This window comes from Pseudomonas sp. COW5 (assembly GCF_026240005.1).
Classification (GTDB): Bacteria; Pseudomonadota; Gammaproteobacteria; order Pseudomonadales; family Pseudomonadaceae; genus Aquipseudomonas; species Aquipseudomonas kribbensis.
On record NZ_JAPHVP010000001.1, the window covers coordinates 6,145,120 to 6,260,462 of the forward strand.

Here is a 115,343-nt window from a genome sequence, read left to right on the forward strand (position 1 = left end):
GCGGTATTCGTACTTGCCGGTGAAGCGTTTGGCGTAGGCCTCGGCCGGTGGATGCGGTGCGCCATTGGCGTCGCCTTCCAGGGTGATGGTCGGCACGCCGATCAAGGGGAATGCCGCCAGTTTTTTCTCCAGCGGATCGTATTGCGCTTCCCCTTTGATCAGCCCCAGACGCCAGCGGTAGTTGAAGATCGACACGGCGACGTGATCAGGGTTCTGCAACGCAGCGGCGCTGCGGTCGTAGGTCGCATCGTCGAAGTTCCATTTCGGCGACGCCAATTGCCAGATCAGTTTCGCGAAGTCATGGGTGTTTTTCTCGTAACCCAGACGCCCGCGCTCGGTCGCAAAATAGAACTGATACCACCACTGCAACTCGGCAGCCGGCGGCAGCGGCGTCTTGCCGGCGTCCTGGCTGCCGATCAGGTAACCGCTCACCGCCACCAGCGCTTTCACCCGTTCCGGCCAGAGCGCGGCGACGATATCGGCGGTGCGTGCACCCCAGTCGTACCCGCCGAGCACCGCTTGCTTGATGTTCAAGGCGTCCATGAAGTCGATCAGGTCTTTCGCCAGCGCCGCCGGCTGGCCGTTGCGCACGGTTTTCGCCGACAGAAAGCGCGTATCGCCATAACCGCGCGCATAGGGAATCAGTACCCGATAGCCTTTCTGCGCCAGTGCCGGGGCCACGTCGGTGTAGCTGTGAATGTCGTAGGGCCAGCCGTGCAGCAGGATCACCACCGGCCCGTCGGCGGGGCCGGTTTCCGCGTACGACACGTCCAGCAGTCCGGCCTTGACGTGTTTCAGCGCGCCGAATGAAACGGTGCTGCCGGCGGTGATCGCGTCGATCTTGCCGCCGGGTACTTCGGCGGCGCTGGCGTAGGCCGAGGCGATGCCCAGCGCAATCGCCAGCATCGAAACGGCGAGCACGCGCCGGGATTGGGTTACAGCGTTATGGTCAGTCATGCCGAGTCTCCCTCGAGAACCGCCGGGCGGCGGTTCCGGGCTTTGGTTGAAGGGCTTGCGTTGAAGGGCTTAGCGTTGAAGGAATTGCCGATTGAAGGGCTAGCGCGCGGCCTGAGCCGTGGTTTTCTGCGCAGCCGCGCGCAGTGGCCGGAAGGCTTCGCGCAGTTCTTCGCTGAACAATTGCGGTTGCTCCCATGCCGCGAAGTGACCGCCCTTGCTGACCTCGCTGAAGTAGGCCAATGACGGATAGGCACGTTGCGACCAGACTTTCGGCGCACGGTAGATTTCGTGGGGGAACACGGTGATCGCGACAGGGACCTTGATGTCCGCGGTCTTTTGCGCGGCGGCACTGAAGTTATTGTTGTTGTTCTCCCAGTAGAAACGGGAGGACGAGGCGCCGCTGTCGGTCAGCCAGTACAGGCTGATGTCGTCGAGCATTTCATCGCGGCTCAGCACCTTCTCGGGCTGACCGTCGCTGTCGGTCCAGGCGGCGAATTTTTCATACATCCACGCCGCCGTGCCGGCAGGCGAATCCGCCAGCAGATAACCGATGGTCTGTGGCCGGGTCACCATCATTGCGCCATAGGCCGCGTTGCGCCCGAAGAACTTGCTGAGCGAGTTGAACGCCGTCAGTTCCGGGCCGCTCAGCCCTGCCGGAGCGGGGTCTCCGCCATTGATCGGCTTGACCAGTTCCGGTGGCACCGTGGCGGGCATGTTCAAGTGAATGCCCAGCAAACCGGGCGGTGCCAGACGACCCAGTGCATCAGAGATCACCGAACCATGGTCGCCCCCCTGAGACACATAGTGGGTGTAACCCAGGCGTTTCATCAGCACATCCCAGGCCCTCGCCACCCGATCCGGACCCCAGCCGAGTTCGGTCGGCTTGCCGGAAAAACCGTGACCGGGAATCGACGGAATCACCACATCGAACGAGTCCTCCGCCTTGCCGCCATAGGCCACGGGATCGGTCAGCGGGCCGATGGTCTTGAGGAACTCGAATTGCGAACCCGGCCAACCATGGGTGAGGATCAGCGGCATCGCGTTGGGGTTGCGCGAGCGCACGTGGATGAACTGGATATCGACGCCATCGATCGTGGTCACGAACTCCGGCAAGGCATTGAGTTTCGCCTCTGCCTTGCGCCAGTCATAACCGCTGCCCCAGTACTTCACCAGAGCCTCGACCTGCGCCAGTTGCACGCCCTGGGACACGTCGTTGACCGTTTCCTTGTCGGGCCAACGGGTGTCGGCAATGCGTTTGCGCAGATCAGTCAATTTCGCTTCATCCACATGAACGTGGTACGGGCGAATGGCTTGCGACTGATCGGTTGTCGGGCCGGTGGCCCAGGCGCCGCTGCTGCCTGCCAGCACGGCAAGGCCCAGGGCCCCTCTTCTGATGGCTGACGCCAGGCAATGGCGCCATGTGGAACCGCACGTAACCGCAACCATGTTGGATCTCCTTGTAGTCATTATTCGAAAGGCATCGCCAATCGGATCAGACCACCCCGCCACCCTCGCAGCGATTACACGATGGTGTCGGTCGATACCTTGGTATGACGCGCAAAATCGCGCTCGAATTCAGCAGCGGTTAACGGGCAAAATGCGGCGGGGATACGGCTCGGCGAGCCGGCACATTCGAATGACCTGGCAGAACAAGGATTGCGGATGCGTGGGGAAACAGCGCTCGAACGCCCGTGCGGCACAACATCGGCCACTTCGCAGTGGTGGGTGATCGGGCTGTGCATGCTGTTCAACGTGATCGACGGTCTGGACGTGATGGCCATGGCCTTCACCGCCAGCCGGGTGTCAGCGGAGTGGACGTTGAACGGCGCGCAAACGGGCCTGTTGTTGAGCGCCAGCCTGGTCGGGATGGCGCTCGGATCGCTGCTGGCCGCGCCCAGGGCCGACCGCTTCGGGCGCAGGCCGTTATTGCTCGCTGGCCTGCTGCTCGGCGGACTGAGCATGTTGCTGTCGTTCTGGAGCCAGGATCATCACGTATTGATGCTTTTGCGATTGCTGACCGGCATCGGCACGGGGGCGGTGCTGGTGGGGGCGAACGTGCTGACGTTCGAGCACGCCAGCGCGCAGCGGCGCAACCTGGCCATCGCGTTGCAGTCCCTCGCCTTCGCCATGGGCGCCAGCCTGGGCGGGGTGCTGGCTCACGTATTGAATGATTTCATGGGCTGGCGGTATGTCTTTCTCGCGGGTGGCTGTATCACGCTGGCGGCGGCGCTGGCGGGCGTCTTCTGGCTGCGAGAGTCACCGTCATTTCTGGCACTTGAACGCCGTGGGCCTGTCGCTCCAACGTCGCCTGACAAGGCAATCCGACCGTTTTCGCCCGGTCAGTGGCAACAGACCACGTCGCTGGCGCTGGCACTCTTTCTGTTGATGTTCTGCTTTTACTTCGTGATGAGCTGGACCCCGAGTCTTCTGGTGCACAACGGTTTTACCGATCGGCAAGGCGCGCGGATCGGCGTTCTGTTGGCGTCGGGGGGCATGCTCGGCGCCCTGTTGCTGGGACTGGCGGCCAATCGGTATGGCTGCCGGCGATTATCGTCGGGTTTCCTGCTGCTCAACGCCGCCCTGCTGCCACTGATGGTGCCGGCCTCGCACGTGCCCGGTCTGGCCGCGCTCGTGGCCGTCACACTTGGCCTGATGCTCAACGGTGCGGTCGCCGCCCTGTATGTCCTGGCCCCTCAGGCGTTCTGCACGTCGGTCCGTACGACCGGCGTCGGCGTGGTGCTGGCGATGGGGCGCCTGGGGGCGATCATTTCGCCGATAGTCGCCGGTTTTCTGCTGGATGCCCGATGGACCGCGCAAGAGCTGTTCACGTTCTTCGCCGGCAGCCAGCTGTTGGCAGCGCTGCTGATCTGGCGTGGCACCAAGGAACAATGATCAGCTTGCCCGTCGTATTGCGCGACTCGATATCGCGATGGGCCTGCTGCGCGCCGTCCAGTGAATAACGCTGGCCGATGAAGATTTTCAGTTTTCCGGTGCTGACCCACGCGAACAGTTGCCGGGACTTGTCCAGCAGGAGCTCGCGGTTGCGCACGTAGTGCATGACCGAGGGATACGTCAGCTTGATACTGCGCGGCACGCTGAAGATATCGATCGGCGGGATCGGGTCCATGAACGGCCCGTACAAGGCCAGGGTGCCGAAATGGTCCAGCAGGTTCAACGATTCGGCGAAGCCCTCCGCCCCTGTGCCGTCGTACACCACATTCACCCGCTGCCCCTCCGTCAGACGCATGACCTGGCCGGCAACGTTGTGCGCCCGCCCGATCACTACGTAGTCAGCCCCGGCCGCGAGCACCGCCTCCACCTTGTCGGCCTGGGACACCCGGCCAATGACCTTGCCGCCCCGCAGCTTGATCAACTGGGTCAACATCAGCCCCACGCCCCCCGCCGCCGCGTGCACGAATGCCACATCGCCCGGCTGGATCGCATGCACCTTGTCCACCAGATTGCTGGCGGTCAGACCCTGCATCATCAGACTGGCGGCGGTGCTGAAGTCGATCTCGTCCGGCAACGGCACCAACTGGCTGACCGGGGCGATCACCTGTTCGGCGTAGCTGCCCGGCACGTAATGCCAGGCCACGCGGTCACCGACACCGAACTCCGTCACCTGCGGTCCGGTGGCCAGAACGACACCGGCACCTTCCGCACCCGGCGTCAGCGGCAGCTCCCAGGCAGCGCCGAGGCCGCGACGGACACCGGTGTCCATGAAATTGACGCCCGCCGCCATGACCCTGACCAGGACTTGTCCGGGGCCCGGTTCCGCCAGTTGAATGTCTTGCACCGTCAAGACTTCGGGCCCGCCAAAGGCCTGGATCACGACTGCTTTCATTGTGTTCTGCCCTGCCACAGGGACGACCTGTCCTGCTACCGTTCGGGTGGCAGGAGCGCGGACGTCACGTTGTCTTCATTCAATCGCCGGAGGGCGTTGAAACCAGTACCAAGGGTGGCCGGGTGGTGTATCCGCGCAGTTTCGCGAACAGGCTCATTTGCATGCTTGTGTGGCTTGAGGGGCCGTATATACAGTGGCTTACAAAAGCCCCGGGCGGTCTGTGATGCGCATCGCAATGCGTGAGGGCGGCCGATATTCGCGAAAAGCGACACCAAAGTATGATGGGCGAGTGCCATCAGAAGGCGCATCTTTGTTCAACGGTGACTGCACAATGAGAATCGACATGGCGAACGAGCGGGAGCGCGTCATCGAAGACGGTCCGGGCCACGTCAATGACAGGGGCCTGCCAATGCCTGAGGCCGACTCGATCATCGACAGCATTCCGGCCATGGTCGCCTTCATGACACCGTCCGGTGAACTGGAGCAGGTCAACCGGCAAATCCTGGACTACATCGGCATCCCCCTCGATGAACTGAAAAACTGGCAGGCCAGCGACACCCTGCACCCGGACGATCTGCCATCGGTCAGCGCGGCGTGGATGCATTCGGTCAGCACCGGCACACCTTACGATATCGAGCATCGGATTCGGCGCGCCGACGGTGTCTATCGCTGGTTTCACGTGCGCGGCCTGCCGGTCAGGAACAGCGAAGGCACCATCACTCGCTGGTGCGTGTTGCAGGTCGATATCGATGAGCGCCGACGGGACAAGGTCTTGATCGCCAAAGCTCTCGCGGAGGTCAGCAGCTCGGAGGAACGCCTGCGCGGCATCATCGATGCCGTTCCCGGGTTCGTCTGGAGCGCGTCCCCCGAAGGCAGTGTCGGATTCGTCAACCGGCGGTGGTGCGATTACACCGGCATGTCGCTCGAAGAGGCGTGCGGCGATGGCTGGGTGGCATCGATCCATCCCGACGACGCCCCCGGACTGGGCGGTTACTGGCAGGCGCTTCTGCACTCGGGCGATGCGGGTGAGTACGAGGCTCGCCTGAAACGCTTCGACGGCATTTATCGCTGGTTTCTGATTCGCGCCGTGCCCCAGCGCGATGAGGCGGGCCGGATCGTGCGCTGGTATGGCGAAAACACCGACATCGAAGACCGCAAACAGGCGGAAGCCTTTCTGGCCAAGGCCCGTTCCGAACTGACACATCTGGCCAGAGTCGCCAGCCTGGGGGCAGTCACCGCGTCCATTGCCCATGAGGTCAACCAGCCGCTGGCCGGCATCATCACCAACGCCAGCACCTGCCTGCGCATGCTCGGGGCCGATCCGCCGAACGTCGACGGAGCCCTGGAAACCGCACGCCGCACCATTCGCGACGGCAATCGGGCCGCCGATGTGATCAACCGCTTGCGAGCGTTGTTCTCGAAAAAAAGCATCACGATTGAAAACGTCGACCTCAATGACGCCGCACGGGAAGTCATCGCCATGCTGCTGGGCGAGCTGCAACGCAATGGCGTGGTGCTTCATCCTCGATTCGCCGAGGGCCTGCCGCCGGTCAGGGGCGACCGGGTCCAGCTTCAACAGGTGATCCTCAACCTGATCATGAACGCCGTCGAGGCCATGAGCAGCATCACCGGTCGCTCCCGAGAATTGATCGTCAGCACCGGCCAGGAGCAAGACCGGAGCGTTTATCTGGCGGTGAAGGACAGCGGCACCGGGGTCGATCCACAGGACATGGAACGGATTTTCAATGCCTTCTACACCACCAAAAGCTCGGGCATGGGGGTCGGTCTGTCGATCAGTCGCTCCATCATCGAACACCACGACGGGCAACTCCGGGCCTCTGCCAACGACGGCCCGGGTGCGACGTTCGCCTTTTCAATCCCGTATGCCGACAACCGCGAGGCCTGTGATCGCGTCATGGAGAATCACTGATGGGTAAGTACTTGCTCGTATCGGTTGTCGATGATGACGAGTCGGTTCGTGAGTCGCTGCCTGACCTGATCAGGGAGTTCGGATTCGCTGTCCAGGCGTTCGCCTCGGCGCAGGCGTTTCTGGCCTCGCCTTATCTCGGCCTGACCGATTGCCTGATTCTCGATGTGGCCATGCCGGGCATGTCCGGGCCGGATCTGCACAAGGAACTGCTGCGTCGCGGCTATCGCATTCCGGTGATTTTCATCACCGCTCACGCCGACGCCAGCCAACAGACGAAGCTGTTGAACACCGGCGCGGTGGAGTGCCTGTTCAAGCCTTTCAGTGAAGCGCAACTGATCAAGGCCCTGAGCGCTGCCCTGCCCCTCGACTGAACGCGAAGCGGTAAAGAAAAGGAATCGACATGTTGAACTCGAATCACACAGTGTCCCCCGGCCACGGAGCATTTCCGATGAGTGATGTCACGCCTGTGGTGTTCGTTGTGGATGACGACGTCTCCGTGCGCGAGTCGCTGGAACTGATGATCCGATGCGCCGGCTGGCAGCCACGACTCTTCGAATCCGCGCAGGACTTTCTCGCCGAGCCCCGCGCGCGAGTACCCAGCTGTCTGGTACTGGATATCAACCTGCCTGACTTGAACGGTCTGGATCTGCAGACGTCACTGGCTGACGAGCGCTACAACATGCCGATCATCTTCATCACCGGGTACGGAGACATTCCGCGCACGGTGCGGGCCTTGAAAGCCGGTGCGGTGGAGTTCCTGACCAAACCGTTCAACGATGATGAGCTGCTGACTGCCATGGGCGATGCGCTCGAAGGCAGCCGTGCGGCTCTGGAGGGGGAAAAAGCCCTGCGTTCCGTGCTTGAGGCCTACAAGACCCTGACGCCCCGCGAACAGGAAATCATGGCCGCGGTGGTCAGCGGTCGTTTGAACAAACTGATCGCCGCAGACCTCGAGATCAGCGAGATCACGGTCAAGGCCCACCGGGGCAAGGTCATGCGCAAGATGAAAGCCCGCTCGCTGGCAGATCTGGTGAAAATGGCGGCGCTGATCACCCCCGCGTGATGCGAAGGCTTTGCCAGAGGCTTTCCAGCCGGCGCAGGTCAAGGGTGTCGAAGCCTTCCGAGACCTGCTCGCGACACGCGCTGAGCAACGCCTTGGCCTGCTCCGCCCTTCCCTGTTCCAGCCAGAGCCTGGCCAGATCCATCGAAGTCCTCAACTCCCATGCCCAGGCCCCCTGATCGCGGCTCAGCGCGATGGACGCCTCAAGCAGGGTCGTGATGGCCTGGACATTTTCACCATCGATTTCCTTGAGAATACCGGCCTTGATCCGCAGCAGTTCCGGCAGCGCGAAGGCGTCGCCGCTCTGACGACAGTGATTGATGGTGCCGTCCACCAGCATCAGCGCCTTCGCGTGTTGCCTACCCAGAATCAGGCCCTCGGCCAGCGCGATTTCAAACGATGTCGTGAGCAGTTCGTAGCGCATGCCACGCAGCCGCGCCAGGCTTTCTTCCAGCAGCGGCACCGCATCACCAGGCTGTTCGGCGCGGATCGCAATCGCCGCCCGCAAGCCTTGGGCGGCGGCAATGTAGGGGCCAAGGGCATTGGTCTCGGCCACGGCACTGAACCGTTCAAGGCTGGCGGCTGCCTTCTCCAGATCGCCGGTCCAGATATAGATGCACAGAATCCAGACCATGGCGATGCAGTAGGTGACCGGATGCTGCAGCGCCGACGCCTCGGCTTCAATCAGTTCGGCCCAGTGCCGGGCCTGATCGGGAAAGCCCTGTAGCCACAGCGAACGGGCCAGTGCCAGCCCGGTGCGATTGCGGTGATCGAAGCCGTAGTAGATCGTGTGGCTGGGATGGGACGGCAAACTGTTGCGCAGCGAGCGCTCCAGCTCCTGGCGCGCCAGACGCTGATCGCCCAGCAGATGATGGGAGATGCCGGTCAGCGATGAAGCGATTGCGATGGCCGCCGGCTGATTCAAGAGGTTGCCGACCACGGCTGCCTGCTCCGCCCACGCCAGCGACGAAGGGAAATCACCAATGCGTTCGTAGAAAATCTGCAAGCGGCCAAGCAGCCTCAACTGCGACCCGTGGTCAGCCAGCGCAACGGCGATGTCCAGCGCCCGGAGCAAGGCCTTCTCGGCCGCTTCGCTGTTGCCCTGAGTGAACATCAGCACCAGCCCGAGCGCCGCCTGCAGTTCCATTTCGGTCGACGTGCCGTAGTACCCCAGTTCGAGCAGTTCCACGGCCCGGGCACACCAGGTCCGGCACTCGACCAGCAAGGAAAAATGCAAAAACAAGGGTGCACTCGCCGCTGCCAGGGGCAACGCCAGACCCGGATCGCCATGGGGCCCGAAGCTCCACTCCAGCGCACTGCGTACGTTGCCCAACTGACTGGCAAGGCGCGCAAAGTTGCGGAAAAACTCATCGGGAGAGGTGCCGGGATGGCCCAGCAGATCCATGTAATAGGCCGCATGCCTGAAGGCCAGCGAGTTCACTTCGGCGTCGCCCCGGGCCGCCAGTTTTTCCCGGGCGTAGGCGCGTGTCATCTCGAGCAGCCGATAGGAGTCCGTCGAATCACTGTGATCGACCGTGACCAGCCCTTTGCACACCAGATCATCGAGGATCGCCGCCACCGCAGGGCCTTCGGACTGAGACTCGGCAACCACCTGGGACGCCGCCTCTTGAGAGAACGGTCCGACAAACACCGACAATCGCTCCAGCGCCAGACGCTCCGGCGCCGACAACAGGTCGTAACTCCAGTCGAGCATGGAACGCAGCGTCTGATGCCGCGGGACCGCCGTCCGGCGCCCCGACCAGCCCAGTGAAAAACGCTCGCCGAGCAAGGCGTGGGTGGCCTTCAGGCCGTGGCTGGCAACCCGCATCGCCGCCAGTTCGATCGGCAGGGCCATGCCCTCCAGGCGCTGGCAGATGTCCGCGATCATTTGCCCGCCATCCGCTTCCAGCAGCAACGCCGCATTGCTCGACGACGCGCGTTCGACAAACAGTTTGATCGCGGCGAATGCCAGCAGCTCCTGAGTGGACAGGTGCCGGGACTCGCGAGGAAACTCCAGCGGATTGAGCCAATGCACGTACTCGCCACGCACCCGCAACGGCTCGCGACTGGTTGCCAGAATGCCCACGTCGGGCGCGCTGTCGCTGATCTGTTCCAGAAGGGTCGAAACGGCGTCGATCAGGTGTTCGCAATTGTCGATGACCAGCATCAGTCGCTGCTCGCGCAAATGCGCCAGCAACACGAACATCGGATCTTCGGCCTGCACGGCGATTTCCAGCGACCGGGCCAGTGCTGAAGGCACCAGCGTGCTGTCCTCCACCTGGGCCAGGTCGACGAAGCAGACGCGTTCGTAACCCTGGGCCGCGATGCGATGCGCAACTTCGATGGCGAGGCTGGTCTTGCCGACACCGCCGGGACCGACGAGGGTGAACAACCTGGGCTGCTGCAGATGATCGACGACCAGTTGCAGGTCGGTTTCGCGACCGATCAACTTCGCCCGCGGCGGCAGGCTGCTGGCGGCCCGGAGATGCCCGGTCTCCGTGGGCGTCGGCTGAACCCCGGACAGTTGCCTTTCCAGCGGCGCCACGAAGGCATAACCCACACCCACCTGAGTCGCGATATAACGCGCGTGCTCCTCGCCATCCCCGAGAATCCGCCGCAGGCCCGTCATGTGAAAGCGCAGACTGCCTTCGGCGACCACACTGTCGGGCCACACCTTTTCGATCAGATCGTACTTGGACAGCACCCGCCCCGGCTGCTCGAGCAAAGCAATCAGCAGATCCAGCGCCCGACCGCCGATCTCCACCGGCACCCCGTTTCTGGTCAGCAGCCTTTTGCCTGGAACGACGCAAAACGGCCCGAACACAAACCGGGTCATGAGTGATTCATGCAAAGCGTCTGGAATAGACTCCACGAGGGGCGATCTCACTGGGAAACGAAGGGGGCGTCGCCGGTTGCAAGCCACAGGCGCAGGCCCCTTGCATCATAGGAGTTTTGCACGGTCGTTCAAGCCTGACGCGTGCGGAGTGAGAACTTCAGCCGGTAATTTCGGCCCCTATGTTCGTAGCCCCCTTCGTTCGCAAATCGATGCCTGCGTCGAAGATCAGTCGCGATAGCGTGCAGCCGGCTCACTGCGCGACAGATCAGGCATCAGCTTCTGGCGCGCCGCCTCGTAGGCATTCCAGTCGGCGATCTCGGGAAGTGCCGGAATGGTGACGAACTCGCCTTGGTCGAGGCCGGACAGTGAAGCGTCCACCATGTCGTCCGCCCGCATCACAATGGCCTCCGGCAGATGCTCCAGCGGTGTGCCGGCCACGCTCCAGAATTCGGTGGCCGTCGCGCCGGGCAGCACCACCTGGACCCGGACATTTCTGTCCGCCAGTTCGTGACGCAAGGATTGGCTGAACGCGAGGACGAAAGCCTTGGAGCCGCCGTAAACGCCGTTCAACACCTCCGGGGCGATGGCCACGATCGAGGCGATGTTGATCAACGTGCCGCCGCCTCGGGCGACGAAGCCCGGGACCGCCGCGTAAGTCAGCCGCATCAGCACGTTCACGTTGAGCGTGAGCAAGTCGTCGAGCTTGTCGACGTCCGACTCCAGCAAGGGATGAGTCGCGCCAACTCCGGCATTGTTCACCAGCAGAGAAATGTTGGCGTCCGTTTTGAGGCGATCTTCGACCCTTGCCAGATCGGCTTTTACGGACAGGTCGGCAGCCAGGACTTCAACCTGACGGCCAGTTTCTTCGTTCAGGCGCTTGGCCAGGACATTCAGGCGGTCGCGATTTCGCGCGACCAGGATCAGGTCATGGCCACGGCGGGCCAGGCGTTCAGCGTAAATGGCACCGATGCCGGACGAAGCGCCGGTGATTAGGGCAGTGCCAAGGCGGGATTGAGTCATGTCGAGTCTCCAGGGTTGTGGGAAGTACTGGAGAACAGGATGCGACGGCTTGGCCATATCTCAAATGACGTATATGGTATGGATTCAGGACATTCGAGAAATCACCATGCATCGCATCGGCTACTTGCTCACCGACGGTTTTCAGGTGCTCTCCCTGGCGACTCAAGCCGTTTTCGAGTTCGCCAATCAGATCGCCGAAGCGCCCTTCTACAGCGTCGAAAACTTCTCGCCGGACGGCGGCATGGTGCGCTCCTCGCTGGGGCTGGCCATGGAAACCCGCCCGCTCGAGGCGCCCGGGCTGGCCGACACCTGGATCGTTGTCGGGGTCAACGATCCGGAAAAAACCGACACAACCTCCGCTGTGCTCGACTTCGTGCGCCAGGCTGGCAATCAGGCACGGCGCACCGTCGGCATCTGCACCGGCGGCTTCATCCTCGCCGAAGCCGGCCTGCTGACCGGGCGCCGCGCCACAACCCACTGGGCCTACGCGCAGGCCTTGCAGAAACGTCATCCCGAAATCAGCGTCGACGTCGACCGCATCTATATCGTCGACGGCCCCTTCTGGACTTCGGCGGGCATGACCGCCGGCCTCGACCTTGCCGTCGGCATGGTGGAAAAGGATCTGGGCGCCGATATCGCGCGCTCGGTGGCGCACAAACTGGTGATGCACCAGCACCGCTCCGGCGGCCAGTCGCAGCATTCGGAAATGCTCGACCTCGCACCCAAATCCGACCGCATCCAAAGCGCGCTGAACTATGCGCGGCAGCATTTGAGCCGACCGCTCAGCGTCGAAGAACTGGCCGGCGTGGCACACCTGAGCCCTCGCCAGTTCACCCGCATATTCAGCGCAGAAACCGGCCAATCCCCCGCCAAAGCCATCGAAGGCCTGCGCCTGGAGGCCGCTCGATTGATGATCGAGCAGAGCCGACACTCACTCGATGTGGTCGCCAGCGAATCCGGTTTTCGTGATCGGCGCCATATGCGGGAAGCGTTTATCCGAGGCTTCGGCGTGCCTCCGCAGGCGGTGCGGCGGGATGCGCGGCAAGCGGTGGTCAAGCGGGTGGAAAGCGTAGATATCGCGGACTGACGAGGCTTCCCCTTTGTTGGAACATTGAGAGGTGTAGAAAAAAAGAAAAATGGCCGAGGTCGTCAGTTACACCTGACAACCTCGGCCATTTTCATTTCAGCTATTGAGCGACAACAGTCAGCCGATCACGTCTTCACCTCGACATGGTCCAGCGCCTGATTCACCGCCAACCCCGCGACCATCACCACTTGCGCGATGCCAAGCGCCGTTTTGCGGTGACCGGGTTCCAGGATCGCGGCGAAGTTGCTGAGCATTTCGCTGGCGGAATCGAGGGATTCGCTGGCATTGGCCAGGAGGGATTCGCTGTTGTAGGCGGGATTGGCCAGGAACATAGGGTCGTGCTTGGTGTGACTGCCCATGATGCGTTGTTGCGGGGTGAGGTAGTGGTCGAGGGCGCGTTCGGCGGCTTCGTTGAGGGTTCTTGAATCAGGAAATTTATAAGGTGAAACCGGATCGGTTTCTGGTGGGTTGGGTGTTGGTTTGATCATGGTGAAACTCCTAATTATTGATAAGGAGCCTTCACCCTCGCTACCAAACGAAGGGTGGCGGCCAATACGCGGGTTGGTAGACCGGTAACTAGGAACCCGGCGCACCCGAAGGTGCCCTGCGCATGGCCACCATTAAGCAGAGACCCGAAGAGGTCTGCGAACGATGCGCTATGCGACTAGTTAACTCGGGCTACCAAACCCGATCACTGTTTTTCAGTGACCATGGAACGATAAAACCCGCGCCCTAGACGCACAAGCCGGCGGATTCTGGCGTAGTCGTAGGCAATGACGCAAGGTGATGTAGCCTTGCGGGCGTAACGGATGGTGTCTTTTAAACATTTTTTTGGGGGAGGGTAAACGGGTGGATCAAGAGAAGTCTTTACCCGTTATTTTTGACAGGCCGCTTTCGGCCAAAAGCGGACGTTCGGCTTCAATCTATTTCAACACCGAGTAGGCATACGCGGGGCCTATTTTTAGCCTGTCTCCATCGGCTCGAGATCATTGCAATCGAGTATCAAAACTTTAAGGCAGCACGGAACTCAGTTAGGGTTGTGCAACCTTCATTTCATTATCCGTTCCTGGATGTCTCCGATGCCTTTCAGCACCGTCGTTCTGTTTAAGTGCCCTATTTGTACACATACTAGTCGGACCTCGGTACCTGCTCCCGACACAAGCTGGCTTGAAGAACCTTCCACTCGAAATACTGTGATTGACTGTGATAATTGCAGAACCCGTTACGACGCCACCGTGAAAAAAACTTCCTACAGGTACGAAGTCACATTAGTGGATTACCAGAATGTGGAGGTGTTCTCCAGTGAGCTCACAGAACTTTCCGATTCGCCCGCTACCAGCTCTGGTCAGAATAACGTTCGAGCGACTGACGATCCGCTATTCGAGTTCTTGTCGAGCTACAGCCATATGACTGAGGTACTGCATACATATGGTATTGGCGGATCAGGATTACTCAAAAGCTCTGCTCCGGAAATTAATAAGCTAGCGCTTTCAGGACTAATCAGCGCAATGGAGGCTTATCTCGCCGACACACTTATGGCACTTGTGGCAGAAGAGATAGGCGCGACTGAGAATCTTCTCTTGAAAGAGGAAAAATTGTCTTCTCAGAAGATCACCCTTTTTGAAGCATGGAGTGAAAGTTTGACGGTGGAAAGACGTGTCCAGGACTACTTGCGAGATCAAATCTATCATCGACTGGGAAAAGTTGAGCAGCTTTATCAGATAGCTTTCAATATTCAGGTTTTCCCCAACCTTGAACTCAAAGAGCGACTTCATCGTGCGGTGGCTCTTAGGCACGATATCGTGCATCGTAATGGGAGAACCCCTCAAGGCAAAGAACAGGAGTTCTCGAGCATTGCGGTACTAGCAATGATGAGAGACGTTCATGACTTCGTTATGCACGTGAATAATCAACTTTTCAAAGCGCTAATCGATGCCCAAGAGGAAAACCCCATCGACGAGGTTTGAATCGCCCCGGATATTCTAGATCATCCGATGATCTGCCTTTGGCCGGCAGCAGTTGCTGTGAGCGTCCCCTTACGACCGCTTTTCTTCGTTATCAGAGGAGGCCGCGCTCCTGCATGCGTTCGAGCAATGCCTCGAAAATAAATCCGTCCCCTTTTCTTCCCATCACTGTTTTTCAGTGACCCGGAAACGATAAAACCCGCGCCACAGACGCACAAGCCGGCGGATTCTGGCGTAGTCGTAGGCAATGACGCAAGGTGATGTAGCCTTGAGGGCGTTACGGATAGTGTCTTTTAAACGTGGATTTCTGGAGGGTTAAACAGGTGGAAAAAAATGAGGGCGGATTCCGAAATAAACTCGCCCCCCTTTTCTTGCTGTAGCAAAAATGGGGACGGATTTATTTCTCAGAAAATAAATCCGTCCCCATTTTTGAGGTCGTTCATTCCTGTGGATAAGGCGCTTCATCTGTCGACCGATGCCAAATAGAACCATGGGCTCGGCTGAGCTCGGCGGAATACCTGTCGCACAACATTTCGATGGCTGCTGTATCAAGCGCCTGATCTGAAGAGGCGATTGCCCCACCACAGGTCAGGTACAAGTACAACGCAGCCAGCGCCTCCAGCCTCGACGAGTCGGACTGCACGGTAAACCTTGAGACATCTACCTCGCTCGCCTCGATTTCGATGTAAGGGTCATCGCTCTCTCTGTCTTTCACATACAGGTATGTCCAAGAACGGCTGTTCACAGGGTATGAATTACCATCCGTGTCTACGTTTCGCCCAGGGCCATAGAGCAAATCCAGGAAGCACCTGAAGTCGGGCCGCTCGCTAACGACGGTCACTATGTACATTTGTTCTCCTCAGTCTCGCGCGTATTGTCCGCTTTGGGTCGAAAGCAGCCGCTTTTGGCCGATTTCTGGCTGTCGTGAAGGGCTGCATCCGACTCATCGCTGTGATTGAACTGAGGTAACGAAGCGGGTTTCAAGGCCTGCATTTACTGGCGGTAGCGTATTAATCAATACTACGGCATCGTCGCCTTGGTTAAGGTAGATCAATGAGTCACCGGTCTCGAACGTAACTCTGAATCCGGCGAGCCAAGGCTCTTGCCCGTTGAAAGAGTCAAGAATTCCCTCAACTGCGCAAATTTTTGTGTTCTCGAGGTGGGTTGCTGATAGAGCTGCAAGCAGGTTTTCCCTTTTCCAGGAGCATGTCACGTTCGGCTCTATCTCGAAGGAAATCGGCGTATCAGAAGGCAACAAGTCCGCGCCTACTCTTGCGCCATCACTCAAGAGATACATGGATAGAAGTTCTCGCTCGCCAAAATGCCACTCTAGAGAACCTATGTCTCCCAGATCCTTCTCGTCGTTGAAATAGTACTGGTCGTGCAGCAGCGCACCCAACCGCTTTCCCAAAAGCGAACGTGCGTTTTGCAGGTCCAGGACAGCTCTTGTAGGGGATGGGGAGTGTCGGCTAGACATCGGGCAGCTCTATACAGGTCGAAAGAGAAGCAGATACTACACAAGCGCCGTTACGTCCGCTTCTGGCCGTTTTCTACCCTCCACGAACGGCACAGATCGGCCAGAAGCAGACGTGCGCAAGTGACGACTAACGGCCAAAAGCGGTCATCGAGTGACTACGAAGCCAGGGCGATTCAAACATCGTTGTCATCGAAATCCATAATTGGCTCAAAGTCCCATTCAGACTCGTAGTCTTCAGCGTCCAACATCATCTGCCCATTATGGACATCCCGAACCTTATCGCGATACTCCACGGCCTCCATCTCATGGACTTGCACAGAATTCGACTGAAAATCGATTGCCGACAATGCCCCGGTGAAAAGAACAATGTTGCGGGCATTCTCATCTCGACGTTGGGCCGAGTGGAAAATCACTCCATCGAGCGCGGAGGGGAACTGCGAAGCTAGATACTCAGCGATGACCTGAGTCACTATGTACTCGTTTTCATCATCTGGGAGTACTGGATAGCTGATTGTTGAATGGAATTTCCGCAGAAATACTTTTCGGTGACTGTCATCGAGATAGTTCTCAGCAAAATAGCTAGCAGCACCTCCCGTGTAGATTTTGTCCAAACTGATGAAATCCAAGACGCGTAACGGTCGATTCAGCACGAATTTCCCACTGACGACCTTTCCTCCAACCGGAGGACGTAGTTCTGCCACGCAGGTAGAGCGATCAAAGGCACCATAGAAGAAAGGAACACCAGCAGGATTCATCCTTCCAGCTGTAGCAACTTCATGCGGTGGCGGGCCAAGTTGAGATGCTGCGTCCTTGAGAACCTTCTGCACGGCAGGCCAGCTGTCGCAACGGCGAGCTCGATAGAAGAAGGCTCCCGTATCCAGGGCCCGGACGACTTTCTGATTTCCTTGGCGTGGCGTATATGAACTTAGAGTCTCTGCATCCGAGAATAACCAATCAAGGAAAGGCTTTGCTGTCTCATTGAAGAAGCGACGCCCATGCAAAATGTCTGTCTTGAAGTTCTGCCAGCGCACCTCCGCCCGAACAGGCCGATGCTTGAGCCGGACGTAAAATACATCCGTAGGAAACTCACTTTCTTCCCCATGCTTAATGTCTCGAAAGCTGGGCTGTAGCCCTTCACAGACGGCCTCAATGATCGAACTATCTTCGTCATCGACACCCAAGACATCTGCAATCCAGAACGACAATGAGTCGCCGCTCTGCTCGTAATGGCTAATGTCTCCCTCACCGTCAAACTCTGGATCCATATCGCCCTGCCTGATCAGCCAGCGCAGAACGCTTCGGGCCCTTTGCGTCAGCCAATCAGTGCTAAGGCACTTTCGCTTTCCCGCGCAATATGAGCATTCACCCGTTTTACCCTTATCCTTGATCTCACGAACGAGAATCGAGTCGCCAATGCACTTCCAGCACACCTGTTCTTCCATGGTTCCTCCTCGCTCGGATCCCAAAGCCTTTCGATTATCTATCGGATGACTCAACTGCTGCTCAGTTATCTACAACTAACATTTAGCGGCAGCGATGGGCCAGTTTAGCTCACCCGAGAGCTGCCACTATGGTCTATTACTGCCCGTCGCAAAGGACTGAAAAACGCCCCATAGCTGCCCTTCACCAAGGGCAGCTAGCGGCCAATAGCCGACGTTCGCCTAGAACTGCAAACTGCGATAGCGAAAACTACACTTCGGCTCGCTCCTAATCAGAATCAAACGCTAAGATGCCAGAAGGATCTAGGACAAGCTATTTGAGCCATTTTTTGATGATTCGGGCATCACTGTGGGGAGCCAAATTTTTTACGCATGGGCAGATCGTGGCCGACTCCGCGTTCGGCTTCCATTCCCATAATCGCTTCAATACACTATGGCTAAAATGGTCTTTTAAGTGACTGAAGGTATGCGCATGAATAATGTCATAGTAAAAAAAGGATTATTGCTAGGAGCCGGTTTTTCTTACGACTTTGGAATGCCTCTAGCAATAGAGCTTACCGAAGTGTTCTTAGGATTATTCACTACGAAATCAACTGAGCGCTTTGTGGATATGCTCGCTCAAAACTCGCCCTATGGAGATGACCGCCCAATAAGTAGGACTGCATTGAAGCGAGGTATGGATCTATTACTAAGCTATAAGGTTGGGGGTGGAAAAAACTACGAAGAACTATTATCGAACATTCAATCTGCGGCAGCAGACTATAAACACCCTCAAACTGACAAAGACACTTTCCATTATTTGTTTGGGGTATTTTATAGCATACTCTATAAAATTTTGTGCGACTACCAATTCGAAGCTCACAAAAGCCTATACCAAAAGAACCTTCAATGGTTCGGAAGCTTTGGCGCCCTTCTATCCGATGAAGAAACTTGGGTATATAGCCTAAACCATGACCTTTTCGTCGAATGTTTAGCCATTGACTTGAAGATCCCTATTACTTTTGGCGACAAATACAATATCAGTTTTCCATTGAGCAACTTACAAATGGACAATCTGATCAACCTAACTTACTCGACTCGCCATGACCTCAAAAAATTTGAATCCGACTTTTTTCAAGGTTCTTATGGTATTAATCTATTAAAACTCCACGGAGGCTTATCAGAACTTCATTATCAAGATGGAAGCAAACTTTGTAATCAGACTTTGCAGCATAAGACTTCAGATTTATTATTGTCTGATTTTTCGAATATTTTGAGAATGGGGTATTTTCATAATGGCGAGCAAGTTCCATCAAGCAGAGATAGGGTTATAACGGATCTAAACGGCGATTTAGATATTATTTGCCAGTCAATGCTAACTGGTGGCAGCAAATACAGCTTAACAACAAATGAAAAACCTGGCGAAGAGAAGCTTCAAGTCTTTTCTAACACCCTCAGAAATCTAGATGAGCTTACAATTATTGGCTATGGCTTCGGAGATAAGCACGTAAACAATCGGTTGGTTAATGCTATGGTGCTTAACGATAGTCTCAAATTGGTAATCGTTGATCCCATACACAAGCCGGTTCCAGAGTTTCTTGAGCAATTCAATTACAAAGACCGGATAAGAACTGCGCAGTGCGGAGCTGCTCACTGGATGGAATACATGAATACCAAGAAATGGAACACGGTTCAGATAGAGGAATTGAAAGCTAACGCGCCCATCAGAACCATAATAAAAGAAAACATCACCCGCAAAATTGGCGGCTGAAATACTAGGGCCTTGTTTCTGATCTCAATGCTCAATTCGGTTGATGAAGTCTGCCACTCCTCATAGCAAGTGAGATAGGCTCGGCCAGGTCTGCGGCACGAGCCCTTCGATTGAAGCGTTAGCCAGCTGCATGAACAGCGCTCTAGTAGAGCCGCAAGTAGTCGGCCTCAATGTCACCTAGCTTGGCTAGTTGAGAAAGTACCGCCTTTCCGCTAGTAAGAAGTGCGTGATTTCGCATCGGATCATCCCATCCCTTGCAACTATGCTTTCCTCCATGGAATAGATTGTTACGTATAGTCTTCAGACAGAGGACTACTGCGTCAAGTGACGATTTGCATCCAGCGAGATCAAGAGGCTTCCAATCCAATGCGTCTTCCGCAAGTACAATTTTCCTCTGCGGGAGCAGTTTAAGTATCTCGCTAGCTTCTGCAGAAGGATTGTAGTTTAGTTGCCACTTCATGACATATTCCCCCCAACCTGGATCTGCGTTTGAACCAGGCTTATGGGATTTCAGGTACTGATTCTCTTTGAGCGCGAACTCGAAACGAGAGAACCAGTAGAAGAAATCAAACGCGAGACCAGAGAGGTCGGAGTCAATATTTTCTTTTCGCATGCGCCACCATGAAGGTTATAGATTTCCACTTACCGATTTGAGCCCCTTGTACTTTTCGAGCTCCACTGATAAATATTCTCCAATGCCCAAGCAGAGTCGCAAGATATCACGATTAAAGTCCAATAATTCTGTTGGTGTTACTTGCTCACCCCAATTTTCGCCATGAGCAATCCGATTGCGCTTCTTTAAAAGCTCCTGAATTCTGCCTACGTACCCTACGTCGCGCCTCTGTTTTTTAGGCGCCCATTTACCATCAATTAGCTCGACAATTTTTTGATAATGAGCAACGTCCCCGTCGACAGCTAATTCGATACTTTTATGAAGTTGCTGGCTTTGACTAACAGTCGTATATGTACTCTCAAGTGCATAGTCTCGCAAGCTTAGCTGATCTATAATCGCGGGGATTCCGAGCCTTTGAAACATCGATTCGACAGTGTCTACAGTGGGGTTTCCCTTTGTGCCACCTATTGCGTCTTGCACAAGTGGAAAGTGCACCCCCCCAGAAATACAATTTTTTATAGTAAGCGCCTTCGGGAGAGACTTATTTCGATTGTCCGTAATGGAGTGCTGCAATATAGACAGCAGTAATTCATCACCAGCACTCTTAAGTGGCAATTTTAAATCGTTCAACTCGCCAACGAACTCTTCAATCAATTTCTTTAAGTAGCCCTCAAAATATCCGCTGAGAAGTACCAGTGCTGCTTTAGTCATTGCATTTGCTGTTGTACGCCTATGTCCTGCCTCGCTTAACTCTCCTGAAATAGAAATAAGCTCATTCCCTTCCAGCAAATTATTGGCTAGTCGAGCAACGCGGTCAGTTTCGGCGATTTTTTCAGTAAGTTCCGACAAACATTGAAATGCCATGCTAAATTATCCTTAAGAAAGCATATGCCTATAGAGCTCCTCTGTTCGGCGGATAGCAGTAGCTTTCTTAGCTGTCCCTTGAAAAAGAGTATTCCAATATTTGTCTTCAGAGAACGCCGTAATGGCTTTCGCCCTACTGAGGACAGCGATATGGCCTTCCTCTATAAGCTTAGAAAAGGCTACCATTTGTGATTCATAAATAGCGCCATTAATAAGAGTGTGTGCAAAGCGGCCATCCTGACCTCGCGTTACAGGTCGGCGAAATGCTACCCCTGGCCCGAGTTGTTGATAAATTTTCTCAATGGTCTTAAGAAACAATTCACGAAGCTGCACGAGTTTTGTCGCGGGTTGAGAACGATTCTGCTCCATGTAGTTATTGAGGAATTCTGTATAGCTACCAGGGTAGTCGGTAGTATCATGCAAGTCCCTATAAGCGAAAAATCTTAATACAAGCTCTTCAGCCTTCATGTTGCGCTTGTGCTGCTCTGGCAAAGCAACCATTTCGAGGAACTTAATATCCGAGGCCAATTCCTTTATGAGATCGTTAAAATTTCCATGATAAATAGAGTTTCTTACTTCCTGCTCGGTTAGAGAGGAGCTGCCAGTATTCAGCCGCTCAAACACCTCAAACTTTAAAGCCTTGTCTGACTCATTAAGAACGACGATACACCTTATAGGCCGCTTGGTTATCGCAGAACGATCCGTCCGATCTAGATCACCAAATTTTTTCCCGTTAATCTCAGGGCGAAGCTTTAGCCCGGACAGGGTGAGCTCTTCTCCGGACTCTGGCTTAATGAAATTAAGTAATGATGTCAGGCGTTGCTGTCCATCTATTACGCTGAATGTGCCATCGGCCTCTTCTGCAAAGTAAACCACGGGGACAGGAATATTTAGTAATATCGACTCCACAAAGCGGGAAGCTTTTTCGGGCTCCCATCGATATAGTCGCTGGTAGTCCGGATTCAGAACTAAATCGCCTTCCAGTACCATATCCACCAATGTTCTTACGGCATAATCATATTGTTGGATGAGAACTTTACGCTCGCTAACAGGTGCGTATGGCTCCGTATCGGGAACATCCAACCCATCAACTTCCACATCCGGGACATCCAATTCACTCATGCCGCTCTCCTTACAAGGCTCTTTGTTCATTGAGACACACAGTGTCTAGTTAAAATAAGTATGCAGCTTTATACCGTGATAGCAAAGCGCTTCTTCCTATCCATCACTCTCAACCGTAACCTGCGCATCTCCACCAAAAGCGGATGGATCGGACGTCCGCTCATGGCCGATAGCAGCCATTCGTGGCCGCCGAAATCGACGCTCTTCATCGCTCAATCCCGGCGTGAGCATTTGCAGCGCTTCCACCCTCCCCGCCAACCCCAGCGGAAAATGAATCACCCCATGCGCCGTTTCCGGCAGCAGATGCACTTCAACCTCAGCCGCCCTACCCCAACGCTCAGCCAATTCAAGCGTGTCATCCCTGAGCGGATCCAGCTCCGCCGCAAACATCAACGCCGGCGGAAATCCGGTGAAGTCGCCATACAACGGAGACAACGGCGGCCGCCGGCGTTCTTCATCGCTCAATCCCGGCGTGAGCATTTGCAGCGCTTCAACCATCCCAGGCCCATCCAGCAGCAAGGTCTCGGGCCCGGCGTTGCGTACGCTGGGGGTTCCGGTCAGGTCGTAGACGCCGTAGTACAGCAGTGCTCCGCTCACCCGTTTGAGCAAGTCCGGCCATTGTTTGAGTTGCAGCAGGGTTGCGGCGGCGAGGTGGCCGCCGGCGGATTCGCCCACGACGATGACGGGCAGGTTCGCAAACTCGTGGCAGTCATCGCTCAGCAGCCAGCGAGCCGCCGTGAGGCAGTCTTGCATGACGCCTTCGATCGGTGTCGAGAGCACAAGCCGATAATCAACGGAGACCACTGCTACGTCGCAGGCTTTCACCATGCCGATGTTGAGGTGGTCGTTCATCTGCGCGTTGCCGATGACCCAGCCGCCGCCATGAAAATCCAGCACCACGCCTTTGGCCTTTGTCTTTGGCCGAATGATCCGCACCGGCACTGATGCGCCGTCGGCACCCACCACTTTGCGTTCGGCCTCGAGTCCGTGCTTAAGCAACTTTTTCGCGCCCCCCAGTTGGCTGAGGCGAAGCAGCAACTGAATCACTCGCGGCGTGATGCGATTGCGGATGCGAAAGCGCGGCAGCCGGGCGAGTTTCTTGTTGAAGGCGCGTAATTGCGCCAACTCGTTTTCGTCGGCGGGCCAGTCCATTGATGTTTTCATTTCGTCCTTTTTATTCGCGGTTGTTGCGCAGGATGGAGAAATTCAACGCCGCAGCGACACACAGCCATGCCAGGTAAGGGAACAGGATCAAACCGGTAATCACGTCCAGGCGCAAGGCCAACACCACCATCGCCGCGACTACCAGCCACAGCAGCGTGATGATCAGCATGCCGGCGAAGATGCGGTGGGCGCCGAAAAATACCGGTGTCCACAAGGTGTTCAATGCAATTTGCGCTGCCCACAAGGCGAGTACGGTTTCGCTGCCGGGCGTCAGGGTCAGGCGATAACCGACCCATGCGAGCAACAGGTAGATCGTTGTCCAGGCAACGGGAAACACCCAGTTGGGCGGTGTGAAGCGTGGTTTGATAAGCGATTGGTACCATGGCCCCGGTTGAAAAATCATCCCGGTGCTCGCTGCCGCACCGCAGGCCAACAGGAAAATTAGAAAGGTCATCGTCTGTCCTTGGCTGATATCAGCGCGTTGGGTCTGTTCCTGCTTGGATGCCCGGAGCCATGCAAAAAGTTCATCGTGCGTTATCTCGCCTCGCTGATAGGAATAGGCAATGCTCAAAGACAAACCGACATAGGTGGGCGTTTCTCCGATGGATACCATGAGCTGAAACCCCATTCACCGGAGACCGTCATGACCACCACCAAAACCCTTTTCATTACCGGCGTCAGCAGCGGCTTCGGCCATGCGCTGGCCAAGGAAGCGCTCGCGGCCGGCCACCGCGTCATTGGCACCGTACGCAAGGAAGCCGACCTGCACGCCTTTCAGTCGCTCTCCGTGGATAACGCCTACGGGGTAATGCTGGATGTCACGGACTTCGACCGGATCGACGGCGTCATTGCCGAAGTTGAAGCGACTCATGGCCCGGTCGATGTGTTGATCAACAACGCCGGTTACGGTCACGAAGGCATCTTCGAAGAGTCGCCGCTGGAAGAGATGCGTCGCCAGTTCGACGTGAACGTGTTCGGCGCGGTCGCCGTGATCAAGGCGTTTCTGCCGTTCTTTCGCCAGCGGCGTGCGGGCCACATCATCAATATCACCTCGATGGGCGGCACGATCACGATGCCGGGCATCGCGTACTACTGCGGCAGCAAGTTTGCGCTCGAAGGCATCTCCGATACGCTGAGCAAGGAACTGGCGCCCTTCAATATCTTCGTGACTGCCGTCGCGCCGGGTTCATTTCGCACCGACTGGGCCGGTCGCTCGATGCAGCGCACGCCGCGCAGCATTGCCGACTACGACGCCAGTTTCGATCCGGTACGCAAGGCGCGCGAAGAAAAGAGCGGCAAGCAACTCGGCGATCCGCAAAAAGCGGCTCAGGCGATGTTGCAGATCATCGCCAGCCCGACACCACCGGCGCACCTGCTCCTGGGCAGTGACGCGTTGCGCCTGGTGCGTGAAAAGCTCAAACACGCCGCCAGCGAGATCGATCAGTGGGAAGCGTTGACTCGCTCCACCGACCATTGAGCGGCCAATAGAGAGAACGCAATGAAGCAGGCCGACGCAGGCACCTCGCGCATGGTGCAGCTTATGGAAACCCTCGCACCGGTCGAGGGTTACAACCTCAGTGCGCTTGAAGGCGTGCGTTTCCTGCGCTCGAACCGGCCGCTGACCCGCACGCCGGTGCTGTACGACCCGGGCATCGTGATTCTCTGTCAGGGGCAGAAACGCGGTTATCTGGGCGATGACGTCTACGTTTACGACGCCCAGCATTATCTGGTGGTGTCCGTGCCGATCCCCTTCACCATGGAAACCGATGCCACTGAGGCCGAGCCGATGCTTGCGATCTACATGCACCTCGACTTCCAGTTGGCCAGCGAGTTGATGCAGCAAGTGGATGACCTGCACGGCCCGAGCGATGCGCAACCCAAGGGCATGTACGCTTCGCCGATGGACGACAAGCTCCGTGCTTCGACGTTGCGTTTTCTTGAAGCGATGAGTATTCCGGGGGACGCGCAGATACTGGGGCCATCGCTGCTGCGGGAAATCTACTACCGCATTCTGACGGGCGAACAAGGCGGATCGATGCGTGCCGCGCTCAATCGACAGGGGCATTTCGGCAAGGTGACCCGGGCGATCCGCAAGATCCACAGTTGCTATCAGGAGCGCCTCGACGTCGAACAACTCGCCCACGAAGCAAGCATGAGCGTACCGAATTTTCACCTGCACTTTCGCGGCGTGACGGACACCTCACCCATGCAGTATCTGAAGTCGACACGTCTGCATCAGGCGCGACTGTTGATGCTGCGCAACGCCATGACCGCTTCGGCAGCGGCGTTCAACGTGGGTTATGAAAGCGCCTCGCAATTCAGTCGCGAGTTCAAACGCTTTTTTGGCAGGACGCCGCAGGCGGAGATCGAGTGGATGAAGGCGACGTACGCCTTGCCTGCGCCGACTACACCCTCGGAGTATGTTTCATCGCATTAACTGGCAGAAAGGCGCCAGAAACTCAGGCGACCAAGAGTCGCTTGGTGGTCGCCATCGCCGTATCCAGCGACTGCCCGGTCCGTTGCAACTTGTTCAACAGACTCGCCCCCAGCCAAAGCTGATACAGGGTTTCCGCCAGTTGCCGGGCATCGCCGTCGGGCAGGCATTGATCGGCCTGGCCCTGCTCGATGCAAGTGGTGATGCGTGCCACCACGCGCTCGGCGCCATCGCGCAAGGTCAGGCGCATGGCTTCGGACAGATCGGCCACCTCGGCACTGAGCTTCACCACCAGACACTCGTCGCCGTGCCCTTCCAGCGTGCAGCGATCCTGCCAGCCCTGCCAGTAGTCCATCAGCCGCTCGCGGGCATTCAGGTCGGGCAGCGTCAGGCGTCGTTCCATATCGGCCAGGTAGCAGACGAAGTAATCCTCGAGCAACGCCTGGCCGTACAGTTCCTTGGATTTGAAGTAGTGATAGAACGAGCCCTTGGGCACGCCGGCGGTTTGCAGGATCTCGTTCAGGCCGACACTGGTGAAGCCTTTCTCGGCCATCATCCGGTGGCCGGTGTCGAGCAGGTGTTGGCGGGTGTCGTCGTAGGTCGGTTTCATCGGGGCGCAGATTACCAGGCAATAGACCAGTCGTTTAACTCGAAGGAACGGGAGTTTGCCACACCGGTCCATGAAAAACATGCGGATAAAAAATTACTAGACGACTGGTCTAATTGGAATCTATGCTGCGCCCCGACAAACCTTTTCCCCGGTGTCGATCGTGTGCGAATCCCTCGCACAGCCACGACACCCGACCCAACCAAGGTGCTCTATGAAAATCTTGATGGTTCTGACTTCCCACGATCAGCTCGGCAACACCGGCAAGAAAACCGGTTTCTGGCTCGAAGAATTCGCCGCGCCCTACTACGCCTTCAAGGACGCCGGCGCCGACATCACCCTGGTCTCGCCCGCCGGCGGCCAGCCACCGCTTGATCCGAAAAGCGACGAACCTGGCGCCCAGACCGCTGAAACCGACCGCTTCCGCAAGGATTCGGCGGCGCAACAAGCACTGGCGAACACCGGGCGCCTGGCCGATGTCAGCGCCGAGGATTTCGATGCCGTGTTTTATCCCGGTGGCCACGGCCCGCTCTGGGATCTGGCCGAAGACAAGCATTCCATCGCCCTGATCGAAGCTTTCGCCCGCAGCAACAAGCCTCATGGTTTCGTTTGCCACGCCCCCGGCGTTCTGCGGCATGTGCTCGGCGCCGACGGCAAGGCCCTGGTCAAGGATCGTGACGTCACCGGCTTCACCAACTCCGAAGAAGCGGCGGTCGGTCTGACGGATGTGGTGCCGTTCCTGGTCGAAGACGAGTTCCAGCGCCTCGGCGCCCGTTATTCCAAAGTCGCCGATTGGCAGGTACACGTGGTGACTGACGGGCAACTGGTCACCGGCCAGAACCCGGCCAGCTCCGCCGCTGTCGCCGAGAAACTGTTGAAGCTGCTCGGCTGACTTTTCAGCCGTCATCTAGCCGGACGCCGTGCGCGTGTTGCACGGCGTCTTTTTTTGGCCCGACCACTAGTCGACTGGTCTAATAAACACCAATCAAGGCACATTCATGAATCACAGCAGTTTCTTCAAACCCGCCACTTTGGGTCGTCACACCCTGAAAAATCGCATCGTGTTGCCACCCCTCACCCGCCAGCGCAGCACGCAACCGGGCAACATCGCCAATGCGTTGATGGCCGAGTATTACCAGCAGCGCGCCGGCGCCGGTCTGCTGGTGACGGAAGGCACGCAGATCGAGCCGCGCGGCCAGGGTTATGCGTGGACGCCGGGCATTCATACCCCGGAGCAGATCGCCGGCTGGCGCAAGGCTACCGAGGCCGTCCATGCGCGGGACGGCGTGATCTTTGCCCAGCTCTGGCATGTGGGGCGCGTGTCCCATACAGCTCTGCAACCTGACGGTGCCGCACCGGTTTCGGCCTCTGCGGTGGCCACCGACCGGGTCAGCGTATTCATCGAAACCGCGCCCGGCGCCGGCGCCCTGGTACCGCCATCCGCCCCGCGCGCCCTGACCACCGATGAAGTGCAGGAACTGGTTCAGCTGTACATCCAGGCCGCGCGCAATGCCATGGAAGCAGGTTTCGACGGGATCGAACTGCACTGCGCCAATGGTTATCTGGTGAACCAGTTCATCTCGGCCCACAGCAATCTGCGCACTGACCAGTACGGCGGCTCGCTGCACAATCGCCTGCGCTTTTTGCGTGAAGTGGTGGCCGGTGTTGCCGAGTGCATCGGTCGTGAAAAAGTCGGTGTGCGTTTCGCCCCGCTGTTCACCACCACCGACGAGGCGCGCACCTACCTGGGCATGGTCGAGGAAGATCCGCACACTACTTACATCGAAGCAATCAAGGTGCTGCAGGACGTGGGCATCGCCTATCTGTCCATCGCCGAAGCCGACTGGGACGATGCGCCGGCGATGCCACTCACGTTCCGTCAGGCAGTGCGCGACACCTTCAGTGGCGCAATCATTTACGCCGGGCGTTACACCGCAGCATCCGGTGCGCAGCTGCTCGATTCCGGGCTGGCGGATTTCGTGGCTTTCGGTCGTCCGTTCATGGCCAACCCGGACCTGCCAGCGCGCATCGCCAATGACTGGCCGCTGAATTCACTGAATCCGGCCACGGTCTACGGTGGCAATGCCGAAGGGTATGTGGATTACCCCGAGTACGCGTGATGACTGCCGATTCTCGGTAAGGCGCGACACCCGCCCGTTCAGCACTGCTCACACTGGCAGTGGTGAACGGGAACTGTCGCCGGGAGCTTTCCTTGCCATGCGGTTTCGCCCTGTGGTCTTCGCCTGGTACAGCGCCTGATCTGCCGTCTCGATCAGCGCTTGCACCACGGCCAGTTGCGGACCGGCCGCCGTGGTGACGCCGATACTGACCGTCACCCGACCGAACGGGCTCGCCGGGTGAGCAATGTGTTCCTGCGTCAATCGCTCCAGAATCAGTTGCGCCACGACAGCCGCCCCCTCGACATCGGTGTCGGGCATGATGATCGCCACCTCTTCCCCACCATAGCGCGCCACCAGATCCGACGGTCGCCGCACACAGGCCTCAAGCACCTTCCCCACCCGTTGCAGGCAGGCGTCGCCAGCAACATGCCCCTGGGAATCGTTGAACAGCTTGAAGTAGTCGATATCGATCATCAGCAAGGCCAGCGAAGTCCCGTCCCGCTGAGCCCGGCGCGCTTCCATGGCCAGTGTTTCATCGAAGCAGCGGCGATTGGCCAGGCCCGTCAGCGCATCCTTCATCGCAAGCAATTCCAGCTGCCGGTTTGATCCGAGCAACTGCTGTTGAGTGAGCCGCAACTCCCCTTCCACCTGGGTCCGCCGACGTATATCGAGAATGAGAAACCAGCCGATCACGCCAGTGAGCCCCAGCAACGATGCGACCACCACGATCGACAGCAGCGCCTCCAGTCGCCACGCCGCCAGTGCTTCGCGTTTGCCGAGCGCGACCGTGGTGATCAGCGGCAGCTTTTCACTCTTGCGAAACGCGTAGAGCCGCTCCACCCCGTCGAGGCTGGACGTGAAGGAAGCGGTGCCCACCGACTGATCCACCAGGTACTTCGCATAAATGGGCGACTTGGAGAAATTGCGCCCCATGTCCTGTTCGCGAAAGGGATAACGTACCAGCAGCGTACCGTCGGTGTAGGACAGACCGATGGCACCCTCCTGCCCCACGTCGAGCTTGCCGAACAGTCGCAGGAAGTTTTCGACCCCCAGGGTGACCGCCACCACGCCGGCGAACTCTCCGCGCGCGTCATTGAAGCGGCGGCTGACGGTAATCACCCACTCCTGATTCGAGCGGCTACGGATGGGCGGGCCGATGAAGGGCTCGCGGGAAGGATCGTCACGGTGATGGATGAAATAGTCCCGGTCACTGCTGTTGACCCCGGCCGGAATCGGTCGGTTGGAGGACATCAGCCAGTGGCCGCGATTATCGTAGACGGTGATGCCACTGAGCTGCGGCATCAGCGGCTGCTGACGGTTGACCAGCGCATTCAACCGCTCGATCTGCGCGGGGCCGCTGCCCTCGGTTTCCAGACGCTCGACGAGCCCGAGCAAGAGCAGCGAGCTCTGCCGGACGATGCCTTCGGAATAGGTCGCGAGCGCCTGGGTCAGGTTCAACCCGTGGACGTTCACCTCGTCCAGCGCACGCTCCCGAGAGCCCAGCACCTTCCAGATGGTCAGCGACGCCAGGGAGCAGCCGATCATCAACAGCAACAGCATCACGAGGTGGGTATCACGCTTCACATCAGTACCTTTTGGAAAGTCCGTTTTCCGTCACGGCCGTTGTCGGACCGGGGCTACAACAGCGACCGTATGTCCCGGGCCGCGCAGGATACAAGCAGTCCATCGAAGGCGCAGCAACGGCGTGTCGGGCCCTCGAAGAACTGTTCGCTGATCGGCCGGTTCGATGAAAAAACCGGACCCCAAAAGACTTTTGCCGCTAGACGATTTTCAAGGCCTTGAGAATGACCAGCGACTGCTCGGCAAATGCCTCGGCCTGCTCGGTCAGCTCGGCAATGTTTTCTTCGGCGGTGGTCAGCGCTTTGCCGTTTTTCAGCAGACCTTCACCCTGGCCACCAATGATGCCCCACGCCAGCAGTGCCCACTCGGCCGGACGGGTTTTGCCTTGTTTGATCGATATCAGGAACAACTGCTGGAAACGGCTGACCGTCACGCCACCACCGGTCACCGGGCTGGCCAGCACCTGGATCTTGTGGTCGAACAACGAGCGTCTGCACAGTTGCAGGTTGAGCGTATTGCAGCGTGTCTGCACGTGTTTCTCGGCCGCTTCGCTCTGGCACGGTGCCACGGCGCCCATCCCGATCAACACGTTGAGAGCCTGCTCCACATCGCCATAACTCAATGAAGGCGAAGCTTCCAGCAAGTGGCGCAAGGTCTTCGGTACATAGGCATCATCCGCCAGCGCGTCCAGCACCGGGCCGTAAATATCCGCCTGCAACGTCGCGGAACCCGCCGGGCCCGTGACGCTGCACGCGACGCTGTCTGCCAGTTGCATCAGGACAAAACGGGTACTGAGCATGCGCTCGCGGTGTTCACTGGCGGACAACCGGTTGGCGCCACGCACGTAAAGGTCCCGACGGAAGTTCTGATTGACGAAGTAATCACGCGCCTGCTCCCGCATGACCGGATGCTCGATGCCTTCCAGAAAGTCCATGCCTTCGGCGCTCAGGTTGAGCGGGTCCACCGTGTCCAGCGGCACGGCGGTGGTGGCGTAGTCGAGTTTGGCAGGAGCCAGGGCATCGACCACGTCGGTGAAGTACATGCAATTCCAGTCGCGGTTGAAGTATTCATGGGCGACGTACTGGCGATTCTGGCCCTTGATGCTCTGGAGCTTGGCGTCCAGATTCGGTGCCGAATTGGCGTAGTTGGGGTTGGCCGCCAGCAGCGCTTCGGAGAACTGCAGCGCGGCGTCGATCCGCTGGTCCGGCCGGGCCGAGGCTTGCGAAGCAAAACGGTCATGCAGGCTGAACAACTGGCGTAACGGCGCCATGGGCGACCAGCCCGGGAAGCAGTTGTAGCTGATGTACACATGACCGCCCGGCTTCAGATGACGACGGACAAACTCGACGATCAGCTTGTGATTGTCACGGCTGACCCAGGTCCAGATGCCGTGCAGGCTGATGCTGTCGAACTGCGGCAGGTCATGGCGGGCCAACAGTTGCTCGAAGCTGTCGTCATACAGCCGCGCATCGCTGCCCCAGTCGTTCGCCAGCCCGATGGCATGGGCGGCCTGGCCCGGATGGAAATCCGTACCGACATAGGTCCCCGGATTACCCGCCGCATGGATATTGATCGAAACGCCCTGACCAAAACCCAGCTCGCAGTGATAGCCGTCGGTACTCTCCAGCGTGGCGAAACCACGCAACAACAAACAATAGCGCTGGAAAACCGGATTGATCTCGCGGCTATACCCGTAGGTGTAGCCTTCGTCCGTGAAATAACCTTCGTTCCAGGCATTGCTCATGCGTGACACCCTTTTATATCGAAAGTGAAGGTCGATCTTATAAGGGGTAGTCAGGACGAATCACAAGCGGAAAAGCGATGCCCCGCAGCCAGCCGTCGTCTATCAGCCAATCACCCGCGCATACACCGACCGGTCGATGTTGCCCCCGGACAGAATCACCCCCACCCTTTTGCCCTGCATCCTGTCCCGCTCCTGCATCAATGCAGCCAGCGCAGCGGAGCCAGCACCTTCGGCGAGGTTGTGGGTGTCGGTGTAGTACACACGCATGGCTTCGGCGATTTCGTCCTCGCTGACCGACACGATTCGTGCAGCGCCGGCCCCATAAACGTCGAACGCCTCGGCAATCGGTTTGCGCACGGCCAGGCCGTCGGCAAAGGTATTGGCGGAGGCGGTCTCGCAGATCGTTTTCGCCTCGAAGGACAGCTTGGCGGCGGCCGCTTCGGTCGAGACCACGCCCACCACCTGAGTATCCAGACCCAGCGCATCACGAGCGGCGATCACACCACAAATGCCCGAGCCACAACCGATCGGCACATAAACGGTGTGCAGATCCGGCGCCGCACTGAACAGTTCCAGCGCGTAGGTCGCCACGCCCTTGACCAGTTCGGTGTGGAATGGCGGTACCAGATAGAGCCCGTGTTCCAACGCCAGACGTGCCGCCTCTTCACGGGCCTCATCGAAATCACGTCCGTACTCGACCACTTCGCCGCCAAAGCCGCGCATGGCGTTGTTCTTCTCCAGCGAATTACCCTCCGGCACCACAATCAACGCCTTCAATCCGACGGCACTCGCTGCCAGTGCCAGGCTCTGCCCGTGATTGCCGCGCGTCGCGGAGACAATGCCTTTGACGTTGGGATGTTCGCGGCGCAGCCAGTGCATGAAGGTAATGCCGCCGCGTACCTTGAACGCACCGGTCGGGGTGTGGTTTTCGTGCTTGACCCACACCGTGCAGCCCAGCCGCTCGGCCAGTAACGGCCAGCGGTATTGAGCGGTGGCCGGCATCACCTGGTAAACCTGAAGGGCAGCCTGTTCGATGTCTTCGCGAGTGAGTGAATGCATGGGAATCTCCTTGTGCGTGGCCCCAGTCTAGGCACAGGCACATCACGTCGGCTTTCAAAAAACTGACCTGACTTTCGCCTGCGCTCTTCACTACTATGGCGCTCATGAGCCATCGAAACCGTCAGCAGCCAGCCGTCATCCCGGAACCGGTCCGTCGTATCGAGGCCGGCCCGTGGGCAATCGAATTGCTGCCCGGCGCCGCCTACGCCGCTCGATATGTGGCGAGCCAGTCGGCAATCGGCTTTGCCTTCGACAGCCAGCGCGGCGTACATGCCATCGGCAGCGACCGGGTGCGCCCCTTCGATGCCATGCCCAATGGCCTGGCGTTTGTGCCTGCCGGCTGTGACGTGATGTCCGAATCGCCCATGGGCGGTGAATACCTGCGGGTGATTCGCACCGACGGCCTCGCGCTCGCAGGTGAGCACGCGTTCAACAATCGCATCGATCCACAGGCCATCCACCTCGCCTCGCGAATGCGTCGTGCCTTGTTGAATGCCTCGGTGGACGATGACTGGGAAACCTGGGCGCTCGAACTGGCGGAGTGCGCCGAAGGTAAAGACACTGTGTCACTCCAGGGCTCGATCACCGGCCACCGTATGCGCCTGCTCGACGAGTTCATCGATGCCGGCCTCGACGGCCCGCTCGGCATTCACACCATGGCGCAATTGCTGGAACTGTCCGAAGGCTATTTCATCCGCGCCTTCAAGCAGGCCACTGGCAAAAGTCCCCATAGCTATTTGATAGATCGACGCCTGGCCCGGGCCCGGGCACTGATGCGTGACTCGAAGGCCAGCCTGGCGGAAATCGCCCTCGCCTGCGGTTTCAACTCCCAGGCGCACATGACCAGTGCGTTCAAACAACGACTTGGCGTAAGTCCGGCGCAATTGCGCGCAGGATCGCGTCACAATCCAACCATTGGCAAAAAACCAAATCAGTGGTGAATTTTTTCGTGTCCACTTGTATCTGATCAGGAAGAAGCCGTGCCATCACAGAGATGGCATCGGTCACGGCAAACCGCTCTGACTCAAGCCTCACCGGGCCTCGCGGTTTGCACAAAGACAGATCAGATGCAGAGTGAATCCCATGGAATCAAAGGAAAGCGTCAGCCCGATCGGACTGAAAGACATCACCATTGTCGACGACGCCAAAATGCGCAAAGCCATTACCGCCGCCGCACTGGGCAACGCGATGGAGTGGTTCGACTTCGGCGTCTACGGCTTCGTCGCCTATGTGCTGGGCAAGGTCTTCTTCCCCGGCGCCGATCCCGGTGTGCAGATGATCGCGGCACTGGCGACTTTCTCGGTGCCGTTCCTGATCCGGCCGCTGGGCGGACTGTTCTTTGGTGCGCTGGGGGACAAGTACGGACGGCAGAAAGTCCTCGCGGCGACCATCGTGATCATGTCGCTCAGTACCTTTGCCATCGGGTTGATTCCCTCCTATGCCTCGATCGGCATCTGGGCGCCGATCCTTCTGCTGCTGGCGAAAATGGCCCAGGGCTTTTCGGTCGGGGGCGAGTACACCGGCGCTTCGATCTTCGTCGCCGAATATGCGCCGGATCGCAAACGCGGCTTCCTCGGCAGTTGGCTGGACTTCGGTTCCATCGCCGGTTTCGTCCTCGGCGCCGGTGTGGTGGTGCTGATTTCCGCGATCATCGGCGAAGAAAAGTTCCAGGAATGGGGCTGGCGCCTGCCCTTCTTCCTCGCCCTGCCGCTGGGCATGATCGGGCTTTACCTGCGCCATGCGCTCGAAGAGACGCCAGCGTTCCAACAGCATGTCGAAAAGCTTGAACAAGGTGACCGCGAAGGCCTGGCCGGCGGCCCGAAAGTGTCGTTCAAGGAAGTCGCGACCAAACACTGGCGCAGCCTGATGACCTGTATCGGTGTGGTGGCGGCGACCAACGTCACCTATTACATGCTGCTCACCTACATGCCGAGCTACCTCTCGCACAACTTGCACTACAGCGAAAATCGCGGGGTGCTGATCATCATCGCGATCATGGTCGGCATGTTGTTCGTGCAGCCTGCCATCGGTTTCATCAGCGACAAGATCGGCCGTCGTCCCTTCATCATCTTCGGCAGCATCGGTCTGTTCATCCTCGCCATTCCCGCGTTCATGCTGATCAACAGCGGCAAGATCGGCCTGATCTTTTCGGGCCTGCTGATACTGGCCGTGGTGCTCAACTTCTTCATTGGGGTCATGGCCTCTACGCTGCCGGCGATGTTCCCGACCCACATCCGCTACAGCGCGCTGGCCAGTGCCTTCAACGTCTCGGTGCTGATCGCCGGTGTGACGCCGACCGTCGTCGCCTGGCTGGTGGAAAGCACCCAGAACCTGTACATGCCGGCCTATTATCTGATGGTGACCGCCGTCATCGGGCTGATCACCGGTGTGACCATGAAAGAAACCGCCAACAAACCGCTGCGCGGCGCAGCACCGGCAGCGTCCGATATCGAGGAAGCCAAGGAGCTGCTGCAGGAGCATCACGACAACATCGAACAGAAGATCGAAGACATCGACGCCGAAATCGCCGAGCTGGAAGCCAAACGCGAGCACCTCGTGCAGCAGCACCCGCGAATCGAATAACGATATAAAGAGTTGATGGGACAACAGGGTGGAATTCAAACGCCCTTCTGTGGTGTTCTGTTCGTCAGGAGCCGGTGGTTTTTTCTGCCGGCTCACGCCTGTTCAGCAGCTGACGATGAGGTTCGTTTCATGAGCAAAACGCCTTACGTACCACCCAAGGTCTGGAAACACAGCGCTCCGTCCGGCGGCCAGTTCGCCAACATCAACCGCCCGATTGCCGGGCCGACCCATAACAAGACCCTGCCCGTCGGCAAGCATCCGTTGCAGCTGTACTCGCTGGCCACTCCCAACGGCGTCAAGGTCACGATCCTGCTGGAGGAGTTGCTGGCGCTCGGGCACACCGGGGCCGAATACGATGCCTGGCTGATCCGTATCGGCGAAGGCGATCAGTTTTCCAGCGGCTTTGTCGAGATCAATCCGAACTCCAAGATCCCTGCACTGCTCGATAGAAGTGTTGAGCCGGCAATCCGGGTTTTCGAGTCGGGCTCGATCCTGCTTTATCTCGCCGAAAAATTCGGCGCGTTCCTGCCCACCGACCTCGCCGGACGCACCGAAACCCTGAACTGGCTGTTCTGGCAAATGGGCTCGGCACCCTACCTGGGCGGCGGTTTCGGGCATTTTTATGCCTATGCGCCGGAGAAACTCGAATACCCGATCGACCGTTTCACCATGGAGGCCAAGCGTCAGCTGGATGTGCTCGACCGACGCCTGGCCGAGAGTCCTTACCTTGCCGGCGACAGCTACACCATCGCCGATATCGCGGTCTGGCCGTGGTACGGGCAACTGGTGCGCAATAACGTGTACGGCGCGGCCGAATTTCTCTCGGCGCACGAATACACCCATGTGCAACGCTGGGCCGAGGACATCGCCAAACGGCCGGCGGTCATTCGTGGGCAGCGCGTCAACCGGACCTGGGGCGATGAGGCGAGCCAGGTGCCGGAACGACATGAGGCGGCTGATCTGGACTGATCGCTCGCACCCGATAACAAAAACCAAGGGGCGCCCACATGAACATTCTCTACGACGAACAGATCGACGGCGCCCTGCCGGACGTCGATAAAACCGCGCTGTTGCAGACGTTGCAAACCCGGTGGCCGGCACTGGAAATCCTGCATCAACGCGAGGATCTCGCCCCGTACGAATGCGACGGTTTGTCCGCCTATCGCACCACGCCGCTGCTAGTGGTTATGCCCCGGCATCTGGATGAGGTGCAGGGCATCTTGCGCACTTGTCGTGAGATGAGCGTGCCTGTGGTTGCCCGGGGTGCCGGCACTGGATTATCCGGTGGGGCGCTGCCGCTGGAAAAAGGCGTGCTGTTGGTGATGGCGCGCTTCAACAACATCCTGCACATAGACCCGGCCGCTCGCACCGCGCGGGTTCAGCCTGGGGTGCGCAATCTGGCGATTTCCCAGGCGGCTGCCCCGTTCGGCCTGTATTACGCGCCGGATCCTTCCTCGCAGATCGCCTGTTCCATCGGCGGCAATGTCGCGGAAAACGCCGGCGGCGTGCATTGCCTCAAGTACGGTCTGACCGTGCACAACCTGCTCAAGGTCGAGATCCTGACGGTCGAGGGCGAACACCTCACGCTCGGCTCCGATGCGCTCGATTCTCCCGGTTTCGATCTGCTGGCGCTGTTCACCGGCTCCGAAGGCTTGCTGGGCGTGATCACCGAAGTCACGGTCAAACTGCTGCCCAAGCCGCAGACCGCCAAAGTCTTGCTGGCCGCATTCGATTCCGTGGAAAACGCCGGCCGCGCCGTGGCCGACATCATTGCCGCCGGCATCATTCCCGGCGGCCTGGAAATGATGGACAACCTGGCCATCCGCGCCGCCGAGGATTTCATCCACGCCGGCTACCCGGTGGACGCCGAAGCGATTTTGCTTTGTGAGCTCGATGGCGTCGAAGCCGACGTCCACGATGACTGCATCCGCGTGCGCCAGGTGCTGAAAAACGCAGGCGCCAGCGAAGTGCGCCAGGCCAGGGACGAAGCCGAGCGCGTGCGCTTCTGGGCCGGTCGCAAGAATGCCTTCCCGGCCGTGGGCCGCTTGTCGCCGGACTATTACTGCATGGACGGCACCATCCCGCGCCGCGAACTGCCCGGCGTGCTGCAAGCCATTGCGCAGTTGTCCGCCGAGTCCGGCTTGCGCGTGGCGAACGTGTTCCATGCCGGCGACGGCAACATGCACCCGTTGATTCTGTTCGACGCCAACCAGCCCGGCGAGCTGGAACGCGCCGAAACCCTGGGAGGCAAAATCCTCGAATTGTGCGTGAAGGTCGGCGGCAGCATCACCGGCGAGCACGGTGTGGGGCGGGAGAAAATCAATCAGATGTGCGCGCAGTTCAACAGTGATGAGCTGACCCTGTTCCACGCCGTCAAAGCGGCGTTCGACCCCGGCGGCCTGCTCAATCCGGGCAAGAACATCCCGACCCTGCACCGCTGCGCCGAGTTCGGGGCCATGCATGTTCACGCCGGGCAACTGCCCTTCCCCGAGCTGGAGCGTTTTTGATGGTCCGAGAAAAGGATGTCGACGACAGCGCCGCGCTGCTCGATCAAGTCAATCAGGCGTTACAGGACGCCACGCCATTGCGAATTCAGGGCGCTAATAGCAAGGCGTTTCTGGGGCGAATCGTCGCCGGAGAAATCCTCGACACCCGCACCCATCGCGGCATCGTCAGCTACGACCCGACGGAACTGGTGATCACCGCACGTTGCGGCACACCGCTGAGCGAACTGCTTGCGGTGCTGGATGCTTCACAACAGATGTTGCCGTGCGAACCACCGGCCTTCGCCGACGATGCGACGGTTGGCGGGATGATCGCCAGCGGACTGTCTGGCCCGAGGCGCCCGTGGTCGGGCTCGGTGCGGGATTTCGTGCTGGGTACGCGGATCATCACGGGTCATGGCAAACACCTGCGCTTTGGCGGTGAAGTCATGAAAAACGTCGCCGGTTATGACCTGTCGCGGCTGATGGCCGGCAGTTACGGCTCGCTGGGAGTGATTACCGAAGTCTCGCTTAAAGTCCTGCCCAAACCCCGTGAGTGCCTGAGCATCAGCCTGGAAATGGACAGCGAACGTGCCTTGCAGCGCCTGGCGGAATGGGGCCAACAACCGTTGCCAATCAGCGCCGCCTGCCACGATGGCCAGCGCCTGCATTTGCGTCTGGAAGGTGGTGAAGGCTCGGTGGCGGCGGCCCGTGATCGACTCGGTGGCGAACGACTCGATGGTGCTTATTGGGCAGATCTGAATGAACAGCGCCTGGATTTTTTTGATGAGGACCAGCCCCTGTGGCGTCTGTCGGTGCCGAACAACACCCCGCCGCTGGCCTTGGCCGGTGTGCAAATGCTCGACTGGGGCGGCGCCCAGCGTTGGCTCAAATCAGGGGCCGAAGCTGCTCTGATTCGAGAGGTGGTTTCGGCTGTTGGCGGGCATGCGACCTGCTACAGCCATGGTTTGATCGACGCGCCGTTTCATCCGCTGCCACCTGCCCTCCTGCACTATCACCGTCGCCTCAAGCAGCAACTCGACCCTCAGGGTGTCTTCAACCCCGGTCGCCTGTACGCGGAGCTTTGAGCCATGCAAACCACTCTCAGCGAAAAAGCCCGACAACTGCCCCGCGCCGAAGAAGCCGAAAGCATCCTGCGCACCTGCGTGCACTGCGGCTTCTGCAACGCGACCTGCCCGACCTATCAGTTGCTCGGCGATGAACTCGACGGCCCACGGGGTCGCATCTACCTGATCAAGCAAGTGCTGGAAGGCAACGACGTCACCCGCAAAACCCAACTGCATCTGGATCGTTGCCTGTCCTGCCGCAATTGCGAAACCACCTGCCCCTCGGGGGTGGATTACCACAACCTGCTCGATATCGGCCGCGCAGTGGTAGATGCCGCCGTACCGCGGCCCATCGGCCAACGCTTGTTGCGCGGAGGTTTGCGCGCAGTGGCGCCCGATGCCTCTCTGTTCAAGGGACTGCTCGGTGCTGGCCGGATCTTCCGCGCGCTGCTGCCCGAGACTCTGCAAACCAAACTGCCACGCAACACCTCTGCAACCGAGCGCCGCCCGGTAACCCGGCACGCCCGCCAGGTGTTGATGCTCGAAGGCTGCGTGCAACCGGGTCTGTCGCCCAACACCAACGCGGCAGCAGCAAGGGTGCTGGATCGATTGGGGATCAGCATTACACCGGCGCAGAATGCCGGCTGCTGCGGCGCCGTGGACTATCACCTCGATGCCCAGCCCAAAGGACTTGAGCGGGCCCGCAAGAACATCGACGCCTGGTGGCCGGCCATCGAGTACGGCGCCGAAGCGATCGTGCAGACCGCCAGCGGTTGTGGTGCGTTCATCAAGGATTACGGACACCTGCTCTGCACCGACCCGGTCTATGCCGAGAAGGCAAAAACCGTAAGCGCGCTGGCGAAAGACCTGGTGGAAGTGTTGCGTGAGGAACCGCTCGAGTCCCTGGGACTTCATGCCGATCAGCGGCTTGCTTTCCACTGCCCCTGCACCTTGCAACACGCACAGAAACTCGGAGGTGCGGTGGAGTCGGTGCTGACCCGGCTGGGCTTCAATCTCACGACCGTGCCGGACGCCCATCTGTGCTGCGGCTCGGCGGGCACCTATTCGATAACGCAACCGGCGCTGGCCCGGCAACTGCGCGACCAGAAGCTCAATGCACTGGAAAGCGGTCATCCGGATGTCATCGCTACCGCCAATATCGGCTGCCAGGCCCACCTCGACGGCGCGGGACGCACACCGGTCAGGCACTGGATCGAGCTGGTGGATGCCGCGATGCACTTGGTGAGAGACGCGTAGGATTGCTGGCGGTGGTCAAACGATGGGCCAAAAAAAACCGCCTTTGCGGGGCGGTTTTTTCGGCAAGCCTCAGTTTGCGGCTGGGGCCTGCTGTCTCACGGACAACTCTGACGTGCGGGAATACTATTAATCTTTGGTTTTCGTTGCAACGTTATTTTGCGTGCGCTGAATGGCGTTATTCGAAAGATCCGTATTCTTGGCGTGTTTTGACCACATCAAATCATACTGACAGAAATAACGAATTACAAAACATACCAAAGCTTTCCCCAGCATTCTCAAAATCCCGCCTCAGGACAGGTTAATATGCCAACGCTCACTCGCCAGTGCGTCCATGAGGTTTGGCTGGAACCATAACGGTTTCATGCCCTTCGACACGGTTTTGCACCCGTGCCGGAATGATGGCTCGGAGGGATCACAACCGGCCGCCTCATGGACAACTCTGACGAGCATGTCCGAAGGCACGCGTGGCCCGGTAAGTGCGCTGGAGGTCTGGCCCCCGACCTGGAGGCCAAAACGTATGAAGCTTTTGCTGCGTACGCTGAGCCTCGTATGGAGATCGTTTCAAGCGTTTCGCTTTTACGAATTCCTGCGAGACCACTTTGACAACCTGAAGTAACGGTTGTCGATGCGGGAAAAAGCCCGTTTTGGCTTCGGCTGAAACGGGCTTTTTTTGTTCTTAAAAACTGTCACTTGTAGGACTTTTTATAAAATTGATCCTGTTCATCTGTAAGGCATTTCTCTGACACCTGTCATCCCGACATCCTCCTCACCGTCAGTTATGAGCTAATAGCGCCTTCATTAAACCGTCGCTGAAACGTTGTACTAGGATAGGATCCAATTTCCTGATTCGCTGTCGCCGGGCATGGAGCTGTTTTCCGGTGGTTCAGGAACACGAGTACCACACTGCAACTCATGGATGAACGACATGAACTCACAGCTGTTTCCTCACATTGGCAAGGTCATCGCCAGCACTGGCAGCCGACATTTCCCACGGATGCTGCACGACCTGATCCTGACCCAACTGGCGGTGGACGCCACGCATATCCGGCAGATGCGCGTGGAACCGGTTGGACGCACGCAACCGCGCGGCGAACCCGAATGCATCAAGGAAGCGCCACTGCCGGCTGAAACGGTGTATTCCGAACTGAGCACCCTGCCGAGTGCCAATGATTTACCCGCTCCCGAACCCTCGACGGTCACCGACGCCTCGCAATTGCACCTGACCCGGCGCAAGGACGGTTATCGCTATGTGATCTCGGTCTACCGTTGCGGTCCGGCAAAACGCTTTTCCGCTCATGAGCGCAGTTTGTTGCAGGACATTTCCCCGGTGCTGCTGCCGATGGTGGAAAAACACATCAACGCCCTGCAACCGGCGAACACTGACGCCCAAGGGCAATCCCAGGAACAATCGGATTCCACCCTGTTGGGCCTGGAAACCCTGCGCCTGCGCTTTTGCGAACGAGTGGAGCAACTGGGGCTGAGCCTGTCGAACCGCGAAATGGAAGTGTGTGTCGGTCTGCTGGCCGGGCGCACCGCGCCTGAACTGGCCGAACAGTTGCAACTGAAGGTCAACACCGTCGAAAGCTACCTCAAACGCGCAGCCATCAAACTAGGCATCAGCGGACGTCACTCGCTGATGCGCTGGATGTATTCGCCGAAGGACTGCCCGGCAGCCTGCGGCCCTTCGAACGCGGCCTGAAGGCTCACACACCTCTGACGAAACCGCCCTCCTGCAAAGGACGGCGGTTTTTTCGTGCCCTCATCAATCCCGGGCCAGCGCCTCGATCGGATCGAGCCGCGACGCATTGCGTGCTGGCACGAAGCCGAACACGATACCGATCAGGGTCGAGCAGATCACGGCAGTCAGCACTGAAGTCAGCGAGAACACCATTTCCCATTCCTTGATGAACAGCGAGAACAGGTGGCCAATGGCATAACTCAGCGAGATACCGATGGCGCCACCGAGCAGGCAAACCATCACCGCCTCCACGAGAAACTGCTGGCGGATGTCCGACTGCCGCGCCCCGACCGCCATGCGGATGCCGATCTCACGGGTACGCTCGGTGACCGACACCAGCATGATATTCATCACGCCGATACCGCCCACCACCAGCGAAATCACGGCGATCAGCGACAGCAGCAAGGCCAGTGAGCGGCTGGTTTTCTGCACGGTCTGCATCACGCTGTCGAGGTTGTTGGTGAAGAAGTCCTTGGTGCCGTGGCGCTGCAGCATCAGTTTGTTGACGTTGTCTTCCACCACTTTGCTCGGCTGACCGTCCTTGATCCGCACACTGATGCTGTCCAGATAACGCTGGCCCAACAGCCGCCCGGCGGCGGTTTCATAAGGCACCCAGACATTGAGCGACTTGCTCGACGAGAAGATGTTCTTGTTCTCCGCCGCCACACCGATCACGGTGCACGGCAGATTGCCGATCAGGATCACCTGCCCCAATGGATCGACGCCCTCGCCGAACAACCGATGGCGGGTGTTGTGATCGATCACCACCACCTGCGCCTGACGCCTGGCATCGCTTTCACTGAACGGGATGCCTGACTCCATCTTGATTCCGCGCACCTGGAAATACAGATCGCTGACGCCGTTGACCTGCGCATCGAGGTCGATGTTGCGATAGCGCAGCAACAGATTGCGTCCGACCACCGGAGTAGCGCTGTCAACGTAATAGAGCTGATTGAGTGCCGTCACATCCGCCGGCACCAGGGTTTCGATGGCCGCCGAGCGACTGTCACCGAAACTGGTGCCGGAATAGATATCGATGGTGTTGCTGCCGATGGCCTGGATGTCCTTGAGTACATAGCGCTTGGCCCCTTCGCCGATGGCCGAAATCGACACCACCGAGGTGATGCCGATGACGATCCCGAGCATGGTCAGCAAGGTGCGCATCCGATGGGAGATCAGTGCGACCCAGGCCATGTTGAACGCTTCCTTGAACAAGCCGAAGCTGGCCACCAGACGTCGTGCCGCACCGGATTTACGCGACACGGCGTCTTCGTTGGTCAGTGCCGTGGTGTCGCGCTCGTTGCGGCGGTCGCTGAGGATTTCGCCGTCGCTGACTTCGATGATGCGTTCGGCGTTGGCGGCGACCTTAGGGTCGTGGGTCACCAGAATCACCGTGTGCCCGGCGGCGTGCAGCTCCAGCAGAATGCGCATCACCTCCTTGCCGCTGGTGGTGTCGAGGGCGCCAGTGGGCTCGTCGGCGAGGATCACTTCACCGCCGTTCATCAAGGCCCGGGCGATACTCACCCGCTGCTGCTGGCCGCCAGAGAGCTGGCTGGGGCGATGGGTCAGGTGCCCTTCGAGCCCCAGCCGCGCCAACAGCTCACGGGCCCGGGCGTGGCGCTGCGGCTCTGGCGTGCCGGCGTAGATCGCCGGCATCTCGACGTTGTGCATCGCGCTCAGATGCGGCAGCAAGTGATAGCGCTGGAAGATGAAGCCGAAATAGTCGCGACGCAGTTCGGCCAGCGCCTGATTGTCCAGATCCCGGGTTTCCCGGCCGTTGATCTTGTAGCTGCCGGCCGTGGCGTAGTCGAGGCAGCCGAGGATGTTCATCAGGGTCGATTTGCCAGAGCCCGAAGCACCGATGATCGCCACCATTTCCCCGGCATGGATCGTCAGGTCGATATTCTTCAGCGCCAGAAATTCACGGTCGCCAGCGGTGAAACTGCGGCTGATGCCGCTCAGTTGCAGCAGAGGTTCGGTCATGCTCATGCCCCTGCCACTTTCGCCACCGGATCACCGATCACCACCCGGTCGCCTTCGGCCAGACCGTCGTTGACCTGCACCTTGACGTTGTTGTTGATCCCGGTCTGCACATTGCGCGACTGCGCCTGGCCCTTGGCGTCCAGCACCCGCACCGGGAAGCTGCCGTCGTTATTGCGCGGACCGAGTGCCGCCACCGGAATCGTCAGCACCGACTTGGCGGTATCGAGCACCACGCGTACCTGCGCCGTCATGGAGATACGCAGGCGATGATCCGGGTTCGGCACCTCGAACAGCGCGTTGTAAAACACCGCCGTGTTCTGCTTCGGTGTCCCGGCAGGCGGCGCTTCAAGGAAGTTCTGCGGCGCAGGGTCAGTGCCGCGCAGCTTGCCGTAGTAACGCTTGTCCTCACCGAGAATGGTGAAATAGACCTCCTGCCCCGGCGCAATGTGAATGACATCCGCCTCCGACACCTGAGCCTTGACGGTCATGGTGTCCAGGTCCGCCAGTTTCAACAGGATCGGCGCCAGTTGGTTGGCGATCACGGTCTGGCCTTCCTGGGTGACGATGCCCACCACGTCGCCGTCGATGGGTGCGACGATCCGCGTGTACGCGAGATTGACCTTGGCCGTGTCGATCTGGATATGCGCGCTCTTGATCTGCGCGTCCAGCGATAACAGGTTGGCCTGCTGCACCTCGTAGTTGGATTGCGCGGTTTCGAAATCCTGCCGCGAGATCGACGCGTCCTCCTGCAGATTCTGATAGCGCTCGTAGATTGCCTTGGTCTGCCGGAGCTGAGCCTGAGTCGCCCGGCGCTGGGCTTGCAGGTTTTCCTCGTCGACCTGCGCCTGACGCAAGGTGTTCTGCAACACCAGCGGGTCGATTTCCGCCAGCCACTGGCCCTTCTTGACCTTGTCGCCGACCTTGACCTTCAGCGACTTCAACTGCCCCGAGACCTGGGCACCGACGTCCACCTGCTTGATACCTTCCAGCAATCCGGTGGCCAGCACCGCGTTTTCAATGTCACCGCGTTCAACCGTGGCGGTCAGGTACTGCGGTGCTTCGGCCGGTGCCTGCACCGTGTAGAACACCAACCCGGCCACCAGCGTCAACGCGATTCCCAGACCGACTTTGCGCAACTTCGACTGTTCCATAAATGACCACAATTCCGTTCAGGGTTGAGCCCGGCCAGCGGCCGGGTTCCAGGATAAAAACTTCAATCAGGACAACACTTGACCCGCCGCCACCGTCAGCCCGTCATGCCACCACGCCGCGAGACTGAAGACGTTGGGCGCCTTGAGGATCGTGAAGTGGTTGCCGGGGCCGTACCACACCGCCAGATCCCGGGCCTCGCGCTGCCAGCCTTCGAGCATCGCGGCCTGTTCGCGCTGGTTGCCCGTTGCGTCCAGCGTCGGGTCGTCCACCAGTGCCAGACGCACCGGTCCGGTGTAGGCCAGCGCCGGCTGATAGACCGTGCGCAGTGCCGTGGCGAAGGTACGCACCGGGCCCTGCATCGCGTCAGCTGACGAGCGTTCGGACAGCACGCCGGCATGCACCATGCCGTCATGCAGCAAGCGCATTTGCATAGCGTCATCGGCTTCGGCGAAGGCCAGTGCATCAATCCCTAGGGACTTGCCGCTGGACAGTTGCAGCGACTCGATCAGCCGCAACAACGCCGCCGTCGTGGTGTAAGGCTTGCCCACGACGCTGTTGCCACCCGGCGATTCGCTGTCGATCAGCGTCAGGGATGCCACCTCGCGCCCCGCCGCCTGCAATTGCGCCGCCATGGCGTAGGCCACCCAGCCGCCGAACGAGTGCCCGATCAGATGCACCGGTCCTTGCGGATACAACTGCTCAAGTGCCCGCAGGTAGAACGTGGCGGCGCTTTCGACCCTGCTGTGCGGCACGGTCGCGCCGTCGAGGCCTCGGGGTTGCAAGCCGTAAATCGGCCACTCCGGCCCCAGCGCCTCGGTCAGATGGATGAACCCGGTGACACTGTCGCCGGCCCCCGGCACACAGAAAATCGGCGCATGCCCGGCGAAGCCGGTCTGGATCGTCAACAACGGCTGATACACCCGGGATTCGACCACCGCCGACGCCTGCACTGCCTGACCGAGCGCCCGACCAAGCACCTGCACATGCGGCGCCTGCATCATGCTCTGGTGATCGCCCGGCACGTCGATGCAATGCAGAAGCGTGGCCGGTACTTCATCCGACCAGCCCAGGGTCGGGTGACGACGAGACAGCTCCGTCGGATGCTCCTGCGCCCGGAACAGATGCAACGGCATGCCCAACGGATTGATCCGGTAATGCGCCAGCGCATGCCCGTGGGCGACTTCTCGGTCGAGGTAATGCCAAAGGTCTTGCGGCGCGGCGGCGGCCATCTCCGGATGCAGCAATTGCTCGTTCCGGCAGCGTTGCAACAGCGGCTGGAAGTCGATCTGTTCCAGTTCGGTCTGCAACAGCGCCAGATGCGCCAGTGCGGCTTGCCCCGCGTCGCCAAGAGAGGCCCGGTACATCGTGCAGTGCTGCAGCAACTGGCGCTTGTGCGCATGCTCGTCGCTCCAGCGCGCCTTGCCCTGATCGGTCAGGCGCGGCACGAAACTGTCGATCAGGCCGACGAACGCCACCGTCTCATCCATGCCGAGCAACTGCATCGCCACTTCATAGGCCAGCACCCCGCCGAACGACCAGCCGGCCAGACGATATGGCCCCTGCGGCTGCACCGAACGGATGATCTCCACCATGCGCGCCGCCAGGCATTCCATGGTGCGCAGCGGTGCCTGGCCGAACGGGATGCCCGGCAGCCCGTAGATCGGGAAATCGCCCTCGATGTGCAGGCCCAGCGCCGGGAAGTACGCGTCCATCCCGCTGAATTCATGCATCAGGAACAGCGGCGTGCCTGCGCCACCGGCCCGCACCACGACTAGCCTGTCATCCTGATGTTCTGCGCCGGTGCGCTGGCTGAGCAACGTGCCGAGCGACTCGATGCTGGCGTGCTGGAACAGCTCGGCCAGCGTCACCTCCAGCCCGTTCTGTTGCATCAGGTTGACCAGACGAATAGCCAATAGCGAGTGGCCGCCGAGTTCGAAGAAGTTGTCGTGACGACCGACCTGTTCGACCTGCAACACCTCGGCCCACAACTGAGCGAGGGTTTCCTCCAGCGGATTGGCCGGAGCCTCATAGGCGCGGCTGAGCAGCGCGTCCTGCGCCGGGATCGGCAACGCCTTACGGTCCACCTTGCCGTTGTTGTTCAGCGGCAAGGCGTCGAGTTGCACCCAGGCCGAGGGCACCATGTATTCCGGCAGGCGTGCTTGCAATTGGCTGCGCAAAGTAGAGCTATTAACACCCTCTTCGGCCGTGAAATACGCCACCAGACGCAGCGGTTCCTGGCCGTCCTGACGGGCCAGCACGATGGCTTCCTTGACCCCTTCGCAGTTCAGCAGGCGGTTTTCGATTTCTCCCAACTCGATGCGGAAACCACGGATTTTCACCTGATCGTCGTTGCGGCCGATGCATTCCAGTTGCCCCGGTGCCAGCCAGCGTGCGAGGTCGCCGGTGCGGTACAACAGCGCTCCCGGCTGATCGCCGAACGGGTCTTGCAGGAATTTTTCGGCGGTCAGGTCCGGGCGATTCAGATAGCCCAGCGCTACGCCTTGGCCGCCGATGTACAGCTCGCCGGTCACACCCATCGGCACCGGTTGCTGGCGGGCGTCGAGTACAAAGACCTGGGTGTTGGAGATCGGCCCGCCAATCGGCACGCTGTCGGCATCGTCCGCCACTTCGCGCACTTCGAACGTCGTGGCGTAAGTCGTGGTTTCAGTCGGGCCGTAGCAGTGGACGATGCGCAGGTCCGGCGCCTCGGCCAGCAAGCGGCGAAACGCGGCCGGATCGGCGCGTTCGCCGCCACACAGCACGATGCGCAAGCCTTTGAGGGCTTCGGGAATCAGCTGCACGTACTGGTTGAACAGCGCGGTGGTGACGAACAGGATCGTGACGCCCGAGGCTGCCAAGACCTGCCCGAACACGTTTGGATCAAGCAAGGTGTCGTGATCGATCACAACCACGCGCCCGCCGTTGAGCAGCGGCCCCCAGACATCCATGGTGCTGGCGTCGAACGCCGGGTTGGAAGCGAACGCCACGCGATCCTGCGCATTGAAATCGGCATAACCGTTGTTGATCACCAGTCGCCCGATGGCCCGGTGCGGCACCATCACCCCTTTCGGCGTGCCGGTGGAACCGGAGGTGTACATGATGTAGGCCACGGATTCCGAGGACTGCGACAGGTCCGGGTTATGTGTCGGCTCCATGTCCAACGGCAGTGCATCCAGATCAATCCGGCGCACAGCGTAATCAGTCGTTTCAGTGCTCAAGGTCAGCAGCGCTTTCGCCCCGCAATCCTCAACCATGAACGCCTGACGTTCAGCCGGCGCATTGATGTCCAGCGGCACATAAGCCGCCGCACATTTGCCAATGGCCAGTTGTGCGACCAGCAGATCCAGCGAGCGCGGCAGCAGGATCGCTACGTGGTCGCCCGGTTGCACGCCATGTCCGATCAAGTAATGGGCCAGGAGATTGGCCCGTTGATTCAACTCTTCATAAGTCAACGCCGCGCGGCCATGCACCACCGCCACCGCTTGCGGATGCTTCGTCACCTGCTGTTCGAACAGACGATGAACCGTCATTGTCGCCGGGTAATCCCGTTGAGTGGCATTGAACTCGACCAGCAATTGCCGCCGCTCATCCCGTGGCAAAATCGACAACTGGTCGATGCCCAATTGTGGCGTCCGCTCCAGTGCCTGCAACAAGCTCTCGACCGCAAGATCCATGTAGTCGCAGATCCGCCCGGCGTCGATCCCGGCCATGGTCAACGCGGTCAGGCTGAAGTCTTCGCCCAGATCATCGACGCTCAGGCTCAGGCGGTAGTTGCTGTGTTCTTCGGCATCGAGCAACTGCATGCCCTGCCATGCCGCCACGACTTCGTCGGACGGCGTGCCCCCGCCACCACTGTGGCGGTAATTGAACAACGCATTGAACAGCGGCCCCCCCGGCGCCATGGCGCTGCAACGTTGTACCAGCGCCAGCGGCGCGTGTTCGTGATGCAGCAGGCGGTTCAAGCGCTGATGGGTCGCCAATGCGGCTTCCTTCACCGATTGCCCGCCCAGATCGATGCGCAGCGGCAGCGTGTTGATGAACACGCCCAGCGCCCGTTCGGCACCTTCACCACCGTGCAAACGGCCTAGCATCACGGTGCCGAACACCACGTTTTCACGCCCCGACAGTTGCCCCAGCACGCTGGCCCAGGCCAGGTGCATCAGGCTGGCAGCGCTGATACCCAGACGCCTGGCCTTGGCCCTGACCCGTTGGCTCAGCGCGGTGTTCAGCAGCCGCTGCGCATGCCCGTTGCCGCCGTCCGCGACAATGCCCTGGCCATACGGCAGGGTCGGTTCGTCGATATCGCCGAGCAAGTCGCGGAAGAACGTCTCATGCTCCTCCTCGCTCAGCCCCGAGCGAGTGCGGGCGACATAGGTGCGATACGGCACCGGTTCGGCCAGCTGCCGCACCTGGCCGAGCAGGACTGACTGCATCTCGTGGCGCAGCACCTCCAGTGCAATGTGGTCCATGACCAGGTGATGGAACAGCAGCAGCGCCACTACGCGCCGATTGACCACGTCCCAGCTGTGCACCACGCGCATCAGCGGCGCCTGAGTGACGGCCATGCGGTAGTGGCGGGTATCGAACCGGTTGCGCAACTGGCTCAATGCATCCGCTTCACTCTCGTCCAGCTCCACCGTTTCACACACCAGCGACGCCTGACGCCAGACCACCTGCACCGGTTCCTCCAGCCCGTCCCAGAACAGCGACGTACGCAGGATGTCATGGCGCTCGATCACGGCCTGCAAGGCTTCGGCAAACACCCGCAGACGCGACTCATCGGCAAACGCGAACTGCGCCTGCAACACATACGGATCGCCCTGAGGTGCCGACAAGTGATGGAACAGGATGCCGGCCTGCAAGGGCGCCAGCGGGTAAATGTCCTGCACGTTCGCGGCGCCACCGGGAATGCTGGCGACGATGCGGTCGATGGCGGGCTGATCCAGTGCAACCAGCGGCAGCATGTCCGGGGTGATGTACTTGCAGTCCGGTGCAATCCGGTTGGCCGGGATAGCGATCTCCACCTCATCTCCGACAGCAGCCGCCAAAGCGGCGAGCGTCGGCTGGCTGAACAGCACACGCACATCGGCCGTCAGCCCGACATGGCGCATCCGCGCCACCAGATTGACTGCCATCAGCGAATGTCCGCCCAATTCGAAGAAGTTGTCGTGGCGACCGACTCGCTCCACGTTGAGCAACTCGGCCCAGAGTCCTGCGAGGAGAATTTCCACCTCGCCGACCGGCGCTTCGTATTCACGGGTGATAACCGAGGCCTGATCCGGCACCGGCAAGGCCTTGCGGTCGAGCTTGCCGTTCGGACTCAGCGGCAGCGCATCGAGGTGCACGAACACCGCCGGCACCATGTAATCCGGCAGGTGTTCCAGCAGGTGACCGCGCAGCACGTCGATTTCCAGCCGTGCGCCGGTGTAGTAAGCGACCAAACGCTTGTCTCCCGGCACGTCTTCACGGGCCAGCACCGCGGCTTCCTGCACGCCGCCGATGTCGGTCAGGCGGGACTGGATTTCACCCAGTTCGATGCGCAGGCCACGGATCTTCACCTGATCGTCGTTGCGGCCCAGGTATTCGATGTTGCCGTCGGCCAGGTAACGGGCGACGTCGCCGGTGCGGTACATCCTTCCGTTGGGCTGGAATGGATCGTTGAGGAACCGCTCGGCGCTCAATTCAGGACGGTTCAGGTAACCGCGAGCGACTTGCACGCCGCCGATGTACAGCTCGCCGACTACGCCTTGCGGCACAGGTTGTTGCTGGGCATCGAGGATGTACATCCGGGTGTTGGCAATCGGTTTGCCGATGGGCGTGTTGTCCGGGGTCTGCTCCAGCGGACCAGAGCAATCCCACGCCGTGACGTCCACGGCCGCTTCGGTCGGACCGTAGAGGTTGTGCAATCCGCTGCCCGGCAATTGCTGCTTGAAGCGCCGCACCAGACTGCCCGGCAGCGCTTCACCGCTGCACATCACCTGACGCAAACCGTGGCAACGTGCGCTGTCGCCATGGGCGAGGAACACGTCGAGCATCGACGGCACGAAGTGCAGCGTGGTGATGCGTTCTTGCTCGATCACTTCGCTCAGATAGAGCGGATCCTTGTGACCGCCCGGACGGGACATGACCAGTCGCGCACCGGTCATCAACGGCCAGAAGAATTCCCACACCGACACGTCGAAGCTGAACGGGGTTTTCTGCAGCACTGAATCTTCAGCCGTCAGACGATAGGCGTCCTGCATCCACAGCAAGCGGTTGACCACCCCGGAATGCTCGTTGATCACGCCTTTCGGCTGGCCAGTGGAGCCCGAGGTATAGATCACGTAAGCCGTATGCTGCGGGGTCAGTCCATCGACCGGAGGGTTTTCGCTCGACAACGATTGCCAGGTCTCGTGATCCAGATCGACCACCGGCACCAACACTTCACCCAGCAACGAGCGAGTCGAACCCTGCACCAGCACCGCCGACGGCGCACTGTCCTCCAGCATGTAGGCCAGCCGCTCCAGCGGATACGCCGGATCCAGCGGCACATAACCGCCCCCAGCCTTCAGAATCGCCAGCAGCCCGACCACCATTTCCAGCCCGCGCTCGACGCAGATCGCCACTCGCGCATCCGGGCCAACACCCAGACCGCGCAAGTGATGCGCCAGACGGTTGGCCCGCTGATTCAGCTCGTCGTAGCTCAGTCGCTGCTCACCGGAAAGCACCGCGACAGCCTGCGGCGACCGCAAGACCTGCGCCTCGAACAGACCGTGAATGCTTTGCTGAAGGTTGTAATCAACGTCCGTGGCATTGAAGCCGTGCAGCAAATGCCGACGCTCGTCCTCCGCCAGCACATCGATCTGCTCCAGCAACGCCTGATCATTGCTGACCATGGCCTGCAGCAACTGCTGCAAGTAACCGGCGTAACGCTGGATCGTCGACTCATCGAACAGCGCCGTGGCATATTCCAGCGAACCCCGGATCACGCCTTGGGCTTCGCCCAACGTCAACGACAGATCGAACTTGGCGAAGTGACTCGGCTCGGCCACGCCCTCCAGTGTCAGATCACCGAGCGCCAGGGTCGCACCGCTGCCGCTGTCCCAGCTCAGCAACGTCTGGAACAACGGGCTGTGGGACAGGCTGCGCACCGGCCGGGTGATTTCCACCACTTGTTCGAACGGCAGATCCTGATGGGCCTGGGCTTCGAGGGTGCGGGCCTTGACCCGGGCCAGCAACGCCTCGACGGTGAGCGCGCCCGACGTGTCGATGCGCACGGCAAGCGTGTTGACGAACAGTCCGATCAACCCTTCGATTTCCGCCCGGTTACGGTTGGCGACCGGCGAACCGATCACCACGTCCGACTGCCCGGACAAGCGACCGAGCAACATCGCCCAGGCGCTCATCACCGCCATGTACGGCGTCACGCCGTGGCGTTGGCACAGTGCCTTGAGGTCTGCGCTCAAACGCTCATCCAGCCGGATGTCGACACTGCTGCCGGCGTAATCCTGCTGGGCCGGGCGTGGACGGTCGGTCGGCAGCATCAACAGTGCCGGCGCACCGGCCAGGGTCTGCTGCCAGTAATCGCTCTGACGCTGCAAGACTTCGCCACTCAGCCAGCGGCGCTGCCACACGGCGTAGTCGCTGTACTGCAACGCCAGCGGCGGCAGCGGATCGGCCGCGCCGTGGCTGAACGCCTGATACAGCGCCATCAGTTCGCGGGTCAACACGCCCATCGACCAGCCATCGGAGACGATGTGGTGCAGGGTCAGCAGCAACACATGATGATCATCGGCCAGTCGCACCAGGCGCCCGCGAATCAGCGGATCATCCTGCAAATCGAACGGCCCCGAGGCTTCGCCCTGAATCAGCGCGAGCAAGGCGTCGTCGGCCTGCGGGTGCTTACGCAAGTCCTCGACCCTCAGCAGCACTCCACTGTCGAGGGGCGCGATCAGCACCTGGGCTTCATCGTTGAACTGGGCGAAGCGGCTGCGCAGGGTTTCGTGACGCTCAACGATCCGCGCCAATGCCCGTTGCAGGGCCGTTTCGTCGAGGCGACCGCGCAGGCGTAGGCCGAGGGGAATGTTGTAGGCGGTGTTCGCCCCTTCCAGTTGCGCCATGAACCACAACCGTTGCTGGGCAAACGACAACGGCAGCGCGCCGTCACGCGGCGCCGGCATGATCGCCGGTTGCGTGCAGCGTCCGGCCTGGGCCAGTACCTCGGCGACAGCGGCGAGTTCGGCGTTGGCAAACAGTTCGGCGAGGGTCAGTTCCACCCCCAACCGCTGGCGCACCTGAGACAGCATGCGCATAGCCAGCAGCGAGTGGCCGCCCAGTTCAAAGAAATGATCCTGACGTCCAACCTGTTCGACCTGCAGCACCTCGGCCCAGATCTGCGCCAGGGTGGTTTCCAGTTCACCTTGCGGTGCCTGATAGTCGCGGGTGAACAACGCGCTGCGATCCGGCGCGGGCAAGGCCTTGCGGTCGACTTTGCCGTTGGCGGTCAGCGGCAGCGCGTCGAGTCTGACGAAGGCCGCCGGCACCATGTATTCCGGCAGTTGACCGAGCAGGTGCGCCCTCAGGTCGGACACCGCCAGCGCTTCGCCCTGCGCCTGTTCAGTGAAATACGCCACCAGTCGCACCTGCCCGGGTTCGTCTTCACGGGCCACCAGCACCGCTTCCTGGATACCGGGCAACTGATTCAGGCGAGTTTCGATTTCGCCCAGCTCGACGCGCACGCCACGGATTTTCACCTGATCGTCGTTGCGCCCCAGGTACTCGATGGAACCGTCGGCGCGCCAGCGCGCCAGGTCGCCGGTGCGATACATCCGGCCGTGGTTGAACGGGTCGCGCAGGAAGCGCTCTTCAGTCAGGTCCGGACGATTCAGATAACCCCGGGCCACCCCGGCGCCACCCACATACAGCTCTCCGGCCACGCCAACCGGCACCGGGCGCTGCTGTTCATCGAGCAGGTACACCGTCGCGTTGGCGATCGGTTTGCCGATGTGCAGCGCCTGCCCCGCCTCGACGATGCCCGAGGTGGCAACCACCGTCGCCTCGGTCGGGCCGTAGTTGTTGACCACATCAAAGGACTGCTGACGGTTGAACTGACGCAGACGGTCGCCGCCGATCAGCAGTGTGCGCAGGGTCGGGTGTTCGAGATTCTGGCTGAACGCGTATTCGGCCACCGGGGTCGGCAGGAAGCTCACGTCCAGCGGCTGCGCGCGCCACCAGTCGAGCAACGCGTCCACGTCTTCGCTGCCGTCGCGGGACGGCGCCAGATGCAGGGTCGCGCCGGCGCACAGGGCCGGCCAGACTTCCCAGGCCATGGCGTCGAAACCGAATCCGGCGAGGCTCGAGGTGTGGCGACCGGCGCCCAGATCGAATGCCTTGCAGTGCCAGTCGACGAGGTTGCTCAAGGTGTGGTGTTCGACCATCACGCCCTTGGGCAGGCCGGTGGAGCCCGAGGTGTAGATGACGTACGCCAGGTGGTCGCTGCTCAGGCCAGGCACCTGCGGATTACCGGCCTCGGTGTCCGGCCAGGCCTGCAAATCGAGGTCGATCACCGGCACGTCCAGCGCCGGCAGTCGTTCACGCAAATCACTCAGGCATAGCACCGCCACCGGGGCGCTGTCGCTCAACAGATAGTTCAGACGCTCCGCCGGGTGCGCCGGATCCACCGGCACATAACCCGCCCCGGCCTTGAGAATGGCCACCAGCCCGACCAGCGTATCCAGCCCGCGTCGGGCAACGATGGCCACGCGATCATCAGGACGAACGCCCAGCCCGATCAGGTGATGAGCCAAGGTGTTGGCCTGCCGGTTCAGCTCGGCAAAGCTCAACGCCTGCCTCTGACTGACCGCCGCGACCACTTCGGGCCGCTCGATTACTTGCGCTTCGAATCGCTGCGCAATGGTCAGCCCAGTTACAAACTCCGCGTGCGTGTCGTTGAACGCAACGAGCAACTGTTCACGCTCGTGAGCCTGAACCATCTCGAGCTGTTCCAGCTGCGCCTGATCGTTGGCGACCATCGCGTGCAGCAACTGCTCGAAGTAGCCGACATAACGCTGGATCGTCGATTCATCGAACAACGCCGTGGCGTATTCCAGCACGCCGCGAATGCCGTCGCGGGTTTCGCCCAACGTCAGCGACAGGTCGAACTTGGAAAACCGCGCCGGACCGCCCACGCTTTCCAGCGCCAGATCACCCAGCGTCAGATCCGGCCCGACGCGGTTCTCCCAGCTCAGGGTGGTCTGGAACAACGGACTGTGGGACAGGCTGCGCGCCGGCCGGGTGACTTCCACCACCTGCTCGAACGGCAGGTCCTGATGGGCCTGGGCCTGCAATGTCAGCGTCTTGACCCGGGCCAGCAGCGCCTCGACGCTGAGCCCGCCGGACGTGTCGATGCGCAGGGCCAGGGTATTGATGAACAAGCCGATCAGCCCTTCGACTTCTGCGCGACCACGGTTGGCAACCGGCGAGCCGATCACAACGTCCGACTGACCGGACAAGCGACTGAGCAACAGCGCCCAGGTGCTCACCATCGTCATGTACATCGTCACACCATGGCGCTGGCTCAGTGCCTTGAGCCCGGCGCTCAGTGGCTCGTCCAACCGGAACTCGACGCTGCTGCCGGTGTAATCCTGCTGCGCCGGACGCGGACGGTCGGTCGGCAGCACCAGCAAGGTCGGGGCACCGGCGAGGGTTTGCTGCCAGTAATCGCTCTGTTGCTGCAGCACTTCGCCGCTCAGCCAGCGGCGTTGCCAGATCGCGTAGTCGGCGTATTGCAGCGCCAGCGGCGGTAGCGGATCGGCCTCACCCTGGCTGAACGCTTGATACAGCGCCATCAGCTCGCGGGTCAGCACACCCATCGACCAGCCGTCGGAGATGATGTGGTGCAGGGTCAGCAGCAACACATGGTGATCGTCGGCCAACCGCACCAGACATCCACGAATCAACGGATCGTTCTGCAGGTCGAACGGCGTCGAGGCCTGTTCACGGGTCAACGCCTGCATGGCGTCTTCGGCGTGTGGATGCTGGCGCAGATCTTCGACCCGCAGCAGCACTGCGCTGTCGGCGGCCGCAATCATTACCTGCACGTCATCGTCGTGCGGGACAAAACGGCTGCGCAGGGTTTCGTGGCGGTCGATGATCCGCGCCAGTGACCGTTGCAGCGCCGCCTCGTCGAGATGACCGCGCAAGCGCAGGCCCAGCGGGATGTTGTAGGCGGTGTTGACCCCTTCCATGCGCGCCAGAAACCACAGCCGTTGCTGGGCGAACGACAGCGGCAGCGCGCCGTCCCGTGGCACCGGCAACATGGCCGGCTGCGAGCTGCGTCCGGCCTGGGCCAGTACCTCGGCGACCGCTGCCAGTTCGGCATTGGCAAACAAGTCGCTCAGGGCCAGTTCGACGCCCAGACGTTGGCGAACCTGGGACACCATGCGCATCGCCAACAACGAGTGGCCACCCAGCTCAAAAAAGTGATCCCGGCGTCCGACCTGCTCGACCTGCAACACTTCGCCCCAGATCCGCGCCAGCGCGATTTCCAGTTCGCCGTGCGGGGCTTCGTAATGGCGGGTGAACAACGCCGCGCGATCCGGCGCCGGCAAGGCCTTGCGGTCGACCTTGCCGTTGGCGGTCAGCGGCAATGCGTCCAGTCGCACGAAGGCCGCTGGCACCATGTACTCGGGCAACTGCGCCAACAGGCAAGCGCGCAGCTCAGCCACCGGTTGCGGTTCGACCTGAGCCTGTTCGGTGTAATAGGCGACGAGGCGCGGCTGGCCGGGTTCGTCTTCACGGGCCAGCAACACCGCTTCCTGAATGCCGGGGAGCTGGTTGAGACGGGTTTCAATCTCGCCCAGCTCGATGCGCACGCCGCGAATCTTCACCTGGTCGTCGTTGCGTCCCAGGTATTCGAGGGTGCCGTCGTCCTGCCAGCGCGCCAGGTCACCGGTGCGGTACATGCGCCCGCCGTTGAACGGATCGTCGAGAAAGCGTTCGGCCGTCAGGTCCGGACGGTTCAGATAACCCCGGGCAACCCCGGCGCCCCCGACATACAACTCCCCCGCTACGCCGATGGGCACCGGACGTTGCTGCTCATCCAGCAGATACACCGTGGCATTGCTCACCGGCCGACCGATGTGCAACGCCTGCCCGGCTTCGACCTTGCCCGAGGTCGCCACCACCGTGGTTTCGGTCGGGCCGTAATTGTTGATCACATCGAAATGCCGGTGACGGCTGAACTGCCGCAGGCGATCCCCGCCGATCAGCAGTGTGCGCAAAGTCGGGTGTTCGAGGTTTTGACTGAAGGCATATTCGGCCACCGGGGTCGGCAGGAAGCTCACGTCCAACGGCTGCGCGCGCCACCAGTCGAGCAAGGCGTCGATGTCTTCGTTGCCGTCGCGGGCTGGCGCCAGGTGCAGGGTCGCACCGACACACAGGGCCGGCCAGACTTCCCAGGCCATGGCATCGAAGCCGAATCCGGCAAGGCTTGACGTGTGGCGACCGGCGCACAGGTCGAACGCGCCGCAATGCCAGTCGACGAGGTTGGACAGGGTGCGGTGTTCGACCATCACGCCCTTGGGCAAACCGGTCGAACCCGAGGTGTAGATCACGTAGGCCAGATGCTCGTTGGTCAGCCCCGGCACCTGAGGATCAAGGGCCAGGCTCAGTGGCCAGTTGCGACGGTCAAGGTCGATCACCGGTACATCGAGCGTCGGCAACCGGTCACGCAGATCGCTCTGGGTCAGTACTACTGCCGGGGCGCTGTCGCTGAGCAGGTAGCTCAGGCGTTCGGACGGATGCGCCGGGTCAACCGGCACATAACCGGCACCGGCCTTGAGAATCGCCAGCAGCCCCGCCAGCGTATCGAGCCCGCGGCGGGCGACGATGGCCACGCGATCATCGGGGCGAACGCCCAGGCTGATCAGATGATGCGCCAGGGCGTTGGCGTGCAGGTTCAGTTCGGCGTAGGTCACTTGCTCACCGAGGAACACCGCCGCCACCGCTTCCGGTCGTTCGATGACTTGCGCCTCGAAACGCTGATGAATCGTCAACCCTTGCGGATAGTCGGCCCGGGTGGCGTTGAAGCCGCGCAGGATCTGCTCGCGCTCCGTGTCCGGGAGGATCTGCACCTGGCTGACCGGTGAATCCGGCGCCTGTTCCAGCGCAGACACCAGACCGTTCAGGGCGCCGAGCATGTAATCGCACACCCGTTGCGGGTCGACTTCAGTGGTGGCGAGCAAGGTCAGGCTGAAGGCGTCGCCCAGGTCATCGATACTCAGGGTCAGCGGATAGTTGGTGCGTTCTTCCGAGTGCAGGGTGGTGATGCCTTCCCATGCCGACAGGGTTTGTGCGCTGGCGGACGCGGCGCCATGGCTGTGACGGTAATTGAGCAAGGCGCTGAACAGCGGTGTTGGCGCGGCCACGCTGCTGCAGCGCTGGGCCAGCGCCAGCGGCGCGTGTTCATGGCGCATCAAGGTGGTCAGGCGTGCGTGGGTCGCCTGCACGGCGTTGCGCACGCTCTGGGTGTCGACGTCCACGCGCACCGGCAAGGTGTTGATGAAAATGCCCAGCGCCCGGTCGGTGGCTTCGGCGCCTTGCAGACGGCCCATCAGCACCGTGCCGAACACCACGCGTTGCTTGCCGGCAAGCGTGGCCAGCACCTGCGCCCAGGCCAGGTGGAACAGACTGGCCGCGCTGACCCCGAGCTGTCGCGCCTGCCCCCGCAGGCGTTGGCCCAAGGCCGGTTCGACCGGCACGCTCAGTTCGGTGATGCCGTGCCCGTCGCCCTGTACATCCTGCAGGCCGAACGGCAAGGTCGGCTCATCGATATCGCCGAGCATGTCACGGAAGAACGCCTCGTGCTCGGTTTCGCTGACACCCAGCCGCGCCTGCGCCACGTAATCCCGAAACGCGACCGGTCGCCCCAGCAGATGGCCCAGCCCCGTAAGAAACGCACGCATCTCGTGACGCACCACGTCGAGCGCCGAGTGATCCAGCGCCATGTGGTGAAACAGCAACGTCGCAACCACCCGTTGCCCGGCTTCGTCCCAGGCATGGGCCAGACGCATCATCGGCGCCCGGCTTACATCCATGCGGAATTCCCGGGCATCGAAACGCTCGTGCAAATAGGCCAGCGCATCGCCTTCGGCATCGATCTCTTCTACCGGCAATTTGGCCTCACGCCAGACTACTTGCTGCGGTGTATCCAGCCCCTCCCAGACCACCGCCGTACGGAGAATGTCGTGGCGATCGATGACGGCCTGCAATGCCTCAACGAACGCGTTCAACCGATCACGGTCAGCGAAAGCGAAATGCGCCTGCATCACGTACGGATCGCCCTGGGTGGCGCTGACGTGGTGGTAAAGAATGCCCTCCTGCAACGGCGCCAGCGGGTAGATGTCCTGCACATTGGCCGCGCCGCCCGGCACATCGTCGACCAGACGGTCGATGGTCGCCTGATCGAGTTCGGCCAGGGTCAGCATCGCGGGAGTGATGCGCGTGGTGCCGGGTGCAATGCCATTGGCCGGCACGTCGACCTGACCGCTCTTGGTCGCTGAATATTGCCCGGCCTTGATCAGTTCGATCAGTGCCGGTTTGTGCTCGCGCAACAGCGCCAGCACCGCCGGATCGCTCAGCGCCTGTTTGTTGCCTTGTACGCGCAACTGGTCGTCGGTGACCGCCAACTGGATGTCTTTCGCTTTAAGTGTTGCCAACAGTTCGATCACGTTCACAGGACGATCTCCATTCTTTCCGTAATTGCGGCGTAACCGGCCAGGGTCGGTTGTTCAAACAACGCCCTGACCTCGGCTTCCATGCCTTCCTGACGTAACCGGCCGATCAGACTGACCGCCAGCAATGAGTGCCCGCCCAGTTCAAAAAAGTTGTCGTGGCGCCCTACCCGTTCCACGTTGAGCAGTTCGGCCCAGAGCCCGGCCAGCAGGATTTCCACCTCGCCGACTGGCGCTTCGTATTCGCGAGTGATGACCGAGGCCTGATCCGGCGCCGGCAAGGCCTTGCGGTCGAGCTTGCCGTTCGGACTCAGCGGCAGCGCATCGAGGTGCACGAACACCGCCGGCACCATGTAATCCGGCAGGTGTTCCAGCAGATGGCCGCGCACCACGTCGATTTCCAGTCGGGCGCCGGTGTAATAGGCCACCAGACGCTTGTCCCCCGGCACGTCCTCGCGGGCCAGCACCGCCGCTTCCTGCACGCCACCGATGTCGGTCAGGCGTGACTGGATTTCGCCGAGCTCGATGCGCAGACCTCGGATCTTCACCTGATCGTCGTTACGGCCCAGGTATTCGATGTTGCCGTCGGCCAGGTAACGGGCGACGTCGCCGGTGCGGTACAGGCGGCTGTTGGGCTGGAACGGGTCGTTGAGGAACCGCTCGGCGCTGAGTTCAGGACGGTTCAGATATCCCCGTGCCACTTGCACACCACCGATGTACAGCTCGCCGACCACGCCTTGCGGCACAGGTTGTTGCTGGGCATCGAGGATGTACATGCGGGTGTTGGCGATCGGTTTGCCGATTGGCGTGTTGTCCGGTGTGGTGTCGATTGGCCCGGCGCAATCCCAGGCCGTAACGTCCACTGCTGCTTCAGTCGGGCCGTAGAGGTTGTGCAAACCACTGTTCGGCAATTGCTGCTTGAAGCGCCGCACCAGACTGCCCGGCAAGGCCTCGCCGCTGCACATCACCTGACGTAAACCGCCGCAACGTGCGGTGTCGCCATGGGCAAGGAACACGTCGAGCATCGACGGTACGAAGTGCAACGTGGTGATGCGTTCTTGCTCGATCACTTCGCTCAGGTACAGCGGATCCTTGTGCCCGCCGGGGCGAGCCATGACCAGTCGCGCGCCGGTCATCAGCGGCCAGAAGAATTCCCACACCGACACGTCGAAGCTGAACGGGGTTTTCTGCAGCACTGAATCTTCAGCCGTCAGGCGATAGGCGTCCTGCATCCACAGCAAGCGGTTGACCACCCCGTTGTGTTCATTGATTACGCCTTTCGGCTGACCGGTCGAACCCGAGGTGTAGATCACATAAGCCGTGTGCTGCGGGGTCAATCCATCGACCGAAGGGTTATCCGCCGACAACGCTTGCCAAGTGTCGTGATCCAGATCGACCACCGGCACCGACACCTCACCCAGCAACGCGCGGGTCGAGCCTTGCACCAGCACCGCCGACGGCGCACTGTCCTCCAGCATGTAGGCCAGCCGTTCCAGCGGATACGCCGGATCCAGCGGCACATAACCGCCGCCGGCCTTCAGAATCGCCAGCAACCCGACCACCATTTCCAGCCCGCGCTCGACGCAGATCGCCACTCGTGCATCCGGGCCAACGCCCAAGACACGCAAGTGATGCGCCAAACGGTTGGCCCGCTGATTCAGCTCGGCATAACTCAGTCGCTGCTCGCCGGAAAGCACCGCCACAGCCTGCGGCGTGCGCAACACCTGCGCCTCGAACAAGCCGTGAATGCTCTGCTGAAGGTCATAACCGACATCGGTCGCGTTGAAGTCGAACAACAGCCGCTGCCGCTCTACCCCCTCAAGAACCGGCAAGCGATTCATCGCCTGCGTCGGTGCCTGCTCCAGCGCCTCCACCAACGCCAACAACGCCGTCTGCATGTAGCCGCAAATCCGCTGCGCGCCGATGTCCGCCGGCACCATGGCAATCAGCGAGAAGCCGTTGCCCAGGTCATCGACGTTCAGGCTCAGCGGGTAGTTGGTGCGCTCTTCGCTGCTCAAGGTCTCGATGCCCTGCCAGGCCTGAACCACGCTGTCCGCATGCTCTGCACCGTGGCTGTGCCGATAGTTGAGCATCGCGCTGAACAACGGCGACGGCGCCGCGATCCCGCTGCAACGCTGGGCCAGTGCCAGCGAAGCGTGTTCGTGACCCAGCAGCGCAGTGAGACGCTGATGCGTCGCCTTGACCGCTTCACGCACCGGGGTCTCGCCCAGATCGACCCGCAACGGCAAGGTGTTGATGAACATGCCCAGTGCACGGTCGGCGCCCTGGCCGCCCTGCATCCGGCCCATCAGCACGGTGCCGAACACCACGTTGTCCTGCCCGGAAGTCGCCGCCAATACCTGGGCCCAGGCGAGGTGGAACAGGCTGGCCACGCTGATGCCCATCTGCCGCGCCTGACTGCGCAGACGCAGGTTCAGGCCGCTGTCGAGGACCTGCTGCACTTCCTCGATGCCGCGTCCGTCGCCGCGCACATCGCGCAGGCTGAACGGCAGAGTCGGCTCGTCGATGTCGCCGAGCATGTCGCGGAAAAACGCTTCGTGCTCCTGTTCGGAGACACCCAGCCGTGCCTGCGCCACGTAGTTGCGATACGGCACCGCCGCCGGCAACGGCTCGTCGGCCCCGCGCAAGTACGCCTGCATTTCGTGGCGCACCACTTCCAGCGCGGTGTGATCGAGCACGATGTGATGGAACAGCAGCATCGCCACCACCCGGCCACGGGCCGGATCCCGGGCATACACCAGCCGCAGCAACGGCGCATGGGCGATGTCGAGGCGGTAATGCCGGGCATCGAAGCGGGCATGCAACTGTTCAAGGATGTCGCCGGCCGCAGGATCCAGCACGACCTCCTGCACCACCAGCTCAGCCTTTCGCCACACGACTTGCACTGGCACGCTCAAGCCTTCCCACACCACACCCGTGCGCAGCACGTCATGGCGGTCGATGACCTGTTGCAATGCCGCACTGAAACGCTGCACACGTTCAAGACTGTCGAACGCGATACGCGATTGCAGCAGGTACGGATCGCCTTCGCCCGCACTCAAGTGGTGGTAAAGAATGCCTTCCTGCAACGGTGCCAGCGGGTAAATGTCCTGCACATTGGCAGCGCCGCCCGGAACGCTGGACACCACGCGGTCGATGGCGACCTGGTCCAGCGTGACCAGCGTCAGCATCTGCGGAGTGATGCGGGTGCAACCGGCGGCGATGCGGTTGGCCGGCACTTCGATTTCACGACCGCTGCCCACAGCTGCAGCCAACGCGGCCAGGGTCGGCTGACTGAACAGCACCCGCACATCGGTGCTCAGGCCGATCTGGCGCATGCGTTCGATCAGGCTCACCGCCAGCAGCGAGTGCCCGCCCAGTTCGAAGAAGTGATCATGACGCCCGACCCGTTCGACGTTCAGCACCTCGCCCCACAATCGGGCCAGGGCGATTTCGGTCTCGCCGAGCGGAGCCTCGTACTCGCGCACCAGCACCGACTCGGCACCGGGAGCCGGCAGCGCCTTGCGCTCCACCTTGCCGTTGGGGCTCAGTGGCAGGCTGTCGAGCGCGACGAAGGCCGACGGCACCATGTAGTCCGGCAGGCGTGCAAGCAAGTGTTCGCGCAACGCCTCGATCCCCGGTTGCCCGGCCTCGGCGTGCCAGGTGAAGTACGCCACCAGACGTTCTTCACGTACCAGCACCACGGTTTCACGCAGCGCTGGATGGCTGAGCAGTTGCGCTTCGATTTCACCCGGTTCAAGGCGCAGGCCACGCAGCTTGACCTGGAAGTCGTTGCGCCCGATAAATTCGAGCTGGCCATCGGCGCGGTAGCGCACCAGGTCGCCCGTGGCATACAACCGGTCGCCGGCCACGAACGGGCTCGGGATAAACCGTTCGGCCATCAATTGCGGCAGGCCCAGATAGCCCCGCGCAACCCCGGCACCGCCAATGAACAACTGACCGATGACGCCCATCGGCACCGGCCGCTCGGCAGCATCCAATACATACAGACGGGTGTTGTTGATCGGCCGCCCGATCGGCAAGGCGCTGTCCTGCACCGGCATCGACGGTTCCAGCGTCCACACCGTGCTGTCGACCGTGGCTTCGGTCGGGCCATAAACGTTGTGCAAGCGCACCTGCGGCAGGCGCTCGCGCACAAGGCGCGCCAGCGCCGGTGTCAGGTCGCCGCCGCCACAGAACACATCGGTGAGGCTGCTGCACTGGCTGACGTCGTCCTGCTCGAGGAACTGTTGCAACAGCACCGGCACGAACTGGATCACGCTGATCCGCTGCTCGCGAATCACCTGCGCCAGATACGCCGGCTCGCGGTGTCCGTCAGGATGCGCCAGCACCAGCCGCAGCCCGGCGCTCAACGGCCAGAACAGCTCCCAGACCGAGGCATCGAAACTGAACGGAGTCTTCTGCAACAGCGCGCCGTCCGTCGCGACAGGACACAACTGCGAACTCCAGTGCAGCAGGTTGCCGACGCCACGATGCTCGACCATCACGCCTTTCGGCGCACCGGTCGAACCGGAGGTGTAGATCACGTAGGCCAGGTTCGAAGCGTTGAGGCCCGGCACTTGCGGGTTGTCCTGCGGGTTGAATGTCCAGTGGTCCTGATCCAGATCGATCACCAGCGCGGTGCTTTCGTCGAGCAATGCCCTAGTCGCTCCATGTACCAGCACCGCCACCGGCGCGCTGTCCTTGAGCATGTAATCCAGACGCTCCGCCGGGTACGCAGGGTCCAGCGGTACATAGGCACCGCCCGCCTTGAGGATGCCGAGCAGACCGACCATCAGTTCCAGCCCGCGCTCGACGCAGATCGCTACCCGCGAATCCGGCCCCACGCCCAGTTCGCGCAGGTGATGGGCCAGACGGTTGGCTTGAGCGTTGAGTTCGGCGTAGGTCAGTTGCCGTTCACCGGCCTGCAACGCAACGGCTTGCGGCGTACGTTGGACTTGCGCTTCGAACAACCCCTGAACGGTTTGCTCCAGATCATCTGCGGTGCCGGTGTCGTTAAGGTCGTACAGCACCTGCTGACGTTCTGCGCCGTCGAGGATCGGCAAGCGATTCAGCGGCTGATCCGGTGCCTGTTCCAGGGCATCCGCCAGTTTCTCCAGCGCGGTCTGCATGTAGTTACAGATGCGCTGCGAACCGATGTTCGCCGGGGTCATGGCAGTGAGCACAAAACCGTTGCCCAGATCATCGACGCCCAGGCTCAGCGGATAATTGGTGCGTTCTTCGCTGCTCAGGGTCTCGATGCCTTGCCAGGCCTGACGGACGCTTTGTTGTTGCGCCTCGTCGGCGCTGTGCCGGTAGTTGAGCATCGAACTGAACAGCGGCGACGGCGCGGCCACCCCACTGCAACGCTGGGCCAGCGCCAGCGAAGCGTGCTCATGACCGAGCAATGCGCTCAGACGTGCATGCGTCGTCCGGGCCCCGTCGCGCACCGAGGTTGCCCCCAGATCGACCCGCAGCGGCAAGGTGTTGATGAACATCCCCAACGCCCGGTCGGCCCCCTCGCCGCCCTGCATCCGGCCCATCAGCACCGTGCCGAACACCACACGATCCTGCCCGGATGTCGCCGCCAGCACCTGCGCCCACGCAAGGTGGAACAGGCTGGCCACGCTGATGCCCAGTTGCCGGGCCAGGCTGCGCAGACGCTGACCGGTAGCAGCCGGCAGGGCCTGTTGCGTTTCCTCGATGTCACGACCGTCGCCTTGCACATCCTGCAAGCCGAACGGCAGAGTCGGCTCGTCGATATCGCCGAGCATGTCGCGGAAGAACGCTTCGTGGTCCTGCTCGCTGACACCCAGCCGCGCCTGCGCCACGTAGTTGCGGTAAGGCACCGCAGCGCCCAGCGAGGCTTCGCGCCCTTGCAGGCAGGCGAGCATTTCGTGCTGCACCACGTCCAGCGCGGTGTGATCCATCACGACATGGTGGAACAGCAACATCGCGACCACCCGATCGTGAGCCGGATCACGGGCATACACCAGCCGCAGCAACGGTGCCTGACTGATGTCGAGGCGGTAATGACGGGCATCGAAACGCCCGTGCAATTGCTCGAGGATGTCGCCCTGTGCAGGGTCGAGCACGATTTCCTGCACCGCCAGTCCGGCGTGACGCCACACCACCTGCATCGGCGCGGCCAGTTCCTGCCAGATCACCGCCGTGCGCAGGATGTCATGGCGGGCAATGACCTGACGCAGCGCCGCCGCGAACGCTTCCACACGTTCGACGCTGTCGAAGGCCAGCCGCGATTGCAGCAGGTACGGGTCGCCCTGCTCCGCGCTCAAGTGGTGATAAAGGATACCTTCCTGCAACGGTGCCAGCGGATAAATATCCTGCACGTTCACGGCGCCGCCGGGCACCGTGGCAACGATGCGGTCGATGCTCGATTGATCCAGTTCGGCCAGGCTCAGCAGGTCCGGGGTGATGTGGCTGCAATCAGCAGGAATGCGGTTGGCCGGTACTTCGATCTCACGACCGCTGCCCACCGCAGCGGCCAGTGCAGCCAGCGTTGGCTGGCTGAACAGCACACGCACGTCGGTATTCAGGCCGATCTGGCGCAGACGTTCGATCAGGCTCACGGCCAGCAACGAATGGCCACCCAGTTCGAAGAAGTTGTCGTGGCGACCGACCTTTTCCAGCTTCAGGACATCCGCCCAGATCTGCGCCAGTGCGGTTTCCACCGGGCCCTGCGGGGCTTCGTATTCACGGCTGAGCCAGGCGTTCTGATCCGGTTCCGGCAACGCCTTGCGGTCGAGTTTGCCGTTGGCGGTCAGCGGCAAGGCGTCGAGTCGCACGTAAGCTGCCGGGATCAAGGCTTGCGGCAGAAGCCCTTGCAGATGATTGCGCAAGGTTTCGATAGCGGCCGGTGCCCGTTCGGTGAACCACACCAGCAACTGCCCGTCGCGCACCAGCGCCACGGCGTCCTGCACCGTCGGATGGCTGGCCAGCGCGGCTTCGATTTCCCCCAGCTCGACCCGCACGCCGCGCAGTTTCACCTGATCATCGTTGCGGCCCAGGTATTCGATATTGCCGTCCGCGAGCCAGCGTGCGAGGTCGCCGGTACGGTACATCCGCGCCTGCGGCTGGTCGCTGAACGGGTCGGCGAGGAAGCGTTCGGCGGTCATTTCAGGACGGTTCAGGTAACCCCGCGCTACACCGGCGCCAGCGACGTACAACTCCCCCGCCACACCCACCGGCACCGGGCGTTGCTGGTCATCCAGCAGATAGATGCGGGCGTTGGCCATCGGCCGGCCAATGTGCAGCAGCTGACCGACTTCCACCGGGCCGGACGTCGCGACCACCGTGGCCTCGGTCGGGCCGTAGTTATTGATCACCGCGAAGCTTTGCGCACGGCTGAACTGACGTAGTTTGTCGCCACCGATCAGCAACGTGCGCAGGGTCGGGTGTTGCAGCTCGCGGCTGAACGCATATTCCGCCACCGGCGTCGGCAGGAAGCTGACTTGCAACGGCTGCGCCCGCCACCAGTCGAGCAGTTCGTCCAGGTGTTCATTGCTCACCGATTCCGGCGGCAGGTGCAGGGTCGCGCCGACGCACAGCGCCGGCCAGACTTCCCAGGCCATCGCATCGAAACCGAACCCGGCAACGCTGGCGGTGTGGCTGCCGGCGTGCAGGTCGAAGGCTTCAGCGTGCCAGTGCACGAGGTTTTCCAAAGTCGCGTGTTCGACCATCACCCCTTTCGGCTGGCCGGTGGAGCCCGAGGTGTAGATGACGTACGCCAGATTTGCCGGGGTCAGGTACGGCAGTTGCGGGTTGCTGTCGGGCAGGTGTTGCCAGGCGTCGCTGTCCAGATCGATCACCGGCAGCATGCCCGGCAGATCCCGGGTCGAGGCCTGGACCAACACGGCCACCGGATCGCTGTCCTGCAACAGGTAGGCAATACGCTCCGCCGGGTGCGCCGGATCCACCGGCACATAACCGGCGCCAGCCTTGAGAATCGCCAGCAGCCCCACCAGCATCTGCGGGCCGCGACGCACGCAAATGGCGACGCGGTCGTCCGGTTGTACGCCGAGGCCGATCAAATGATGGGCCAGTTGGTTGGCGCGCTGATTGAGGTGCCCGTAGGTCAGCTGTTGCGCGCCCTGAATCACGGCGAGGGCATTAGGGTTGCGCCGGGCCTGCGCCTCGACCATTGCGTGAATCGTTGCGCCACGGGGATAGGCCGTGACCGGGGGATTGAAGCCCTCGACCAGACGTTCCAGCTCCGCAGTCGAAAGGATCGGCAAGCGGTTCAACGGTTTTTGCGGCGTCTGTTCGAGCGCCTGCACCAGTTGCTCCAGCGCGGTATGCATGTAACTGCAAATCCGTTGCGCACCGATCTGGCTCACCGCCAGAACCGACAAGGCGAACCCTTCACCCAGATCGTCCACGCTCAGGGTCAGCGGGTAGTTGGTGCGTTCTTCACCGCCGAGTTTCTGCACGCCCTCCCAGATGCCCTGGCCGTTTTGCGACTGTTGCGCGGGGGCGCTGTGACGGTAGTTGAACAAGGCACTGAACAGCGGCGACGATGCCGCGACACCGCTGCAACGCTGGGCCAGCGCCAGCGAGGCATGTTCATGCCCCAGCAACGCGGTCAGTCTTGCGTGAGTCGCCTTGACCCCGTCCCGCGCGCCGGCACCGACATCGATGCGCAGCGGCAAGGTGTTGATGAACACCCCCAGCGCCCGGTCGGCGCCATCGCCGCCCTGCATCCGCCCCATCATCACCGTGCCGAACACCACATCGCGGCGGTTCGACAGCACGCCCAGCACTTGCGCCCAGGCCAGGTGCATCAGGCTGGCCGCGCTCACACCCAGTTGCCGCGCCTGTTCACGCAGACGCATATTGAGTTCGGTGGCCACCGGTTGCAGCGCTTCCTCGATGCCGTGACCGTCGCCCTGCACATCCCGCAGCCCCAGCGGCAGGGTCGGCTCGTCGATGTCGCCGAGCATCTCGCGGAAAAACGCTTCGTGTTCCTGCTCGCTGAGCCCCAGGCGCGCCTGGGCCACATAGTTGCGATAGGGAATCGGCGCCGAAAGGCTGTCGATCTCACCGAACATCACACCGCGCATCTCATCGATGATCACTTCCAGCGCGGTGTGATCGAGGATCAGGTGATGAGACAGCAGGATCGCCACCACGCGCTGCTGCTTCGGATCTTCGGCATACACCATGCGCAGCAGCGGCCCCTGGCTGATGTCGAGGCGGTAGTGACGGGCGTCGAAGCGCTCGTGCAATTGCTCAAGGATGTCGCCGTTTGCTGAATCCAGTGCGACGTGCTGAACCACCAGTTCGGCGTGGCGCCACACCACTTGATGCGGCGTCGCCAGGCCTTCGTGGACAACGCTGGTACGCAGGATGTCGTGGCGTGCGATGACCTGCTGCAAGGTGTCGGTGAAGGTGCGCAGGCGCTCGACACTGTCGAAGGCCAGCCGCGATTGCAGCAGGTACGGGTCGCCCTGCTCCGCGCTCAAGTGGTGATAAAGGATGCCTTCCTGCAACGGCGCCAGCGGATAGATATCCTGCACGTTGGCGGCGCCGCCCGGCACCGTGGCGACGATCCGGTCGATGCCGGCCTGGTCCAGTACGGTGAGGCTCAGCAGGTCCGGGGTGATGTGAGTGCAATCAGCAGGAATGCGGTTGGCCGGCACTTCGATTTCGCGACCACTGCCCACCGCTGCCGCCAGCGCGGCCAGGGTTGGCTGGCTGAACAATACACGCACGTCGGTGCTCAGGCCGATCCGGCGCAGGCGTTCGATCAGGCTCACGGCCAGCAACGAATGGCCGCCCAGTTCGAAGAAGTTGTCGTGGCGACCGACCTTTTCCAGCTTCAGGACGTCTGCCCAGATCTGCGCCAGCGCGGTTTCAACCGGGCCTTGCGGGGCTTCGTATGCCTGGCTGAGCCAGGCGCCCGGATCCGGTAGCGGCAAGGCTTTGCGGTCGACCTTGCCGTTGTTGTTCAGCGGCAACGCGTCGAGTTGCACCCAGGCCGAGGGCACCATGTATTCCGGCAGGCGCGACTGCAATTGTTCGCGCAGGCTGGCGCTGTCCACGCCTTCATCGGCGGTGAAATACGCCACCAGACGCAGCGGTTCCTGGCCGTCCTGACGGGCCAGCACGATGGTTTCCCTGACCCCTTCGCAGTTCAGCAGGCGGTTTTCGATTTCTCCCAGTTCGATGCGGAAACCACGAATCTTCACCTGATCGTCGTTACGTCCGATGCATTCCAGTTGGCCCGGTGCGAGCCAGCGTGCGAGGTCGCCGGTGCGATACAGCAGCGCGCCCGGTTGCTCGCTGAACGGATCCTGCAGGAATTTTTCGGCGGTCAGGTCCGGGCGATTCAAATAGCCCAGCGCCACACCCTGGCCGCCGATGTACAGCTCGCCAGTCACGCCCATCGGCACCGGTTGCTGACGGGCGTCGAGCACATAGACCTGGGTGTTGGAGATCGGCCCGCCAATCGGCACGCTGTCGGCATCGTCCGCCACTTCGCGCACTTCGAACGTCGTGGCGTAAGTCGTGGTTTCGGTCGGGCCGTAGCAGTGGACGATGCGCAGGTCCGGCGCCTCGGCCAGCAAACGGCGGAACGCGGCCGGGTCGGCGCGTTCGCCACCACAGAGCACGATGCGCAAGCCTTTGAGGACTTCGGGGATCAACTGCACGTACTGGTTGAACAGCGCGGTGGTAACGAACAGGATCGTGACGCCCGAAGCCGCCAATACCTGCCCGAACACGCTTGGATCAAGCAAGGTGTCGTGATCGATCACCACCACTCGTCCGCCGTTGAGCAGCGGCCCCCAGACGTCCATGGTGCTGGCGTCAAATGCCGGGTTGGAGGCGAACGCCACACGATCCTGCGGATTGAAATCGGCATAACCGTTGTTGATCACCAGCCGCCCGATGGCCCGGTGCGGCACCATTACCCCTTTCGGCGTACCGGTGGAGCCGGAGGTGTACATGATGTAGGCCACGGATTCCGAGGACTGCGGCAGGTCCGGGTTGTCCGTCGGTTGCGCGTCGAGTTTCAGCGCATCCAGATCGATCCGGCGCACGGTGTAGTCGACTGACTCCGTGCTCAAGGTCAACAGCGCTTTCGCCCCGCAATCCTCAACCATGAACGCCTGACGTTCAGCCGGCGCATTGATATCCAGCGGCACATAAGCCGCCGCGCATTTGCCGATGGCCAGTTGTGCGATCAACAGTTCCAGCGAACGCGGCAACAGGATCGCCACGTGGTCGCCCGGCTGCACGCCCTGCTTGATCAGATGATGGGCCAGGCGATTGGCCCGTTGATTCAGCTCTTCATAAGTCAACGCGGTGTTGCCATGCACCGCCGCCACGGCTTGCGGATGCCGTTTCACTTGCTGCTCGAACAGACCATGCACCGTCGAACCTGACGGGTATTCCCGCTGAGTCTTATTGAAACCGACCAGTAATTCCCGACGCTCATCCGGCGGCAAAATCGACAGCTGATCGACACCCAGTTGCGGCGTTTGCTCCAGCGCCTGCACCAGACTGCCGAAGGCAATGTTGATGTACTCGCAGACCCGCGCCCCATCGATGCCCGGCACCGCTTGCACACTCAGACGCAAGCCTTCGCCAAGGTCATCGACGCTGACCACCAGCGGATAGTTGCTGCGCTCGCGGGAGCTGAGCAATTCAATGCCATCAAGGGTCAGGCCGGCAGCCTGCGGTGCGCTGTGGCGATAGTTGAGCAACGTGCCGAACAGCGGCAACGAGCCGGAAACCCCGCTGCAACGCTGGGCCAGCGCCAGTGACGCCTTTTCATGGACGAGCAATTGCGCCAGCCGCTCATGGGTGGCGAGCACGCTGTCGCGCACCGACATGGCGGTCACGCTGACCCGCAGCGGCAAGGTGTTGATGAACAGGCCCAAGGCCCGGTCGGCGCCCTCGCCGCCCTGCATCCGGCCCAGCAGCACCGTGCCGAACACCACTTCGTCCCGGCCGCTGATCTGCGCCAGAACCTGCGCCCAGGCCTGGTGCGCCAGACTCGCCACACTGATGCCGAGCCGCCGTGCCTGCTCGCGCAGACGCAAGGCCAGCGCGGTGTCCAGCGTAAGTTGGCTGTCGAGCACCGCGCTGCCGTCGCCGTGCACGTCCTGCACACCGAACGCCAGGGTCGGCTCGTCGATGTCGCCGAGCATGTCGCGGAAAAACTCTTCATGCACCTCGACATCCGCGCCGAGTCGGGCCTGTGCGACGTAGTTGCGGTACTGCACCGGGGTCGCCAGTTCGGCGGCGTGACCGTGCAGCACGCTGTTCATCTCGCTCACCAGCACTTCCAGCGCGGTGTGATCGAGCATCAGGTGATGCATCAGCAGGATGCCGACCCAGCGCTTGTGCTGCGGATCCTCGGTGTAGGCGAAGCGCATCATCGGCGCGCGGCCCAGGTTCAGACGGTAGTGACGCGGATCGAAACGCGCCTGCATCTGTTGCAGCACGTCGCCTTCCAGCGCTTCGTCATCCACCCGTTCAAGCGCCAGCGGTGCAGCACGCCAGACCACTTGAACCGGCTCTTCGAGGCCTTCCCAGACCACGCTGGAACGCAGGATGTCATGGCGCGCGATCACCACGTTGACGGCGCGGACGAACGCCTTGATCGACTGGATCCCGTCAAACACGAACTGCGCCTGCAACACGTAAGGATCGCCCGCCGTCGCTGCCATGTGGTGATACAGAATCCCCGCCTGCAACGGTGCCAGGGCGTAGATGTCCTGCACGTTAGCGACACCACCGGGGACACTTTCCACGATCCGGTCGATGCCGGCCTGATCGAGTGAGGCCAGGGGCAGCATGTCGGGCGTGATGTGTTGGCAGTCAGGGGTGATGCGATTGACCGGCACTTGAACACTGGGCGACGCGCCAAGGGTTGCCGCCAGTCCCGCCACGGTTGGCCGGCCGAACAGGACCCGCACGTCGCAGCTCAATTCCTGCTGGCGCATGCGCTCGACCAGCTTCACGGCCAGCAAGGAATGGCCGCCCAGTTCAAAGAAATTGTCATGGCGCCCGACCTGCTCGACGTTCAGCAGGGTCTGCCAGATCTCGGCGATACGGCATTCCACCTCGCCGACCGGCGCCTCGTATCCGCGCAGCAACTGGCCGCTCTGATCCGGCGCCGGCAAGGCCTTGCGGTCGAGTTTGCCGTTGGGGCTCAGGGGCATGGCGTCGAGATGGACGAACGCCGTCGGCACCATGTAATCCGGTAGCTGCTCCAGCAGATGGCTGCGCAGTTCGCCGATGTCCAGCGCCTCGCCGGTGTAATACGCCACCAGCCGTGAATCGCCGGCCACGTCTTCGCGCACCAGCACTTCGGCGGCGAGCACGGTGTCGAGTTGCATCAGCCGCGCCTGGATTTCCCCGAGTTCGATACGCAAGCCGCGAATCTTCACCTGATCGTCGTTGCGACCGAGGTATTCGAGGTTGCCGTCGCCCCGATAGCGGCACAGGTCACCGGTGCGGTACAGCCGCGCATTGGGCTGATCGCTGAACGGATCATCGAGGAAACGCTCGGCGGTGAGCGACGCAAGATTCAGGTATCCACGCGCCACCTGCACGCCACCGATGTACAGCTCGCCGGCCACGCCCAGCGGCAACGGTTGCAATTGTTCATCGAGGATGTACAAACGGGTATTGCTGACCGGCCGGCCGATGGGCAGCAGCACTTCAGGCACCTGCATCGACGGCTCCAGCGTCCACACCGTGCTGTCCACAGTGGTTTCGGTCGGGCCGTAGACGTTATGCAAACGCACCTGCGGCAGACGCTCGCGGACTTGACGGGCCAACGCCGGCGTCAGCTCGCCGCCGCCACAGAACACATCCGTGAGGCTGGTGCACTGGCTGACGTCTGCCACGTCGAGGAACTGTTGCAACAGCGCCGGGACGAACTGGATCACGCTGATGCGCTGCTCGCGCACCACTTGCGTCAGGTACGCCGGTTCGAAGTGCGCATCGGGGCGCGCCAGTACCAGACGCAGACCAGCCGTCAGCGGCCAGAACAGCTCCCAGACTGACGCGTCGAAACTGTAAGGGGTTTTCTGCAACAGGGCGCCGTCCGCCACGGGCGGGCACACCTGCGAGCTCCAGTGAAGCAGATTGCCCAGGCCACGATGCTCGACCATCACCCCTTTCGGCGTGCCGGTGGAGCCCGAGGTGTAGATCACGTAGGCCAGGTTCGAAACGTTAAGGCCCGGCACCTGAGGGTTTTGATCGGGGTAGTCCTGCCAGTGATCCTGATCGAAATCGAGCAACGGCACGCCACCCGCCTCGAACAGCGCCCGGGTCGCACCGTGCGCCAGCAGCGCCACCGGGGCGCTGTCCTTGAGCATGTAGTTCAGGCGTTCCGCCGGGTACGCCGGGTCCAGCGGCACATAAGCGCCGCCGGCCTTGAGAATGCCCAGCAGGCCGATCACCAGTTCAGGCCCGCGTTCGACGCAGATCGCCACTGGCGTATCCGGCCCGACACCCAGCTCACGCAACCGGTGAGCCAGGCGATTGGCTCGCGCATTGAGTTCGACATACGTCAGTGATTGCGCATCGGCCTGCAATGCAATGGCCTGCGGCGTACGCTCGACCTGAGCCTCGAACAGGCCATGAACGGTCCGCTCCAGGTCGAGATCGACGAGACTGTCATTGAAGCCCACCAGCAATTGCTGCCGCTCCAGCTCCGGCAAAACCGGCAACTGGCTCATCAGCGTCTCGGGCGACCGTTCCAGGGCATCGAGCAAGCCGTCGAGTGCGGTTTGCACATAGGCGCAGACCCGTTCGGCGCCGATGCCGGTCGGGGCGATGGCGGACAGCCGGAAACCACTGCCCAGGTCATCGACGCTCAGGGTCAGCGGATAGTTGGTCGGTTCCTTGCCACTCAATACCTGGACGCCGGGGGCCAGTTCGATCACCGCGGCAACATCACCGACAGCGCTGTGGCGGTAATTGAGCATGGCGCTGAACAGCGGCGTCTGCGCATTCAACGCGCTGCACCGCTGGGCCAGTGCCAGCGAAGCCTGTTCATGGGCGAGCAAGGCGCTCAGCCGTCGATGCGTGGCGAGCACGCCGTCGTGGACGCTTTGCGCGCCGACATCGACCCGCAGCGGCAAGGTGTTGATGAACATGCCCAGCGCCTGCTCACCGCCGTCGCCCGCCTCCATGCGCCCCAGCAACACGGTGCCGAACACCACCGAGGTGCGCCCGGACAACTGGCCCAACACCCGCGCCAGCGCCAGATGCATCAGGCTCGCCACGCTCACGCCGAGTTGCCGCGCCTGCGTGCGCAGTCGCAGGTTCAAATCGTCAGAGAGTCTGAGCTGTGCGTCTTCGAAATCTTGTCCGCCGCCCTGAACATCCTGCAATCCCCAAGGCAATGTTGGCTCGTCGATATCGCCGAGCATCTCGCGGAAGAACGTTTCGTGGGCCTGCTCATCGAGCGCCATGCGCGCCCGCGCCAGGTGATTGCGAAACGGCACCGCCGGCGCGACGTGTTCGCTTTGCCCTTGCAGCCAGGCCTGGATTTCCCGGCGCACCACGTCCAGCGCGACGTGGTCGATGATCATGTGATGGAACAGCAGCAACGCGACAATCCGACCCTGCGCCGGATCCTGTGCATAGACCAGGCGCAGCAGCGGCGCCTGTTGCAAGTCGAGGCGCAAGTGACGGGCGTCGTAACGTGCCTGCAACTGACTGAACACATCGGTGGACGTGTCGAGCTGCACCTCTTCGCAGACCAGCGGCGCCTGGCGCCAGACCACCTGCACCGGCTCGTCCAGACGCTCCCAGACAAACGAGGTGCGCAAAATGTCGTGACGGTCGATCACCCATTGCAAGGCCTGGGCAAACGCGTCGAGGCGCTCGTGACTGTCGAACGTGAACTGCGCCTGTTGCACATAAAGATCGCCTTCGCCGGCGGCGAGGTGCAGATACAGCATGCCTTCCTGCAACGGCGCCAGCGGATAGATGTCCTGCACATTCGCCACGCCACCCGGAACGGTGGCGACGATGCGGTCGATGGCCGGCTGATCCAGTTGCACCAGCGGCAGCATGTCCGGGGTGATGCGCAGCGCCGGGCTCGACCAGTCGCCGCCGTGGCTCGCCACCAGCTCCAGCAACTGCGCCTTGTGCTTGGCGAGGCTGTCCCAAAGCGCGTCGTCCAGCGCCTCGTCGTCGCCCAGAATGACCAGGTCTTCATCGTCCTGTTGAAGGCGGATCGCATGGGTGGAAATAACAGCCATCAGCTCGCGAAATTGCATGGGGGTAACCTGCTGTAAATTCGGGAAAAAAGGAGCGCGCAGCGGCGAATCCGTGCGGCCACGCGCAGCCCGGAAAAGCTAAAACATCGGGGCTTGGGTGTCTGACATGGGAAGCGGGGACAAGCCCCGTGACCGGCCAGTCATGGCGTCGATCCGCGGGAACCGCGAATCGACGCCGATGTCGGCTCAGAGCCGGCGTTTGCGGTTGAGCGTCGGTATGGTGGTTTGCGGGACTTCAACCTGCTTGGCCTGCGCCGAAGTCTGGGCCGCCAGCGCCGCCAGGGTCGGCTGACTGAACAGCGTGCGGGCATCGACGTGCAGCCCGGCCTGACGCATGCGCGCCACCAGACTGACCGCCAGCAACGAATGCCCGCCGAGTTCGAAGAAGTGATCGTTACGTCCGACCTGCTCCAGTTGCAGCACCTCGGCCCAGATCTGCGCCAGCCTGATCTCGACCTCGCCCTCGGGCGCCTCGTAGCGGCGACTGAGCACCGCTTCTGCCCCCGGTGCCGGCAAGGCTTTGCGGTCGACCTTGTCGTTGGGGGTCAGGGGCAACGCATCGAGCTTCACGTAGGCGCCCGGCGCCATGTACTCCGGCAAGCGCTCCAGCACGTGGGCGCGCAAGCTTTCGATACGTGGCGCGTCGAAGCCTTCGCGGACGGTGAAATACGCCACCAGGCGTTCGTCGCGGACCAGCACCACGGCTTCACGCACGGCCGGATGCTCGATCAGCCGCGCTTCGATTTCACCCGGCTCCAGACGCAGGCCACGCAGCTTGACCTGGAAGTCATTGCGCCCGAGGAATTCGAGGTTGCCGTCCGCCCGGTAGCGCACCAGATCGCCGGTGCGGTACAGGCGATCACCGGCCACGAACGGGCTGTCGATGAAGCGCTCGGCCTGCATGTCCGGCAGTCCCAGGTAACCCCGCGCGACTCCGACCCCGCCGATGTGCAAGTGACCGCTGACGCCGAACGGCACCGGCTGATCGTGAGCGTCCAGCACATAGAGCCGGGTGTTGCTCAACACCTTGCCGATTGGCACCACGGTTTCCGGCAGCGGTTGATCCGGTTCCAGCGTCCAGCCGGTGCTGTCGACCGTGGTTTCGGTCGGCCCGTAAACGTTATGCAGACGCACCCACGGCAGGCGCTCGCGGACGCGCCGGGCCAGTGCGGCCGTCAGTTCACCGCCACCGTTGAGCACGTCGGTCAGGCTGGTGCACTGGCTGACATCGTCCTGCTCGATGAACTGTTGCAGCAGCGCCGGCACGAACTTGACCACGGTGATCTGCCGTTGGCGAATCACCTGGGTCACATAGGCCGAATCGCGATTGCCGTCGGGACGCGCCAGCACCAGCCGCAGACCGGAACACAGCGGCCAGAAAATCTCCCACACCGAACTGTCGAAGCTGAACGGCGCCTTCTGCAACAGCGCGCCGTGCCCGGTCGGCGGGCTGATCTGCGAGCCCCAGTGCACCATGTTGCAAGCGCTTCGATGCTCGATCATCACGCCCTTCGGCGTGCCGGTGGAACCGGAGGTGTAGATCATGTAGGCCAGGTTCGCAGCGCTCAAACCCGGAACTTGCAGGTTGTCGGCGGACGCGTGCTGCCAGGTGCAACGGTCGAAATCGATGACCGGCACACCTGGATCAGCCAGCAGATTGCGGGTGGCCTCGTGCACCAGCACCGCCACCGGGGCGCTGTCTTGCAACATGTAATGCAGGCGTTCCAGCGGATAGTCGGGGTCCAGTGGCACATACGCGCCGCCCGCCTTGAGAATGCCGAGCAGGCCGACGATCAGATCCAGGCTGCGTTCGACGCAGATCGCCACCCGGGAATCCGGTTGCACACCTTGCTCCCGTAGATGATGCGCCAAGCGGTTGGCCTGCTCATTCAGCTGGCGGTACGTCAGCTGTTGATCCCCGGCCTGCAAGGCGATGGCGTCGGGTCGGCGTTGCGCTTGCTGCTCGAACAAGGTCTGCAGCGGTTGATCCATCGGGCAATCGACTTCGCTGGCATTGAACTCGACCAGCAGTTGTTCAAGCTCCGCCGCCGGCAGGATCGACAAGCGATTCAGCGGCTGTTGCGGGGTTTGCTCCAGCGCATCGACCAGTGCCTGCAACGCGGTCTGTACGTAGTCGCCGATACGCCGGGCGCCGATGCTGATCAGGGTTCGCGTGGTGATCTGCAAGGCGCTGCCCAGATCATCGACGCTCAAGGTCAGCGGGTAGTTGGTGCGCTCTTCGTTGTCCAGGGTCTGGATACCTTGCCAGGCCGGATCCGCAGTCGATTCCTGCACCTCAAGGTCGGTGTGCCGATAGTTGAGCAACGCACTGAACAGCGGTGCCGGTGACGCAACGCCGCTGCAACGCTGGGCCAGCGCCAGTGACGCATGTTCGTGCCCGAGCAGGTCGGTCAGTCGGGCGTGGGTCAGCAACACGGCATCACGCACACCCCGGTCCATGTCCACTCGCAATGGCAGGGTGTTGATGAACACCCCGAGCGCCCGGTCCGCGCCCTCACCGCCCTGCATGCGGCCCATGAACACGCTGCCGAACACCACGTGTTCCTGTCCCGAGGTCGCTGCCAGCACCTGCGCCCAGGCCAGGTGAATCAGGCTGGCTACGCTGACGCCTGCCTGCCGCGCCTGAAGGCGCAAGCGGCGGTCCAGTTCTGGTGCAAGGGTTCGCACGGCTTCGTCGATACCGCGACCGTCGCCCTGCACGTCCTGCAAACCGAACGGCAGGGTCGGCTCGTCGATGTCGGCGAGCATCTCGCGGAAGAACGCTTCATGTTCCTGTTCGCTGACACCGAGCCGGGTCTGGGCCACGTAATTGCGATACGGCACCGCCGGCGGCAACGGTTCACTCAGCCCCAACAGGTTGGCGCGCATTTCATGGCGCAGGACTTCCAGGGCGATGTGATCCAGCGCCAGGTGATGGAACAACAGAATCGCCACGATCCGCCCGTGGGCCGGATCGCGGGCATACATCAGCCGGATCAGCGGCGCCTGACTGACGTCGATGCGATAACGCCGGGCATCGAAGCGCTCATGCAGTTGCGCGAGGACATCGCCCTCGGCCGGGTCGAGCATGATTTCCTGCACTGGCAATTCAGCCTGGCGCCAGACCACCTGCACCGGCGTGGTCAAGCCTTCCCAGACCACCGCAGTGCGCAGGATGTCGTGCCGCGCCATGACCTGACGCAACGCGGCCGCATAGGCCTCGACCCGCTCGACGCTGTCGAACGCCAGCTGCGATTGCAGCAGGTACGGATCGCCCTGGGCGGCGGTGATGTGGTGATAAAGGATGCCTTCCTGCAACGGCGCCAGCGGATAAATGTCCTGCACGTTGGCTGCGCCACCCGGCACGGTGGCGATGATCAGGTCGAGGGTGGTTTGATCCAGCTCGACCAACGGCAACAGATCCGGGGTGATCCGCGTGCAACCCGGCGGAATGCGGTTGGCCGGCACTTCAACTTCGCGGCCAGAGCCCACCGACGCGGCCAGCGCCGCAAGCGTCGGCTGGCCGAACAGCACGCGCACGTCGCTGCTCATGCCGAGCTGACGCATGCGCTCGATCAGGTTGACCGCCAGCAACGAATGCCCGCCCAGCTCGAAGAAGTGATCGTGACGCCCTACCCGTTCGACTTGCAGTATCTCGGCCCAGATCTGCGCCAGGAGGATTTCGACGTCGCCTTGCGGAGCTTCGTATTCGCGGCGGATCAACGCCTCCGGCCCCGGAGCCGGCAACGCCTGGCGATCCAGTTTGCCGTTGGCTGTCAGCGGCAAAACCTCCAAACGCACGTAGGCCGAAGGCAGCATCGCGCTCGGCAGACGGGTTTGCAGATGGGCATGCAGCTGCGTGATGTCCAGCGGCTGGTGTTCGGTGAACCAGGCCAGCAACTGCCCGTCGCGCACCTGCACCACCGCATCACGCACGGATTCATGACTGCTCAACGCGGCTTCGATTTCGCCGGGCTCGATGCGTACGCCACGGATTTTCACCTGATCGTCGTTGCGGCCCAGATATTCGATATTGCCGTCCTGGCGCCAGCGTGCGAGGTCGCCGGTGCGGTACATCCGCGCGTTGGGCTGGCCGCTGAACGGATCGTCGAGAAAGCGTTCGGCGGTCAGTTCCGGCCGGTTGAAGTAACCCCGCGCCACCCCGGCACCACCGACGTAGAGCTCACCGACCACGCCAATCGGCACCGGTCGCTGTCGGTCATCCAGCAGATAGGTCGTGGCGTTGCTCACGGGTTTGCCGATGTGCAGCGTCCGGCCCGGTTCGATGCGACCCGAGGTGGCGACCACCGTCGCTTCGGTCGGGCCGTAGTTGTTGATCACCTCGAACGTTTGCTCGCGATTGAACTGGCGCAGGCGATCACCGCCGATCAGCAGCGTGCGCAAAGTCGGATGTTCGAGGTGGCGGCTGAAGGCGTATTCGGCAATCGGCGTTGGCAGGAAACTCACGTCCAGCGGTTGCGCGCGCCACCAGTCGAGCAGCGCATCGATATCTTCGCCGCCGTCACGGGACGGCGCCAGGTGCAGGGTCGCGCCGACACACAGTGCGGGCCAGACTTCCCAGGCCATGGCGTCGAAACCGAAGCCGGCCAGGCTCGAGGTGTGGCCACCTGCGCCCAGGTCGAAAGCCGTGCAATGCCAGTCCACCAGATTCGACAGGGTCCGATGTTCGACCATCACGCCTTTGGGCTGGCCGGTGGAACCGGAGGTGTAGATCACGTAGGCCAGATGCGCGGTGGTCAGGCCCGAGACGTCGGGGTTGAGATCGTTGACCGGCCAGGTCCGCGAGTCGATGTCGATCAGCGGCACATTCAGCACCGGCAGACGTTCACGCAGATTGCTCTGGGTCAGGACCACGACCGGCGCACTGTCGCTCAATAAGTAGCTCAAACGTTCTGCAGGATGGGCCGGATCGACCGGCACATAACCGGCGCCGGACTTGAGGATTGCCAGCAGCGCGACCAGCGTGTCCAGCCCTCGACGGGCGACCAGCGCCACACGTTCATCGGGTTGCACACCCAGCCCGATCAAATGATGGGCCAGGGCGTTGGCCTTTCGGTTCAGTTGGGCATAGGTCAGCCGTTGTCCCTGGGATTCTGCAGCCACCGCATCCGGCCGCATCGCCGCTTGCGCTTCGATGCGCTGATGGAGGGTCAGCCCGTCGGGGTAATCGGCGCGGGTGTCATTCCACTCTTGCAGCAAGATCGACTCGGCCGGCAGGTTCAGACTGAAATTCCCAACCAGAAGCGAGGTGTCTTCAAGCCCCTGCTCCAGCACCCACAGCAATCGGCCGCACAGCGCCGCGATTTCATCCGCGTCAAAGTAGGCCTCGTTGTACACCAGGTACAAACTGTCCTCTTCGTCGCCACGGCTGCTCAACAGGTGCACGGACAGCGGCGTGCCCTCTTCATGGTTGGACACTTTGACCACCCGCCCCCGGGCCTCTCCGTACCGGTACTCATGGGCGTCCCGCTCGTAGGAGACGGTCACTTCGAACAGCTGTGAACGATCCTCGCGAAGCAGACCCAGCGCACGGTTCATCTCACTCAGGGGAAAACGCTGATGGCGGAAATCCTGTTTCAGCTCATCGCGCACGGCCTTGACCAGCGCACCGAACGCCTGCTCGCGCCCGAACCCCATGCGCACGGCGCTGACCTGGGTGAACAGCCCCAGTGTCGACTTGAAACGGGCCCCGGAGCGATTGAGCAACGGCAAGCCCACCACCCATTCATCACGCTGGCCGATGCGGCTGAAGTACACATGCATCGCCGCCAGCAGGAAGTGCAGCGCCGAAGCCCCGTACTCTGCGGCCACCTGCTTCATACGGTCGTGAAGGCTGGCCGGAAAGACCTGCGAGAAAATCCGCGTCGGTGCTGTCGCGCCGGCAAAGCGTTCCTGGTAGCGCGGCAACAACAGCGGCTCGGGAAGATGCCGGTATTTGTCCAGCCAGTACGCACGGTCACGCGCATAACGGGCGGACTCGTAATACCGTGCGTCGTCATGAATGAAGTCGACATAGGACGGCGCCGAGTCGGGCGGCCGTTGCCCGAGCGCCAGGGCGTTGTAGATTTCGTCGAGGGACTTGAGCATTTCGCCAAAGCCCCAGCCATCGACAATCAGGTGATGGGCCTGGAGCGAAAACCAATGGCAGCGGTCATCGAGACGGATCAGGCAGAAACGGAACAGCGGCCCGCCGTCCAGCGTGAACGGCTGTTCGATGCGCTCCTGGGTCAACCGGCGCGCCGCAGCCTCGGGCTCGGGATGGGCACTGAAGTCATGGAACGGCATCGGCACCGGCATCGATGGCGCAAAACGCTGCAACGGCAGACCGTGCTCACCGGCACCCAGCAACAGACTGGTGCGCAGGGCGTCATGCCGGGCCACGAGGCCTTCAAGGGACGCGTGCATCAACGCGGGATCAAGGACACCGGTCATCTCGACATAACCACCGATGTTGTACACCGGCGAATCCCCCTGACGCAGTTGATCGAGCCAGATGTCACGCTGGGCAGCGGTCAGCGGGAAGGCTTCGGAAATCGCGGACAGACCGTCCGCCGCATCGGCAGCAAATTGGTTCATAAGATCCGTCTCATGTGATTTGGCGCGTATTCAAGCATCGGCCCCGAAACCCGCATGACACGTGAAACCCGGACAACTCCCCCCTCTTTGCCCCGCCCCGAGGGGCGCCAGCCCCGGACAAGTCAGTTATTCCCCCGAAAGTTCGGAAAGAAATGGCTGAAAATCCTGTAGGACAATCGCCACACGCTGTTACCGACCAGCGCCTCGCAAATGTGGGACGCGGCGGTCCGAGCCCCGGATCTCGGGGTTCCGACTAGACCGTACAGTCACGGACTACGAGTCCTTACACATTGATCTGACAGAAACGTGACGCCATTTTTTCGGAATTAGTGGCACTTTGTGTCCCCGTTTTCCCCTACAGACGTAGGACAAATGCATAGGCTTAAATCCCGCTCCAGATCGATTTCAAGGAGAAACGCTGGTTGGCGGTTTCACAGGTGTATGCACGGCAGATGATTCGGCAATGGCTTTAAATCAGGGATGACAAGGATATGAATCTGACCGGCAGTCTTCGCAACATGGAAAACCCGCACTTCTACTGGCAACTGGGCGAATTGATCGCCAGTACGGGGAACGAACGATTCGCCTCCAACATGTTTCAGTTGGTCGACACCCTGGTGCCGGTCAACCGGGTGGATCTCAGCGAATGGACACTCGACGAGCGCGAGGCCAGCGTGGTCGAGATCAAGGCCCTGGGCAGCGCCGGTTTGCCGGATACCTTCCCGCCCCCGGACCCGCTGCAATGTCAGGACGATCATCCGCTGTTGCAGAAGATGATCGAGATGAATGACTCGCTGCTGATTCAACTCAAGGCCTCGCTGCAGCAACGACACCCGCACCATAGCGTCCACCAGTGCAATCTGGTGTCACGCACCTCCAACCGCCGCTGTGTCATCTCGTTCTGCCGCCCTCACACGCACCGGGTGTTTTCCCTGCCGGAGCTGTCGTTTCTCAAAAGCCTGTCCGACACCTTGTTGCCATTGATCGAGCGTCACGCGCAGATCCGTCGGCAAATCATCGCCCGACAACCGCGCCCACTTCAGGCCGATCAGGAGCAGACACCGTTGCAACAGGTGTTCGACGAGCGCCTGGCACTGGGCGACATCACCCTGTCAGTACGCGAGAAGGAAGTCTGCCTGGGCCTGCTGACCGGCGGCACCGTGCCGCAGATGGCCGAACGGTTGCGGGTCAAGAACAGCTCGATCGAGACCTACCTCAAGCGCGCGGCGGCCAAACTCGGGGTCAGCGGGCGTCACGGTCTGGCGAAATGGATGGCCGGGGCCTGATCCGGCGTTTTCTCATCACGGGCCTTCGCGCCCACTCCTATTTGTGAACGAGGCTGTTTGATGTCCAGGTTGCCGATCTCCCTGCTGTCCATGGCGTTGCTGATGGGCGGCTGCTCGCTGATTCCCGATTACCAGCGCCCGGCGTCACCCAGCGCGGCGCAGTATCCAAAAGGCCCCGCCTACCCTGCGCCAACCCGGACCACGACCGCTGTCGAGGACTGGCGCGGGCTGTTCAATGACCCGGCGTTACAGCAGTTGATCGAAAGCGCACTGGTCAATAACCGCGACTTGCGGGTGGCCGCGCTGAACGTCGAAGCATTCCAGGCGCAGTACCGCATTCAACGCGCCGATCTGCTGCCGGCGGTTTCAGCCAATGCCAATGAGCTGCGCCAACGGGTGCCGGCGAGCGTGACCAAAACCAAAGCGGCGATCACCTCGACCTACTCGGCGAACCTCGGCATCAGTGCCTACGAGCTGGACTTCTTCGGCCGGGTCCGCAGCCTCAGCGAACAGGCCTTGATGAGCTGGCTGGCCACCGAAGAAGCCCGGCGCAGCGCGCAACTGAGCCTGGTGGCCAATGTCGCCAATGCCTACCTGACCTGGCGCGCCGACCAGGAGTTGCTGGCCCTGGCCCAGGAAACCCTGGCCGCTGACGAGAAAAGCCTGCACCTGACCACCCGCAACCGCGAGGCTGGCAAATCTTCGGCGCTGGATCAGATCCAGGCGCAGACCAGCGTCGACAGCACCCGTGCCAGTCTTGCCCGCTATCAACGCCAGGTCGCCCAGGACTTGAACAGCCTGACCTTGCTGGTTGGTGCGCCGGTTCCGGAAACGCTGCCGGCACGACCACTGGCCAGTGATCTGGTGGCGCAAGTGCCGGCCGGGTTGCCGTCGGACCTGCTGCAACGCCGGCCGGACATTCTTCAGGCCGAATACAAGCTCAAGGCTGCCAACGCCAATATCGGCGCAGCCCGGGCGGCGTTTTTCCCCAGTGTCAGCCTGACCGCCAATGCCGGCACATCGAGTCGGGACCTGTCGGGGCTGTTCAAGGGCGGCTCCGGTGCCTGGACCTTCCAGCCGCAGATCAACCTGCCGATCTTCAACGCCGGCAGCCTGCGCGCCAGCCTCGATTACGCGAAGTTGCAGAAGGACATCACCGTCGCCGAATACGAAAAGACCATTCAGACCGCCTTCCAGGAAGTGTCCGACGGTCTCGCCGCACGGGAGACCTATCAGCAACAGCTACAGGCCCAGCGCGATCTGGTGCAAGCCACCCAGGACTATTACGACATGGCGCAGCACCGTTACCGGACCGGTGTCGACAGCAGCCTGACGTTTCTCGATGCCCAGCGTTCGCTGTTCAGTTCGCAGCAAGGTCTGATCTCCGACCGGTTGGCGCAACTGGTGGCGCAAGTGAACCTGTACACCGCACTGGGCGGTAGCTGGAGCCCGGTCGAACCGTCGCCGCAATAACCGCAGGTCATGTTTTCTTACACCTTTTGTCGCCAGATCTGACATCCGTCGGTGATCAAAAACCGACCTGCCGGTTCATTTTGGTATCATGCGCCGCTTTTACGGTTAACCCCCCGCCTGTCTTGCTGACCGGCGGGCTGCAAAAGGCGGTATTAGATGACGGCTTTGTTGACTCGCCGCAAGGTGCTTGCGGGAATGGGCGTGCTCGGTCTGGGCCTGCTCGCCGGCTGCGACACCCGTGGCCAACTGTCGTACAAGTACGGCAAGGATCTGAGCGACAAGATCCTCGGACGCACCTTCAAGCTCAAGGACACCGAAGGCAACACCGTGACGCTGTCGAGCTTTCGCGGCCTGATGCCGATGATTTTCTTCGGTTTCACCCAATGCCCGGCCGTCTGCCCGACGACCCTGGCCCGCGCGGCGAAAATCAAGAAGCTGATGGGCAAGGATGGCGACATCCTGCAAGTGGTGTTCATCACCCTCGACCCGGAGCGCGACACGCCCGAAATCCTCGACGCCTACGTCAAGACCTTCGACCCGAGCTTCGTCGCCCTCTACGGCACCCTCGAGGAAACCAAGGCCACCGCCAAGGAATTCGACGTCTTCTACGAAAAAGTCCCTGCCGGCGACACCTACACCCTGTCGCACACGTCTACCAGTTATGTCTACGACACCCGCGGCAACCTGCGCGTGGGTCTGTCCCAATCGCTTTCTGCACAAGAGTGTACGGAAGATTTGCAAACCGTCATGGAGGTCTGCTGATGAACCCTTTCCTGAACAACATCAAACGTGCCGCACTGGGCCTGTCCCTGCTGGGCCTGGCCTTCCAGGTTTCGGCGCAGACCACGGTCGATGACGCCTGGGTCCGTGCAACCGTACCAAGCCAGTCGGCCAGCGGCGCGTTCATGACCGTCACCGCCGACAGCGACAGCAAGCTGCTCAGTGTTGCATCGCCCGTGGCCAAGAACGTGCAGATTCACGAAATGACCATGAAGAACGACGTGATGAGCATGGGCCCGGTCAACTCGGTCGACCTGCCGGCCGGCAAGGCTGTGAAGCTCGATCCGAACGGCTACCACGTGATGCTGATGGGCCTGAATGGTCAACTGAAGGAAGGCGACACCGTGCCGCTGACCCTGACCGTGGAAAACGCCAAGGGCGAAAAACAGGCCATTGAAGTGCAGGCGCCGGTGCGCTCGCTGACCAACATGGAAGGCCACGATCACAGCAAGATGCATTGATCTGACTTTTCGGTAACAAAAAAACGGGGCGGCATGATCGACGATCATGCCGCCCCGTTTTCTTTCAGGACGACCTCGGTGAAAGCGCCCGTCAGGCCTCATCGGGCCACTTCAGGCACCTGCTGACACCACTTGATCGTACGCAGCGCCTGCTCCTGCGGCAGGAGTGCATAGCGGAAAAAATAATGGGCGCCCGAATAGTAAGCGTCACTCACCTCCCCGACCGTATGAGCATCATTGAACGCCGACGGACTGGTCTGATCAGCGATGAAATAGACCTTGCCGTTTTCAACATCGAGATCAAAACGCGAGTCCGCTTTGCCACTGCCTATCGAGGGCGACGTCGACTCGACTCGATAACGACCGGCAGGAACGCGGGTCTTGAAATAGCCCCCGGACGGCAAAACCCCGACCACTTTGTCATTGAGTTCAATGGTGGCTGTCACAAAGTAGGCGACGCTCGCGGTCGGTCTGTAAAAGTACAACGTTGCCTGATCCGGCTGCGCCGGATCAGGGGCCGTGAAGAACGGCTGGCCCTTGAGGTCAGGCCCGGTACTGCACCCGTTCAGCAAAGTCAGGGTGGCGAGCAGACAGGCCCGGATCAGCGTAAAGCATTTCATGATGGTTCAACCCCTTAACGAAAACACGTACAGCGCTGTTGCACAGCGCTTTAAAACTTGCAGAGTCCCTTGCCGTTGTCTTCGGCATCCGAGGTGGGCCATGGCTCGAAAGCACTTTCGGCGGTCAGATTGGTGATCGTCCGTTTTGCGAGCATCGGGTACTTGTGCTTCAAGGCTTCTACTGTCTTGCCATCATTGTTCACGTTGGACAGGCAGTAAGTCAGGGAATTGGCGTACAGATCCCCGATGTAGAGCGTCTGCCCGGCCTTCACGTGGAACACGACAGGAGACGGGCGTGCAACGGCACGGCCGAAGTAGAACTGATAGCGCCAGTCGGTAAACTCATACCGGCCGGGCGGCACTTCGTACATGAACAGATTGCCCAGCAGATTGCGCGACCGTCGATCGTCGTCATTGTTGAGCGTCCTCAACTCGATGCTTGCACCGGACTCTTCAAGCTGTCGGATATTGACGATCAATCCATGGGGCTGCGTGAGATAACCTTCGGTAATCGAACCTACGATCAACGCCTTGGCAGGATCGGGCGCCCGGCTTCCGTCAAAGCGCGCCGTCGAGCACCCGTTCAAAAACGCTACGCCGAGCAGCACCGCTCCCCACCCGGCAAACTTGCAGAAAACTTTCCGTAGCATGTTGCTCCCATGACGATCAAATGATTCAAGAGAAGCGTCGATCCACTCGATTCGGCGCTCTTAGGTCACAGGTATCGTCCTGGGAGAAACAATCTTGAATCGTTCAGCTTTCAATCTGTCCCTCCCAAAGACCGCGCTCTGTGGATGATCGACCACTTGCTCGCTGCCACCAGCTGGTCGAAAGGCTGAACATGAATCAAAGGCGCATTAAACAGCCTGAAACAATTCATCCCTCCGCTCCATTGCCCCCGGAAATTGCTGCCCCTGCCGCTCGCAGGAACGCAGATCAGGGCTACAAGCCATTCACAGGTCTGCACACTGGCTTTCGGCGCCGGATCAGCCATGCGTTTAAAAAGGCGATCAGACAGCCCACCCTTGGTATCATCGCGCACACTTTTATGACGGTTTGATGGCTGGAAGGTCTTTTTGTGAGCGCTCTTTTTCAACGGCTTCGGCACCCCGACGCCCGTCTTCTTTCTCTGGTTTTTCTGGTATTGATCGTACCGGTATGCCTGCGTGCGGCACTCGGTTGGTCGAGTCTGTTCGGTTATCTGTCGGACCTGGCCATCGGCAGCCTGCTGGTGGTTCTGTTGCACCGCAGGCCGTGGTGGCTGGCCCTGCCGGTGCTGCTGTTCTGGGGTCTGCTGGCGGTGGCGACGGCGGAACTGGTCAGTGCAGTCGGGCGCCTGCCCAACCCCCAGGACCTGCATTACCTGATCGACCCGCAATTCGTCGAGAACTCAACCGGCGGCGGCTTCGCCCATCCGGGAGTGGCCGGTGCATTGCTGCTGGGCCTGTTGATGTGGCTGGCGACGCAGTGGGCAAACCGCGGAACGCTGGCGCCGGCCCTGCCTCGCGCCATGTGGTCGGCACCGGTGTTGCTGTTCGCCGCCCATTGGGGCGCACAGAATCTTTCGCCGAGCGACGCCGACCCATGGCGTCTGTACAACCTGCCGCATCAGTTGCTCGCCGCGCAGGTGGCCGACGCGCAGATGCAGGCCGAAGAATGGCTGGAAGGTGGCAGCGAAGTACCCGCGCCATCGATGGCCGGGCTCACCGACCTCGACTTGAACGGCCACTCGTTACTGGCCGCTAAAGGCCAGGCGCGCAACGTGCTGATCGTTACCGTCGAAGGCATTCCCGGCGCCTACATCCGCGCCAATCGCGAGGCCGTCGGCAGCCATTATCAGGAAGACCTGATGCCCAAGCTCAGTCGCTGGGCCGAGCGCGGCATGAACACGCCGGACTACGTGCTGCACACGCACCAGACCATTCGCGGCCTGTACGCCATGCTTTGCGGCGATTACGACAAGCTCAACAACGGCACGCCCAAAGGCGTGGAAATGCTGACCCAGAACGAACGCAACCAGGCCTGTCTGCCGGCTCAGTTGCGCCAGCACGGTTTCAGTACTCACTACCTGCAAGGCGCCGGCCTGCGCTTCATGGCCAAAGACAAGATCATGCCGCACATCGGCTTCGATGCGACCCATGGCCTGGAGTGGTTCACCAACGCCAACTACCTGGAATTCCCGTGGGGCAAGGACGACAAGGCCTTCTTCGAAGGCGCACTGGGTTACGTCGGCCAACTGAAGAAACAGAAAAAACCCTGGATGCTGACCCTGCTGACCGTCGGCACCCATCAGCCCTACTCCGCGCCGGAAGACTACCTGCAACGCTACGACACGCCGAAACAGGCCGCCGTCGGTTATCTGGACGATGCCCTGGACCAGTTCCTCAGCGGCCTCGAACGTCAGGGCGTGCTGAAAGACACGCTGGTGGTGATCACCTCGGACGAATCCCATGGCATCGATGGCGTGCGGCTCGCCTCGTCCTGGGGCTTCAACCTGACCCTCGCACCGGAACAGGCCCAGTTGCCGCACCTGAACGCCGGGGTCTACGGGCATGTCGATCTGAGCGCATCGATCCTCGACTACTTTGAACTGCCGGTGCCTGCTGCACTGAGCGGCCGTTCGCTGTTTCGCGACTACGACACCGGTCGCGAAATCATGTCGTTCACCAACGGCAAGCTGCGCTACCACGACGGCCACGGCATCCTGACCGAATGCGACATGCCGCGACGTTGCCGCGCTTATGCCAGCGAAGGTTTCATTGCCGAAAGCGCCACCTTCAAGGGCAATGCCAGCGGCCAGAATGCGCGGCAGATTGCGGCCCGCGCCGATGCACTGGACCTGTCGCTGCTGCGCACTCCGCTGAACCAGCGCTACCAGTTCGGCAGCGACAACGTCATCCCGCTGCAAGCGCAGATCAAGGATGACTGGGCCGACAACCTGATCGGCGCGCAGTATCTGGAAATGCCCAAGGGCTCGCACACCCGCGTGCGCCTGACCGTGCGTTCGATGGACCCGCAACAGGCGGCGTACATCCAGCTCAAGGCCAAGGAGTTCGAGCAGGACGTGCAACTGGGCCTGCCGTCGGAAATGGTCGCCACGGCGGACCAGCCGCTGGAAATGGATTTCAGCTTCGACAACCCGCAACCGCGCAAGGCTTTCTCGTTCCACTTGCTGGGTTATGGGCTGGGTGCGGTGGAGGTCACGGATTTCAGCGTGATCACCGAGCTGCCGGGGCAACAGGATCTGCGGGAGGAACTCCCGGAAGACGACACCGCTCAATCGAGCTGATGCCGACGCCAGCGTCACGCGGTTCGCGGTTCGCGGTTCGCGGTTCGCGGTTCGCGGTTCGCGGGACGCTGGCGAAAGATCGCGGGGAATGATCAGAACGTAGTGCGCAGGCCGACCTGAATGCTTCGCCCTTCTGCCGGCGCAATGTCGCGCAGGATCGAGCTGGCGTAGCGCACGGTCTGGTTGGTCAGGTTCTCGGCATTGACGAAGGCCAGCCATTTGCTCTGGCCAACGTCGAAGTGATACCCCACATTCGCACCCAGCGTGGTGTAGCCATCGGTGCTGCTTTCATTGTCCGGCACCCGATGCTGGGAACTGGCGTGCTCCACATCGATCCGCGCCTGCCAGCGATCCAGCTCCCACAGCAGCCCGGTGTTCAAGCGCAGCGGCGCAATGCGCGGCAGATCCTGGCCGTTGTCGAGGTTCTTGGCCCGGGTGTAGTCGCCCGACAGTTCCAGCGCGAACTTGCCGTAGGCGCTCTCGCCGAGCTGCCAGCGATCCTGGGCTTCGATGCCGCTGAAGCGCGCACGAACACCGGAATAGGCGTATTCGGGAATGCCGGCGGCGTCTTCTTCACCTTCATCATTGAGCGTGCGCCCGGTGCCGAGCAGACCGATGTAATTGGAGAAGTGGCTGTAGAACACGCCGACGCTGCCCTTGTGCGTGCCATTGTCGAAACGCAGGGCCAGATCGCTGGAAACGGCTTTCTCTTTCGACAGACCCGCATCCCCGACTTCGAAAGTGCCGGTGGCGACGTGGGCGCCATTGGCGTACAGCTCGTAGAACGTCGGCGCCCGCTCGGTGTAGCCCAGCGTGGCGGCAACCGACCAGACCGGCGTCAGCGTGTAGACCGCCCCGGACGACAGGCTGCCGGCGGTGAAACTGCTGGAGCGGTCGGCATTGGCGAAACGCTCGTTGCCTTTGGCGTCCGGGTCGACCGTGGTGTGTTCCAGGCGACCTCCGAGGGTGAACAGCAGGCGATCCGTGGCTTGCAGCTCTTCCAGAATGAACAGTGCGCCGGCATTGGTATCGGTGTGCGGCACGAAGGCTTCTTCGCCCAGCGCCGAGAACTCATTGCGGCTGACCTGCGCGCCAATCACCCCGTTGAACGGCCCCAACGGCTGGTGACGAGCCTCGACCCGCGCTTCGTAACCCTTGTTCTTGAACGTGGTGCCGACCTCGCCGACCTCGATTTCGCGATGCTGATAATCGGTGTAACCGGCGTCGAACTTGACCGAACTGAACGGCCCTTGGAGGTTGCGGATTTCCGAGGCGAACGCGTAGTGCTCCTGCTGCATGCGAATCCGCACGTCGTCTTCGGCCGGCGAGCCGTAGTTGGAGTCGTAGTTGCTGTAAGACAGCCCCGCGTACCCGTCGTCCCAGGTGTACGAACCGCCCACCGCGCCACCGTCCTGGCGACCGTCGCTATTAGCCAGGCGATGCTTGCTGGAATCGCCATCGTCCCCCGCTCGTTCGCGGCTGCTTTTGGCGTAGCCGGGGATTTTCAGGTCGTTGAACTCGCGAGCGCTGGCGTCCAGGTGCAAGGCGAACTGACCGTTGCCGGCCTCGAGCTTCCCGGAGCTGCTGCGGGTGGTGTCGGCTCCGCCATAGCGCAGCTCGCCGGCACCGTGGATGCCGTCGATGGCTTCGGTCGGGATGCGGTTGTCGAAGGTATTCACGACCCCGCCGATAGCGCTGCCGCCATAGAGCAACGCGGCAGGGCCACGGACGATTTCGATGCGGTCAACGTTGATCGGGTCCAGCGGCACCGCGTGGTCGTAGGACAGCGACGAGGCGTCCAGCGCACCGACGCCGTTGCGCAGGATACGGATGCGATCGCCATCCTGTCCGCGAATGATCGGGCGACTGGCACCCGGCCCGAAGTAGGACGACGACACGCCCGGCTGCTTGTTCAGGGTTTCGCCCAGGCTGCCCTTTTGCTGCAGCGTCAGGTCATCACCGCTCAATACGGTCGTGGGCGAAGCCAGGGTCTGACTGCCCAGTGGATTACCGGTGATGACTTGCGGTTGCAGTTCAAGGGGTTCGGCAGCGAATGCGGGGGATGCGATCAGCAGCGCAGAGGCCAGCAGACTTTGCGGAAAGGAGGGAAAACGGGCTGACATTTCTAATATTCCGTAAGGCAGAAAGGAAGGGACCGATGCCACTGCCACACGGACATGTCAGTGACATCGATCAGATGAAATCATTTTTTATGTTATACAATAACATTTCTAATGGCCATCATGATTCTTCCCCGATGTATACAACAACCGCTCAAGGACGGGGCTTTCAGCACGCAGCATCGCCGCTTGCGAAAGGACGTCCTGCGTTTCTTCGAAAAAATCCTGAACAGACAGCGGTAAAAGACTTTGCCTATCAGCCACCAATAGTCGGCCTATTAGCTGACCTGCCCAGTCGGGTCTAGCCTTACTAATCCGAAGTCGGCACGAGCCGGCCGCAGAAGACCTGATAAGGACCCGAACATGGCAAATGAATCGAAATGCCCGTTCAATCACGCCGCCGGCGGTGGCACGACGAACCGCGATTGGTGGCCGAATCAACTGAACCTGAAAATCCTGAGCCAGCACTCGCCCGCCTCCGATCCGCTGGGCAAGGACTTCGACTACGCCAAGGCTTTCAAAAGCCTGGATTTCCAGGCCCTGAAACGCGATCTGACGGCGCTGATGACCGACTCCCAGGACTGGTGGCCCGCTGACTTCGGCCACTACGGCCCGCTCTTCATCCGCATGGCCTGGCACAGCGCCGGCACTTATCGCACCGCTGACGGCCGTGGCGGCGCCGGCTCCGGCCAGCAACGTTTTGCCCCGCTCAACAGCTGGCCGGACAACGTCAGCCTCGACAAGGCCCGGCGCCTGCTGTGGCCGATCAAACAGAAATATGGCCGCAACATTTCCTGGGCTGACTTGATCGTCCTCACCGGCAACGTCGCGCTGGAATCCATGGGCTTCAAGACTTTCGGATTCTCCGGCGGACGTCCCGATGTATGGGAACCGGACGAAGATGTGTACTGGGGTTCGGAGAACACCTGGCTGGGCGGTGACACCCGTTACGGCAAACACCCCGAAGCCATGCAGGAACCGGGCGACGGCACGCTGGTGGCCGAACCGGCCGAGCATGGCCATGAACAGAGCCGCACCAATCAGGGTGAACGCAACCTGGAAAACCCGCTCGCCGCCGTACAGATGGGCCTGATCTACGTGAATCCGGAAGGCCCCGAGGGTAATCCCGATCCGGTGGCCTCGGCCCGGGACATCCGTGAAACCTTCGGCCGCATGGCCATGAACGACGAGGAAACCGTCGCCCTGATCGCCGGTGGCCACGCCTTCGGCAAGACCCACGGTGCCGGCCCGGCCGATAACGTTGGCCCGGAACCGGAAGCCGCCGGTCTTGAGCTTCAGGGCCTGGGCTGGAAAAACAGCTTCGGCAGCGGCAAAGGTGCGGACACCATCACCAGCGGCCTGGAAGTGACCTGGACCACCACCCCGACCAAATGGAGCAATAACTATCTGGAAAACCTGTTCGGCTTCGAGTGGGAGCTGACCAAAAGCCCGGCCGGTGCCCACCAGTGGAAACCGAAAAACGGCGCCGGAGCCGGCACCATTCCCCATGCCCACGACCCGAACAAACGCATCGACCCGACCATGCTCACCTCTGACCTGGCCCTGCGCTTCGACCCGGCCTACGAGAAGATTTCGCGGCGCTTCCTGGCCAATCCCGATCAACTGGCCGATGCCTTCGCCCGGGCCTGGTACAAACTGATCCACCGCGACATGGGCCCGCTGTCACGCTATCTCGGCCCGGAAATGCCGCAGGAAGAGCTGCTGTGGCAAGACCCGATTCCCGAGGCCAGCCATCCACTGATCGACGACAGCGATATCAGGGCGTTGAAAGGCAAAGTGCTGGCGTCGGGACTGTCCGTTTCGGAACTGGTCTCCACCGCCTGGGCTGCTGCTTCGACCTTCCGTGGTTCAGACAAACGCGGCGGCGCCAACGGCGGACGTCTGCGTCTGGCACCACAACGGTTCTGGCAGGCCAACCAGCCCGAGCAACTGGACAAGGTGCTCAAAGCCCTCGAAAGCATTCAGAACGAGTTCAACGCCGGCGCATCGGGCAAAAAAGTCTCGCTGGCGGACCTGATCGTGCTCGCCGGCAATGCCGGGGTCGAACAGGCGGCGAAAAACGCCGGCCATTCGGTCACGGTGCCCTTCTCGCCCGGCCGTACCGATGCGACTCAGGAGCAGACCGACGTCGAGTCGTTCGGCTTCCTTGAACCGCACACCGATGGCTTCCGCAACTACGCTGCCAGCACCTATCGCGTGCCGGCCGAAGCGTTGCTGATCGACAAGGCGCAACTGCTGACGCTTTCGGCGCCAGAACTCACCGTACTGGTTGGCGGCCTGCGCGTGCTGGACACCAACGTCGGCAAGACGAAGCACGGCGTGTTCACCGACAAGCCCGGTGTACTGACCAACGACTTCTTCCGCAACCTGCTGGACATGGGCGTGGAATGGAAACCGACGTCCAAGGCGGCGGATGAATTCGAAGGCCGCGACCGCAAGACCGGCAATGTGAAATGGACAGGCACACGGGTCGATCTGGTGTTCGGTTCCAACGCGATACTGCGGGCGCTGGCCGAGGTGTATGCCAGCTCCGATGCGAAGGAACAGTTCGTCAACGACTTCGTTGCCGCGTGGGCGAAGGTGATGGATCTGGACCGGTTTGATTTGCACCAGTAAGGTTTTTTAACCACCCACAAAAAACGCCGCTCATTGAGCGGCGTTTTTATCGGTTCGACTGAAATCCTGTGATGAAGCGAAGATCTTACCCCCTCACCCCAGCCCTCTCCCCCAAGGGGGCGAGGGGGAAAGGGAGTCGATCTCCGTTGTTTTCAGAACTGGAGTTCGACTCAACAGATCAGGTCGATGTTGCTCGACAGAACAACTCGGTCAGTCCCCTCTCCCCTTGGGAGAGGGTTAGGGTGAGGGCTGGATCTAAAGTTGAAACACCACCTTAAGACCAACCCCAATCAACCACCCTCAAGCCAAGCTTTTGCTCACAACCTCATACACATCACTGGACAGCTGCCCCGATGCCAGAATCCGCTCCAACTCCCCCTTCATCAGCGCCTGACGAGCGCTGTCGTATTTACGCCAGCGAGTCAGCGGCGCCAGTTGGCGCGAAGCGATCTGCGGGTTGAAGCCGTTCAGCTCGATCACCAGATCCGCGAGGAAGCGATAGCCAGAGCCATCCGCCGCGTGGAAGTTGATCAGGTTCTGCCCGGCGAACGCACCGACCAGCGCACGCACCTTGTTCGGGTTCTTGATGTTGAACGCCGGGTGCTGCATCAGCGCTTTGACCCGCGCCAGACCGCCCGGCAAGGTGCTGCCGGCCTGCACGCTGAACCACTGATCCATGACCAGCGGATTGTCCTTGAAGTGCTCGGCGAAACTGGCCAGGGCCTTGGCCTTCTCGGCGTCGAACGGCGAGTTGACCAGCACCGCCAGCGCAGTCAGGCGCTCGGTCATGTTGTCACAGGCGTCGAACTGCTCCAGCGTTGCCGCCAGCACTTCAGGCTTGCCGCTGAGCATCAGGTACGACAGCGCAATGTTCTGCAACGCGCGACGGGCGAAATGCTCGGCCTCGGCCACGTACGGGGTCTTTTTCGACAGTTCGCGGTTGGCCTGATAACGCTGCCACAGGGCCTCGAACAGGTTGTCCGCCAGTTGCTGACGGGCGAACTCGCGGGCGGTGTGGATTGCGTCCACGTCAGCCACTTCGCTGATTTCGGTCAGGTAGGCTTCGCTTGGCAGCGAGAGCATTTCCGCGACCATCGCCTGATCCAGCGTCTGATCAGCCAGCACGGTGCGCAGGGCCGAAATCAGACGCGGGTCGAGCACCAGGCTTTCGCCCTTCTGCTGCTGGCCGATCAGTTCCTGCAACACCTGCACCGACAGTTGCTGGCCGGCATCCCAGCGGTTGAAACCGTCGCTGTCGTGCTGCATCAGGAACATCAGTTGATCACGGTTGTACGGGAAGCTCAGTTTCACCGGTGCCGAGAAACCACGCAACAAGGACGGCAGCGGCTGTTCGGCGATGTCGACGAAGGTGAAAGTCTGTTCGGCTTCGGTCACCGAGATCACCCGGCTCGTGCCTTGGGCCGAGGCTTCGCCGGCCAGACGCAAGGCAATCTCGTTGCCCCGGCTGTCGAGCAGGCCCAGTTCCACCGGGATCACGAACGGCAGTTTTTCAACCTTGTCCGGGGTTTCCGGGCAGCTCTGGCGGAAGGTCAGGCTGTAGGTTTTCGCGGCGGCATCGTAAGACTCACTCACCGCCAGTCGCGGTGTGCCTGCCTGGCTGTACCAGCGCTTGAACTGGGTCAGGTCGACGCCGTTGGCATCTTCCATGGCCTTGATGAAGTCGTCGCAGGTCACGGCCTGGCCGTCGTGGCGTTCGAAGTACAGGTCGCTGCCCTTGCGGAAGCCTTCGGCGCCCAGCAGGGTGTGAATCATGCCGACCACTTCCGAGCCCTTTTCGTACACGGTCAGGGTGTAGAAGTTGGAAATCTCGATGAAGCTGTCCGGGCGCACGGCGTGGGCCATGGGACCTGCATCTTCGGCGAACTGGTGGGTACGCAGGTACGCCACGTCCTGAATGCGCTTGACCGTGGCCGAGTTCATGTCGGAAGAGAAACCGGCATCGCGGAAAACGGTGAAGCCTTCCTTGAGCGACAACTGGAACCAGTCGCGGCAGGTCACGCGGTTGCCCGACCAGTTGTGGAAGTATTCGTGGGCGACGATTGCCTCGACCCGCTGGTGCGCAGCGTCGGTGGCGGTTTCGGCGCGGGCCAGCACGGCGCTGGAGTTGAAGATGTTGAGACCCTTGTTCTCCATGGCGCCCATGTTGAAGTCGTTCACGGCGACGATCATGAAGATGTCCAGATCGTACTCGCGACCGTAGACCTCTTCGTCCCAGCGCATCGACTTCTTCAGACTGTTCATGGCGTGCTGGCACTTGTCGATGTTTTCCGGCTCGACATAAATGCGCAGCGCCACGTTGCGCTCGGTCATGGTGGTGAAGCTGTCTTCAACGCACCACAAGTCACCGGCCACCAGCGCAAACAGGTAGGCCGGCTTCATGAACGGGTCTTCCCAGGTCGCCCAGTGCCGGCCGTCTTCGCCGGGCCCGCTGGCGATCGGGTTGCCGTTGGAGAGCAGCACCGGATAGCTGTGCTGCTCGGCGACCACCGTGGTGGTGAACTTGCTCATCACGTCCGGGCGGTCGAGGTAATAGGTGATCTTGCGGAAACCTTCGGCCTCGCACTGGGTGCAGAACATCGTGCCGGACTTGTACAGGCCTTCCAGCGCGGTGTTGGTTTCCGGGTGGATCCTGACGCTGGTGTCGACCGTGAAGGTTTCGCTCTTCGGCTGCAGGGTCAGGTGATTCTCGGTCAACTGGTAGTCGGCAGCGCTCAGTTCCTGGTCGGCCAGGGTCACCGAGAGCAATTCCAGCTGCTGGCCATCGAGCACCAGCGGCGGCAGGCCCGGGCCACGGGCCGGGTTGCGGCGCATCACCAGTTGCGCGTGGACCAGACTGTGGTCCTCGAACAACTCGAAGGTCAGGTGTGTTTCATCGATCAGGTACTCGGGCGCCTGATAGTCCTTCAGGTAAATCATCTTCGGTTGTTCGGTGCGCATGCTGAAGTCCTTATTGATGCACGGCGAGCTGATAGGCCGTGTACTTGCGAATGTTGATCACGCCGGTGTCGAAGATCAGGTACTGACCCTTGATCCCCAGCAGCGTGCCTTCGGCAATCGGGTTCTTGTCCAGGTTGAAGCTGACGATCTTGGCCGGGTACTGCTCGACCGGGTAACGGATTTCCAGCGGCTCGACGTCGGTGACCGGCTGAATCGCCTGCAGGCCGAAACGCTCCTGCAAGCCCTGCAAACCTTCGGCGCAGCTGTCGAACAGCTGATCGCGCACCTGCGCCAGATCCACCGCCGCTGCGTCGCCCTTGAGCAGCGCGCGCCAGTTGGTCTTGTCCGCCACCTGACTGCGGAACAGGTCTTCAACGAAACCGGACTGCTGGCGCGTGGCGACGCGAATGATCGGCAACGCCTGACTGGCGCCCTGATCGAGCCAGCGGGTCGGCAGTTGGGTGGCGCGAGTGATGCCGACCTTGATCCCCGACGAATTGGCCAGGTAGACGACATGGTCGGTCATGCAGAACTTCTCGCCCCACTCCGGTTCCCGGCAGGTGCCGGCGTCGAAATGGCAGCGCTCCGGGCTCATGATGCACACATCGCACTGGGCCAGTTTGGTCATGCACGGGTAGCAGTAACCCTGACTGAAACTGGTCTTGGTCTTGCGTCCGCAATGGGTGCAGTGAATCGCCCCCAGGTATTCCAGACGCACCGTCGTGCCGATCAACGGGTTGACCGGCACCTCGACGTCATCCAGACGAAACGCGTATTGCACGTTCGGCCCGTCCAGGCGCGCCGACATTTTGCTGATTGCACCGCGGCCAATCTCGATCAATGGATGGCGTCCGACTTGAACAGGATGTTCGGCACTTCGATCGACTTCGACGCACACTCCTGCGGGCCCATGTAACCGGTGCGCTCTTCTTCGGGCAGGTTCTGGATTTCCCAGGCGATCATCGCCTGCAGCGACAGCTCGCGCTGTTCGGCGGTGAGCTTGCCACCGTCGGACCATTTGCCGATCTCCACGGCCAGTTTCAGGCTCTGGTAGATATCCGGGGTGATGTTCTTGATCAGGTCGTTAAAAGAGGACATCAGGGTCTCCGTGCTCTTTATTCAAAAATTCAGGCGGCCAGTTTACGGCGGTTGTACAAACCGCCCAACAAACCGGTGAAGCATCCGATGAGTAACCCGCCGACGTGGGCGGCATTGGCGATCTGGCCGAAGCCGATCATCGAGATCAGCCCGGACATGCACACCAGCAGCCACACCAGCATCATCACCAGCACGCCGCGGGGTAGACGATAGGCCGGGTTCGGCGCCAGCAGCTGGAAGATCCAGCAGTGGCCAAGCAGCCCGTAAAGCACGCCGGACAGACCGCCGAACAGGCTCGGGCCGCTCCAGGCAAACTGTGCGTAGTTGGAAACGAGGCTGAACAGCAGCGTGAGGCCGATCAGGTTGATACTGCCCTGGCGCGACTCGATGCGCCGCCCCAGTTCCCAGTACCACATGCCGTTCATGGCCAGGTGCAGGATGCCGAAGTGGATCAGCATCGGCGTGAACAGGCGCCACCACTGCCCTGCCGCCAGGCTGTCGGCCAGTGAGGTGAAGTGGATGTAGTCGCCGACCACGCGGAAATCGAGGAAGGTCAGCCAGCGCATCGTGTCGAGGTTGTCGCCCAGATACGTCAGGCCGCCGACCAGCAGGCTCAGCAACAGGATGAACCCGGTGGCCTTGGCGTGTTTCAGTTGCTCGGCGAAGCTCGGCCGCTTGATGGTCGGCGCCACCGGAATGTCCAGTTGCTGATCCGGATCACCTGCCGGGAAGCGTTCGTACAGAGAACGCACGTCTTCGCTGATTTCCGACGGCACCCACAACACCTGCTCGCCCGACTCTTCGCTGACGCGGTGTGGCACCTGCATGCGTTGCAGCAGTTTGACGAAACCGCTCAGGTCCGCCGCCAGTGGCAGACGCAATACCGCTACCGCGCTCATCGCAGCACCTCCGGCCGCTCGACATCGACCCAGACAAATTTATGTGGATCCAGGCGGGTTTCCTGATCCAGACGATAAGCCACCAGTTTGCCGTAGAGCACGGCGCTGTAATCCAGGCACGCGAGGTTCGGGCGGATCGGCGCCGGTTTGCCGCTGCGCCAGTAGTGACCGACGAACAGCAACGGCTCATCGACGCCGTAGCGCAGCAGGGAATTCTTTTCGCTGGAGGTCAGCGGCTTCTGCGCCACCGGTTCCGGCAGTGCATCGGGCTGGAACACGATGTCGCCGTAGGTCTGCGGATCGTCTTCCCAGAACTTGGTGCGGAAGAACGAGCGCACCAGACCATCGCCACTGGTCATGGTCAGGCCATCCGGCAGGCGCATGTCGGTGCCGCGCAGCAGGCGATCGAACACCGTGCAGGCAAAGCTGCCCGGTACGGCAGAAGCCTGTAGGAAGTGCTCATCGATGCAGCCATCGGGGAACAGCGCGCGCAACGGCTCGATCAGGCCGGCATCCCAGCAGGCATGCACGACCCGGAAGCGTCCGGCGTCGACAAACAGCGGCAACTCATAGAACCAGCGCTGGAAGTCGTGCCAGTCACCGGGATGGTCTTCGAACTGGGTCAGGGTTTCGTGCAGCAAACGGGCGTGGCGCGGCGTGTGCTCGCGCACGAACTGCTTGCCGCTGCCGGGCGGTGCCGGTGTGCTCCAGCCCAGGGCGTTGAATTCGTGGTTGCCCATGATGCACAAGGCCTGGCCGGCCTCGACCATGTCGTGGACGATATGCAGCGCCTCGCGGATCCGCGGGCCACGGTCGATGATGTCGCCGACGAACACGGCCATGCGCGAAGGATGCCGCCAGACCCCGCCCTGCTTGTGATAACCGAGACGGTCCAGCAGGTGTTCCAGGGTCAGGGCGCATCCGTGCACGTCACCGATCAGGTCATAACTGCGCGCGGGATCGAGCATCAGTCGCCTCCACCACCCAGCTTGCTGCCCCAGCCGAGTTTGGTGCGGCAGACCTCGTAGTAGTTGTGGTCGAGCGGATGGATCAGCCGCAGCTTCTGCGCTTTCTTGCTGACGGTGATGGTGTCGCCCGGCGCGCAGGTGAAGTGGTTCTGCCCGTCGCAGGAGACTTGCGGGTAGATCTGCATATCTTTGGACACGACGATTTTCAGCTCACTGTTGCCATCGACCACGATCGGTCTACCCGACAAGGTATGGGGGTACATCGGCACAATCACAATAGCGTCGAGCTTGGGATGCATGATCGGGCCGCCGGCGGACAATGCGTACGCGGTGGAGCCGGTCGGCGTGGCGACGATCAGGCCGTCGGCCTTCTGGCTGCAGACGAACTGGCCGTCGATGTACAGCTCGAACTCGATCATCCGCGTCGATTTGCCCGGGTGCAGCACCACGTCATTCAGCGCATCGCCCTGGCCGATGGCCTCGGCGTGCCGGCGGACTTCGGCCTGCAGCAGGAAGCGGTTTTCCACCAGATAGTGGCCGTCGAGTACTTCGGCGACCTTGATTTCCAGCTCGTCCGGGCGGATGTCGGTGAGAAAGCCGAGGCTGCCACGGTTGATCCCGAGCACCGGAATGTTGTGCTTGGCCAGCGCCCGGGCCGCACCGAGCAGGCTGCCGTCACCGCCGACGACGATGACCATGTCGCAGACTTCGCCGAGCATCTTGCGCGAGGAGGTTTGCAGGCCATGGCCGGGCAGGACTTCGGCGATAGTGTCTTCGAGGATCACATGCAGGTGACGATCGAGCAGAAAGCGTTTCAGTCGGCGGACGGTATCCAGCACCTGGGAACTGCCCAGGCGACCGATGATGCCGATATTACGAAATTGCTCCATGGGACTCCTGCTGGGGCTGCGACGGCGAAAACGACGATTATGGGCGAAAGCGCCGGATAGACAAAACCCTTTCAGCCCGAGAGTGCGCCTGCGTTTAAGGCTATGCTCGCAAGATGATCCTATTTCCCGATTTGCTCCAGTTGCCCCATCAGTTGCACCACCCGGAAGTGCGCGATCTGGCGTGGGTGATCCTCGCCCCGCCGATGCTCGCCGCCACGCCGTGGCCGCAACGTCATCCGCTGGCCGGCAGCGACTGGGTGCACGACCCTGAACGGCTGGCGCACTGGCTGCACCGGCTCGACCGTGACAGTTACGGCCTGCTGCAATGGCTGTCCCAGGCTCGCACCCGGCGCCTGGGCCTGTATTACGAACGGCTGTGGCAGTTTGCCGTGGAGCATGCGCCGGGGATCGAACTGATCGCCGCCAACCTGCCCATCCGCCGCGAAGGCCACACCCTCGGCGAACTCGACATGCTGCTGCGCGACCGTGACGGCGTGCATCACCTGGAACTGGCGATCAAGCTCTACCTCGGCCCGCAGAACGGTGACGGCCGCGATCCGGCGCAGTGGCTCGGCCCCGGCTGCCATGATCGCCTGGACCGCAAACTGGCCCATCTGAGCGAACACCAGTTACCGATTTCAGCCCGCCCGGAAAGCCGTGAGGCCCTGGCGGCGCTGGATATCGAGTCGTTCAGTGCGCAGTTGTGGCTGGGCGGTTATCTGCTGTATCCATGGCCCGGGCAGTCCGAATCACCGGGAGGTGCCCATCCGCAGCATTTGCGCGGCAGCTGGTTGCATCAAAAGGACTGGCCGACGTTTGTCGCCCAGCGCCCGGCCGGACGCTGGCAACCCCTGCCCCGCCACGCGTGGCTGGCGCCGGCGCACTACCCGGCGGATCAGGCCTGGAGCCACGAGCAGTTGCGCGCCTGGCTCGATGAGCTCGAACCGCTGGCCCCGGCCCAGTTGATGGTGCGCCTGACCGAGAATGCCCGGGGCGAATGGGAAGAAGCCGAGCGGCTGTTTCTGGTTTCGGATCTGTGGCCGAACGTGCCCGGCCAATCCTGATTTTTGTACCGTTTGATCCGGCCCCTTCGCGAGCAAGCTCGCTCCCACAGTGGAATGCATTTCAAATGTGGGAGCGGCGGTGCGACGATTCGACTTGCTCGCGAAGGGGCCGACTCGGTCTAAATGGAAAGTCTCACGGCGAGTGCCGCCAACGTAACCAAAAGAACCGGCACCGTCAGCACAATCCCGACCTTGAAGTAATAGCCCCAGCCGATCCGGATATCCTTGCGCTCCAGCACATGTAGCCAGAGCAGAGTCGCCAGACTGCCGATCGGGGTGATCTTCGGCCCCAGGTCGCTGCCGATCACGTTGGCGTAGATCATCGCCTCTTTCACCACACCGGTCGCCTGACTGGCATCGATCGACAGCAAACCGATCAGCACCGTGGGCAGATTGTTCATGATCGACGACAACAGCGCCGTCAGCACGCCAGTGCCCATGGCCGCGCCCCACACGCCATACCCGGCAAAGGCATTCAGCCAACCGGCCAGATGACCCGTCAGCCCGGCATTCCGCAGACCGTAGACCACCAAATACATGCCCAGGGAGAAAATCACGATCTGCCACGGCGCTTCTTTCATCACCTTGCGCGTGGAAATCTTGTGCCCGCGAGCAGCGATACCCAGCAACAACGCCGCGCAAACAGCCGAAATGGCGCTGATCGGAATCCCCAGCGGCTCAAGGGCAAAACAGCCCACCAGCAGAATCAGCAACACCGCCCAGCCGGCGTAGAACGTGGCCTTGTCGTGGATCGCCGTCTCCGGATGCTCCAACTGTTCAGGATCGTAGGCTGTCGGAATATCGCGGCGGAAGAACCACAACAACACCGCCAGCGTGGCCGCGACGCTGACAAAGTTGACCGGCACCATCACCGCCGCATAGCGATTGAAACCGATGTGAAAGAAGTCGGCCGAAACGATGTTGACCAGGTTCGACACCACCAGCGGCAGGCTCGCGGTGTCGGCAATGAAGCCGGCGCCCATGACGAACGCCAGGGTCGCCGCCGGGGAAAAACGCAGGGCCAGCAGCATGGAAATCACGATCGGCGTGAGGATCAGCGCCGCGCCGTCGTTGGCGAACAACGCCGACACCAGCGCACCGAGCAACACCATGAAGGCGAACAGCTTGCGCCCGTTGCCCCGCCCCCATCGCGCCACATGCAACGCGGCCCAGGCAAAGAATCCCGCCTCGTCGAGCAACAGGCTGATGATGATCAGCGCCACGAAAGTGCCGGTGGCGTTCCAGATGATCTGCCACACCAGCGGAATATCACTCAGGTGCACCACGCCAAAAAGCAGCGCGACAATGGCGCCGAGCGTTGCACTCCAGCCGACCCCGAGGCCTTTGGGTTGCCAGATCACCAGGGTAATGGTCAGCAGGAAAATCAGTGACGCAGCGAGCATTCGCGACAGCCTTCAATAAAAGGGAAAGAATCAGACCACAAAAAAACCTGTGGGAGCCAGCTCCCACAGGTTCGTTATGTTGTCAGAAAAATCAGTGGATCACTTCTTGTGCTGCGCGACCCACTCGCCATAGGCATTGATGAAGCTCTGCAGGAACGGCTTGACCGACTCATTCAGCTTGCCCGACTCATCGAACGCCGTACCGGCGCCGCCCAGGTAGGCTTCCGGCTGCTGCATGCAAGGTACGTTGAGGAAAACGAAGGACTGGCGCAAATGCTGGTTGGCGCCGAAGCCGCCGATGGCACCCGGCGAAACGCTGATCACCGCGCCCGGTTTGCCACCCCAGACACTCTTGCCATAAGGCCGCGAACCAACGTCAATTGCGTTCTTCAAGGGTGCCGGTACCGAGCGGTTGTACTCCGGGGTGACAAACAGCACCGCGTCGGATGAGCCCACTTTTTGCCGAAAAGTGCTGTAGGCTGCCGGCGGTGAATCGCCGTCGATGTCTTCGTTATAGAGTGGCAGATCGCCAATTTCCACAATGTTCAGCTTGAGGTTGGCCGGTGCCAGTTCCGCCAGCGCCAGCGCGACCTTGCGATTGATCGATGCTTTACGCAGGCTGCCGACCACTACCGCGACGTTATAGACATTGCTCATGGGAAGACTCTCGACTGTCCGTGGGAGGAGCCTGTAGTTATAGATGATCCAGCGACGATTCCACCAGACGACGAGGGATATTTCCCGCGTCCGGATTATTTTTTTCCTGTAGGAAAACTTACCAAGCTCGATGACGGTCTACCAAGCCGCAAATCAAGCGTTTTATCTCCAGAGGTTCTAAGCAGATGGCAGCAGTACTCGTCGGTCAGTTCCATGCAAGAGATGCGGAAGGCCGCGTTTATTCCGTGCATGAGTTCCAGGAATCCAACCCGTCGGCAGACGGTTTCACCGGCATGGAGCCTGTTACCACCTACAAACTGGCCATTGGCGATCGGGTCAATAAAATCGACGACAACGAATTCCTGCTGGTTCAGTCGGGCATCACGTTGATTCGCGAACCCGAGCCGACTGTCGCTTCATAACCGATTGTTATGAGCAGAAGTCATCCGCGCCGAGTTGGGGTAGGATTCAGCCACTGACCCCAACGGCCGGACATGGACTTCACGCATGCGTTTACGTCATATCGAGGTGATACAGGCGCTTTTACAGACGGGTCACGTGGGCACCGCCGCCGAATGGCTGCAATTGCCGGCGGGCGATGTCGAGGAGCGACTGCGCGAAGCCGAGAGTCAGTTGGGTTTCATGCTGTTCGCCAGTGTGCGCGGACGGCTTCAGGCCACGGCCGAAGCCCGTGCGCTGCAAGTTGAAATCGCCCACATCTATGACGCGCTGGAACCGGTGCAACGACTGGCCAGCAGTCTCAAGCAATACCTCGCGCCACCCCTTCGAATCATCGGCACCCCGCCGCTGGCCCAGCAGCTGTTGCCGCAAAGTCTCGCCGCATTGCGCCGACGCCTGCCGGACGTGCCCTGCACGCTGCTCAGTGAACCCACCCGCCACATCGTTCGCAGTCTGTTGCTGCGCGAGAGCGATCTGGGTTTGAGCCTGCACGATCCCGAACATCCGGATATCCATTGCCAGCCGCTGGCCCAGGGCAAGCTGCAATTGCTCGCGCCCCACGGCTGGCTGCAACCGAAGCAGAAGTACATTTCGCTGCAAGACCTGGCCGGTCAGGCAATGGTCGGCCTCGAAGGTCAGGACCCGCTGAGCCCGGCGCTGGAACACAAACTCCAGGCCTTGCGCCCGGCACCGAGCATCCACACCCGGGTGCAGACTCATCAGATGATGCGCAGCATGGTCGAGGCCGGCGAAGGCCTGGCCATCGTCGACCCGTTCACCGCGCTGGGTGCCCGGGCCAGTGGGATCGACACTTGTCCGTTGTCACCGGCAGTGCCGATCAGCCTCTATGCACTGACCTTCAAGCACGCGCCGCCGACATCGGCCGTCCAGACATTGCTGGGTATCGTTACGGAACAAGCCGAGGCGATGCTGGCGAGCTGATCGGGTTTTCCAGCGGATTATCGAACAATCGATACCAGAACAACGCCACCTCGGCGGTGTTCGGATCGATACCGCGATAACGCAGGTGGTCGATGCCACCAATCACATAACCGCAGCGCTCATACAAGCGACAGGCGCCGAGGTTGTTGTTCTGGGTCTCGAGCATGATCCCCGGCAGTTTTTTCTTGCGACTCCAGAACTGCGCAACATCGAGCAAAGCCTTGGCCACACCATGACGGCGTGCCGGCGCATGCACCGCCAGTTCATCGATATGGGCAAAACCGTTCCAGTTGGTGCTGATCACCAGATGCCCTACCGGCTGGTCTTCCAGATACGCCATGAAAATCGCACTGTCGGCGGCATCGCGAAAACTGCTGAACTCTTCCGGGTCGATGCCGTAGCACTTGCGGTACGGCACGATGGGCGTCACGCCCCACTGCGCGACGGATTTGCCGATTTCGGCGGCGCCATAGGCGGCGACCTCAAAACTGAAATCACTGCCCCAGATATAGGCGGCAAAGCCGTCGTCGGCGACGCGTACCGACAGCCCGGGGTATTTTGGATTCATGACCGGTTGCATACTGGGAAACGCCCTCATTCCTTGACGCAATCAACGGTGTAGTGCCGTCCATTGCCCTCGTCTTCGTGTTGCAGTCCGTGCACATCGACCACGAAACCCGGAAAACTCGCATCGAACGTGCGGGCAAACTTCAGGTAATCGATGATCGACCGGGTAGATTCGGTGAAGCGTTCGCCGGGCATGATCAACGGAATCCCCGGCGGATAAGGCACCAGCATCACCGCCGCGACACGCCCCTCCAGCTCATCGATCGGCACCGCCTCGACTTCGCCGCGCACCAGTTGATCGTAAGCGTGGGCCGGTTTCATGGCGATTTCCGGCAGCACGGTGTACATGCGCTTGAGGTGCCTGGCGGTGGCGTTGCTGCGATAGCAGGCATGAAGCTGATCGCACAGGTCGCGCAGACCCATGCCGCGATAGCGCGCCGGATCTTCCTGGGCGACACACTTCAGGCAGGTGTCGAGGCTGACGTTGGCGTCGTAGCTGCGCTTGAACTCCAAAAGCTCGGTCAACAGCGTGCTCCACTTGCCCTTGGTGATGCCCATGGAGAACAGCACCAGGAACGAATACAGCCCGGTTTTTTCCACCACCAGTCCGCGTTCCCAGAGGAAACGACTGACCACCGCTGCCGGAATGCCCTTGTCGCTCAGCGCTCCACCAGCGGTCAGGCCGGGCATCACCAGGGTGACCTTGATCGGATCGAGCAGCACGTAGTCGTCGCTGACCTCGCCGAAACCATGCCAGTCCGCCTCGGGCTTCAGCAGCCAGTCTTCGGTCTGCACCCGGTCAATGCCCTCGACTCCCGGCGGCTGCCAGATCGAAAACCACCAGTCATTGGCGTCGATGTGTTGCCTAAGATTGGCCAGCGCCCGGCGAAAGCTCAGGGCTTCATCGAAGGTTTCCTGCAACAGCGAGCGCCCGGCCGGGCCTTCCATCATGGCCGAAGCCACGTCCAGCGAGGCGATGATGCTGTATTGCGGCGACGTCGAGATATGCATCATGAACGCTTCGTTGAACCGGTCGCGATCCAGTTGCCGCGCCCCGCCGTCCTGCACATGAATCATCGAAGCCTGACTGAACGCCGCCAGCAGTTTATGGGTGGAATGGGTGGTGAACACCAGCGGGCTGTCGGTACTGCGCGAAGTGGCCATGCCGTAGCGGCCGGCAAAGAATTCGTGAAACGCCGCGTAGGCGTACCAGGCTTCGTCGAAATGCAGGACTTCGACGCTGTTGCCCAGGCTCTGCTTGATCAGTTCGGCGTTGTAGCAGAGGCCGTCGTAAGTGGAATTGGTGACCACCGCGAGTTTGACTTTCGGCTCGCGGCCCTTGGTCAGCGGACTCGCATCGATCTTGGCCTGGATCGATTCGCGGCTGAATTCACTCAGCGGGATCGGGCCGATGATCCCCAGCTCGTTGCGCTCCGGGCACAGGTACAGCGGAATCGCCCCGGTCATGATGATCGCGTGCAACACCGACTTGTGGCAGTTGCGATCCACCAGCACCAGATCATCGCGCCCGACCATCGAATGCCAGACGATCTTGTTGGCCGTCGAGGTGCCATTGATCACGAAAAAGGTGTGATCGGCGCCGAAATTGCGCGCCGCCCGCGCTTCTGCTTCGGCCAGCGGCCCGGTGTGATCGAGCAGCGAACCCAGCTCCGGCACCGACACCGACAAGTCCGAGCGCAGGGTGTTTTCCCCGAAGAACTGGTGAAACGCCTGCCCCACCGGGCTCTTGTGATAAGCCACCCCGCCGCCATGTCCCGGGGTGTGCCAGGAATAGTTGGAGTCGGCGGTGTGCTGCACTAGCGCCTTGAAGAACGGCGGCAACAACCCGTCCAGATACTTGCGCGCCGCCCGTGCCACCTGCCGGGCCAGAAACGGCACGGTGTCTTCGAACAAGTACAGAATGCCGCGCAACTGATTCAGTTCGGCCATGGCATCGGCCGGGGCGTTTTCCAGGGTGACCTGCTCGCCGAGGGCGAAGATCGGCAGATCCGGCGCCCGCACCCGGGCCAGACCGATCAGTTCGGCCATGTTCTGTAACAAATGGGAATTGGTGCTGGCGTCTTCAGCGGCAATCAACATGCACGCCAGACCATGGTGGGTCGACGCCACCAGCCGGCCCTCGGTGTAGTCCGTGGCCGAAACGATGCTGAAACCTTCCTGCTCAAGCTCACGTGCGATGCCGCGAATGCGTTCGCCGGCAACCGTGTCGGCCTTGATGTCGCGGTGGACAATCAACACCGGGAACTTCAGATCTTTGTACATGAGACTCAGTGTCCTGAGGCGGCGGAGAGTGATCTGCCAATGTCCTCAGGGTAGAGGGTCGGAGCGGATGTGGCGAGGGTGGCCAGTTGTCAGTACTGCCAAAAACAAAGGATCGTCCGGACGCGGCCAGCGCCTTCGGACGATCCTTTTATCTTCAAGCCTGGGCTTCGGCTTCCAGCAGCTGAGTCCACAGCGCCGGCGCGCCAGCGGATTTGGCGATGATTTCCAGACGCACCTGGTGCTCGGCCAGTTCGGCTTCGGTGGCGCGAATGATCCGCCCCGGCTTGCGATCCGCCGGCAGACGACGGATTTCAGTGGCGGAGTTGTCCGCGCCCTCGCCCGTGCCATTACCGTCGGAAGCGTTGCCGGCCAGCGAGAGGCTGGTCTGGCCACCGGTCATGGTCAGGTAGACGTCGGCGAGAATCTCCGAGTCGAGCAATGCGCCGTGCAGTTCACGGCCGGAGTTGTCGACGCCGTAGCGTTTGCACAAGGCATCGAGGCTGTTGCGCTGCCCCGGGTGACGTTCCCGGGCCATCATCAGGGTGTCGAGGATCGTGCAGTGCTGCGTGATGTCAGCGCGATCCTGCTGGCCCATCAGGGCGAATTCGTTGTTGATGAAGCCAACGTCGAACGCCGCGTTATGGATGATCAGTTGCGCGCCGTTGATGAACTCGAAGAACTCGTCGGCCACTTCGGCAAAACGCGGTTTGCCGACCAGAAATTCGTTAGTGATACCGTGGACGCCGATCGCGCCTTCGTCACTTTCGCGGTCCGGTTGCAGGTAGACGTGAAAGTGCCGGCCTGTCAGGCGCCGACCGATCAGCTCGACGCAACCGATTTCAATGATCCGGTGACCATCGGTCACCGGCATGCCGGTGGTTTCGGTATCGAGTACAACGGATCTGGTGGCCATCAGTGTTCAGCTCTCAACGGGTCAATCGTGCAAAAGCGGCGATGTTAACACGCTGTTGGTGCGCGTCGCGCTCCGCCGGGTGATCGGCGCTCATGCAGTTTTTAACAATCATTAGCAATGTTCATAAAGTCTGGGGCAAACCGGCTTGTTAGCGTGCGCGGCCTGTTTCCCAGTGGATTTGAGCACGTCATGAAGACTGCATACGTTTTATTGCTTGGAGCCTGCCTGCTGACGGCTGAAGCGCACGCCACCAGTTTTGTCATCAGCACCGACATCACCCTGAGCCTGACGCTCAGCTCCAGCAAAGGCACCAGCGGCTCGTTCAAGGACGACAAGATCGTGCTGGCCGCCAAGGACGATGCGGCGGCCTTCGTGGCCAGCGACGGAGACATTCGTGGTGCGCAGATGGAAGCGGCGTTCAAGCGGATTCGCAGCCTGCTGCCGGAACTGTCCGCCACCGACCAGCAGTTGGCCAAAGCCATTCTGATGCTCTGATCAGTCCTGCTTGTAGCCGCGCACTTCATCCACCCCACGGTTGGCCAACTGGTCGGCCCGTTCGTTGCCGTGGTGGCCGATGTGGCCGCGCACCCATTTCCAGGTGACCTTGTGGCGGTTGACCTGCTCGTCCAGCTCTTTCCACAGGTCGGCGTTCTTGACCGGCTCCTTGGCCGCAGTTTTCCAGCCGCGTTTCTTCCAGTTGGCCATCCACTCGTTGATGCCTTTCATCACGTATTGCGAGTCGGTTACCAGCAGCACTTCGCAAGGACGCTTGAGGGCTTCGAGGCCGCGAATCGCGCCGAGCAGCTCCATGCGGTTGTTGGTGGTGTTGGCTTCGCCGCCCCACAGCTCCTTTTCGACGCCCTTGCACACCAGCAAGGCGCCCCAGCCGCCCGGGCCGGGGTTGCCCTTGCAGGCGCCGTCAGTGAACAGTTCTACGCTATCGACGCTTTCGCTCATGCCAATCTATCCAGAAAAATGCCTGGCCTCGCCGATCACGGATCGACAACGGCCCGGGCCGGGACACACCCGGCCACAATAAAAGAAGGTTTACGGTTCGATGCGGCGACGATTGACCTTGGCCATCGGCAGCGGAATCAGCTTGCCCATCGGCTCGCGGCGTTCCTGGCGCACCGGACGCAGGCCGACCACGATCTTGCGCGCGACCAACAGATAGAAACCGCCGCCCGCCAGTTGCCAGTCGCCGGCCTTGCGTTCCCAGCCGGCCAGACGGGCCTGCCACTTGGGTGACGCGAGCGGCGGACGATAGCACCCGAAGCGGCGTTTCTCCAGCGCGAAGCCCAGCAGGTTGAGCCAGTCGGCGACCCGCGACGGCGAGATGCAGCGCGCCTGATGCAGCGCATCGTGAGCGAACACATGACGCAGACCCCAGGTGCTCCAGGGATTGATGCCGACAATCAGCAGATGCCCGCCGGGGCGCACGCTGCTCGCCGCTTCACGCAGGAGGCCGTGGGGCGACAGGCAGAAATCCAGACCGTGCTGCAACACCACCACGTCGGCGGCGTGCTCGCTCAACGGCCAGGCCTGCTCTTCGCAGACGATCTCCACGCCGGGCAATGGCGCACCGAGCCGCACGTTGCGCTGCACCTGCGGCGCCGACGGCGGTGTTTCCGCAGAAGGGCCGTAATGCACCAGATAGCCGCCGAAGAACCGGCCGAGCTCGTCTTCGAGCATGCGCCGCTCTTCGTCCAGCAGAAATTGCCCGAGGGGACCGGACAGCCATTCACGGGCCGCCCCGATCAGGGCCAGCCAGTCAGGATCGGCCTGAGCGAACGCTTTATCAATCATTGCATTCTCCAACACGCCAGGAACCTCTAAGATGCGCCAATGTTACCCGCTTGGCGAATCCGAAGATGATACAGATCAGTGCCCTGCCCGCCTTCACCGACAACTACATCTGGTTGTTACAGGATCATGCCACCCAGCGTTGCGCGGTGGTCGATCCGGGAGATGCCGCCCCCGTGCAGGCGTGGCTTGCCGCGCATCCAGGCTGGGTGCTGGGCGATATTCTGATCACTCATCATCACCATGATCATGTCGGCGGTGTCGAGACGCTTAAAAAGGCTACGGGCGCGACTGTCTACGGTCCGGCCAGCGAAAGCATTCCGGGACGCGACGTCGCGCTCAAGGACAACGATCAGGTTCGCGTGCTCGGCTGGGATTTCGATGTCTACGCCGTTCCCGGCCACACCCTGGGGCACATCGCCTATTACCACCACGGCCTGCTGTTCTGTGGCGACACCCTGTTCGCCGCCGGTTGCGGCCGGTTGTTCGAAGGCACGCCGGAGCAGATGCACCACTCCCTCGGTCGTCTGGCAGCCCTGCCGGAAGACACGCTGGTCTACTGCACCCACGAATACACCCTGAGCAACCTCAAATTCGCCGCTGCGGTGGAGCCGGGCAACCCGGACATTGCCGCCCGTCTGGAAAAAGTCAGCCAGCAACGGCAAAACGGGGTCATGACCCTGCCCTCTACCATTGCCCTGGAAAAGCTCACAAACCCGTTTCTGCGTACCAGTGAAACATTAGTTACACAAAAAGTGGACGAACGGAATGGCGCTCAAAACCGGGCGCCGAGTGAGGTTTTTGCGGCTCTGCGGGCTTGGAAAGATAAGTTCTAAGGCGTTCACTACTTGGTACAAAAACGCTGAATGGTTGACCGCAGGGGGTGCGCTTTCTAGAATCGCCCGACATTTTTGCCCGGAACTTACTTCCAGCCAATGTCGTCATCCATACGTAAGTCCGTCAATTCAGACGCATTGACCCGCCTGGCGCAAGCCATCGCGGTGGCTGTGTCCGCCACGCTGGCGGGCTGTTCCAGCCATGCTCCGCAGACTGAAGCGACCCATACGCCGAACATTGCTGCGCGAGCCAAGCAGAAGCCGATCTGGTTGTCCGAGAAGCCCAGCCCGCAGGTGCCCCAGGACATCTGGGAACGTATGCGCGGTGGTTTTCAGCTTCAGGAAGGCCTGGGCGTAAACCCGCGCATCGAGCAACAGCGCCTGTGGTTCGCCAGTAACCCTTCCTTTCTCGAGAACGCCGGCGAGCGCGGCAGCCTCTACATTCATTACATCGTCGAGCGCCTCGAAGAACGCAACATGCCGCTGGAACTGGCCCTGCTGCCAGTGATTGAAAGCGCCTACAACCCGATGGCCTATTCCCGGGCCGACGCGGTGGGGCTCTGGCAATTCATCCCTTCCACCGGGCGTTACTACAACCTGCGCCAGACCCGTTTCTACGATGGCCGTCGCGACATCACCGCCTCGACCACGGCAGCGATGGACTACCTGACCCGCTTGCACGACATGTTCAACGGCGACTGGCTGCTGGCCCTGGCAGCCTACAACGCCGGCGAAGGCACGGTCAGCCGCGCCATCGAACGCAACGAAAAGCTCGGCCTGCCGACCGACTACTGGAACCTGCCGCTACCGGCAGAAACCCAGGCGTACGTGCCGAAACTGCTGGCACTGTCGCAAGTGGTGCTGTCGCCGGAAGCCTACGGGGTCAACCTCAACCCGATCGCCAACGAACCTTACTTCCAGGTCGTCGAAATCAACCAGCGCATGGACCTGTCCAAGGTCGCCGCCGTGGCCAACATCGACGAAGACGAGCTGTTCCAGCTCAACCCGGCGTTCAAGCAGCGCACCACCATCGACGGCCCGCAGCACCTGCTGGTGCCGACGTCGAAGGCTCAGTTGCTGACCGCCAGCCTGCAGACCATGCGTCCTGAAGAGCTGATCAGCCCTCGTTCGCTGAAGCCGGTCTTCGAAGGCGCCGACCCGACCGAAGTCGCGAAGCTCAAGCGTGCCTACCGGGTCAAGCGCGGCGACAACCTCGGCTCCATCGCCAAGGCCAACAAGGTCGACGTCAAGGACCTGCAACGCTGGAACAAACTGACCGGCAAGAACCTCAAGGTCGGCCAGACCCTGGTCATGCAGGACACCAGCAAACGCACCCCGGCCGGCAAGACCGGCGGACGCATCAACACCGTGATCGCGGCCAACAGCAAGACCAAAGCCAAGGACGACAGCAAGCAGCAGACCCAGTACAAGGTCCAGCGCGGCGACACGCTGTATGTTGTTGCCAAGCGTTTCAACGTCGAGATGCAACATCTCAAGCGCTGGAACCCGGGCGCCGGCAAGGCGCTCAAGCCTGGGCAGATGCTCACGGTCTACCAGCCGCACTGACAAAGAGCCCCTGAATTTCAGGGGCTTTTTTTTGCCTGTCATTTTTTGCTGGCAATGCAGGCCACTGCCGCAATTAACCGCGCATTAAGCCCCTGTCTTTTTCCTGTCCATACAAGCTGTTACTGTACGGCCCACAAAGCCCAAGCCGCCTGGATCGGATCTGACTTGAAGCGTCCCCTCCTCCTGCTCCTGATCAGCCTGGCCTTGAGCTCCCCCGTCAGCGCCACGATCACCGAAAGTCACGGTTATGCGCAGTTCGGCACGCTTAAGTACCCGGCCAGATTTACCCACTTCGACTGGGTCAACCCGCAAGCGCCCAAGGGCGGTACGTTGCGGGTGATGGCGTTTGGCACCTTCGATACGCTCAATCCTTACACCTTCAAGGGCACCAGCCCGGTCACCACCCCGAATTTCCTGCAGTACGGCATCAACGAGCTGAACGAGCCGCTGATGGTCGGCACCGGTCAGTATTCGCCATCCGGCGATGAGCCGGCCTCCAGTTATGGCCTGATCGCGCAATCGGTGGAATACAGCGAAGACCGCAGCTGGGTGGTGTTCAATCTGCGCCCGGAAGCGCGCTTCCACGATGGCACGCCGATCACCGCCTACGACGTGGCGTTCTCCTATCGGACGCTGCTCAAGGAAGGTCATCCGCTGTACCGCACGGCGCTTCAGGAAGTGTCGCGGGTCGACATCCTCAACCCGCAGCGCATTCGCTTCATCATGAAGCGCTCGGGCAATCCGCTGCTGATCCTGCGCCTGGGCGAGTTGCCGGTGCTGCCCCAGCATTACTGGAAGGGTCGCGACTTCAAGGCCACCACCTTCGAGCCGCCGCTGGGCAGCGGGCCGTACCGCATCAC

68 protein-coding genes and 1 pseudogene (2 of these 69 only partly in view) are annotated in these 115,343 nt (G+C 61.3%); 31 read left to right on the plus strand and 38 right to left on the minus strand.

What is annotated here, in order from left to right; all coding sequences use genetic code 11:
* Together OQ248_RS28000 and OQ248_RS28005 are read right to left on the minus strand one after the other, a co-directional pair.
* On the minus strand, positions 1-957 hold the 5' portion of the coding sequence (locus OQ248_RS28000) for an alpha/beta hydrolase (protein WP_265814872.1). Its footprint begins 87 nt before the window's first position; only the first 957 of its 1,044 coding nucleotides appear in the window; it begins with the start codon at positions 955-957; its stop codon lies beyond the left edge, outside the window.
* A 99-nt stretch (positions 958-1,056) separates the two neighbouring features.
* Entirely contained in the window at positions 1,057-2,403 is a 1,347-nt protein-coding gene (locus OQ248_RS28005; RefSeq protein WP_265814873.1) for an epoxide hydrolase family protein, read from the minus strand.
* A gap of 216 nt (positions 2,404-2,619) precedes the next feature.
* Between OQ248_RS28005 and OQ248_RS28010 the strand changes: the two genes are divergently transcribed.
* Positions 2,620-3,849 carry an MFS transporter gene (locus OQ248_RS28010; RefSeq protein WP_265814874.1) on the plus strand — a complete coding sequence of 410 codons (1,230 nt, stop codon included), beginning with the start codon at positions 2,620-2,622 and terminating at the stop codon, positions 3,847-3,849.
* Here the strand turns inward: OQ248_RS28010 and OQ248_RS28015 are convergent.
* Positions 3,782-4,801 (minus strand): quinone oxidoreductase, encoded by a 1,020-nt coding sequence (locus tag OQ248_RS28015; RefSeq protein ID WP_265814875.1) that lies wholly within the window; start codon positions 4,799-4,801, stop codon positions 3,782-3,784. The genes OQ248_RS28010 and OQ248_RS28015 overlap by 68 nt on opposite strands.
* 343 nt (positions 4,802-5,144) lie before the next feature.
* Here OQ248_RS28015 and OQ248_RS28020 point away from each other — a divergent pair, with 343 nt between their 5' ends.
* The 3 genes from OQ248_RS28020 to OQ248_RS28030 all read left to right on the plus strand — a co-directional run bounded on the left by OQ248_RS28020 (position 5,145) and on the right by OQ248_RS28030 (position 7,794).
* Positions 5,145-6,731 carry a PAS domain-containing sensor histidine kinase gene (locus OQ248_RS28020; RefSeq protein WP_265814876.1) on the plus strand — a complete coding sequence of 529 codons (1,587 nt, stop codon included), beginning with the start codon at positions 5,145-5,147 and terminating at the stop codon, positions 6,729-6,731.
* Positions 6,731-7,102, plus strand: coding sequence for a response regulator (locus tag OQ248_RS28025; protein ID WP_265814877.1), 372 nt, complete (start codon positions 6,731-6,733; stop codon positions 7,100-7,102). Before OQ248_RS28020 ends, OQ248_RS28025 begins: the two co-directional genes overlap by 1 nt.
* 77 nt (positions 7,103-7,179) lie before the next feature.
* On the plus strand, positions 7,180-7,794 hold the full coding sequence (locus OQ248_RS28030; protein WP_134827209.1) for a response regulator: 615 nt from the start codon (positions 7,180-7,182) through the stop codon (positions 7,792-7,794).
* On the opposite strand, the gene OQ248_RS28035 is transcribed toward OQ248_RS28030, so the two are convergent.
* Both OQ248_RS28035 and OQ248_RS28040 read right to left on the minus strand, forming a co-directional pair.
* The gene (locus tag OQ248_RS28035; protein WP_265814878.1) at positions 7,781-10,663 is read right to left on the minus strand and encodes a winged helix-turn-helix domain-containing protein; all 2,883 of its coding nucleotides are present in this window, start codon (positions 10,661-10,663) and stop codon (positions 7,781-7,783) included. The two genes, OQ248_RS28030 and OQ248_RS28035, sit on opposite strands and share 14 nt — an antisense overlap.
* A 189-nt stretch (positions 10,664-10,852) precedes the next feature.
* On the minus strand, positions 10,853-11,647 hold the full coding sequence (locus OQ248_RS28040) for an SDR family oxidoreductase (RefSeq protein WP_265814879.1): 795 nt from the start codon (positions 11,645-11,647) through the stop codon (positions 10,853-10,855).
* 106 nt (positions 11,648-11,753) lie between these two features.
* On the opposite strand from OQ248_RS28040, the gene OQ248_RS28045 reads away from it, so the two are divergent.
* The gene (locus OQ248_RS28045; RefSeq protein ID WP_265814880.1) at positions 11,754-12,734 is read left to right on the plus strand and encodes a GlxA family transcriptional regulator; all 981 of its coding nucleotides are present in this window, start codon (positions 11,754-11,756) and stop codon (positions 12,732-12,734) included.
* Between the two features lie 125 nt (positions 12,735-12,859).
* On the opposite strand, the gene OQ248_RS28050 is transcribed toward OQ248_RS28045, so the two are convergent.
* A complete protein-coding gene (locus tag OQ248_RS28050; RefSeq protein ID WP_134827212.1) occupies positions 12,860-13,222 on the minus strand; it encodes a hypothetical protein in 363 nt (120 codons plus the stop codon).
* 747 nt (positions 13,223-13,969) lie between these two features.
* On the opposite strand from OQ248_RS28050, the gene OQ248_RS28055 reads away from it, so the two are divergent.
* Positions 13,970-14,701 (plus strand): hypothetical protein, encoded by a 732-nt coding sequence (locus OQ248_RS28055; protein WP_265814881.1) that lies wholly within the window; start codon positions 13,970-13,972, stop codon positions 14,699-14,701.
* 940 nt (positions 14,702-15,641) lie between these two features.
* Here OQ248_RS28055 and OQ248_RS28060 read toward each other — a convergent pair.
* Together OQ248_RS28060 and OQ248_RS28065 are read right to left on the minus strand one after the other, a co-directional pair.
* The gene (locus OQ248_RS28060; RefSeq protein WP_265814882.1) at positions 15,642-16,097 is read right to left on the minus strand and encodes a hypothetical protein; all 456 of its coding nucleotides are present in this window, start codon (positions 16,095-16,097) and stop codon (positions 15,642-15,644) included.
* Positions 16,098-16,348: 251 nt separating this feature from the next.
* Positions 16,349-17,617: an RES family NAD+ phosphorylase gene (locus tag OQ248_RS28065; protein ID WP_265814883.1), complete on the minus strand. Its 1,269-nt coding sequence runs from the start codon at positions 17,615-17,617 to the stop codon at positions 16,349-16,351.
* Between the two features lie 469 nt (positions 17,618-18,086).
* Between OQ248_RS28065 and OQ248_RS28070 the strand changes: the two genes are divergently transcribed.
* Positions 18,087-19,364: a hypothetical protein gene (locus OQ248_RS28070; RefSeq protein ID WP_265814884.1), complete on the plus strand. Its 1,278-nt coding sequence runs from the start codon at positions 18,087-18,089 to the stop codon at positions 19,362-19,364.
* A gap of 628 nt (positions 19,365-19,992) precedes the next feature.
* Here OQ248_RS28070 and OQ248_RS28075 read toward each other — a convergent pair.
* From OQ248_RS28075 to OQ248_RS28090, 4 genes and pseudogenes are all read right to left on the minus strand, one after another.
* A complete protein-coding gene (locus tag OQ248_RS28075) occupies positions 19,993-20,841 on the minus strand; it encodes a HEPN domain-containing protein (RefSeq protein ID WP_265814885.1) in 849 nt (282 codons plus the stop codon).
* A 12-nt stretch (positions 20,842-20,853) separates the two neighbouring features.
* Positions 20,854-21,963: a DUF262 domain-containing protein gene (locus OQ248_RS28080; RefSeq protein WP_265814886.1), complete on the minus strand. Its 1,110-nt coding sequence runs from the start codon at positions 21,961-21,963 to the stop codon at positions 20,854-20,856.
* Between the two features lie 237 nt (positions 21,964-22,200).
* A pseudogene (locus OQ248_RS28085) lies at positions 22,201-23,127 on the minus strand (alpha/beta hydrolase); the annotation flags it as partial.
* Positions 23,128-23,137: 10 nt separating this feature from the next.
* Positions 23,138-23,581, minus strand: a complete 444-nt coding sequence (locus OQ248_RS28090) for a TspO/MBR family protein (RefSeq protein WP_265814888.1) — start codon at positions 23,579-23,581, stop codon at positions 23,138-23,140.
* 189 nt (positions 23,582-23,770) lie between these two features.
* Here OQ248_RS28090 and OQ248_RS28095 point away from each other — a divergent pair, with 189 nt between their 5' ends.
* Both OQ248_RS28095 and OQ248_RS28100 read left to right on the plus strand, forming a co-directional pair.
* The gene (locus OQ248_RS28095) at positions 23,771-24,604 is read left to right on the plus strand and encodes an oxidoreductase (RefSeq protein WP_265814889.1); all 834 of its coding nucleotides are present in this window, start codon (positions 23,771-23,773) and stop codon (positions 24,602-24,604) included.
* 21 nt (positions 24,605-24,625) lie between these two features.
* On the plus strand, positions 24,626-25,564 hold the full coding sequence (locus OQ248_RS28100; RefSeq protein WP_265814890.1) for an AraC family transcriptional regulator: 939 nt from the start codon (positions 24,626-24,628) through the stop codon (positions 25,562-25,564).
* A 22-nt stretch (positions 25,565-25,586) separates the two neighbouring features.
* Here OQ248_RS28100 and OQ248_RS28105 read toward each other — a convergent pair whose 3' ends face one another.
* Positions 25,587-26,171 (minus strand): TetR/AcrR family transcriptional regulator, encoded by a 585-nt coding sequence (locus OQ248_RS28105; protein WP_265814891.1) that lies wholly within the window; start codon positions 26,169-26,171, stop codon positions 25,587-25,589.
* A 211-nt stretch (positions 26,172-26,382) separates the two neighbouring features.
* On the opposite strand from OQ248_RS28105, the gene OQ248_RS28110 reads away from it, so the two are divergent.
* The gene (locus OQ248_RS28110; RefSeq protein ID WP_265814892.1) at positions 26,383-27,060 is read left to right on the plus strand and encodes a type 1 glutamine amidotransferase domain-containing protein; all 678 of its coding nucleotides are present in this window, start codon (positions 26,383-26,385) and stop codon (positions 27,058-27,060) included.
* 106 nt (positions 27,061-27,166) lie between these two features.
* A complete protein-coding gene (locus OQ248_RS28115; RefSeq protein WP_265814893.1) occupies positions 27,167-28,288 on the plus strand; it encodes an alkene reductase in 1,122 nt (373 codons plus the stop codon).
* 48 nt (positions 28,289-28,336) lie between these two features.
* Here OQ248_RS28115 and OQ248_RS28120 read toward each other — a convergent pair whose 3' ends face one another.
* The 3 genes from OQ248_RS28120 to OQ248_RS28130 form a co-directional block, all read right to left on the minus strand.
* Positions 28,337-29,872, minus strand: coding sequence for a diguanylate cyclase (locus OQ248_RS28120; RefSeq protein WP_265814894.1), 1,536 nt, complete (start codon positions 29,870-29,872; stop codon positions 28,337-28,339).
* A 196-nt stretch (positions 29,873-30,068) separates the two neighbouring features.
* Complete coding sequence (locus OQ248_RS28125; protein ID WP_265814895.1) at positions 30,069-31,613, minus strand: class I SAM-dependent methyltransferase; 1,545 nt, start codon at positions 31,611-31,613, stop codon at positions 30,069-30,071.
* A gap of 102 nt (positions 31,614-31,715) precedes the next feature.
* Positions 31,716-32,672: a threonine dehydratase gene (locus tag OQ248_RS28130; protein WP_265814896.1), complete on the minus strand. Its 957-nt coding sequence runs from the start codon at positions 32,670-32,672 to the stop codon at positions 31,716-31,718.
* A 95-nt stretch (positions 32,673-32,767) separates the two neighbouring features.
* On the opposite strand from OQ248_RS28130, the gene OQ248_RS28135 reads away from it, so the two are divergent.
* From OQ248_RS28135 to OQ248_RS28165, 7 genes are all read left to right on the plus strand, one after another.
* Complete coding sequence (locus OQ248_RS28135) at positions 32,768-33,613, plus strand: AraC family transcriptional regulator (RefSeq protein WP_265814897.1); 846 nt, start codon at positions 32,768-32,770, stop codon at positions 33,611-33,613.
* A gap of 142 nt (positions 33,614-33,755) precedes the next feature.
* Positions 33,756-35,255: a glycine betaine/L-proline transporter ProP gene (gene proP, locus OQ248_RS28140; protein ID WP_114882313.1), complete on the plus strand. Its 1,500-nt coding sequence runs from the start codon at positions 33,756-33,758 to the stop codon at positions 35,253-35,255.
* A 129-nt stretch (positions 35,256-35,384) separates the two neighbouring features.
* Positions 35,385-36,224, plus strand: coding sequence for a glutathione-dependent disulfide-bond oxidoreductase (yghU, locus tag OQ248_RS28145; protein WP_265814898.1), 840 nt, complete (start codon positions 35,385-35,387; stop codon positions 36,222-36,224).
* Positions 36,225-36,262: 38 nt separating this feature from the next.
* The gene (gene glcD, locus OQ248_RS28150; protein ID WP_265814899.1) at positions 36,263-37,762 is read left to right on the plus strand and encodes a glycolate oxidase subunit GlcD; all 1,500 of its coding nucleotides are present in this window, start codon (positions 36,263-36,265) and stop codon (positions 37,760-37,762) included.
* Positions 37,762-38,826 (plus strand): glycolate oxidase subunit GlcE, encoded by a 1,065-nt coding sequence (glcE, locus tag OQ248_RS28155; RefSeq protein WP_265814900.1) that lies wholly within the window; start codon positions 37,762-37,764, stop codon positions 38,824-38,826. The genes glcD and glcE overlap by 1 nt, the downstream gene beginning before the upstream one ends.
* Positions 38,827-38,829: 3 nt before the next feature.
* Positions 38,830-40,062 (plus strand): glycolate oxidase subunit GlcF, encoded by a 1,233-nt coding sequence (gene glcF / locus OQ248_RS28160; RefSeq protein ID WP_265814901.1) that lies wholly within the window; start codon positions 38,830-38,832, stop codon positions 40,060-40,062.
* 925 nt (positions 40,063-40,987) lie between these two features.
* On the plus strand, positions 40,988-41,761 hold the full coding sequence (locus OQ248_RS28165; protein ID WP_265814902.1) for a LuxR C-terminal-related transcriptional regulator: 774 nt from the start codon (positions 40,988-40,990) through the stop codon (positions 41,759-41,761).
* A gap of 63 nt (positions 41,762-41,824) precedes the next feature.
* On the opposite strand, the gene OQ248_RS28170 is transcribed toward OQ248_RS28165, so the two are convergent.
* The 5 genes from OQ248_RS28170 to OQ248_RS28190 all read right to left on the minus strand — a co-directional run bounded on the left by OQ248_RS28170 (position 41,825) and on the right by OQ248_RS28190 (position 82,511).
* The gene (locus tag OQ248_RS28170) at positions 41,825-43,783 is read right to left on the minus strand and encodes a MacB family efflux pump subunit (RefSeq protein WP_119426609.1); all 1,959 of its coding nucleotides are present in this window, start codon (positions 43,781-43,783) and stop codon (positions 41,825-41,827) included.
* A 2-nt stretch (positions 43,784-43,785) separates the two neighbouring features.
* Entirely contained in the window at positions 43,786-44,934 is a 1,149-nt protein-coding gene (macA, locus tag OQ248_RS28175) for a macrolide transporter subunit MacA (protein WP_085708569.1), read from the minus strand.
* 66 nt (positions 44,935-45,000) lie between these two features.
* Complete coding sequence (locus OQ248_RS28180; protein WP_265814904.1) at positions 45,001-59,649, minus strand: non-ribosomal peptide synthetase; 14,649 nt, start codon at positions 59,647-59,649, stop codon at positions 45,001-45,003.
* A complete protein-coding gene (locus OQ248_RS28185) occupies positions 59,646-75,914 on the minus strand; it encodes a non-ribosomal peptide synthetase (protein ID WP_265814905.1) in 16,269 nt (5,422 codons plus the stop codon). Before OQ248_RS28185 ends, OQ248_RS28180 begins: the two co-directional genes overlap by 4 nt.
* 186 nt (positions 75,915-76,100) lie before the next feature.
* Positions 76,101-82,511 carry a non-ribosomal peptide synthetase gene (locus OQ248_RS28190; RefSeq protein ID WP_265814906.1) on the minus strand — a complete coding sequence of 2,137 codons (6,411 nt, stop codon included), beginning with the start codon at positions 82,509-82,511 and terminating at the stop codon, positions 76,101-76,103.
* A 491-nt stretch (positions 82,512-83,002) separates the two neighbouring features.
* Here OQ248_RS28190 and OQ248_RS28195 point away from each other — a divergent pair, with 491 nt between their 5' ends.
* The 4 genes from OQ248_RS28195 (at position 83,003) to OQ248_RS28210 (ending at position 86,511) form a co-directional block, all read left to right on the plus strand.
* Complete coding sequence (locus OQ248_RS28195; RefSeq protein WP_085708573.1) at positions 83,003-83,797, plus strand: helix-turn-helix transcriptional regulator; 795 nt, start codon at positions 83,003-83,005, stop codon at positions 83,795-83,797.
* A gap of 60 nt (positions 83,798-83,857) precedes the next feature.
* On the plus strand, positions 83,858-85,270 hold the full coding sequence (adeC, locus tag OQ248_RS28200; RefSeq protein WP_265814908.1) for an AdeC/AdeK/OprM family multidrug efflux complex outer membrane factor: 1,413 nt from the start codon (positions 83,858-83,860) through the stop codon (positions 85,268-85,270).
* A 156-nt stretch (positions 85,271-85,426) separates the two neighbouring features.
* Complete coding sequence (locus tag OQ248_RS28205; protein WP_119426602.1) at positions 85,427-86,032, plus strand: SCO family protein; 606 nt, start codon at positions 85,427-85,429, stop codon at positions 86,030-86,032.
* Complete coding sequence (locus OQ248_RS28210) at positions 86,032-86,511, plus strand: copper chaperone PCu(A)C (RefSeq protein WP_265814910.1); 480 nt, start codon at positions 86,032-86,034, stop codon at positions 86,509-86,511. The genes OQ248_RS28205 and OQ248_RS28210 overlap by 1 nt, the downstream gene beginning before the upstream one ends.
* A 98-nt stretch (positions 86,512-86,609) precedes the next feature.
* Here the strand turns inward: OQ248_RS28210 and OQ248_RS28215 are convergent, their stop codons facing one another.
* The 3 genes from OQ248_RS28215 to OQ248_RS28225 form a co-directional block, all read right to left on the minus strand.
* Entirely contained in the window at positions 86,610-87,131 is a 522-nt protein-coding gene (locus OQ248_RS28215) for a DUF2846 domain-containing protein (RefSeq protein ID WP_265814911.1), read from the minus strand.
* A gap of 50 nt (positions 87,132-87,181) precedes the next feature.
* On the minus strand, positions 87,182-87,781 hold the full coding sequence (locus tag OQ248_RS28220; protein ID WP_265814912.1) for a hypothetical protein: 600 nt from the start codon (positions 87,779-87,781) through the stop codon (positions 87,182-87,184).
* A 110-nt stretch (positions 87,782-87,891) separates the two neighbouring features.
* On the minus strand, positions 87,892-88,239 hold the full coding sequence (locus OQ248_RS28225; RefSeq protein WP_265815166.1) for a hypothetical protein: 348 nt from the start codon (positions 88,237-88,239) through the stop codon (positions 87,892-87,894).
* Here OQ248_RS28225 and OQ248_RS28230 point away from each other — a divergent pair.
* Positions 88,210-90,420 carry an LTA synthase family protein gene (locus tag OQ248_RS28230; RefSeq protein ID WP_265814913.1) on the plus strand — a complete coding sequence of 737 codons (2,211 nt, stop codon included), beginning with the start codon at positions 88,210-88,212 and terminating at the stop codon, positions 90,418-90,420. The two genes, OQ248_RS28225 and OQ248_RS28230, sit on opposite strands and share 30 nt — an antisense overlap.
* 92 nt (positions 90,421-90,512) lie before the next feature.
* On the opposite strand, the gene OQ248_RS28235 is transcribed toward OQ248_RS28230, so the two are convergent.
* Positions 90,513-92,543 carry a TonB-dependent receptor gene (locus OQ248_RS28235; protein WP_265814914.1) on the minus strand — a complete coding sequence of 677 codons (2,031 nt, stop codon included), beginning with the start codon at positions 92,541-92,543 and terminating at the stop codon, positions 90,513-90,515.
* Between the two features lie 360 nt (positions 92,544-92,903).
* On the opposite strand from OQ248_RS28235, the gene katG reads away from it, so the two are divergent.
* A complete protein-coding gene (gene katG / locus OQ248_RS28240; RefSeq protein WP_265814915.1) occupies positions 92,904-95,177 on the plus strand; it encodes a catalase/peroxidase HPI in 2,274 nt (757 codons plus the stop codon).
* A 300-nt stretch (positions 95,178-95,477) separates the two neighbouring features.
* Here the strand turns inward: katG and pepN are convergent, their stop codons facing one another.
* The 6 genes from pepN to OQ248_RS28270 are packed head-to-tail and all read right to left on the minus strand — an operon-like array spanning position 95,478 to position 101,990.
* Entirely contained in the window at positions 95,478-98,135 is a 2,658-nt protein-coding gene (gene pepN, locus OQ248_RS28245; protein ID WP_265814916.1) for an aminopeptidase N, read from the minus strand.
* Between the two features lie 10 nt (positions 98,136-98,145).
* Positions 98,146-98,976, minus strand: coding sequence for a DUF2797 domain-containing protein (locus OQ248_RS28250; RefSeq protein ID WP_265814917.1), 831 nt, complete (start codon positions 98,974-98,976; stop codon positions 98,146-98,148).
* Entirely contained in the window at positions 98,973-99,233 is a 261-nt protein-coding gene (locus OQ248_RS28255) for a DUF1315 family protein (protein ID WP_085698878.1), read from the minus strand. Before OQ248_RS28255 ends, OQ248_RS28250 begins: the two co-directional genes overlap by 4 nt.
* Before the next feature lie 29 nt (positions 99,234-99,262).
* Complete coding sequence (locus OQ248_RS28260; RefSeq protein WP_265814920.1) at positions 99,263-100,132, minus strand: rhomboid family intramembrane serine protease; 870 nt, start codon at positions 100,130-100,132, stop codon at positions 99,263-99,265.
* A complete protein-coding gene (locus OQ248_RS28265) occupies positions 100,129-101,100 on the minus strand; it encodes a metallophosphoesterase (protein WP_085708586.1) in 972 nt (323 codons plus the stop codon). The genes OQ248_RS28260 and OQ248_RS28265 overlap by 4 nt, the downstream gene beginning before the upstream one ends.
* Positions 101,100-101,990, minus strand: coding sequence for an NAD(+) kinase (locus tag OQ248_RS28270; protein ID WP_011333623.1), 891 nt, complete (start codon positions 101,988-101,990; stop codon positions 101,100-101,102). Before OQ248_RS28270 ends, OQ248_RS28265 begins: the two co-directional genes overlap by 1 nt.
* 113 nt (positions 101,991-102,103) lie before the next feature.
* Here OQ248_RS28270 and OQ248_RS28275 point away from each other — a divergent pair, with 113 nt between their 5' ends.
* Positions 102,104-103,054, plus strand: a complete 951-nt coding sequence (locus tag OQ248_RS28275) for a DUF1853 family protein (RefSeq protein ID WP_265814922.1) — start codon at positions 102,104-102,106, stop codon at positions 103,052-103,054.
* A 119-nt stretch (positions 103,055-103,173) separates the two neighbouring features.
* Here OQ248_RS28275 and OQ248_RS28280 read toward each other — a convergent pair whose 3' ends face one another.
* Together OQ248_RS28280 and OQ248_RS28285 are read right to left on the minus strand one after the other, a co-directional pair.
* Positions 103,174-104,457, minus strand: a complete 1,284-nt coding sequence (locus OQ248_RS28280) for an arsenic transporter (protein WP_265814923.1) — start codon at positions 104,455-104,457, stop codon at positions 103,174-103,176.
* Between the two features lie 99 nt (positions 104,458-104,556).
* Positions 104,557-105,114, minus strand: a complete 558-nt coding sequence (locus OQ248_RS28285) for an NADPH-dependent FMN reductase (RefSeq protein ID WP_085708589.1) — start codon at positions 105,112-105,114, stop codon at positions 104,557-104,559.
* Positions 105,115-105,299: 185 nt separating this feature from the next.
* Between OQ248_RS28285 and OQ248_RS28290 the strand changes: the two genes are divergently transcribed.
* The gene (locus OQ248_RS28290) at positions 105,300-105,536 is read left to right on the plus strand and encodes a hypothetical protein (RefSeq protein ID WP_085708590.1); all 237 of its coding nucleotides are present in this window, start codon (positions 105,300-105,302) and stop codon (positions 105,534-105,536) included.
* An 85-nt stretch (positions 105,537-105,621) separates the two neighbouring features.
* Entirely contained in the window at positions 105,622-106,515 is an 894-nt protein-coding gene (locus tag OQ248_RS28295) for a LysR family transcriptional regulator (RefSeq protein ID WP_119426590.1), read from the plus strand.
* Here OQ248_RS28295 and OQ248_RS28300 read toward each other — a convergent pair.
* The 3 genes from OQ248_RS28300 to dnaQ all read right to left on the minus strand — a co-directional run bounded on the left by OQ248_RS28300 (position 106,481) and on the right by dnaQ (position 110,278).
* Positions 106,481-107,095 (minus strand): GNAT family N-acetyltransferase, encoded by a 615-nt coding sequence (locus OQ248_RS28300; RefSeq protein ID WP_265814925.1) that lies wholly within the window; start codon positions 107,093-107,095, stop codon positions 106,481-106,483. The genes OQ248_RS28295 and OQ248_RS28300 overlap by 35 nt on opposite strands.
* A gap of 14 nt (positions 107,096-107,109) precedes the next feature.
* The gene (locus OQ248_RS28305) at positions 107,110-109,365 is read right to left on the minus strand and encodes an Orn/Lys/Arg decarboxylase N-terminal domain-containing protein (RefSeq protein WP_265814927.1); all 2,256 of its coding nucleotides are present in this window, start codon (positions 109,363-109,365) and stop codon (positions 107,110-107,112) included.
* Positions 109,366-109,519: 154 nt separating this feature from the next.
* Positions 109,520-110,278: a DNA polymerase III subunit epsilon gene (gene dnaQ / locus OQ248_RS28310; RefSeq protein WP_085708594.1), complete on the minus strand. Its 759-nt coding sequence runs from the start codon at positions 110,276-110,278 to the stop codon at positions 109,520-109,522.
* Positions 110,279-110,467: 189 nt separating this feature from the next.
* Here dnaQ and OQ248_RS28315 point away from each other — a divergent pair, with 189 nt between their 5' ends.
* Positions 110,468-110,773, plus strand: a complete 306-nt coding sequence (locus OQ248_RS28315) for a DUF2388 domain-containing protein (protein WP_265814928.1) — start codon at positions 110,468-110,470, stop codon at positions 110,771-110,773.
* Here the strand turns inward: OQ248_RS28315 and rnhA are convergent, their stop codons facing one another.
* Both rnhA and OQ248_RS28325 read right to left on the minus strand, forming a co-directional pair.
* Positions 110,774-111,235 carry a ribonuclease HI gene (gene rnhA / locus OQ248_RS28320; RefSeq protein WP_039770807.1) on the minus strand — a complete coding sequence of 154 codons (462 nt, stop codon included), beginning with the start codon at positions 111,233-111,235 and terminating at the stop codon, positions 110,774-110,776.
* 90 nt (positions 111,236-111,325) lie between these two features.
* On the minus strand, positions 111,326-112,084 hold the full coding sequence (locus OQ248_RS28325) for a methyltransferase domain-containing protein (RefSeq protein ID WP_085708596.1): 759 nt from the start codon (positions 112,082-112,084) through the stop codon (positions 111,326-111,328).
* A 65-nt stretch (positions 112,085-112,149) separates the two neighbouring features.
* Between OQ248_RS28325 and gloB the strand changes: the two genes are divergently transcribed.
* From gloB to OQ248_RS28340, 3 genes are all read left to right on the plus strand, one after another.
* Positions 112,150-112,917: a hydroxyacylglutathione hydrolase gene (gloB, locus tag OQ248_RS28330; protein WP_265814930.1), complete on the plus strand. Its 768-nt coding sequence runs from the start codon at positions 112,150-112,152 to the stop codon at positions 112,915-112,917.
* Between the two features lie 99 nt (positions 112,918-113,016).
* Positions 113,017-114,483: a transglycosylase SLT domain-containing protein gene (locus OQ248_RS28335; RefSeq protein ID WP_119426587.1), complete on the plus strand. Its 1,467-nt coding sequence runs from the start codon at positions 113,017-113,019 to the stop codon at positions 114,481-114,483.
* Between the two features lie 165 nt (positions 114,484-114,648).
* On the plus strand, positions 114,649-115,343 hold the 5' end (the start) of the coding sequence (locus tag OQ248_RS28340; protein WP_265814931.1) for an extracellular solute-binding protein. The gene runs 1,138 nt beyond the window's last position; only the first 695 of its 1,833 coding nucleotides appear in the window; it begins with the start codon at positions 114,649-114,651; its stop codon lies beyond the right edge, outside the window.

What these genes read in the sequence shown, in the direction of transcription:
- OQ248_RS28025 (WP_265814877.1), top strand. Translation starts at nt 6,731, where the DNA reads ATGGGTAAGTACTTGCTCGTATCGGTTGTCGATGATGACGAGTCGGTT.
- OQ248_RS28265 (WP_085708586.1), bottom strand. Translation starts at nt 101,100, where the DNA reads ATGCTCGATCCCGCGCGCAGTTATGACCTGATCGGTGACGTGCACGGA.
- OQ248_RS28075 (WP_265814885.1), bottom strand. Translation starts at nt 20,841, where the DNA reads ATGGCATTTCAATGTTTGTCGGAACTTACTGAAAAAATCGCCGAAACT.
- OQ248_RS28125 (WP_265814895.1), bottom strand. Translation starts at nt 31,613, where the DNA reads ATGAGCAATGCCTGGAACGAAGGTTATTTCACGGACGAAGGCTACACC.
- OQ248_RS28095 (WP_265814889.1), top strand. Translation starts at nt 23,771, where the DNA reads ATGACCACCACCAAAACCCTTTTCATTACCGGCGTCAGCAGCGGCTTC.
- OQ248_RS28220 (WP_265814912.1), bottom strand. Translation starts at nt 87,781, where the DNA reads ATGCTACGGAAAGTTTTCTGCAAGTTTGCCGGGTGGGGAGCGGTGCTG.
- proP (WP_114882313.1), top strand. Translation starts at nt 33,756, where the DNA reads ATGGAATCAAAGGAAAGCGTCAGCCCGATCGGACTGAAAGACATCACC.
- glcD (WP_265814899.1), top strand. Translation starts at nt 36,263, where the DNA reads ATGAACATTCTCTACGACGAACAGATCGACGGCGCCCTGCCGGACGTC.
- OQ248_RS28030 (WP_134827209.1), top strand. Translation starts at nt 7,180, where the DNA reads ATGAGTGATGTCACGCCTGTGGTGTTCGTTGTGGATGACGACGTCTCC.
- katG (WP_265814915.1), top strand. Translation starts at nt 92,904, where the DNA reads ATGGCAAATGAATCGAAATGCCCGTTCAATCACGCCGCCGGCGGTGGC.
- adeC (WP_265814908.1), top strand. Translation starts at nt 83,858, where the DNA reads ATGTCCAGGTTGCCGATCTCCCTGCTGTCCATGGCGTTGCTGATGGGC.
- OQ248_RS28010 (WP_265814874.1), top strand. Translation starts at nt 2,620, where the DNA reads ATGCGTGGGGAAACAGCGCTCGAACGCCCGTGCGGCACAACATCGGCC.
- OQ248_RS28065 (WP_265814883.1), bottom strand. Translation starts at nt 17,617, where the DNA reads ATGGAAGAACAGGTGTGCTGGAAGTGCATTGGCGACTCGATTCTCGTT.
- pepN (WP_265814916.1), bottom strand. Translation starts at nt 98,135, where the DNA reads ATGCGCACCGAACAACCGAAGATGATTTACCTGAAGGACTATCAGGCG.
- OQ248_RS28110 (WP_265814892.1), top strand. Translation starts at nt 26,383, where the DNA reads ATGAAAATCTTGATGGTTCTGACTTCCCACGATCAGCTCGGCAACACC.
- OQ248_RS28285 (WP_085708589.1), bottom strand. Translation starts at nt 105,114, where the DNA reads ATGAGCAATGTCTATAACGTCGCGGTAGTGGTCGGCAGCCTGCGTAAA.
- OQ248_RS28190 (WP_265814906.1), bottom strand. Translation starts at nt 82,511, where the DNA reads ATGAACCAATTTGCTGCCGATGCGGCGGACGGTCTGTCCGCGATTTCC.
- OQ248_RS28045 (WP_265814880.1), top strand. Translation starts at nt 11,754, where the DNA reads ATGCATCGCATCGGCTACTTGCTCACCGACGGTTTTCAGGTGCTCTCC.
- OQ248_RS28270 (WP_011333623.1), bottom strand. Translation starts at nt 101,990, where the DNA reads ATGGAGCAATTTCGTAATATCGGCATCATCGGTCGCCTGGGCAGTTCC.
- OQ248_RS28260 (WP_265814920.1), bottom strand. Translation starts at nt 100,132, where the DNA reads ATGAGCGCGGTAGCGGTATTGCGTCTGCCACTGGCGGCGGACCTGAGC.
- OQ248_RS28185 (WP_265814905.1), bottom strand. Translation starts at nt 75,914, where the DNA reads ATGCAATTTCGCGAGCTGATGGCTGTTATTTCCACCCATGCGATCCGC.
- gloB (WP_265814930.1), top strand. Translation starts at nt 112,150, where the DNA reads ATGATACAGATCAGTGCCCTGCCCGCCTTCACCGACAACTACATCTGG.
- OQ248_RS28300 (WP_265814925.1), bottom strand. Translation starts at nt 107,095, where the DNA reads ATGCAACCGGTCATGAATCCAAAATACCCCGGGCTGTCGGTACGCGTC.
- yghU (WP_265814898.1), top strand. Translation starts at nt 35,385, where the DNA reads ATGAGCAAAACGCCTTACGTACCACCCAAGGTCTGGAAACACAGCGCT.
- OQ248_RS28290 (WP_085708590.1), top strand. Translation starts at nt 105,300, where the DNA reads ATGGCAGCAGTACTCGTCGGTCAGTTCCATGCAAGAGATGCGGAAGGC.
- OQ248_RS28280 (WP_265814923.1), bottom strand. Translation starts at nt 104,457, where the DNA reads ATGCTCGCTGCGTCACTGATTTTCCTGCTGACCATTACCCTGGTGATC.
- OQ248_RS28325 (WP_085708596.1), bottom strand. Translation starts at nt 112,084, where the DNA reads ATGATTGATAAAGCGTTCGCTCAGGCCGATCCTGACTGGCTGGCCCTG.
- OQ248_RS28255 (WP_085698878.1), bottom strand. Translation starts at nt 99,233, where the DNA reads ATGTCCTCTTTTAACGACCTGATCAAGAACATCACCCCGGATATCTAC.
- OQ248_RS28170 (WP_119426609.1), bottom strand. Translation starts at nt 43,783, where the DNA reads ATGACCGAACCTCTGCTGCAACTGAGCGGCATCAGCCGCAGTTTCACC.
- OQ248_RS28100 (WP_265814890.1), top strand. Translation starts at nt 24,626, where the DNA reads ATGAAGCAGGCCGACGCAGGCACCTCGCGCATGGTGCAGCTTATGGAA.
- OQ248_RS28165 (WP_265814902.1), top strand. Translation starts at nt 40,988, where the DNA reads ATGAACTCACAGCTGTTTCCTCACATTGGCAAGGTCATCGCCAGCACT.
- OQ248_RS28050 (WP_134827212.1), bottom strand. Translation starts at nt 13,222, where the DNA reads ATGATCAAACCAACACCCAACCCACCAGAAACCGATCCGGTTTCACCT.
- OQ248_RS28305 (WP_265814927.1), bottom strand. Translation starts at nt 109,365, where the DNA reads ATGTACAAAGATCTGAAGTTCCCGGTGTTGATTGTCCACCGCGACATC.
- OQ248_RS28195 (WP_085708573.1), top strand. Translation starts at nt 83,003, where the DNA reads ATGAATCTGACCGGCAGTCTTCGCAACATGGAAAACCCGCACTTCTAC.
- OQ248_RS28090 (WP_265814888.1), bottom strand. Translation starts at nt 23,581, where the DNA reads ATGACCTTTCTAATTTTCCTGTTGGCCTGCGGTGCGGCAGCGAGCACC.
- OQ248_RS28135 (WP_265814897.1), top strand. Translation starts at nt 32,768, where the DNA reads ATGGCGCTCATGAGCCATCGAAACCGTCAGCAGCCAGCCGTCATCCCG.
- OQ248_RS28130 (WP_265814896.1), bottom strand. Translation starts at nt 32,672, where the DNA reads ATGCATTCACTCACTCGCGAAGACATCGAACAGGCTGCCCTTCAGGTT.
- OQ248_RS28070 (WP_265814884.1), top strand. Translation starts at nt 18,087, where the DNA reads ATGAATAATGTCATAGTAAAAAAAGGATTATTGCTAGGAGCCGGTTTT.
- macA (WP_085708569.1), bottom strand. Translation starts at nt 44,934, where the DNA reads ATGGAACAGTCGAAGTTGCGCAAAGTCGGTCTGGGAATCGCGTTGACG.
- OQ248_RS28115 (WP_265814893.1), top strand. Translation starts at nt 27,167, where the DNA reads ATGAATCACAGCAGTTTCTTCAAACCCGCCACTTTGGGTCGTCACACC.
- OQ248_RS28275 (WP_265814922.1), top strand. Translation starts at nt 102,104, where the DNA reads ATGATCCTATTTCCCGATTTGCTCCAGTTGCCCCATCAGTTGCACCAC.
- glcF (WP_265814901.1), top strand. Translation starts at nt 38,830, where the DNA reads ATGCAAACCACTCTCAGCGAAAAAGCCCGACAACTGCCCCGCGCCGAA.
- OQ248_RS28040 (WP_265814879.1), bottom strand. Translation starts at nt 11,647, where the DNA reads ATGACTCAATCCCGCCTTGGCACTGCCCTAATCACCGGCGCTTCGTCC.
- OQ248_RS28205 (WP_119426602.1), top strand. Translation starts at nt 85,427, where the DNA reads ATGACGGCTTTGTTGACTCGCCGCAAGGTGCTTGCGGGAATGGGCGTG.
- OQ248_RS28080 (WP_265814886.1), bottom strand. Translation starts at nt 21,963, where the DNA reads ATGAGTGAATTGGATGTCCCGGATGTGGAAGTTGATGGGTTGGATGTT.
- rnhA (WP_039770807.1), bottom strand. Translation starts at nt 111,235, where the DNA reads ATGAGCGAAAGCGTCGATAGCGTAGAACTGTTCACTGACGGCGCCTGC.
- OQ248_RS28295 (WP_119426590.1), top strand. Translation starts at nt 105,622, where the DNA reads ATGCGTTTACGTCATATCGAGGTGATACAGGCGCTTTTACAGACGGGT.
- OQ248_RS28005 (WP_265814873.1), bottom strand. Translation starts at nt 2,403, where the DNA reads ATGGTTGCGGTTACGTGCGGTTCCACATGGCGCCATTGCCTGGCGTCA.
- OQ248_RS28315 (WP_265814928.1), top strand. Translation starts at nt 110,468, where the DNA reads ATGAAGACTGCATACGTTTTATTGCTTGGAGCCTGCCTGCTGACGGCT.
- OQ248_RS28020 (WP_265814876.1), top strand. Translation starts at nt 5,145, where the DNA reads ATGGCGAACGAGCGGGAGCGCGTCATCGAAGACGGTCCGGGCCACGTC.
- OQ248_RS28015 (WP_265814875.1), bottom strand. Translation starts at nt 4,801, where the DNA reads ATGAAAGCAGTCGTGATCCAGGCCTTTGGCGGGCCCGAAGTCTTGACG.
- OQ248_RS28235 (WP_265814914.1), bottom strand. Translation starts at nt 92,543, where the DNA reads ATGTCAGCCCGTTTTCCCTCCTTTCCGCAAAGTCTGCTGGCCTCTGCG.
- OQ248_RS28210 (WP_265814910.1), top strand. Translation starts at nt 86,032, where the DNA reads ATGAACCCTTTCCTGAACAACATCAAACGTGCCGCACTGGGCCTGTCC.
- OQ248_RS28335 (WP_119426587.1), top strand. Translation starts at nt 113,017, where the DNA reads ATGTCGTCATCCATACGTAAGTCCGTCAATTCAGACGCATTGACCCGC.
- dnaQ (WP_085708594.1), bottom strand. Translation starts at nt 110,278, where the DNA reads ATGGCCACCAGATCCGTTGTACTCGATACCGAAACCACCGGCATGCCG.
- OQ248_RS28105 (WP_265814891.1), bottom strand. Translation starts at nt 26,171, where the DNA reads ATGAAACCGACCTACGACGACACCCGCCAACACCTGCTCGACACCGGC.
- glcE (WP_265814900.1), top strand. Translation starts at nt 37,762, where the DNA reads ATGGTCCGAGAAAAGGATGTCGACGACAGCGCCGCGCTGCTCGATCAA.
- OQ248_RS28215 (WP_265814911.1), bottom strand. Translation starts at nt 87,131, where the DNA reads ATGAAATGCTTTACGCTGATCCGGGCCTGTCTGCTCGCCACCCTGACT.